Annotated in this window: 85 protein-coding genes and 1 riboswitch (1 of these 86 only partly in view); of the genes, 55 read left to right on the top strand and 30 right to left on the bottom strand. The window is 60.7% G+C overall.

Features of this window, described 5'->3' with window-relative positions:
• Positions 1-351: 351 nt before the first annotated feature.
• The 4 genes from cycA to EDF61_RS11380 form a co-directional block, all read right to left on the bottom strand.
• Entirely contained in the window at positions 352-1854 is a 1503-nt protein-coding gene (cycA, locus tag EDF61_RS11395) for a D-serine/D-alanine/glycine transporter (RefSeq protein WP_133834170.1), read from the bottom strand.
• A 321-nt stretch (positions 1855-2175) separates the two neighbouring features.
• Positions 2176-2274: riboswitch (glycine riboswitch) on the bottom strand.
• 228 nt (positions 2275-2502) lie between these two features.
• On the bottom strand, positions 2503-4761 hold the full coding sequence (locus EDF61_RS11390; protein WP_133834169.1) for a heavy metal translocating P-type ATPase: 2259 nt from the start codon (positions 4759-4761) through the stop codon (positions 2503-2505).
• A gap of 56 nt (positions 4762-4817) precedes the next feature.
• Entirely contained in the window at positions 4818-5132 is a 315-nt protein-coding gene (locus EDF61_RS11385) for a heavy-metal-associated domain-containing protein (protein ID WP_105656112.1), read from the bottom strand.
• Positions 5133-5191: 59 nt separating this feature from the next.
• A complete protein-coding gene (locus EDF61_RS11380) occupies positions 5192-5521 on the bottom strand; it encodes a metal-sensitive transcriptional regulator (RefSeq protein WP_105656113.1) in 330 nt (109 codons plus the stop codon).
• Between the two features lie 96 nt (positions 5522-5617).
• On the opposite strand from EDF61_RS11380, the gene EDF61_RS11375 reads away from it, so the two are divergent.
• Together EDF61_RS11375 and EDF61_RS11370 are read left to right on the top strand one after the other, a co-directional pair.
• The gene (locus EDF61_RS11375; RefSeq protein WP_133834168.1) at positions 5618-6760 is read left to right on the top strand and encodes a lipid II:glycine glycyltransferase FemX; all 1143 of its coding nucleotides are present in this window, start codon (positions 5618-5620) and stop codon (positions 6758-6760) included.
• 13 nt (positions 6761-6773) lie between these two features.
• Entirely contained in the window at positions 6774-8048 is a 1275-nt protein-coding gene (locus EDF61_RS11370; RefSeq protein WP_133834167.1) for a carboxylate--amine ligase, read from the top strand.
• 12 nt (positions 8049-8060) lie between these two features.
• Here EDF61_RS11370 and EDF61_RS11365 read toward each other — a convergent pair whose 3' ends face one another.
• Positions 8061-9485 (bottom strand): DUF4232 domain-containing protein, encoded by a 1425-nt coding sequence (locus EDF61_RS11365; protein WP_133834166.1) that lies wholly within the window; start codon positions 9483-9485, stop codon positions 8061-8063.
• A gap of 109 nt (positions 9486-9594) precedes the next feature.
• Here EDF61_RS11365 and EDF61_RS11360 point away from each other — a divergent pair, with 109 nt between their 5' ends.
• Together EDF61_RS11360 and EDF61_RS11355 are read left to right on the top strand one after the other, a co-directional pair.
• Positions 9595-10053 (top strand): GatB/YqeY domain-containing protein, encoded by a 459-nt coding sequence (locus EDF61_RS11360; protein WP_105662056.1) that lies wholly within the window; start codon positions 9595-9597, stop codon positions 10051-10053.
• 115 nt (positions 10054-10168) lie between these two features.
• Entirely contained in the window at positions 10169-11416 is a 1248-nt protein-coding gene (locus EDF61_RS11355) for an MFS transporter (protein ID WP_286172213.1), read from the top strand.
• On the opposite strand, the gene EDF61_RS11350 is transcribed toward EDF61_RS11355, so the two are convergent.
• Both EDF61_RS11350 and EDF61_RS11345 read right to left on the bottom strand, forming a co-directional pair.
• Complete coding sequence (locus EDF61_RS11350; protein WP_133834164.1) at positions 11413-12177, bottom strand: DUF2786 domain-containing protein; 765 nt, start codon at positions 12175-12177, stop codon at positions 11413-11415. The two genes, EDF61_RS11355 and EDF61_RS11350, sit on opposite strands and share 4 nt — an antisense overlap.
• Positions 12178-12586: 409 nt before the next feature.
• The gene (locus tag EDF61_RS11345) at positions 12587-13252 is read right to left on the bottom strand and encodes an IclR family transcriptional regulator (protein WP_133834163.1); all 666 of its coding nucleotides are present in this window, start codon (positions 13250-13252) and stop codon (positions 12587-12589) included.
• A 169-nt stretch (positions 13253-13421) separates the two neighbouring features.
• Here EDF61_RS11345 and EDF61_RS11340 point away from each other — a divergent pair, with 169 nt between their 5' ends.
• From EDF61_RS11340 to EDF61_RS11330, 3 genes are all read left to right on the top strand, one after another.
• Positions 13422-15320: an FAD-dependent monooxygenase gene (locus EDF61_RS11340; protein ID WP_133834162.1), complete on the top strand. Its 1899-nt coding sequence runs from the start codon at positions 13422-13424 to the stop codon at positions 15318-15320.
• 112 nt (positions 15321-15432) lie between these two features.
• Positions 15433-16152 (top strand): AAA family ATPase, encoded by a 720-nt coding sequence (locus EDF61_RS11335; RefSeq protein ID WP_102599184.1) that lies wholly within the window; start codon positions 15433-15435, stop codon positions 16150-16152.
• A gap of 84 nt (positions 16153-16236) precedes the next feature.
• Positions 16237-17064 (top strand): PspA/IM30 family protein, encoded by an 828-nt coding sequence (locus EDF61_RS11330; RefSeq protein ID WP_105656123.1) that lies wholly within the window; start codon positions 16237-16239, stop codon positions 17062-17064.
• A gap of 86 nt (positions 17065-17150) precedes the next feature.
• Here the strand turns inward: EDF61_RS11330 and EDF61_RS11325 are convergent, their stop codons facing one another.
• The 3 genes from EDF61_RS11325 to EDF61_RS11315 are packed head-to-tail and all read right to left on the bottom strand — an operon-like array spanning position 17151 to position 19980.
• A complete protein-coding gene (locus EDF61_RS11325) occupies positions 17151-18014 on the bottom strand; it encodes a hypothetical protein (protein ID WP_133834161.1) in 864 nt (287 codons plus the stop codon).
• Positions 18011-18700, bottom strand: coding sequence for a response regulator transcription factor (locus EDF61_RS11320; protein WP_105656125.1), 690 nt, complete (start codon positions 18698-18700; stop codon positions 18011-18013). The genes EDF61_RS11325 and EDF61_RS11320 overlap by 4 nt, the downstream gene beginning before the upstream one ends.
• Positions 18688-19980, bottom strand: a complete 1293-nt coding sequence (locus EDF61_RS11315) for a sensor histidine kinase (RefSeq protein ID WP_133834160.1) — start codon at positions 19978-19980, stop codon at positions 18688-18690. Before EDF61_RS11315 ends, EDF61_RS11320 begins: the two co-directional genes overlap by 13 nt.
• Positions 19981-20105: 125 nt before the next feature.
• Between EDF61_RS11315 and EDF61_RS11310 the strand changes: the two genes are divergently transcribed.
• Positions 20106-20714 carry a GNAT family N-acetyltransferase gene (locus EDF61_RS11310; RefSeq protein WP_133834159.1) on the top strand — a complete coding sequence of 203 codons (609 nt, stop codon included), beginning with the start codon at positions 20106-20108 and terminating at the stop codon, positions 20712-20714.
• A gap of 60 nt (positions 20715-20774) precedes the next feature.
• Here the strand turns inward: EDF61_RS11310 and EDF61_RS11305 are convergent, their stop codons facing one another.
• Positions 20775-21533 carry a FadR/GntR family transcriptional regulator gene (locus EDF61_RS11305; protein ID WP_105656128.1) on the bottom strand — a complete coding sequence of 253 codons (759 nt, stop codon included), beginning with the start codon at positions 21531-21533 and terminating at the stop codon, positions 20775-20777.
• 187 nt (positions 21534-21720) lie between these two features.
• Here EDF61_RS11305 and EDF61_RS11300 point away from each other — a divergent pair, with 187 nt between their 5' ends.
• From EDF61_RS11300 to EDF61_RS11280, 5 genes are read left to right on the top strand one after another with little or no spacing between them, the layout of a single operon-like run.
• The gene (locus EDF61_RS11300; RefSeq protein ID WP_133834158.1) at positions 21721-23241 is read left to right on the top strand and encodes an ABC transporter substrate-binding protein; all 1521 of its coding nucleotides are present in this window, start codon (positions 21721-21723) and stop codon (positions 23239-23241) included.
• A 33-nt stretch (positions 23242-23274) separates the two neighbouring features.
• Positions 23275-24222, top strand: coding sequence for an ABC transporter permease (locus EDF61_RS11295; protein WP_133834157.1), 948 nt, complete (start codon positions 23275-23277; stop codon positions 24220-24222).
• A complete protein-coding gene (locus EDF61_RS11290) occupies positions 24222-25073 on the top strand; it encodes an ABC transporter permease (protein WP_105656130.1) in 852 nt (283 codons plus the stop codon). The genes EDF61_RS11295 and EDF61_RS11290 overlap by 1 nt, the downstream gene beginning before the upstream one ends.
• 3 nt (positions 25074-25076) lie before the next feature.
• A complete protein-coding gene (locus EDF61_RS11285) occupies positions 25077-26834 on the top strand; it encodes a dipeptide ABC transporter ATP-binding protein (RefSeq protein WP_133834156.1) in 1758 nt (585 codons plus the stop codon).
• A 25-nt stretch (positions 26835-26859) separates the two neighbouring features.
• On the top strand, positions 26860-28278 hold the full coding sequence (locus tag EDF61_RS11280; RefSeq protein WP_353653988.1) for an amidase: 1419 nt from the start codon (positions 26860-26862) through the stop codon (positions 28276-28278).
• 79 nt (positions 28279-28357) lie between these two features.
• Here EDF61_RS11280 and EDF61_RS11275 read toward each other — a convergent pair whose 3' ends face one another.
• From EDF61_RS11275 to EDF61_RS11265, 3 genes are read right to left on the bottom strand one after another with little or no spacing between them, the layout of a single operon-like run.
• On the bottom strand, positions 28358-29137 hold the full coding sequence (locus tag EDF61_RS11275) for a FadR/GntR family transcriptional regulator (protein WP_133834154.1): 780 nt from the start codon (positions 29135-29137) through the stop codon (positions 28358-28360).
• A gap of 50 nt (positions 29138-29187) precedes the next feature.
• Complete coding sequence (locus tag EDF61_RS11270) at positions 29188-29958, bottom strand: SDR family NAD(P)-dependent oxidoreductase (protein WP_105656134.1); 771 nt, start codon at positions 29956-29958, stop codon at positions 29188-29190.
• A gap of 30 nt (positions 29959-29988) precedes the next feature.
• Positions 29989-31437, bottom strand: coding sequence for an aldehyde dehydrogenase family protein (locus EDF61_RS11265; RefSeq protein WP_133834153.1), 1449 nt, complete (start codon positions 31435-31437; stop codon positions 29989-29991).
• Between the two features lie 207 nt (positions 31438-31644).
• Here EDF61_RS11265 and EDF61_RS11260 point away from each other — a divergent pair, with 207 nt between their 5' ends.
• The 3 genes from EDF61_RS11260 (at position 31645) to EDF61_RS11250 (ending at position 34357) form a co-directional block, all read left to right on the top strand.
• On the top strand, positions 31645-32304 hold the full coding sequence (locus EDF61_RS11260) for a GntR family transcriptional regulator (RefSeq protein ID WP_166650784.1): 660 nt from the start codon (positions 31645-31647) through the stop codon (positions 32302-32304).
• The gene (locus tag EDF61_RS11255) at positions 32301-33413 is read left to right on the top strand and encodes a 3-isopropylmalate dehydrogenase (protein ID WP_105656137.1); all 1113 of its coding nucleotides are present in this window, start codon (positions 32301-32303) and stop codon (positions 33411-33413) included. The genes EDF61_RS11260 and EDF61_RS11255 overlap by 4 nt, the downstream gene beginning before the upstream one ends.
• 104 nt (positions 33414-33517) lie before the next feature.
• Positions 33518-34357, top strand: coding sequence for an SGNH/GDSL hydrolase family protein (locus EDF61_RS11250; RefSeq protein WP_133834151.1), 840 nt, complete (start codon positions 33518-33520; stop codon positions 34355-34357).
• A gap of 4 nt (positions 34358-34361) precedes the next feature.
• Here the strand turns inward: EDF61_RS11250 and EDF61_RS11245 are convergent, their stop codons facing one another.
• Together EDF61_RS11245 and EDF61_RS11240 are read right to left on the bottom strand one after the other, a co-directional pair.
• Positions 34362-34784: a VOC family protein gene (locus tag EDF61_RS11245; protein WP_105656139.1), complete on the bottom strand. Its 423-nt coding sequence runs from the start codon at positions 34782-34784 to the stop codon at positions 34362-34364.
• Between the two features lie 198 nt (positions 34785-34982).
• Entirely contained in the window at positions 34983-35405 is a 423-nt protein-coding gene (locus EDF61_RS11240; protein WP_105656140.1) for an acyl-CoA thioesterase, read from the bottom strand.
• A gap of 244 nt (positions 35406-35649) precedes the next feature.
• Here EDF61_RS11240 and glsA point away from each other — a divergent pair, with 244 nt between their 5' ends.
• The 7 genes from glsA (at position 35650) to EDF61_RS11205 (ending at position 41116) form a co-directional block, all read left to right on the top strand.
• On the top strand, positions 35650-36678 hold the full coding sequence (gene glsA, locus EDF61_RS11235) for a glutaminase A (RefSeq protein ID WP_105656141.1): 1029 nt from the start codon (positions 35650-35652) through the stop codon (positions 36676-36678).
• 338 nt (positions 36679-37016) lie between these two features.
• Positions 37017-37571, top strand: coding sequence for an alternate-type signal peptide domain-containing protein (locus EDF61_RS11230; protein WP_133834150.1), 555 nt, complete (start codon positions 37017-37019; stop codon positions 37569-37571).
• Positions 37572-37596: 25 nt separating this feature from the next.
• The gene (locus EDF61_RS11225; RefSeq protein ID WP_133834149.1) at positions 37597-38172 is read left to right on the top strand and encodes a hypothetical protein; all 576 of its coding nucleotides are present in this window, start codon (positions 37597-37599) and stop codon (positions 38170-38172) included.
• A complete protein-coding gene (locus EDF61_RS11220) occupies positions 38169-38738 on the top strand; it encodes a signal peptidase I (RefSeq protein ID WP_133834148.1) in 570 nt (189 codons plus the stop codon). Before EDF61_RS11225 ends, EDF61_RS11220 begins: the two co-directional genes overlap by 4 nt.
• On the top strand, positions 38735-39421 hold the full coding sequence (locus EDF61_RS11215; RefSeq protein ID WP_133834147.1) for a hypothetical protein: 687 nt from the start codon (positions 38735-38737) through the stop codon (positions 39419-39421). The genes EDF61_RS11220 and EDF61_RS11215 overlap by 4 nt, the downstream gene beginning before the upstream one ends.
• A complete protein-coding gene (locus tag EDF61_RS11210) occupies positions 39418-39993 on the top strand; it encodes a hypothetical protein (protein ID WP_133834146.1) in 576 nt (191 codons plus the stop codon). Before EDF61_RS11215 ends, EDF61_RS11210 begins: the two co-directional genes overlap by 4 nt.
• Before the next feature lies 1 nt (position 39994).
• Positions 39995-41116 (top strand): signal peptidase I, encoded by a 1122-nt coding sequence (locus EDF61_RS11205; RefSeq protein ID WP_133834145.1) that lies wholly within the window; start codon positions 39995-39997, stop codon positions 41114-41116.
• Positions 41117-41126: 10 nt separating this feature from the next.
• Here the strand turns inward: EDF61_RS11205 and EDF61_RS11200 are convergent, their stop codons facing one another.
• Positions 41127-41774, bottom strand: coding sequence for a TetR/AcrR family transcriptional regulator (locus EDF61_RS11200; protein WP_133834144.1), 648 nt, complete (start codon positions 41772-41774; stop codon positions 41127-41129).
• Positions 41775-41914: 140 nt separating this feature from the next.
• Here EDF61_RS11200 and EDF61_RS11195 point away from each other — a divergent pair, with 140 nt between their 5' ends.
• Together EDF61_RS11195 and EDF61_RS11190 are read left to right on the top strand one after the other, a co-directional pair.
• A complete protein-coding gene (locus EDF61_RS11195; protein ID WP_133834143.1) occupies positions 41915-42892 on the top strand; it encodes a nitrilase-related carbon-nitrogen hydrolase in 978 nt (325 codons plus the stop codon).
• Positions 42885-43916, top strand: a complete 1032-nt coding sequence (locus EDF61_RS11190; protein ID WP_208294263.1) for an agmatine deiminase family protein — start codon at positions 42885-42887, stop codon at positions 43914-43916. The genes EDF61_RS11195 and EDF61_RS11190 overlap by 8 nt, the downstream gene beginning before the upstream one ends.
• A 4-nt stretch (positions 43917-43920) precedes the next feature.
• Here the strand turns inward: EDF61_RS11190 and EDF61_RS11185 are convergent, their stop codons facing one another.
• Complete coding sequence (locus EDF61_RS11185) at positions 43921-45096, bottom strand: FAD-dependent oxidoreductase (protein ID WP_133834142.1); 1176 nt, start codon at positions 45094-45096, stop codon at positions 43921-43923.
• Between the two features lie 113 nt (positions 45097-45209).
• Here EDF61_RS11185 and EDF61_RS11180 point away from each other — a divergent pair, with 113 nt between their 5' ends.
• The 3 genes from EDF61_RS11180 to EDF61_RS11170 all read left to right on the top strand — a co-directional run bounded on the left by EDF61_RS11180 (position 45210) and on the right by EDF61_RS11170 (position 47921).
• Positions 45210-45947 (top strand): sulfite exporter TauE/SafE family protein, encoded by a 738-nt coding sequence (locus EDF61_RS11180; protein ID WP_133834141.1) that lies wholly within the window; start codon positions 45210-45212, stop codon positions 45945-45947.
• Positions 45948-46025: 78 nt separating this feature from the next.
• On the top strand, positions 46026-47189 hold the full coding sequence (locus EDF61_RS11175; protein WP_133834140.1) for a hypothetical protein: 1164 nt from the start codon (positions 46026-46028) through the stop codon (positions 47187-47189).
• 69 nt (positions 47190-47258) lie between these two features.
• The gene (locus EDF61_RS11170) at positions 47259-47921 is read left to right on the top strand and encodes a GOLPH3/VPS74 family protein (RefSeq protein ID WP_133834139.1); all 663 of its coding nucleotides are present in this window, start codon (positions 47259-47261) and stop codon (positions 47919-47921) included.
• A 39-nt stretch (positions 47922-47960) separates the two neighbouring features.
• Here EDF61_RS11170 and EDF61_RS11165 read toward each other — a convergent pair whose 3' ends face one another.
• Positions 47961-48626 (bottom strand): GntR family transcriptional regulator, encoded by a 666-nt coding sequence (locus EDF61_RS11165; RefSeq protein WP_105656154.1) that lies wholly within the window; start codon positions 48624-48626, stop codon positions 47961-47963.
• Positions 48627-48793: 167 nt separating this feature from the next.
• Here EDF61_RS11165 and EDF61_RS11160 point away from each other — a divergent pair, with 167 nt between their 5' ends.
• From EDF61_RS11160 to EDF61_RS11125, 8 genes are all read left to right on the top strand, one after another.
• A complete protein-coding gene (locus EDF61_RS11160) occupies positions 48794-49915 on the top strand; it encodes a type III polyketide synthase (RefSeq protein ID WP_133834138.1) in 1122 nt (373 codons plus the stop codon).
• Positions 49915-50628 (top strand): methyltransferase domain-containing protein, encoded by a 714-nt coding sequence (locus EDF61_RS11155; protein WP_133834137.1) that lies wholly within the window; start codon positions 49915-49917, stop codon positions 50626-50628. The genes EDF61_RS11160 and EDF61_RS11155 overlap by 1 nt, the downstream gene beginning before the upstream one ends.
• Complete coding sequence (locus EDF61_RS11150) at positions 50621-51754, top strand: FAD-dependent oxidoreductase (RefSeq protein WP_133834136.1); 1134 nt, start codon at positions 50621-50623, stop codon at positions 51752-51754. Before EDF61_RS11155 ends, EDF61_RS11150 begins: the two co-directional genes overlap by 8 nt.
• A 245-nt stretch (positions 51755-51999) precedes the next feature.
• A complete protein-coding gene (locus EDF61_RS11145) occupies positions 52000-52596 on the top strand; it encodes a hypothetical protein (protein WP_133834135.1) in 597 nt (198 codons plus the stop codon).
• Positions 52597-52794: 198 nt separating this feature from the next.
• Entirely contained in the window at positions 52795-54006 is a 1212-nt protein-coding gene (rlmN, locus tag EDF61_RS11140; protein ID WP_166650787.1) for a dual-specificity RNA methyltransferase RlmN, read from the top strand.
• 94 nt (positions 54007-54100) lie between these two features.
• Positions 54101-54586, top strand: coding sequence for a carboxymuconolactone decarboxylase family protein (locus EDF61_RS11135; RefSeq protein ID WP_286172208.1), 486 nt, complete (start codon positions 54101-54103; stop codon positions 54584-54586).
• Positions 54587-55637: 1051 nt separating this feature from the next.
• The gene (locus EDF61_RS11130; RefSeq protein WP_133834133.1) at positions 55638-57686 is read left to right on the top strand and encodes a bacteriocin-associated integral membrane family protein; all 2049 of its coding nucleotides are present in this window, start codon (positions 55638-55640) and stop codon (positions 57684-57686) included.
• Entirely contained in the window at positions 57683-58318 is a 636-nt protein-coding gene (locus tag EDF61_RS11125) for an ATP-binding cassette domain-containing protein (RefSeq protein ID WP_133834132.1), read from the top strand. The genes EDF61_RS11130 and EDF61_RS11125 overlap by 4 nt, the downstream gene beginning before the upstream one ends.
• A 255-nt stretch (positions 58319-58573) precedes the next feature.
• Here the strand turns inward: EDF61_RS11125 and EDF61_RS11120 are convergent, their stop codons facing one another.
• Positions 58574-58819 (bottom strand): hypothetical protein, encoded by a 246-nt coding sequence (locus EDF61_RS11120; RefSeq protein ID WP_133834131.1) that lies wholly within the window; start codon positions 58817-58819, stop codon positions 58574-58576.
• A gap of 215 nt (positions 58820-59034) precedes the next feature.
• On the opposite strand from EDF61_RS11120, the gene EDF61_RS11115 reads away from it, so the two are divergent.
• Together EDF61_RS11115 and EDF61_RS11110 are read left to right on the top strand one after the other, a co-directional pair.
• On the top strand, positions 59035-60225 hold the full coding sequence (locus EDF61_RS11115; protein WP_133834130.1) for a pyridoxal phosphate-dependent aminotransferase: 1191 nt from the start codon (positions 59035-59037) through the stop codon (positions 60223-60225).
• A 110-nt stretch (positions 60226-60335) separates the two neighbouring features.
• Positions 60336-60692, top strand: a complete 357-nt coding sequence (locus EDF61_RS11110) for a DUF2695 domain-containing protein (RefSeq protein ID WP_133834129.1) — start codon at positions 60336-60338, stop codon at positions 60690-60692.
• A gap of 3 nt (positions 60693-60695) precedes the next feature.
• On the opposite strand, the gene EDF61_RS11105 is transcribed toward EDF61_RS11110, so the two are convergent.
• Positions 60696-61370, bottom strand: a complete 675-nt coding sequence (locus EDF61_RS11105; RefSeq protein WP_365942750.1) for a DedA family protein — start codon at positions 61368-61370, stop codon at positions 60696-60698.
• 347 nt (positions 61371-61717) lie between these two features.
• Between EDF61_RS11105 and EDF61_RS11100 the strand changes: the two genes are divergently transcribed.
• The 4 genes from EDF61_RS11100 to EDF61_RS11085 are packed head-to-tail and all read left to right on the top strand — an operon-like array spanning position 61718 to position 65140.
• Entirely contained in the window at positions 61718-62635 is a 918-nt protein-coding gene (locus tag EDF61_RS11100; protein WP_133834128.1) for an ABC transporter ATP-binding protein, read from the top strand.
• Complete coding sequence (locus EDF61_RS11095) at positions 62632-63387, top strand: ABC transporter permease (RefSeq protein WP_105656167.1); 756 nt, start codon at positions 62632-62634, stop codon at positions 63385-63387. Before EDF61_RS11100 ends, EDF61_RS11095 begins: the two co-directional genes overlap by 4 nt.
• Positions 63324-64538 (top strand): sensor histidine kinase, encoded by a 1215-nt coding sequence (locus tag EDF61_RS11090; protein ID WP_105656168.1) that lies wholly within the window; start codon positions 63324-63326, stop codon positions 64536-64538. The genes EDF61_RS11095 and EDF61_RS11090 overlap by 64 nt, the downstream gene beginning before the upstream one ends.
• Positions 64535-65140: a response regulator transcription factor gene (locus EDF61_RS11085; protein ID WP_133834127.1), complete on the top strand. Its 606-nt coding sequence runs from the start codon at positions 64535-64537 to the stop codon at positions 65138-65140. Before EDF61_RS11090 ends, EDF61_RS11085 begins: the two co-directional genes overlap by 4 nt.
• On the opposite strand, the gene EDF61_RS11080 is transcribed toward EDF61_RS11085, so the two are convergent.
• On the bottom strand, positions 65137-65637 hold the full coding sequence (locus EDF61_RS11080; RefSeq protein WP_208294262.1) for a DUF456 domain-containing protein: 501 nt from the start codon (positions 65635-65637) through the stop codon (positions 65137-65139). The two genes, EDF61_RS11085 and EDF61_RS11080, sit on opposite strands and share 4 nt — an antisense overlap.
• Before the next feature lie 336 nt (positions 65638-65973).
• Here EDF61_RS11080 and EDF61_RS11075 point away from each other — a divergent pair, with 336 nt between their 5' ends.
• The 6 genes from EDF61_RS11075 to EDF61_RS11050 all read left to right on the top strand — a co-directional run bounded on the left by EDF61_RS11075 (position 65974) and on the right by EDF61_RS11050 (position 76331).
• Positions 65974-66963 carry an ABC transporter substrate-binding protein gene (locus tag EDF61_RS11075; RefSeq protein ID WP_105656171.1) on the top strand — a complete coding sequence of 330 codons (990 nt, stop codon included), beginning with the start codon at positions 65974-65976 and terminating at the stop codon, positions 66961-66963.
• Between the two features lie 110 nt (positions 66964-67073).
• On the top strand, positions 67074-68636 hold the full coding sequence (locus tag EDF61_RS11070) for a sugar ABC transporter ATP-binding protein (protein WP_133834126.1): 1563 nt from the start codon (positions 67074-67076) through the stop codon (positions 68634-68636).
• A complete protein-coding gene (locus EDF61_RS11065; RefSeq protein WP_133834125.1) occupies positions 68633-69655 on the top strand; it encodes an ABC transporter permease in 1023 nt (340 codons plus the stop codon). Before EDF61_RS11070 ends, EDF61_RS11065 begins: the two co-directional genes overlap by 4 nt.
• Complete coding sequence (gene yjfF / locus EDF61_RS11060; RefSeq protein ID WP_105656174.1) at positions 69652-70641, top strand: galactofuranose ABC transporter, permease protein YjfF; 990 nt, start codon at positions 69652-69654, stop codon at positions 70639-70641. The genes EDF61_RS11065 and yjfF overlap by 4 nt, the downstream gene beginning before the upstream one ends.
• A gap of 217 nt (positions 70642-70858) precedes the next feature.
• Positions 70859-75424 carry an alpha-L-arabinofuranosidase family protein gene (locus tag EDF61_RS11055; protein WP_166650783.1) on the top strand — a complete coding sequence of 1522 codons (4566 nt, stop codon included), beginning with the start codon at positions 70859-70861 and terminating at the stop codon, positions 75422-75424.
• Positions 75425-75536: 112 nt separating this feature from the next.
• Entirely contained in the window at positions 75537-76331 is a 795-nt protein-coding gene (locus EDF61_RS11050; RefSeq protein WP_133834123.1) for an enoyl-CoA hydratase/isomerase family protein, read from the top strand.
• A 6-nt stretch (positions 76332-76337) separates the two neighbouring features.
• Here EDF61_RS11050 and EDF61_RS11045 read toward each other — a convergent pair whose 3' ends face one another.
• On the bottom strand, positions 76338-77897 hold the full coding sequence (locus EDF61_RS11045) for a long-chain-fatty-acid--CoA ligase (protein WP_133834122.1): 1560 nt from the start codon (positions 77895-77897) through the stop codon (positions 76338-76340).
• A gap of 191 nt (positions 77898-78088) precedes the next feature.
• Here EDF61_RS11045 and EDF61_RS11040 point away from each other — a divergent pair, with 191 nt between their 5' ends.
• Positions 78089-78874 (top strand): VOC family protein, encoded by a 786-nt coding sequence (locus EDF61_RS11040; RefSeq protein WP_133834121.1) that lies wholly within the window; start codon positions 78089-78091, stop codon positions 78872-78874.
• A 68-nt stretch (positions 78875-78942) separates the two neighbouring features.
• Here EDF61_RS11040 and EDF61_RS11035 read toward each other — a convergent pair whose 3' ends face one another.
• The 7 genes from EDF61_RS11035 to EDF61_RS11005 are packed head-to-tail and all read right to left on the bottom strand — an operon-like array spanning position 78943 to position 84454.
• Entirely contained in the window at positions 78943-79989 is a 1047-nt protein-coding gene (locus EDF61_RS11035; protein WP_133834120.1) for an LLM class flavin-dependent oxidoreductase, read from the bottom strand.
• 30 nt (positions 79990-80019) lie between these two features.
• Positions 80020-80226 carry a tautomerase family protein gene (locus EDF61_RS11030; protein WP_286172207.1) on the bottom strand — a complete coding sequence of 69 codons (207 nt, stop codon included), beginning with the start codon at positions 80224-80226 and terminating at the stop codon, positions 80020-80022.
• Between the two features lie 14 nt (positions 80227-80240).
• Positions 80241-81725 (bottom strand): aldehyde dehydrogenase, encoded by a 1485-nt coding sequence (locus EDF61_RS11025; RefSeq protein WP_133834118.1) that lies wholly within the window; start codon positions 81723-81725, stop codon positions 80241-80243.
• Complete coding sequence (locus EDF61_RS11020; RefSeq protein ID WP_133834117.1) at positions 81722-82474, bottom strand: alpha/beta fold hydrolase; 753 nt, start codon at positions 82472-82474, stop codon at positions 81722-81724. Before EDF61_RS11020 ends, EDF61_RS11025 begins: the two co-directional genes overlap by 4 nt.
• Before the next feature lie 34 nt (positions 82475-82508).
• Complete coding sequence (locus EDF61_RS11015; protein WP_133834116.1) at positions 82509-83060, bottom strand: amino acid synthesis family protein; 552 nt, start codon at positions 83058-83060, stop codon at positions 82509-82511.
• Positions 83057-83725 carry an amino acid synthesis family protein gene (locus EDF61_RS11010; RefSeq protein ID WP_105656183.1) on the bottom strand — a complete coding sequence of 223 codons (669 nt, stop codon included), beginning with the start codon at positions 83723-83725 and terminating at the stop codon, positions 83057-83059. Before EDF61_RS11010 ends, EDF61_RS11015 begins: the two co-directional genes overlap by 4 nt.
• A 30-nt stretch (positions 83726-83755) precedes the next feature.
• Complete coding sequence (locus EDF61_RS11005; RefSeq protein WP_105656184.1) at positions 83756-84454, bottom strand: GntR family transcriptional regulator; 699 nt, start codon at positions 84452-84454, stop codon at positions 83756-83758.
• Positions 84455-84582: 128 nt separating this feature from the next.
• Between EDF61_RS11005 and EDF61_RS11000 the strand changes: the two genes are divergently transcribed.
• The 6 genes from EDF61_RS11000 to EDF61_RS10975 all read left to right on the top strand — a co-directional run.
• The gene (locus EDF61_RS11000; protein WP_105656185.1) at positions 84583-85557 is read left to right on the top strand and encodes a flavin reductase; all 975 of its coding nucleotides are present in this window, start codon (positions 84583-84585) and stop codon (positions 85555-85557) included.
• Positions 85558-85601: 44 nt separating this feature from the next.
• Positions 85602-87260 carry a BCCT family transporter gene (locus EDF61_RS10995; protein ID WP_105656186.1) on the top strand — a complete coding sequence of 553 codons (1659 nt, stop codon included), beginning with the start codon at positions 85602-85604 and terminating at the stop codon, positions 87258-87260.
• Between the two features lie 170 nt (positions 87261-87430).
• A complete protein-coding gene (gene fdhD, locus EDF61_RS10990) occupies positions 87431-88258 on the top strand; it encodes a formate dehydrogenase accessory sulfurtransferase FdhD (protein ID WP_133834115.1) in 828 nt (275 codons plus the stop codon).
• 57 nt (positions 88259-88315) lie between these two features.
• Positions 88316-90637: an FdhF/YdeP family oxidoreductase gene (locus tag EDF61_RS10985; protein WP_133834114.1), complete on the top strand. Its 2322-nt coding sequence runs from the start codon at positions 88316-88318 to the stop codon at positions 90635-90637.
• A gap of 158 nt (positions 90638-90795) precedes the next feature.
• Positions 90796-92277, top strand: a complete 1482-nt coding sequence (locus EDF61_RS10980; RefSeq protein WP_105656189.1) for a nucleobase:cation symporter-2 family protein — start codon at positions 90796-90798, stop codon at positions 92275-92277.
• Positions 92278-92472: 195 nt separating this feature from the next.
• On the top strand, positions 92473-92655 hold the 5' end (the start) of the coding sequence (locus EDF61_RS10975) for a hypothetical protein (protein ID WP_133834113.1). The gene runs 444 nt beyond the window's last position; only the first 183 of its 627 coding nucleotides appear in the window; the start codon lies at positions 92473-92475; its stop codon lies beyond the right edge, outside the window.

Raw genomic sequence — 92655 nt, 5'->3', positions numbered from 1 at the left:
GGCAAGTTCCATGGCAGTTTCACCTGCAAGGAACCGGTCAACGATTTCCTTCTTGGTCTCGAAGGAATACTGCTTTTTTGCTGGTTTCTGCATGAGGCATAGCCTGCCATGTAACCGCCACTGATTGTAGAGGCGCTTGCTCGCGGATGTACCGACTTTAATCACTGATGCCACAGACCTATATCCATAGCCTTGCTCGAAGAGTTCCACGAGTTGCTCGCGTTGGTACTCGGATAGTGTGCTTCGTGCGTGCATGAAAATGCTCCCCTAAAGTTGTTGACTTTTACAGTCCAACTTTCGGGGAGCAGTTCAATGCCGGGGCCTGATCGAGAGACCTGTCAGGTGCCCGGGCTACTGGTGGATATCCTCGGAGACCTGCTCCGCGGTTTCCGCTTCAAGCTTGGCGAAGGACTTCGCTTCACGGTAGGCGGCGGCCTCATAGCGTTCGTGCGCCACCTTGGCCAGGTGCGCGGCGCGCAGTGCCTGGTGCTGGGGGTTGCGGCGGATGTACAGGTAGCCTGCGCCCAGGATCAGGAACCATGCCGGGGTGATCAGCAGGGCGCTGAAGGTATCAACCTGGGTGGTCAATGCCCAGAGGATGAAGCCGAAGAAGCCGAGTACCACGTAGGGCATGACGACCCCGCCGGGCACCTTGAACTTCGAGGCGTCATGCAGGTGCGGGCGGCGTGCGCGGAAGACCAGGTAGCTGAGCAGGATGATGGTCCACACGAACATGAAGCACAGGGCCGAGACTGTGGTGACCAGGGTGAAGGCGCCCATCACCGAGTCGCCACTGTAGAGCAATGCGACGCCTGCCAGCAGGAACATGCAGGAGAACATCAGTGCGTTCTTCGGCACCTTGCGGCTTGAAAGCTTGGCGAAGCCCTGGGGCGCATCGCCTTCCATGGACAGGCCGCGCAGCATGCGCGAGGTCGAATAGATCCCAGAGTTGGCGCTGGAGGTCGCGGAGGTGAGCACCACGAAGTTGATGATGCCCGCGGCACCGGCCAGGCCGGCCAGGGCGAACATGCCCACGAACGGGGACTGCTCGGCGGAGAACAGGTTCCACGGTTCCACGGTCATCAAGATGATCAAGGCTCCGACGTAGAAGAACAGGATGCGGATGGGGATCGAATTGATCGCCTTGGGCAGCGTCTTTTCCGGGTCCTTGGTTTCCGCTGCGGTCGTGCCGACCAGCTCGATGCCCACGAACGCGAACACCGCAATCTGGAAGCCGGCGACGAAGCCCATGAAGCCGGTGGGGAACATGCCGCCTTCGGTCCACAGGTTGGAGAAGGAAGCGGTGGCCGAGTCGTGCTCGAAGCCGGTGATGACCATGACCAGGCCGACTACGATCAGCGCGCCGATGGCCACGATCTTGATCAGCGCGAACCAGAATTCGGTTTCGCCGAAGGCCTTCACGGTGGCCAGATTCAGCACCAGCAGCAGTGCGATGCAGCCCAGCGCCGGGATCCACAGCGGAAGGTCGCCCCACCAGAAGGCGACGTAGTGGGCGATGGCCACCACGTCGGCAATGCCGGTGACTACCCAGCAGAACCAGTAGGTCCAGCCGGTGAAGAACGCCGCCCACGGGCCCAGCAGGTCCCCGGCGAAGTCGGCGAAGGTCTTGTATTCGAGGTTGCTCAGCAGCAGCTCGCCCATGGCGCGCATGACGAAGAAGAGCATGAAGCCGATGATCATGTAAACGAAGATGACCGACGGGCCGGCGACCGAAATGGTCTTGCCCGAGCCCATGAACAGGCCGGTGCCGATAGCGCCGCCAATGGCGATCAGCTGGATGTGACGATTGGAGAGCCCGCGCTCGAGAGTGGGATCAGAACTGGTGGTACTCATGCTGGTTGCCTTCCAGGAGTGTGGCGTGACGCCCTGAAGGTGTCCTGCCTCCAAGCCTTCATGGCTTGGAGCGCAGGGACTGGCTTCGTTGAACACATCCGGTACGGAGGATTCCAGCTGGCATGCCCGGCAAGCTGCGCAAGGAGCAGGAGCCGGTTAAGCCACGGGGAGTACCTCGAAACCGGTGCGCTCGGTGCGGCACTGTTCTAGGTCCCTCCCCAATCTGTATGTATACCTGAGAGTTTTCACTTCGGCCCGACTACTGGGCGAAGATTGCTCCTTCGGTGAGCGCGGCGGAACCGTGCTGCTTTCCAGATTTGCCTCTTCGTGGCGGTACGGGTGCCTGAGAGTTTCCCGGGGAGGAAATTGCTCCTACGGCGCCCGCCCATGGTGTGGACGGATCTCTCCCGCCACGCATCAACGGCATATGTGGTGATTGCCATCACAGTATGCGCAGAAAAACGAACGTGGTGCAAGTCGCAATTTCACACTCCAGGCCCCGGATAACCGCTTGGACACGCCAATCGGGGAAAGTGGCGGGCGAAATGGGGGATTTTCTGCTTCGTAATGATTCGGGAAGCAAGGGGCATGGATACGGCTAAGCGGGGCATCGGATCAACCGATGCCCCGCTGTGGAAGCCCGGAGGCCTACTTCCCGAACCGTCGCAGTCGCAACGAGTTCAGTACCACCAGCACCGAGCTGGCTGCCATGGCCGCTCCGGCGATCATCGGGTTCAGCAAACCCAGGGCCGCAATCGGAATGCCGGCAGTGTTGTAGGCGAAGGCCCAGAACAGGTTCATCTTGATGGTGGACAGGGTCCTGGCCGACAGATCGATGGCCTGCGTGACCTGATGCAGGTCGTTGCCCATCAGGGTAATGTCCGCGGCTTCGATGGCCACATCGGTGCCCGAGCCCATCGCGATGCCGAGGTCGGCCTGTGCCAGTGCTGGTGCGTCATTCACGCCATCACCCACCATGGCCACGACCTTGCCCTGCTCCTGCAGCGATGTGATCGCCTTGGCCTTGTCGGCGGGGAAGACCCCGGCGAATACGTCTTCGGCCTTGATGCCTACCTGGGCGGCGACCTCGGTAGCCACCGATTGGTTGTCGCCGGTCAGCAGCACCACGCGCAGGCCGCGCTCCTGGAGTTCGGCAATAGCTTTCGCGGAGCTGTCCTTGATCTTGTCCGCCACCGAGATCACAGCTTGGAACTGCTGGTCCACCGCGACCAGGATGGCGGTCGCGCCGGCCTGTTCGGCTTCCGCGAGCATGGCCTTGGCGGAGTCATCCAAGGAGGTGCCCTGGGCTTCGAGCCAGCTGAAGCGGCCTACGGCAACGCGATGCCCGTTGACCGTGCCGACCACGCCGCCGCCTGGATCCGAATCGAAGTCGCTGGCCTCGGGCAATGGACCCAAGCCGGCTGCGGCCTTGGCGATGGCCTGGGCGATCGGATGCTCGGAATGGTGTTCCACGGCACCGGCCAAGGCCAGGACCTCATTGGGATCGACCCCGTCGATGGCCTTGGTGCCTTGATGGGTCATGATCCCGGTGGTCACGGTGCCGGTCTTGTCCAGCACGATGGTGTCCAGCTTGCGGGTATCTTCCAGGACCTGCGGGCCGCGGATCAGGATGCCCAGCTGCGCGCCGCGTCCGCTACCGACCAGCAAGCCGATCGGGGTCGCCAGTCCCAATGCGCAGGGGCAGGCGATGACCAGCACGGCGACCGCAGCGGTGAACGCCTGGTAGGGATCGCCGCTGGCAAAGAACCAGATCATGAACGTGAGCAGCGCAATGGCCAGTACGATCGGCACGAAGACGGAGGAAATCCGGTCAGCCAGGCGGGCAATGGGCGCCTTGCCCGACTGGGCTTCGGAGACCAGCTTGCCCATCTGGGCCAAGGTGGTGTCCGCGCCAACGCGGGTAGCTTCAATCACCAGCCGGCCCGAGGCATTCAGGGTCGCGCCGGTGACTTCATCGCCGGGCGCAACTCTCTGCGGTACCGATTCACCGGTCAGCAGCGAGGTGTCTACCGCGCTGGCGCCGTCAATGACCACGCCGTCGGTGGCGATCTTCTCGCCGGGGCGCACCACGAAATGGTCCCCGACCTGCACCTGCCCGGCAGGGATCTTCACTTCCGTGCCGTCGCGAAGCACCACTGCATCCTTGGCGCCCAGGTTCAGCAGGGACTTCAGCGCATCGGATGCCGAGGACTTGGCGCGGTGCTCCAGGAAGCGGCCTAGCAGCAGCAAGGTGGCCACGACGCCGGCCGTTTCAAAGTAGAGCGCATGCTCGGACATGGACATGCCGACATGGGCAGTCAGCTGCGGATCGAGGATCAGCTGCACTGCAGAGAAGAAGTAGGCCGCGAGCACACCGAGGGAAACCAGGGTGTCCATGGTCGAGGCCAGGTGCCGTGCGTTGACGGCCGCTGCCTTGTGGAAAGGCCAGGCGCCGTAGAAGACCACGGGAGTGGCCAGCGCGAAGGCGACCCAACCCCAGTGCGGGAACTGCGCTGCGGGAATCATGGAAATGATGAACAGCGGGATGGTGAAGATCGCGGAGACCAGCAGGCGGCGCAGCAGGTGGTTGGGCACCAGGTGCTCGTGCCCGCCGTGCTCATGCTCACCATCTCCCTGGTGATCCGAACCCGCAGGTTTGGGCGGGTGCTTGAGGGAAGCGGTATAGCCGGCGGCTTGCACCGTATCGATCAGTGCTTCATCGGTGACATCGGCTGGGACCTGGACCTTGGCGGTTTCCAGGGGCAGGTTCACCGTCGCGCTGACACCGGGCAGCTTGCCGAGTTTGCGTTCCACCCGATTCACGCACGAGGCGCAGGTCATTCCCTGGATGTCCAGATCGACGGTGCGCAATTCGGGGATTGTTTCATGCGGGGCATGGGAAGTCATGATTTACGACCTTGCACTTTCTTGCCGTTGTGGCTTGGTGCCTGGCTTTTTTGCGGCTAGGCGTTAATTGCTTCGACGGTGTAACCAGCCTCGTCGATGGCATTGCGAATGCTTTCTTCGCTTACGGTTGCGCTGGTGGTGACGTTGGCGGTGGACACGCCCTTCGCATCGAGGAACACTTCGACCTCTTGCACCCCGTCAAGCTCCTTGAGCTCCTCGGTGACAGAGGATACGCAGTGGCCGCAGGTCATGCCGGAGATCTTGATTTCCACATGGCTAGTCAGCGGGGTGCTCTGCTCGCGGGGAATGATCTGCAGGCCCTGGTTGGAGTTCTTTTCCGAGGAGCATCCGCAATTGCAGTTGTGGCTCATGATCTTGCTCTCTTTCGATGAATTCTGTGTGAATTGGAAATGGGTCCGTTGGGGCGCGCTCAGCGCACCAAACGGGAGATGGCGGCCGTGGCCTCAGCGATTTTGTCTTGCACGATGGATGGATCACCCGTCTCGATGGATGACTTGGCCGCATCAACCACGCAATGGCCGATATGGTCATCGATCAGCTGCACGCTGACCTTGTGCAATGCCGCGTTGATAGCGGAGATTTGGGTCAGGATGTCGATGCAGTACTTGTCTTCATCGACCATCTTGGCCACTCCGCGCACCTGGCCTTCAATGCGCTTCAGGCGTCGTTCCAACGCGCTTTTATCCGCGTGATAGCCGTGGTGCTCAGCTGTTTCATGTGGCGTGTGGTTGGTATCCATATTTCGATCATACCCCCTAGGGGTATTAAGTCAAGTACCCCCTAGGGGTATCCAGCATCCCCCAGCCGGAGAGGGAAGCACGGTAGGATTTCACCCGTGAGCCACAACGAACTTCATGTGCGTCCGATTTCCGGCACCGAGCACTCAGCATTCCTTGAGACCGCCCAAGACGTCAGCTTCCTGCAGCGTCCCGAATGGGCCCAGGTCAAGGGCGGCTGGCGCGGTGAATCCCTCGGCTGGTTCGAGGAAGACGAGCTGGTAGGCGCGGCACTGGTGCTGCATCGTGCAGCCCCGGTCATCAAGAAGACCCTCGCCTACATCCCCGATGGCCCGGTCATCGACTTCGGCACCTATGCTCCTGGACAGGTAATCCAGCCGCTGGCCGCCTACCTGAAGAATCGTGGCGCATTCCAGCTGAAGATGGGCCCGGGACTGGCCGTGCGCACCTGGGGTGCCGCCGCGGTGCGCAAGAACCTGGGCAAGGAAGGGTTCACCCAGCTCGCTGACCTTGAAACCCAGAGCACCTCAGGCACCGCGCTAGCGCTGAATGACGCCTTGCTGGAAATGGGCTTCTCCAAAGAAGATGTGGGTCTGGACTTCGCTGCGGGCCAGCCGGAATTCGTGGCCCGCGTGGCGTTGCAAGATGATGACGGCAACCAGCTGGACGTGGACCAGGTCATGGCCAGCTACTCGGCGACCACCCGCAACGAGACCCGCAAGGCGCTGAAGAGCACCCTGGAAATCGAAGTCGGCCAGACCAAGGACATGGCCCGCTTCCATGCCCTGTACAACCACACCGCGGACCGCCAGGACTTCACCGGCCGCCCGCTGGGATACTTCGAGAAGATGCACACCGTGCTCAACGAAGCGGTGCCGGGCTCCTGCACCCTGTACATCGCCAGCAATGAAGGCGTGGACCTGGCCGCATCCATTGTCATCCGTTCCTCGAACCTGGCCTGGTACCTGTACGGCGCTTCCTCCTCGGAGCAGCGCAAGCTGTTCGCGCCGAAGGCGATCATGCAGCACATGGTCATCGATTCCATCGAGGCAGGTTGCCGCTATCTGGACCAGGGCGGCGTGAGCGCGACCCTGGACAAGGAGCACCACCTCTCGGGGCTGACCAAGTTCAAGACCAACACCGGCTGCGACATCGTGCAGACCAACGGCGAGTGGGACCTGGCGCTGAACAAGCCCCTGGCGTGGGCCTTCGAAAAATACATGAACTGGCGCAAGAAGTAGGGAAAACACCACTTTGGCAATCGATCCAACCCAGCCATTTGTCCCGGTCATCCTCGGCGGGGACATCGGCACCTACACCTTGGCGCGCGAATTCTACGAGGCCTACGGGGTACGCTCGGTGGTTCTGCCGGCTGCCGGCAACGGCGTCATCGAGCACTCGGTAGCCATCGAACTGCGCCCCATCGGCTCCATGGCCGACGAGGGACGCGTAGTCGCGGCCCTGGTCGAGCTGGCCGATGAGCTGAAGGCCGCGGCGGATCGGCCGCTGATGCTTTTCGGCTCCCTGGACTTCCACATCATGCTGATCGCCAAGAACCGTGAGCAGCTTGAGGAACAGTACGTCATCCCGTACCCCCAGCTGGAAACCATCGAGGGTGCGGCACTGAAAGAGAACTTCTACGCGCTCGCCGAAAAATTGGGCATCGCCCACCCGCGCACCGCCGTGTATTACCCGGGAACCCCGCTGGATTCGCTGGTTGGTTCCTTCGACTACCCGGTCATCGGCAAGCCATCGAGCTCCGCGGATTGGATCGCCGCCAAGTTCGAGGGCAAGCAGAAGATCCACACCATCGACAGCCGTGCCGACCTCGAAGCCCTGATTTCCAGAATCGATGGCAGCGGCTACGACTCGGGCTACATCTTCCAGGAGTACATTCCGGGCGGAGATGACGCGATGCGCCTGTGCACCTACTTCGCCACCCAGGAAGAAAAGGTCATCTTCGCCGGCTACGGCGAAGTGGTGATCGAGGAGCATGCCCCGCTGGTGCTGGGCAATTCGGCTGCCATTGTCACCGGTCGCAACGATGCGATGGCCGCCGATGGCGCGCGCATGCTCGAAGAACTGGGCTGGCGCGGAATTGCCATGATCGATGCCAAATACGATCACCGCGATGGCCAGATCAAATTCTTCGAGATCAACCCGCGCCTGGGCCGCAACCACTTCTACCTGACCGCAGCCGGGGTGAACCCGGCCCGTTTCTATGTCACCGAGTTCCTCGGCGCGCCGTTCGATCAGTCGAACCCGGAAACCGACGCGGTGGTGGACACCGGGACAGGAGTCTTGCAGCTGTCGCGCCAGCGGCTATTCACCGTGCTGCCGCACCACTTGCTGCGCCGCTTCCTGGACAGCGGAACCGGCCGCAAGGCGGAAGCACTGCTCAAGGCCGGCAAGGTCTCGAACCCGTTGAAGTTCGCAGCCGAGAAGAACCCTCGCCGCAAGCTCTATCTGCTGTTGAATGCGGCCAACCACTACCGCAAGTTCAAGGCGTTCCCGCCGCGCACCCAGTAGGCTTGCCCAGGCCTAGGGCCTAGGAGTGGCCGGTGGTTGCGGTTTGAAGGCGTCTCCAGGAATTGCCCACCCGTCGCGCGCCTGGACCCAGGGGCTTTGGGCGATCTGCGCCCCGTCCAGGATGTCAAGGGACGTCGGCTGGCCATCGTATTGGGGTGCGAGCTGGACCGGTTTCATTCCCTTGGCTGCGGCGATGACCAGGGCAACGGTTTCATCCGGATCCTGGGACGTTGACATGGCATTCCAATCCAGCGTCGAAATCACCGCTTCGCCGGAAGGGATGGCAACGCGTTCAAGGAGGATATCCGGTTCGGGCTGCAGCGCGATATCTGGCTGGGCATCGCCGGCCTCATTGAGGAAATCGATCTGCGGGTAGGACTGCAACGCGCACGAGCGAGCAGAAATGTTCTTGGCGTAGACCGCCATGTACCGTGAACCGGCAGCTGCATCGGGTGCGCCGAGGGCTATTTCCAAGTCCCCCTCTGCGCACAACGGAGCTGGCTGATTCGCTGGCCAGCTTTTGACCTTGTCGGGAAGAACCACAGGCTTGGGAATCAGCCATTGTGGTTTCTTGTTTCCAACCCAGCCTTCAGCAAGGACCTCGTATCGAGGCGATGCCAGCTTGTAGGGCATGGGCTCGCCAAAGGGACCATGCCGCTCCAGCCATAAGCGGGTTTCCTTTTCCGCCTCTGCTGGCGCCTCGTTGCCGAGGACCAGGTTCAATCCGGAATGATCAATGCTGGCGCTCTCGAAGACACCTCGCTTGGCCGCCTCGATAAGAAGCTGGAGCTCGGGAATATCAGTGCGTTTCGCGGGCGAATAGCGCACGGATCGATCTGCTAGTGCCAAATCGGTGGGGTGCTTGGCCTGTGCAGCGAATTTTCCCAGCGCCAGCAGCTGCTCCAAATTAAACGCCGTGGCCGAGTAGTTAGCCGCACTTGCCGCGCCGAGCTCGCGTAGGCGGAATGCGAATGAAGCCCTCTCACCGAGAAGACCAGGCTTCGCTTGCTCTTCGCCTCCAAAGTGCGAAAAATTGTCGGAGACTTCCAGTGGGTAGGTTTTCGTCTTTGAGCCTGGGATATTCTGGGGTTCACCGGCGACAAAGGCCAGGTCGATGTTCCGCAAGCTCAGGGCATGGGCCCCAGCCTGGATCTGTTGTGCCATCTCCCGCACGATTACTTCCGCTTGTGCAGGATCGAGCTGATCCAATAGCACGAATTGCAGGTCAACTGACAGATCCGGTGCGGCCAAGACATCGTGATCCATGACCTCGGAGGACATCTGGACGCCAAGGACCCCGTCCCGGTCCTCGACGGCTGCAACGAAATCGCAAACTTCATCGGGCGCGTCGCAGGAATTCCATGGCTGCCAGATCACCAGGATGGCTGCGATAAGAGCCAGTGCGATGACGCTAGCTCCAGCGCGCAGTGAATTCATCTGGCTACTGTATCAAATGCGACCTCATGCTTGACCGCTGGTACTCCGGAAAACGATAACCGGATAATGCGAGTAAAATTTCAAGCACACGTATTGAAAGCGAGTTCCCATGAGTTTGAAAGATCGCCTGCGCGATGACAGCATCGCCCATCTGAAGGCCGGCAACGAGCTGGAGAAGACGACCCTGCGCAATATCCTCAGTGCCATCGGCACCAAGGAGAAGTCGGGAAAGAACCCCAGCGAGCTCAACGACCAGGATGTCGAGAACCTGCTTCGCAAGGAAGTCGGCAACCGCGAGGAAACTGCTGGCCTGGCCGCCAAGGACGGCCGCACCGAATTGGCTGAACGCGAATTGGCCGAAGCCGCCTTCATCTCCACGTACCTGCCCAAGATGCTTGACGAAGCGCAAGCCCAGGACATTGTCGAGAGGATCATGGCCGAACTTGCAGCCGATCACGACCTGACCATGAAGGACATGGGCCAGGCCATGAAGCTGGTCGGCGCCGAAATCGCTGGCCGCTTCGATGGCAAGGCTGTCTCCCAGATGGTGCGCGCCAAACTGGGCTAGCCAACACTGGACTTTTCATTCGGCACGGGCCGTCCCACTTTTGGGGCGGCCCGTTGCCGTAGTCCAGGCAACGGGGATGGGATCCGGGTTTTGAAGCAGATAGTCTGTGGATACCATGCCTGACTTCCCGAAAAACCGCGCCACCCTGTCCAAGGGCTCTGGCGCACTGCTGATCCTTGCCATCATCCTGGCCTCGCTGAACCTGCGTCCTGCCGTCACCTCCTTGGGGTCCCTGCTTGATCTGGTGATTGGCGACCTGCAGATGAATGGCTTCGTGGCCGGAATGATCACCGGCATCCCTCCACTGTGCTTCGCGCTGCTGGGTCCCTTGGCGCCGCGGCTGGCCGGGAAGCGCGGACCGGAACTAGTGGTGGCCTCAGCCATGGGTGCTGTCCTGTTGGGCATTGCCCTGCGCGCGGTGGCTCCGGGGACCGGATTCTTCCTGCTGTGCACCGCATTGGCCCTTGCGGGCATCGCGGTGGGCAACATTCTCATGCCGGTACTGGTCAAGCGCTGGTTCCCGGGAAAGATCGGGATTGTCACCGGCGCCTACACTACGGCGGTTGCCTTGGGTGCTTCCGGAGTTGCGGGGGTCGCCGTGCCGGTGAATCAGATGCTCGGCGGAAACTGGCGCGTGGGCTTGGGATTCTGGGCAATTCTGGCCTTGCTGGCGCTGGTGCTGTGGCTTTTGGTGTACTTCGGGATGCGCAACCAAATCGCAGCCCAGCAGCAGCATCTTGCCAGTAACTCAAATGATGCGGCCGGCATCGGGCCGATGAGCAAGAACGCCACCGCATGGGGGGTGGCGTTGTTCTTCGGCGGGCAGTCCGCCGTGGCTTATATCTTCATGGGGTGGCTGCCCAAGATCTTCATCGACTTGGGAGTCTCGCCGGCATTCGCTGGATCCCTGCTGGCGATCCTGCTGGGTGTGGGCGTGCCTTTGTCCTTCGTGATGCCGGCGCTCGCTGCCAAATTCTCGAACCAGGCGCCACTGGTGATCTTCAACGGTGCCGTGGGCATCATCGCGATCATCGGCATGCTGCTTGCTCCGGTCCAGGGAGCGGTGCTGTGGGCGGTGCTGCTGGGCATTTGCGGGTCGAACTTCCCGCTGGCCTTGACCATGATCGGCTTGAAGGCCCGCACCGCCGCGGGTGTCTCGAAGCTCTCCACCTTCGGCCAGTCTGCGGGCTATCTGCTGGCGTTCCCCGGTCCGTTCCTGGTCGGGGTGCTGCACGAAACTTCGGGTTCATGGGTTGCGCCAATGTGGCTTATTGCCGGCTTGATCGTTTTCCAGACCCTGGTCGGCATCATGGCCGGGCGTCCGCGCTACATCGAGGACACGCAACTAGAGCAAGTGCGCTAGCTGGCGACTTCGCCGGTCGCGGCTGAGTCGACGTGCTTGTCGAAACCGAGATCTGCCTGGCTTCCTGCGACCCGTCCGGCCAATGAGGCATTGGCGCTTCCGGCTGCGGCGCGGTTCCTGCTGCGGCGCAGGAACGGATATTGGTTGCTGACGAATTCGTCGACCTGTTCCTTGCGGCTAGCCAGGACCAGTTCGGTCCCGCTGCCGCTGTGCACGCTTTCTTCCTGGTAGAGGATGGCGATGCGCGAAGCGACTTGCAGGTAGAAGCTGCGCTGGAATTCGCGGCGTTCAATGGTTTTCTCGGAATCGGTGTACCAGTTCGCGTAGAGCTTGCCCTCCTGTGCCCACCAGTGGGCCATGGCGGCAGTCGCCTGGACAACCAAGGAGGCGAAGAGATTCTTGACGGTAGCTACATCCGATTCATGGCCGATGATGTACAGCCTGCACGAGGTCGAGTAGTTGCTTTGCAGCATGGACACCGTGCGGAAGGCCCGGCCCACAGCGGACAGGCCATCGCGCTGTCCCAGGCGGTAGACGCCGCGCATATCGAAGTGCTCCTCGATAATGGCTTCCTTCTTCTTGCCCCGGTGGGCCGAGTCGGCATCCAGTTCCGCACGGCCGATGCCATAGCGCACCATGAGCCGTTCGGCATGTTCCTGGAAGGCCTGCGCTTCGTGCGGATAAGTGGTGTTCTCGGCCTTGTTCAGCAATAGGGCAATGCGTTCTTTCAAGCGTTGCAGCTTTTGCTCAGAGGTGCTCATGGATTCTTCCTTGCTAGCGGTCCGGCGGTGGCGAAGCGGTCATATCCGGTTCTCCGCATTAGTTTGCCACGAGGGGCAAAGGCCTGCTTGAGGGGCTGTGGGTAACTGCCGCCAGCGGACCCTAGCCGGTTGTGCAAACCGCGCGTAGAGTGAAGGCACCAAGCAGGTCCAGCAGGCCCGCGAACTTCGCTTCGCGGCTGGTCATCGGGAGGTTGTGATGGGTGATTTTCGTGCATACACCATGGAAGAGCGGGCCACGTACCTGGCCCCTTCATGCGATCGCTGCGGGCAGCACCGCCACATAGTGTGGGAGAAGGTCGAAGGAACCGAGACCTACCGTCCGCGTGATGCGGGGTGCTCCAATGAGGCCTGCACCGCCTAGCTAGCGCAGCGTGCGGGCAGGCACCGCTCACGAGCGGATGCCGAGACTTGCCGAGATGCGTGCCGAGGCGGCCGTGAGCACGGCTGCAATGTGGTTGCGATCGCGTTCCAGTGGCGGGTAGATGACTGCGATGGCCGCGGGCTTGCCCTGCGGGAGCACCAGCGGAACGGCAATCGAGGTCAGCCCCGGGATCACTTCGTCATGGCTGAATTCGAAGTCCTTGGCCGGGTGCTCCTGGGGATTGAGCATGGAACGGATGACCCGTCCCGGTGCGCCGTTGTCGATCGGATGGCGGGTGCCCGGGCGCTGGGCCACGGTGGCATCGGCGAGCCGGGGTTCTGCGGTGCTCAGGGTAACGGCTGCCTCGCCATCGAAGACGACAAGCAGCGCTGTCATCTGCAGCTCATCGGAGACGGTGGCCAGATGCGGTGCGGCCGCGGCCTGCAGGGACTTGGCGACGTTGCGCGCCAGCGCGCCCAGGCGGGCTCCCAACTCGAGCTCGCCTGCCGGATTGCGTTCCACGAAACCGAACTGCTCGAAGGTCTTGACCAGCCGGTAGGCCATGGAGCGGTGCACGCCCAGCAGTCCGGCGAGTTCCGAGACGCTCAGCGGCGTCGCGGATTCCCCGATCAGGGTCAGTGCCTCTAGCCCGCGGCCCAGGGTCTGCGAACCGCCTTCGGTGGTTTTGCTCATGTTCCAATCATTCCATCTGGCCTGCGCAGATGCCTGCCGTGCTGTTCCCGGTGTGATCCACGTCTTGCCTACAGCCTACGTGAAAGCTACGATTGTTTCTATAGTTAGAACAGTGTCGCAATTATAGAGACAATGAAGTTCAGCGGCACAGCGATAGGGGAGCCACATTATGCAGATTCACCACAGGGGATACGTTTCCGGGGATCCACGGGTCAAGGAAGCGGCCGGCTACGGCATCGACCGCGCCGAGCAAATTCCCGATGAAATGGATGTGCTGATCGTTGGAACAGGTCCGGCGGCCGCCGTGGTGACCGCGCAGCTCTCGCGCTTCCCGAGCATCAACGCCCGCGCCATCGAGATGCGCCCGGGCCGGCTCGACGTCGGCCAGGCCGACGGCATCCAGGCCCGCTCGGTGGAAACCTTCCAGGCTTTCGGCTTCGCCAACGAGGTTGTCGAAGAGGCCTACCGCAATGTCGAAATGTGCTTCTGGACCCCGGACCCCGAGAACCCGGCGAACATCAAGCGCCATTCGCGTGCTGCCGACGACTCAACCGGAATGAGCGAATTCCCGCACATCTACGTGAACCAGTCGCGCATCCTGGACTACTTCCTGCGTGACGCCGAACGCGCGCCGGGCAAAATCACCCCGGACTACGGCGTGGAATACCTCGGCTGCGAGATCGACCAGGACGCCGAATACCCGGTGTCCGCGCGCATCAAGTACGTGGCAGGGCCGCGTACTGGCGAAGAGCGAACTGTGAAGGCCAAGTACCTGGTTGGCGGCGACGGCGCGCGCAGCCAGGTGCGCCGCTCGCTGGGCCACAAGCTGCACGGCGATGCGGCCCTGCATGCCTGGGGCGTCATGGACGTCATGGTCAACACCGACTTCCCGGACATCCAGGTCAAATGCTCCATCCAGTCCCATGACGCGGGCAATATCCTGCTCATCCCGCGCGAAGGCGGCTACCTGGTCCGCTTCTACGTGGACCTGGGCGAGCTGACCGCCGAGGATGCCGGGGCCATCCGCAACACCCCGGTCGAGGAAATCGTGGCCACGGCCAACCGCATCATCCACCCGTACACCATGGACGTGAAGAACGTCGCCTGGTTCTCGGTCTACGAGGTGGCCCACCGCATCACCGACGGCTTCGACGACGTTTCCGATGAGGAGCGCGGCACCCGCTGCGCGCGCGCCTTCATCATGGGCGATGCCTGCCACACCCACTCGGCCAAGGCCGGGCAGGGCATGAACGTGTCCATCCAGGACGGCTTCAACCTGGGCTGGAAGCTGGCCGCCGTGCTCGAAGGCCGCGCCCCGGATGCGCTGCTGGATACCTACGCCGGGGAACGCAAGGTCATCGCGCAGAACCTGATCGACTTCGACAAGGAATGGTCCACCCTGATGGCCAAATCGGTGGACGATTGGGAAGACCCTGACGAGCTGGAGAAGTACTACACCAAGACCCAGGAATTCCCTGCCGGGTTCATGACGCAGTACACCCAATCGCCGATCACCGCCGGCCTGGAGCACCAGGATCTGGCCCCGGGCTTCCCGGTGGGCAAGCGCTTCAAGTCCGCCGAGGTCATCCGCCGTTCGGATAACCGCTGGCGCCACTTGGGCCACTTCCACGAGGCTGACGGACGCTGGCGTATCTACGCCTTCGCCGATGCGGCAGCACCGGCACTGGAGGGCACCGCAATGGCCGACTTCGCCGCTTGGTGGAGCGCCGATCCGGCATCGCCGCGCAACCTGTACACCCCGGCAGGCGGGGACGAGGATGCCGTTTTCGATGCCAAGGCCATCTACCAGCAGGACTATACGCAGGTCGAGCTGCATGATGTGCCCAAGGCCTTCCAGCCGCTGAAGGTCCCGTACGGCCTGCACGACATCAACCAGGTATTCACAGCCGGCCACGGCCGCGACATCTTCCGCGACCGCGAAATCAGCAAGAACGGCGCCATCGTGGTGGTTCGCCCGGATCAGTACGTCGCCGGGATCTTCCCGCTGGATGCGCGTGAGGAGATCGCCGCGTTCTTCGCCGGGAACATGCTTCCGGTCAACGGCTAGGAAACCCTATTGGCTCTTTTGGCCGCACCCTGCTGAACCATGGGTGCGGCCAAGGGGCCAAGCCTGCATAACTGCCGCCAAGCTGTCGCGCGCTGCTGGTAGCCTCGGGTGCATGAGCGCACTTTTCGACACGCTGCCGGTTCGCCGCATCACCGAACATCCCAAGGCACCCATGGATCGTTCCGACTGGGCCGCCCAGATCCCGGCGGTGCAGCAACTGCTTGACGAGGGCCTTGAACTGGGCCAGCTGACTGTGCTGGTGGGGGAAAATGGCGCGGGAAAATCAACGCTCGTCGAGGCGATTGCAGCGGCCTTTGGGCTGAATGCCGAGGGCGGAACCCGCAACAGCATGCACCAGACCCAACCCACCGAATCCGGGTTGTCCTCGCACCTGCAATTGGAACGCGGAGCCGGTGCGTCCAAGGCCGGCGTGTTCTTGCGCGCGGAAACCATGCACGGGCACTTCGCCTATTTGGGCTCCATCGGCTCGCGCGGAAAGCACAATTTCCAGAGCCATGGCGAGTCCTTCGTCGAGTTCTTCACCGAGCGCTCGTATGTCAATGGGTTGTGGGTTTTCGACGAAGCCGAATCAGCGCTGTCCTTCAATGGCTGCCTCATGCTGCTCTCGCATATTGCAGATCTGCTGCGTTCCGGTTCCCAGGTAATTCTCTCCACCCACTCGCCAATTCTTGCTTCCTTGCCGGAGGCGCGAATCTATGAAATCGGGGAGTGGGGCATCCGCGAATCGGACTACGACGAGTTGGACATGGTGCGGAACTGGCGGCTTTTCCTGGATGCCCCGGGACGGTACCTGCGCCATTTCAATGACTAGATTGCCGACGCAGCGTGGTCTTCGGTTAGAGCGGCGCTGCTAATTCCCCTAAGCTTTAAGCAACGGAAGACGAAGGGACGCACTATGGCCAAGAAGCGCTCAATTTGGGCTCGAATGTTCGGTATCGGCAAGGCTAACGCCAACGCCGCTTTGGATGCTCTGGAGGATCCGAAGAAGATGCTGGACCAGTCGGTTCGCGAATACACCAACAACATTGCCCAGGCCGAGCAGGCGGTTGCCCAGACCATCGGCAACCTGCGCATGGCCGAGGACGACCACGCCAAGTTCCAGCAGGAAGCCAAGGACTGGGGCAACAAGGCGCTGGCCGCGTCGAACAAGGCTGACGAATATTCTGCAGCCGGTGACAGCACCAACCAGCAGAAGTTCAACCAGCTGGCCACGGTGGCCATCCAGCGCCAGATGGACGCCGAGAAGCGCGCCAAGAACCTGGGATCCACGATCACCACCCAGCGTGATGTCGTGGCCAAGCTGAAGACCGGTCTGAACACCATGCAGACCAAGCGCCAGGAACTGGTGGCCAAGCGCGATGAGCTGGTGGCCCGCGCGCGCAATGCCAAGACCCAGAACCAGATGATGGACACCCTCAAGGCCCTGGACATCAACGACCCGACCAGCGAGATCAGCCGCTTCGAGCAGCAGATCCGCCAGGACGAAGCCAAGGTCCGCGGTGCGCAGGAACTGGCGGCCTCTTCCCTGGATGCGCAGTTCGCGCAGCTGGAAGACCTCGGTGCCGAGACCGAAGTTGATGCGCGCTTGGCAGCCTTGAAGGCCAGCAACGCCCCACAGGACATCCTCGAGGAAGCCGACGGCGCAGCGCAGATCGAAGCCGGCGCACCGCAGGTTTCCGAGATCGAAGCACGCCTGGCTGCCTTGAAGAAGAACCAGGCCTAGGTCCTAGCCACAAGCGCCAAAGCGTCCCTTCCCGGATCACTACTGATCCGGGAAGGGACGCTTTGCCTTTTTCGTGGGAACCGGGTCTAGCGGCCAACCGATTCCTGGGCGGTGCCTGCTGGATGCAAGGTGGCACTGCCTGCGGAGACATCGATCGTGATCTTGTTAGGGGAGTTCGGATCGGTGGCGAGCAGGTTCTCGACGGATCCGGCGGCCGTATTCTGCCGCAGGTCGTAGGTGGCCTCGGGCAGTTCCAGCTCCAGCGAGCCGGCGCTGACACTGCCCTCGATGCTCTTGGGCGCCGTGCCCGAGAGTTCGCCAATGAGTTCGCCGGCCGAGATATCAAACCGGGCGCTTCGGACATTGTCCAGGCGCACCGTTGCTTCCCCTGCGCCCAAGTCGATATCGGCGGTGTGCGCGCTGCCGGTGAGGTTCAGCTCCCCGGCGCCGACTTCAACCACCAGGTCCTTGTAGGCGCCGACTGCGTTGAAGGATCCGGCGGACAGCTCGAAGTCCGCATCCAGCGTTCCGTTGTCCATGGATTGCGGAAGCACCAGCGTTGCCTCGTTGTCGTCGAATCCGCAGCCGAAGAAGCAGAAGTTGTCCCAGGCATTCGGGGCTTCGACGATGAGCCGATTGCGCTCCCGATGCAGCTTCCAGCTCGCGGCCTTGGCGCTTTTGACTTCAAGTGTTGCCTTGTCGGTGTCCGCAAAGACCAGATCGAAGCGTCCCGAGCTCGCCGAAACTTCCAAGGCGGTCACCCCGGAGACCTCTGTTTCGTGGACCGAATGCTCCCGGGAGACCGAAGCAAAGGCGCTGCGTGCCGTGGCGATGACCAAGGTGAGAATGACCAGCCCGCCGAGCACCGCGAGGATGATATTCAGCGGCTTGCCGTTGTTGGGTGGCGCCGGTGGGTTTGGCGGTAGCGGCATGGTTTGCGTGGTAGTCATGATCCTGTCCTGTCTGTGCGGTTGGTGCCCAGGGTTTCAATATGAGCCAGGGCTGCCAGCACGCGCCGGTTGCCCGTTCCGTCGGCTTCCAAGCCGAGTTTCTGGAAGATGGAAGTGATGTACTTTTCTACGCTGGCCTCCGAGAGGAAGAGCAGCGCGGCGATCGCCTGGTTGGATTTTCCTTCGGCCAGTGCGGCCAGGACTGTGCGTTCCCGGTCGGTCAGCTTCTGCATGCGGTCATCGTGATTGCGTCGAGTCAACAGCTGTGCCACCACTTCCTGGTCCAAGACGGTTCCACCACCTGCAATCTGCTCCAGCGAGGCAATGAACTCGCTGACATCCGCAACGCGGTCCTTGAGCAGGTAGCCGATCGCTCCGGACTGGGTGGAAATCAGTTCCGAGGCGTAGCGCTCCTCGACGTACTGGGAGAGCACCAGCACCGGCAGGTCTGGATACTTCTTGCGCAGTTCCAGCGCCGCACGGATGCCTTCATCCGTGTAGGTCGGCGGGAGGCGGACATCCAGGATGCAGACCTGCGGGAAATCATCGGCGGACGAGTTGTCCAGGAAATCCATCAGCCCGCTGGTTTCGGGCAAATCCGCGACAACATGGTGGCCGCTGTGGGCCAGCAACCTGACCAGCCCTTCACGCAGAAGGACCGAATCCTCGCAAATCAGTACGCGCATGGCACGTTCACCTCCACTGCAGTTGGCCCGCCCTGGGGGCTGTCCAGGTTGAAGGTGCCGCCGGCGGCGAGCACCCGATTATTGATTCCATCCAGGCCGCCGCCGGGGGTGATGAGCGCCCCGCCGGTGCCGTTGTCCTCGATGCGGGCCCACAGGCTTTGCTGGCCCTCATGCTCCCGGACCCTCACGGTGATCTGGCAGCGCTGGGCCCGCGAATGCTTGGCAGCATTGGTCAGCGCCTCGGCAATGGCGAAGTACACCGCCGCTTCGGCCACGCGCGGATAGCGCCCATTGAGCTGGATATCCAGGCCCACCGGGATATGCGAGCGGCCTGCGATAGCCGAGAGCGCCGCATCCAGTCCGCGGTCATCGAGTACCGACGCGTAGATTCCGCGGGTGAGCTGGCGCAGTTCGGTAATCGCGGACTTGGTTGAAGCATGGGCCTCGGCCACCAGTTCCTTGGCCTGGCGCGGATCGCTGTCGATCTGCTGGTGCGCAAGCCCCAAGGTCATGGCCACGGAGACCAGCCGGGGCTGGACCCCATCGTGCAGGTCGCGTTCGATGCGGGTGCGCTCCACCTCTGCGGCGCGCACCGCTCCTTCACGCTGCACCGCGGTGGTGCGCACGCGTTCGACCAGTGCACTCTCGCGGGCAATAGAACCGACGATTCCCACGGTGACCATCCGGTGCAAGAAAACCAAGCCGATAACCACTGCTATTCCCAGCAGCGCCGCCAGCACCAACCAAGGTGCCTGGCTTACTGGAGTCTGGAAGCCCCACAGCCCGGGAACGGTTCCCAGCGGGTCGGCACTATCTGCCTGCAAGACCGGGGCGAAGGCAACGATGGACGAACGCACGGCCATTTGCAGGGCAGTGAGCATCAGCGAGCCGGCCAGGCAGGAGAAGAGCAAGCTTCCCAGCAGCGCCCACATGCGTCCGTTGGACACATTGCGTCCGAGCGAACGGACGTATTCGCCAAAGCCTTCACGGCGGCGTGGCCGCCAGGTCAGCGGAGCGACGTCCATGTCGTAGAGGTTGCTGATTCGAGTCAGCTCGAAGCGGGCCAGGCCGAAGAGCGCATAGACCAATCCGGCCAAGACGACCAGGCCCAAACCGAGGATCGGGGTCAGCGCGACGCCTACCGAGAGCCAGGCCAGCAGCAGCGAAAACAGGATCAGGCCGGCAGACCCGAACAATGCCATATGCAGCAGCGTCATGCCCAATCTCAGCGGGGGACGGGCAGGTGCGGTGCCCGGTAGAACCTTAGGTGTCGAAGTCATACCTCAACACTAGAGCGCGCAGGTCAGCGCCAACACCGAGGGAACCGGAGTTCTTCATTATGGAAAACCCGAAGAATTTGCCTCCCAGGGTGCCCTTTGGGCTTTTCGGAGCGCAGGATGGACAGATGGACACGAACCAGGATCCGCAGGCGGCAGGAACAGCGCCCATCGAGATCAGGCCCATGGCCGAAGAACGCATGGACGACTTCGCGACGGTAGTGAATCCGAGCCGGAGGCAGAAGCATTGCTGGTGCTTGTCGCACCGGATCGGTGCCGCCGAGATCAGGGAACGAGGCGCAGGGGACCGGTTCGCCGCCATGCGCTCACTGAGCACCGAGCCGATTGCCCCGGGAGTGATCGCTTATCGCGCAGGGGAACCGGTGGGCTGGTGCAGCATCGCTCCGCGATCGAGGATCCCACTGCTGGAAAAGTCCAAGCTCATCAGGCCCGTGGATGATCTGGAGGCTTGGAGCATCACCTGCATGGTGGTGCGCAGCGGCTACCGCCGCCAGGGCGTGAATCGGGAAATGGTCCAAGGCGCAGTGCAGTATGCGCGGGACCTCGGGGCGCCAGCGGTCGAAGCCAACCCCGTGGATCCGGCAGGGCGGATGGACCTGACCATGGCCTTCGTCGGAACCAGGAAGATGTTCGAGCAGGCCGGGTTCGAGGTCGTCGGGGTCAGCGACGCCCAGGCCAGCAGGATGCCCCGGCTGATCATGCGCAAACTGCTCTGACCCGGTGACGCTGTGTTGCATTTGCTCCGATTTGGCACCGGGATGAAGAACCGGCGTGAATTAGCGAGGTTCCGTCAGCGCTTCAACGCCGCGCACCCCTTCATCATCCAGACGAGGTTTGAAATACGTGGAAATGGCCGTCTTGGCTGCGTTTCCGGCAGTGACTGGCTCTCTGGCTTCAATTGCATCGAAGATCGCTCGGTCCAATGCCACCACTTTTTTCATTTCTAGGGACTCGTTGTCCGCGTGGCTCATCTGGTCATTCATGACGCTCAAGATGGCACCGGATACCGCCTCGCCACAGATTCGCAACAGGCTGTTGTGGCTGGCTTCCCATACGGCCGCGTGGAAATCGAGGTCGGCCCGGTTGAAGGATCCGGAGCCCGCAGCCGCCTCAGATTCCATGCGTTCAACTGCATCGCGCATGACCGATAGTTGCTCGGAACTATGCATTACGGCCGCTAGCTGGCAGGCGGAACTCTCCAGAACGATTCTGAATTGCACCAATTCCGAGAGCGAGAGGGTAGCTATGCGCGCCATATTGGCAAAGGATCTGCCCAGATTATCCGTGGAAACCGGCAAGACAACTGGACCGCTGCGGCTACCGGGACGCGACGCAATGAGGCCTTGGCTCTGTAATACTCGCAGTGCCTCGCGGACCGTTGGCCGGCTGACGGAGAACTGCACCATGAGCTCGCGTTCACTGGGAAGGTGCTGGCCAGGTTCAATTTCCTTGGACAGAATCGCTTCCTCGATTTGTTGCACGACTCGCTCGTAGGTCAATGTTGGCACGGCCGGCGTGAAAGTTAGCTTGCTCAATTGGGGCCTTCCTTTAGCTGCGAGTGGAAACGGTTAGCGGACAAGGTATTGCAGTTCTCCGGGGCGGCACCGCCCCAGCCAAATATTTCGACAACTGGTAAGACCAGAAAACTTAGTAGAAATATCAGCATATATGGTGTTGTATGGATCACATCACTCAATGGACATGTTGACCGATGGAGATCCCATGAAAGAGAAAAAGAACTACAGTCGGCTTGCGGCGACAGTGCTGGTTGGCTCTCTGGCGCTAACCGCGTGCTCTGCAGGATCAGGCGGGACTTCGTCGGAAGGCTCGGCCGAAAACACTTCAGTGACCGTCGCGCTAACTGGTGAGCCGGTCAATCTGGACTTCACCACGACTGCAGGCGCTGCTATTCCGCAAGCACTCATGTCCAATGTCTATGAAGGATTGGTCGAGATCGACCAAGAAGGAAAGATCCAGCCGTTGCTCGCCGAATCGTGGGAGCTGAGCAACGGGAACAAGACCTATACGTTCAAGCTTCGCGAAGGCGCAACCTTTTCCAATGGCGAAGCGTTCACTGCCGATGACGTCAAATTCAGTATCGAACGAGTCCAATCCGATGACTGGGTCTCTAGCTTGAAGACGAAAATGGAAATCGTGGACTCTGTCGAGGTCCTCAGTGATTCCGAAGTCGCCATTACCCTGAAGCAGCCGAGCAATGCCTGGCTTTTCGACATGGGCACCTTGGTCGGAGCCATGTTCGATCCAAGCGGCGTTGACGAACTAGCTTCGACCGCCATTGGGACTGGGCCATACGAAATTGATGCGTGGAACCGCGGGCAGTCCATCGAACTCGCGACACGCGATGACTACTGGGGCGAGAAACCGCAGGTTGAAAAGGTCTCACTGCGCTACTTCGCCGATGCGGTAGCCACGACCAATGCACTTCAATCCGGCGACGTGGATGTCGTCTACAACATGCAGTCCCCGGAACTGCTGTCCGGTTTCGAATCAAATGACAAGTTCCAGGTCCTTGACGGCACCTCCAATGGCGAGATCGTCTTGTCGATGAATAACAAAAAAGCTCCGTTCGATGACAAGCGCGTGCGCCAAGCCGTCATGTATGCCATCGACCGCCAAGCTGTAGTCGACACCGCATGGAACGGCTACGGCACGGTGGTGGGCGGACCGGTTCCGACCACCGACCCTTACTACGAGGATCTGAACGATATCTACCCGTACGACCCGGAGAAGGCCAAGGCGTTACTCAAGGAAGCTGGAGCCGAGAACCTGCAGATCACTTTCAAGGTTCCAACTCGCCCCTACGCAACCGCAGTCTCTGAAATAGTCGTCTCGCAACTGGCTGATGTCGGAATCGACGCTAAGATCGAGTCCTCTGAATTCCCCGCGGTCTGGCTCGACGAGGTCTTCACCAAGCACGATTACCAGATGTCGGTCGTCCTGGCAGTGGAGAGCCGAGATGTTTTGGCAATGTTCAACAACCCGGATTACTACCTGGGCTACGACAATTCAGGCATTGAGGAGCTTGCCGCTAAAGCCGATGCTGCCGACGAAGTCGGATACGTGGATGGCATGAAAAAGGTGGTTCGCACCATCGTTGATGATGCAGCTGCAGATACCCTGTTCATCTTCCCGAACATCGTGGTAGCCAAGGCAGAGGTGACCGGCATTCCGGCCAACTCCGTGACCGAAGCATTGGATATGACCAATATCGGCTGGAAATAGCTTCCATAGCCGCACCGACAAAGGGAAAATCACGTGGGTATTAGATTACTGATCAACTTGGCAAGATTCGTTGTCACTTATGTGATTGCAACGGTTGCAGTGTTCCTTTTCATGCGAGCAATTCCCGGAGATCCTGCCCAGATTGCCCTGGGTGTGAACGCCACCCCGGAGTTATTGGCCAAAACGCGAGCCGAGTTCGGGACCGATCGGCCGCTGATCGTCCAGTACTTTGACTGGGCGCTGGGGTTGCCCACCGGCAACTTCGGCACATCCTATGTCACGCGGCAAGATATCAGCCCGCTGATTGTCGACCGGGTGCAAGTCAGCCTGATCCTGGTACTGCTGGCAATGGTCCTCGCCTTGGCGATTGCGATTCCCTTCGGCACCTACGCGGCGGTCAAGCACCGCAATCCGAGCGGCATCATTGTCAGCGGAATCAGCCAGGTAGGCGTGGCCATTCCCAACTTCCTCGCCGGCATTCTGCTGGTGGTCGTCTTTGCCGTGGGCCTGGGTTGGCTTCCGGCCAACGGGTGGACACCGCCCGGCGAGGACTTCGGAGATTTCATTTCCCGCGTCGTCCTGCCAGTGCTCGCTCTGGCATCCGTGCAGGGAGCTATCCTGACTCGCTATGTCCGTTCGGCGGTGATGGAAGTGATGAGCGAGGATTACTTGCGGACCGCACGGTCCAAGGGCCTCGGGAAGCTTGAATCGCTGATCAAGCATGGTCTGCGCAACGCGTCCATCCCGGTTCTGACAGTTACCAGCGTGCAGTTGGCGGCATTGATCATTGGTGCGGTGGTCATTGAACGGGTGTTTGTGATCCCAGGCCTTGGGTCCATGCTGCTCGACGCGGTGGGCAACCGCGATCTTCTTACCGTGCAATCGGTGGTCATGGTGCTCGTCGCGATTACCTTGATCATCAACTTGGTCGTGGACGTGCTCTACACAATCCTGGATCCACGCATTCGAAAGGGCGCGTAATGTCTGCAGAACCAGTTACCGCTTCAAGCACCCGTCGCAAACTCTCCGTGACGCTGCTGGTAGGCAGCATCCTCGTAGCTCTCGTGGTGCTCGCTGCACTCGTCTCCTTTGTCTGGACCCCCTTCGATCCGGTACAAGCAGTTCCCCAGGATCGCTTGCAAGGATCCAGCGTCACCCATCTGATGGGTACCGACAGGTACGGACGCGACGTCTTTTCGGGAATCCTGTACGGAGCGCGCATTACCTTGCTGGTGGGTTTGGTTGCGGTAGGCATCGCCCTGATCATTGGGACGCCGCTAGGTATTCTGGCTGGCATGCGAGGTGGCATCACCGAGGAAGTTACTATGCGTGGCGCTGATATTCTCCTCGCTTTTCCCGCGTTGCTGGTAGCGATCATGTTTGGCGCCGTATTTGGAGCCAGCACATTCACAGCCATGCTTGCCATCGGCATTGGCTCGATACCCGGCTTTGCGCGTGTTGCGCGAAGCGGCACCCTGCAGGTGATGAGCACCGAATACATCATGGCTGCCAAGGCATCCAGCCAGAGCAGCTGGCGTATCGCCCGGCGCCATGTGCTGCCCAATATCATCGGCATGGTCGTGGTGCAGTGCTCGGTATCGTTCGCAATTGCGGTACTTGCCGAAGCAGCGCTGTCCTTCCTTGGCTTGGGCACTCCACCACCGGTCCCATCCTGGGGCCGCATGCTGCAAGAATCCCAGCAATTCCTGGGGACCTTCCCGATGCTCGCCGTTTGGCCGGGCGCCGCCATTGCCGTTGCAGTGTTGGGCTTCACCTTGCTTGGTGACGGTCTGCGTGATCGGTTCGATCCGAAACTGAATGGAGATCGGTAATCCATGGATAAGAAAACAACTACCGGCGCTCTGATAGATGTCAGGGGCCTGACAATCAGCACCAAGCACCGCACGCTTGTCTCGAACTTTAATCTGCGCATGAATCCGGGGGATCGTGTAGGGCTGATTGGCGAATCTGGTTCTGGAAAGTCCATGACCACATCCGCCCTTATGGGGTTGCTCCCGGAAGGTGTCAGCGCCAGTGGCTCCATCCAGCTTGCGGGTCACCCACGGAATCTGGTCGAGGCAACTGACAGGGAACTGCAGAAAATCCGTGGCAAGGATATGAGCATGGTCTTCCAGGAGCCGCTGACCGCATTGAATCCGCTGATGAAAGTCGGTCCGCAGGTCGCGGAAATTATGACTAGCCATAAGACCGTCGCTTCAAAATCAGCGGCTCAGGCTCGTGCCGTGGAACTGCTCGGATCGGTTAAGCTCCCGGATCCGGCACGGGCCGCCCGCTCTTATCCGCACCAGCTTTCTGGAGGCCAGCGACAGCGCGCCATGATGGCGATGGCCTTGGCGAATAACCCGGGTCTCTTGCTCTGCGATGAACCGACCACGGCTTTGGACGTTACGGTTCAACGCCAGGTTCTGGATCTGATCTTGGAATCGGTCCAAGAACGCGGCACCGGGTTGCTGTTCATCACCCATGACCTTTCGGTGGTCGCCAACGTCTGCGACCGGGTGCTGGTGATGAACAACGGCCAAGTGGTTGAAGAAGGCGATACCGGCGAGGTATTCAGCAATCCGCAACACCCTTACACCCGAGGACTGCTGGCCGCCTCGGACCTGAATGCCACAGATGCCGACGGCAGGTTATTCACCGTGGCTTCGGCCGCTTCCTACATCCCGCCTTTGGCCGAAGCGCAACCAGTCGTGGAAGCAGCAAACGCGGAAATAAGCGATCTCCGGGAACACGACCAAGCCGCGGGGGACACTGCTCCCGAAGTGCCCTCCTTGATCAGTGTCAAGGACCTGACGCGAATCTATCCTGTCGGACGCTCGTCGCTCTTCGGGAAGCGGTCGGAGGTGCATGCGTTGAAGGGCGTTTCCTTTGACGTTGCTGCCGGGCAACGTTTCGGTGTGGTCGGTGAATCCGGTTCCGGAAAATCCACCCTCTTGCGCATCTTGGCAGGTCTGGACCAACCCACCTCAGGCAGTGTTCGTGTGGCAGGAAGCGAGGTTGCAGGGGCCAAGGAGCGGGAGCTGGTCCAATTGCGCCAGCAGCTGCAGATCGTTTTCCAGGATCCCATGGGATCGCTGGATCCGCGGATGCGTGTCCGCGACATTATCGCTGAACCTTTGCTTGTTCCGGGGCAAAAGGTGGATAGCGCCAAGCACCGGAAGATGGTCGCAGAAATGCTCGGATCGGTGGGACTGCCGGCCGATGCCGCGGAGCGCTTCCCGCATCAATTCTCCGGTGGACAGCGCCAGCGAATCTCCATTGCTCGTGCGCTGATCTGCGAGCCTCGGGTGCTGGTGGCTGATGAACCGGTCAGCGCTCTGGACGTCTCCGTCCGAGCCCAAGTACTGAACCTGCTTTCGGACTTGGTCGACGACTACCAACTGACCCTCGTCTTCGTCTCGCACGATCTTGGCGTGGTGCGGCATATCTGCGACAACGTCGTGGTGATGAATGAAGGGCGGATCGTCGAAAGCGGAACCACCGAACAGATCTATAACAGTCCGCAGCATGCGTATACGCGGACTTTGGTGAATTCATCCATGTCCCTGCGCAACGAACTGGCCCTGCGCTAGTAATGCTCGTTTTCCTTGAGAGGCCATCATATCCCAGCTTTCTGAACACACCACCGCACTGCACCAGCTGTCCGCGCAGGAACTTCACGCGTCCTATGCTGCGAAGGACATCTCGCCGGTGGATGTAGCAGAGTCGGTCATCAAACGGGTTCAGGAACGTGAACCGGTACTCAACGCGATGTACCAGTTCGATCCGGAAGACGTGCTGAGCCAGGCACGCGAAAGCGAGCAACGCTGGGCCAGCGGAACAGCGCTCGGTCCACTAGACGGGGTGCCGGCAACGGTCAAGGAGAACATAGCACGCAAGGGCATCCCGATGCCTTCGGGAACGGCCCTATCCAACCCCAAGGTGCCCACGCAGAACGCGCCGATCACCGATCGGATTCTTGAAGCCGGCGGCATCCTGGTTGGCTCGACTACGATGCCGGACTGGGGCATGCTCTCTTCGGGTGTTTCCAGCCTTCACGGAATATCGCGTAGCGCTTGGAACCCTGGATGGACCACCGGTGGCTCCAGTGCGGGTGCGGGATCTGCCGCTGCTGCTGGATATGGGCCGCTGCATGTTGGCACCGACATCGGTGGATCCATTCGCCTGCCCGGCGGCTGGCAGGGGTTGGCAACACTGAAACCCAGTGCAGGATTGATTCCCCTGGACGTCCCGTACATTGGCCGGGCGGCCGGTCCCATGGGACGTACCGTGGATGACATTGCCCTTTTCATGTCAGTGCTCGGACAACCAGATATCCGTGACTATTCGGCACGGGCCTATCCGGCCATGCAATGGCAGTCAAAGCTTGGCAGCGTCCGCGGGATGAGAATCGGGTTGCAGCTTGAAGCTAACGCTGGGGCCGCTGTCGACCCCGAAATCCGATCGGCGGTGCAGTCGGTAGCGGAAACTTTTGCGCAGGACGGTGCCAGGGTCGAAGAGTTGCCGCCCTTCATCGACCAAGGCATGCTTGACCAGCTTGACCGCTTTTGGCGTACCCGGTCCTGGGCCGATTTCCGTGAACTGAGCGAAAGCGAGCAGGCGAAGGTCCTGGATTACATCGTGCGCTGGTGCGAAGGCGGAGCCAAGTTCGATGGCGCCGACACGATCAGGAATTTCGGTGCGATCGACCAGATGCAGAAGGCGACCATCGCGGCTACCGCCGGGTATGACCTCATCATCTCTCCGGTCTCCCCGATGGCTGCTTTCCCTGCGGAACAACCGATGCCAGTGGTGGATCCTGACGCCACCATGGGCCATATTGCCTTCACCGTCCCGTACAACATGTCCGGTCAGCCAGCGGCTACCGTCAATTGCGGTTTCACGTCCGAAGGCAAGCCCATTGGCGTGCAGCTGGCCGGAGCAGTTGGAACCGATGATGATGTGCTTCGCGCAGCCAGCTGGTATGAGGCAGCTCGGCCAGACAGCGCCAAACCGCAGTGGTCGAACTTGGACTGAAAATCCCGCACAAGCAGGGCACAGCAACCACCGCCGTTGCTGTGCCCTGCTTGTTGTTCCGATCTGCAGTATCGGGAAATCAGCTGGTTTGCGTGGCCTGTCCGAAGGACGCCAGCGCGGCAAGAGCTGTCCGGTCATCGGCAGGTACCAGATGACCGTAGTATTCGAACAGGCTGCTGCGGGCTAGATGCTCAGCCAGATGCGCATCTTGCTTCTGGATGGCCATGAAGACCTCGTGATGATGGTCGAGGGTGCGTTGCATCATAGCCTCGTCATCGGAACTTTGTTCAATGCTGGACGTGATGAGCTGCTCGATGGACTGGCGGACTGCTTCGCCGGTAATCTGCAGCAGTGCATGGCCGCTGGCCTGCGCGATCACGTCATGGAAATCGAGGTCTGCCTGGCTGAAAGCGCTTTGGCTCTGCGAACGCGCCGCCCGCATCCGCGCCATCGCCTTCTCGAGCTTCAATAAGTCCGCATCGGAACGTCGCGTTGCGGCCAGCGAATTGGCCGAAGATTCCATGGTCATGCGATAAATGAGCAGATCCGCGAGGCTCGACGAAGAGGTCCTGGCCAAACGGCTTATCATTTTGTGCAAAGGCGCTGACGTGGGAGAGAGGACAACCGCTCCGCGCGGATCACCCGGCCTAGAGGCAACTATCCCGTTGCTTTCCAAGACCCGCATCGCTTCACGCACCGATGAACGACTCACCTCAAACTGGGTTACAAGTTCGCGCTCTCCGGGCAGATGATCCCCGATTTTCAGTTCGCCGCTAAGTACCTGGCTTTCAATGGAACTGACGATGGCTTCAAATGCGCGCGTCTTAGCTGCAGCTGGCACCTCTGGTGTCTGTGACATCTTAAGTCGCTTTCGTGGTGGTCTGTCTGAAGAATCCTTGGCAGCACCGCCTAGTTCGGTGGGGTGAAACGACCATCGATGGCGGTCCAACCGCCATCGACGGTGAGCACCGAACCAGTCACGAAGCTCGATGCCGGCGATGCAAGATAGACAATGGCTCCAGCCATTTCCTCTGGCCTGGCCCAGCGGCCCAAGGCGCTCTTCTGGGCGTAGGCGTTGTACCAGCCGGGGTTGGCCTTGATCTGTGCGGTCAGAGGGGTTTCAACAACCCCTGGGGCAACAACATTGACCCTGACACCCTGCGGGCCGAATTCGGCGGCCGCGGTACGGGCCAGCTGGACCAGTGCAGCCTTGGTGGCCGCATAGACACTTTGCCCGGGCTCGACAACTGATGCGCGAATGGACGAGATGCCAATGATGGATCCGCCGCCATTGGCTGCCAGCCGAGGTGCGAAGGCCTGGATCAGTCCGAATGAAGCCCTCAGGTTCAAATTCACCACGCGGTCGAATTCTTCCATCGTGTAGTCGACGATGCGCTTTCGGACATTCGTGGCAGCGGTGAACACCAGGGCAGCGATGTCATTGAATTCATTGGAAGCGGCCTGAACAGATTGAATATCCAGAACGTCGAGCTCGATAACCGTGGAACCGCTGCTGAGCATGTCGGCGGTCTCCTGCGCGGTTTCGACATCGCGGTCGGCGCAAATCACGTGGGCGCCGTGGGCGTCGAGGGCCAGAGCCGCTTCACGGCCAATGCCGCTGCCTGCACCGATGACCATGACGCGCTGGCCTGCAAATTGGAAGAGCTGCGTGTAATCCATTGTGTTGTCCTTCGTTTATGTTGCCTCGGGCTACGGGCGGATGATGGCCATCCGGGTGACAGTGAATTCTTCCATTGCGAAGCGGGGGCCTTCACGGCCGATCCCGGAGTCCTTGACTCCTCCATAGGGCATGATGTCTGACCGGAATCCCGGGATTTCATTCACTACGACACCGCCAACTTCCAGTTCATCGATGGCGCGGAAGGCCGTCTTCAGCGACTTGCTGTAAATGGCTGCCTGCAGTCCGTACCGTGAATCGTTCACCAGCTCAAAAGCTGCATCGAGGTCAGGCACCGTGCGCAAGCAGATGACAGGACCGAATATTTCCTCGCACCATAGTTCTGCATCGGACGGGACGCCGCTCAGAATCGTGGGCTGGATGGATTCTCCTAGCAAGCCTCCGCCGGTCAGCACCTGTGCTCCGCGTTCTTTTGCCTTCTCGATCCATGACAGCACGCGTCCGGTGGATGCCTTATTGATCAGCGGAGCCACCCGGGTCTGTTCCGAGCGGGGGTCGCCAACCGCTATTTCGCCGATGCGCGCCAGCAGCTCCCGCTGGAAGTCGCCAGCGATTTTCTCATCGAGCAGAACGCGCTGAACAGAGATGCAGGCTTGCCCGTTGGCATAGAACCCCCCGCGTAGCACGGCATCGACTGCTGCATGGATGTCGGCGTCCTCGGCGACAATGAAACCGGTGTTAGACCCCAGCTCCAGCACTGCCTTGCGTGGTGCCGCATTCTTGGCGATCTGGTGGCCGACGGCCGCGGACCCGGTGAAGGAAACCACCGCTGAGCGAGGGTCTGCGACCAATGTCTCGCCAACGTCAATGCCGCCAGTGACCAGCTGCACCGCTGCGGTGCTGACCTGATGGGCGGCGAGAGCCTCGTGGATCAAGTGCACGGCCCACAACGTGGACAGAGGAGTACTCGGTGCTGGCTTGATGATGATCGGGCACCCAGCCGCCAGCGCTGGCGCAAGCTTATGGCTGGCCAAGAGCAAAGGGTAATTGAAACCGGCGATGCCGATCACGATTCCTGCCGGTTTACGGGTCCAGTACCCGATCATGCCATCGCCGCTGGCCTGCAGATCCAGGGGTACTGTTTCGCCGCGCAGGTTCGCGACTTCTTCGGCTGCCGCGGCCCATGTGGTCAGGGTGCGCGCAACTTCTACCCGGCAGTCCACCAGGGGTTTGCCAGTTTCGAGGACCAGGAGATTCTCGAGCTCTTCGCGGTGCTCGGAAATCTTGTGATGGACCGCCAAGAGGATTGACCGCTTGGTGCCGGTGCTCAGCCTCTCGACTTCCTTGGCGACGCCTTGGGCGGCGTCCAACGCCTGGCTGGCTAGTGCCGCGGAGCCTACAGGCGCGTGCGCAACTACTGAACCATCGAAAGGGAAAATAACGGGGACTGTTTCCGCGCAGTGCACCCACCGATCGCCGATGGGCAATCCCGCAGGGTAAGCATCTGAGTGAGAAGTCATCGTTCCTACTTTCGAATTGGCGCCATGGAAGTCCTACTGGTCTGACCAGTAGATGACCAAAGCTAATCAGTGATCTAGCTCGCAGTCAACGGGTTTGAGGAAAATGACCCTTTCACACTTCTAAAACGTTGAATTCATTGACATTAAGCGAAACTCCGGGAACAGTAATGCTCACTATTCCACTTCGGGATACCGAGAAATTCGGATGTGCGAGTACAGGCGGTGGCGGTGGCTTTTGACTGGAGGAGCAACGTTTCGCTGGCTCGGGAAACTGCTGGCGTCATCAGTGAGCGAGTCTTCTTGGGACGGTATGCGCCAGGACAAGTCTTGGCGCAGCAGCGGCTCTCCGAAGAGCTTGGCGTCAGTCGGACACCCTTGCGTGAAGCCTTTGCCTTGCTAGAGCATGAAGGCGTGGTTCAGCTCGATTCCTACGGGCGAGCCACGGTTACGAAGATGGACATAACGAATCTGCGTGAAGCACTGAAATTCCGCGAACTATTGGAATCGGCAGCCTGCGGCATGGCAGTCGATAAGATATCGAGGCCCTTGCTCGCCGACCTGCTTCAAGCGTTGCGCAACCCGGGAACCGCCACGCCACATAATGCTTCCAAGGTGCACCTATTGCTGCTGGGTTCATCGGGCAATCGCTATCTTCAAGGATTCTCGACCCTTGTGCGGATAACCGAGGAAGTGCATTTGCCAGCTACCGCGTGGTTCCCGACGAATACCGGAAAACTGCGGAACCTCCAGGTAGGCATCCTGGAGTGTGTAGCCGAATCAGACGGTAAGGCTGCACAACGCCGAGTACGCGAATACTTCAACGAACTTCAAAACCACCTAGCCGCTAGTGAAAGGCCTATCCAATGAAAACCTACAGCGTTGCCGTCATCCCCGGAGACGGGATCGGCCCGGAAGTCATGGGGGGAACACTTGACGTTTTGGCTGCAGCTGAGAAGAAATTCGGCTTCGCGCTGGATCTGACTACTTATGACGCAGGTGCTAAGCATTATCTGCAGACCGGCGAGCTATGGAACCCGCAGTTGACTCGAAAGCTGCGGGGCCATGATGCCATACTCTTCGGCGCGATGGGGGATCCAGCAGTGCAGCCAGGCATACTTGAGCGCGGATTTATCCTAGCGATGCGCCAGGAATTCGAGCAGGCGGTGAACCTGCGCCCGGTCAAGCTCTACCCGGGCGTCGCCACCCCCATTGCCGGGCTGACACCTGAACGTTGCGATCTGGTGATCGTCCGTGAGAATACCGAAGGTGCCTACATTGGCCAAGGTTCGACAGTCCACGCAAATACACCTCACACTGTGGCGCTCCAAGAATCGGTCAACACCCGGCAGGGGATCTCGCGAGTAGTGGAGTATTCCTTCAAGCTGGCTATGAGCCGGCGTAAGAAACTTACCTTGTGCCATAAGAAGAACATACTTATCGAAGCTGGGAAGCTTTGGCAGGAAGTCGTGGACCACGTTTCTGGGCGCTATCCCGAAGTTGAAGTCGACTACGTTCATGTCGATGCCATGTGTTTCCATCTCCCTGTTGCCCCGGAAAGATTCGATGTAGTAGTTACCGACAATCTCTTCGGAGATATCATCACGGACCTTGGAGCCGTCATCCAGGGTGGCCTGGGCGTTGCAGCAAGCGCGAATCTCAATCTGGATGGAAACTCACCTAGCATGTTCGAAGCCATCCACGGCTCGGCTCCCGACATTGCCGGAAAGGGCTGGGCCAATCCTGTCGGTGCGATCCTGTCTGGTGCGATGATGCTCGCGCATCTAGGAGAAGAGCGGGCCGCAATGGCCATTGAATCTGCTGCCGTCAGCGTGGTGCGCGAGCTTCCCGAACTAGCCGGACCGAACATGGGGAAGGACACCTCTGGCATTGCAGACGATATTGCTCGGCTTGTATCCGAGGATTTCGTTATGGTTCCGGGTTTATCGGTGATGAAGAGCTTGTCTGCGGCACGATGAGCTTATGCCAATAGACCGACTGCACGCCATTGTCATCTAAAAGAGTGGTGGGGTTCGTTTTCCCGTCATTGCTTAGTCAACTGTTCCTTGTAGATTAGCCAATCATGGGACGGCTGTTTATGGCGATCGGGGATTCCTTTACCGAAGGCGTGGGGGACTGGGAACCGAGGCTGCCCAACGGGGTACGCGGATGGGCCGATCGCGTGGCCAAGCAGCTATCCAAAGCGGATCCCGAGTGGCAGTACGTGAACCTGGGAATCCGCAGCCGACGGCTCCAGTCGATTATCGACGAGCAGATCCCCATAGCCCTGGAACTCAGGCCGGAGGTGATCACCTTTTATGCCGGCGGCAACGACATCCTGGAATTCCGCAAGGACATGAAGGAATTCCTTGCCCGATACTCGCAAGCTGTCGAAGCCCTGGTTTCCACGGGTGCCAAGGTCCTGCTGTTCACCGGGTTCGATATCCCCGTGCACCCGGTGCTCGCCCCGTTCAAACGGCGCAACTGGCGCTTCAATGACCACGTGCGCCGGCTCGCTGAACGCTATCCGGACTCAGTAGTGCTCGTTGACTACTGGAATTGGGAGGCCTACCGGGATAAGCGCATGTGGGATATCGACAAGCTGCACATGAATCGTGCCGGCCATCGCTACATGGCCATCAGGATCCTGGAGATCCTCGGGTATCCGCACCAGCTGGTTTTCGATCCTTTTGGCGCCGCGGACCGGGTCGGATTCTGGCAGGCCACGCAGCGCGACGTGGAATGGCTGAGGCAGTGGGTGCTGCCGATGTTCGGGCGGCGCATGCGCGGCATCACCCTGGGGGACCAGCTGCGTCCCCGCTGGCCGGAGCCGATGCATCCGGCCAAGGGGATGAAGAAGCAGTTCCGCAAGCGCCGCAAAGCAGAAGAGCTGCGGCACCTGCGGAATTCCGAGGTCGACTAGCTGCCTAGCTGCCTGGGTTTTCCATTGCTTCTGGACTCATCCACGCGATTTCCCAGACGTGGCCATCCGGGTCCTGGACGGCTGCCTGGTACATGCCCGGGAATGGCTCATCTGCCGGGCGGTAGATGCTGCCGCCACCGGCCTCGGCCCGTGCGACGAAGTCGTCGACGCCTTCGCGGGTTTCTGCCGACAGGGCATTGAGGGTTTCGCGCAGGCCGCTTCCGAGCGCCGGCTTATCGCCGTTGACCAGGAAGCTTGCGAAGAACTCCTGGCGCAGCACCATCACGAGAATATTCTCGGCGATGATCCATGAGGTGGCATTTTCATCGGAGAACGTCGTGTTCTTGGTGAAGCCCATGGCCTCGTAGAACTTGTCGGCTCTGGCTAGATCGGCGGTCGGTAGGTTGACGAAAATCATCTGGCCCATGGGTTTCTCGCTTCTGCGTCGGGGGAATTCCTCAGTGCAAAAACAACTTTGCTGGACGCATGAACCGAGCGCAAGAGCTATGCGGGATTAACCTTGAAATGAAACAAGGCCCCGCTAGAGCACGCAGTTAAGCGCGGCCGAGCGGAGCCTTGAACCAAACCCTTGAATTCTTGAGGGCTTCGGGCATTCAAGCGGGGACTAGATCAGTGCCTTGGTGATTTCCAGCGGGATGCGATCGCGGGTGTAGGTGATGTGGTCGTAGCCGTGCGGTGCCGGCTTGCCGTCTTCGCCGATGTTCACGAAGACGATCTTCTCGATGGTCAGGATCGATTCCTGGGTGAAGATGTTGCGCACCTCTGCGCGCAGGGTGACCGAAGTCCGGCCGAAGTCGATAGCGGTCAGGCCCATCTCGATCAGGTCGCCTTCCTTTGCGGAGGCGATGAAGTTGATCTCGGACATGAACTTGGTGACAACGTGCTTGTTGCCCAGCTGGATGATCGAGTAGATCGCAGCTTCTTCGTCGATCCAGCGCAGCAGGCTGCCGCCGAACAGCGTGCCGTTTGCGTTCAAGTCTTCTGGGCGAACCCACTTGCGCGTATGAAAAGTAATACCCTTAGCCATACACAAAATGCTAAGTCAGATCGGGTGCATTGCGCTGTAAGGTGCTCCACAATGTAGGGGAAAACACATGCGATTCATGCATTGAATACCAAGTGGACGCGTGATTGGGGCGGGTGCCGGGAGAACTGGCCCAATGCTTCCTGCCTGCTGATGGCTGTATCCAAGGTGCTAAGCGGCAATGCTGTTGATAAGGTCAAATCAAGCAGCATGAATCAACGGACCCAGGACTAAAAGGCAGGTGAAGATGACCTATCCTTCGGAAGGGAATAACGAAACTATTCCCACCGATTTCGACGACGTCGTTCAGCAAGTTTCTACCGGTGAGCTGGAACATGATCGCATCGATTCCCTGCTCAAGGAAGCCCATGAGCGATACGCGGATGCAGACGACGGGCTCCTTGCCCACTACATTCCGATCCTGGGCCAAGCGGACCCCAATCTCTTTGGCATCGCCATGTCCCACGTCGGCGGCTCTGTCCACATGGTTGGCGATTGCGATCACCTGTTCTCGATCCAGTCGATCTCCAAGATGTTCGTCTACGCGCTGGTGGTGCAGGAGCATGGGCGCGAGGTCGTTCGCGAACGCATCGGCGTGAACAATACGGGCATGTCTTTCAACTCTGTGATGGCCGTCGAATTGAACAACGGCTTGCCGATGAACCCCATGGTCAATGCCGGCGCCATCGCCACGACAGCAATGATGCCCGGCAAGACCGCTGCCAAGAAGTGGGAGAACGTCCGGGAAGGGCTATCCGCCTTTGCCGGCCGGGCGCTGAGCCTGGATGACGAGGTCTACCACTCAGAATCGCTGGCCAACGAGCGCAACAAGGCCTTGGGGCATTTGCTCAAGAGCTATGGGCGGCTGGAGAACGAACCTGCGGATGCCGTTGATGTGTACACCAAGCAGTGCTCGCTGAATATCAGCGCGCATGATCTTGCCGTCATGGGCGCGACGCTGGCCGATGGCGGAGTGAACCCGGTGACCGGAAAGCGCGTCGTCGATGCAGACGTTTGCCGCGATACCCTGGCGACCGTGGCCTCCAACGGCTTGTACGAGCGTTCTGGCGAGTGGCTGTTCGAGATCGGGATTCCGGCGAAGTCCGGGGTTTCTGGCGGCATTGTCGCGGTAGCTCCGGGCAAGGGCGCCATTGGCGCGTTCTCGCCGCCCTTGGACATGGCCGGGAACTCGGTGCGCGCGCAGCTGGCCATCGGGCAGCTTTCGCGTGCCATGGGCCTGAATCTGTTTGCGTCGGCGCCAGATCGGGAAAGCTGATCCCGGGCGTTTCGCGCATTATCCAAAAGGCGGATTGATTCGCTAACTAGCTAGACTTTTATGGACAGGTGGATGGCCTTTGCCGTCCATCTTTCGCCATTCGGTGCCGGATCGTTTCGAGAGTTGAAATCCTCGCGCAAAGGAACTGGTCAGGTGCGGGTTGTCCGAAATTGTCAATGCTCTGAGAATACGTTTTCACGGCGGTTGTCTTGTTTCCTTTAGCGGTGCAAGCCGGCGGCATCGTCATGTGACGTCCGGGGGTTGTAAAACCTACTAAACAAGCTTTACTTAAAGTGTGTGTCACTGGGGGCACCTGAAACTTTGAGGATGCGTAATTCATGAAGAAAGTAACCAAGGCAACCATTGCTGCTGTTGCAGCCGGAGCGCTGTTGCTCGGCGGCGCTGGAACGATCGCGCGCTGGCAGGCGCAGCAGACTATTGACGCGGGCACCGTGGAAACCGGCCACCTGAACTTGACGACCAACGGGGAGGGCAGCTGGCAGGACATCAGCAATCCGGATGCGCCCGAGCCGTTCGACCCGGCAACCCAGCAGCTCGTTCCCGGGGACATTGTTGCGTTCAGCCAGACCGCCACCATCGATGCCGAAGGCAAGAACATTGCAGGATCCCTGAGCGTCGACCAGGCGGCTACGGCGCTGGGAGCGTTGGAAGGATACGTGACCGTCGCTCTGCAGGTCGACGCATCGGCGCCGGGGATTACGGAGGAAGCTGACGGCACACTGAGCTTTGCCGATCCGGGCACCTATTCAGTTCCATTCCTGATCACCGTCACCTTTGCCGAAGGAGCGGTAGGGGACACCCCGCCGTCGACCTACGACCAGCCGCTGGATCTTGAAGCGCTGACGCTGACCTTGGACCAAGTCCGCGCTTAGTCATGGAACGTGGATTGGCTGATGCATGCCCAAACCCTTGAAGTTCGCCATGGTCGCGGTTGTGCTCTTGCTGCTGGGTGTCAGCGCGCAAGGCACGGCCGCAACTTGGCGCGCCGAAAGCACGGTTGATCCGCCAGCCTTGAAAACCGGTTCGCTGGCATTGCTGGCCGGTGGCGAAACCGAGCACCAGTTCGCGAATCTGTCCGGCAGCGAGCTGATCCCCGGGGCGTTTACGCAAGCACCACTGGTGATCAGCAATGCTGGCACTGTGGACTTGACCTATCAGCTGGATGGGGCGGTCAATGCGACCGCTTCGCCGACTGCCGCTGATCGTGCCCTGTCCAGCGCTTTGCAACTGAGCATCTATTCCGGCATGGACCAAGCGGCCTGCGAAGCCGACCAGCCGTTGGCCGGGGAACGGCTGTATGCCGGGCCGCTGGGATCCACCGCCTCCTTCGCAGCTGCCAGGGTGCTTCGCGCCGCGCCGGCGATGGCGAATGAGGCCTTGTGCATTCGTGTTTCGGTTCCCTCCGGGGCACCTCAAACGGCTTCCGGCGGGAAAGTGGCGCTCAAGCTGGGATTCGCGGGGCAGCAGCGATGACAATTGGGAATCGCGTCCGGCGCAGGGAACAGCAGGAACGCACAGGGATCCGGTGGTGGTGCGGGCAGGTGCTTTCCTGGCTCGTGCTGTTCATCGTCCTTGCCCTGATTGCCGTCATGATCGTGGTTCCGAAATTGGGCGGGGCGACGGCGTATACAGTGCTCACCGGATCCATGCGGCCGCATTTGCCGCCCGGTACTTTGGTGGTGGTGAAGCCGATTGACCCGGAGCACCTTCGCATTGGCGAGGTTGCCACCTACCAGCTGGAATCAGGTGAGCCTGAAGTCGTTACGCACCGTGTTTCCGCTATCGGCGCGAGCCTGGGCGGGGAAGAACAATTCATTTTCCGCGGGGATGCAAACAACACCGATGACGAGCCGGTGCAACCCGAACAGATCCGGGGCAAGCTCTGGTATTCCGTCCCGCTCCTGGGATACGTGAACAGCGCTCTGTCACTCCAGCAGAGAACGTGGCTGACCTGGATCGCAGCGAGCGGATTGATCGTGTATTCGCTGGTGATGTTCGGCGGGGCATGGCGTGAACGGCAGGGGAAAGGGCAGCGATGAAGCTCCGTTTTCTTGCAGCCAGCGCGGCCATGACGGCCGTGATTCCCTGCGCGGCACTCGGCCTGGCACTGCCTGCATCAGCCGCGGAAACTGACCAGGGCCTAAGCTACAGCTTGGACGGCCGGGTCTATTCCGATGCCCCACCGCAGGTATTTGGAGGAGGCCCGGTCTTGGCGCCGGGCGTTGAATCCACCGGATCCTTGTGGATTCGCAATGACCGGGAGTCGGATATCGAAGTCCGCATCCGGACGATCGAGCCCGCTGCGTCAACCCGGATCTATTTCGAAACAGCCGGAGCCTCGGTAGTCCGGCTGGAACCGGACAAAGCCGCGGAATTCGGACTGAGGGTCGGACTGCCCTGGTCGGCGAAAAATGAGTCGGAGGACCAGCAGGTGCCTTCGTTGCAGGTGCGCATCGACGCCGTCGAATTAGCAGGCGGAGATGGGCAAGCTCCGGATTCTTCGCGGCCGCCTGACGAAGGGGAATCGCCCGACAGCGATGCGCCGAGAGAAGAGCTGCCCCAATCGGATCCTCCCGAGCGGCATGATGGGCTCGGAGATACCGGGTTCCGCGGTGCGGCGCTGCTTGCGGCGGCAGGCATCGCGGGCATCGGGGGATTATCGTTGCTTGCTGCGCAACGCAGGAAACAAAAGGAACTTGAAACGGACGGAGTGGAACGATGAGCGACCGTTCAATGCGCATCAAGGCAATTCTGTCCTTGGGCATCCTCGTAGGATTCGGCACCGTCTCGACGCTGGCCTCATGGACCGGACAAGCGACAGCTACCTCGAACGTCAGCACGGCCACCGTTGCCCTGGGAGTTGGAGCTACTGCGACCAGCGCAACCTCGGCCAGCTACCAGATGCCCATCAGCGGCAATAACCTGTTTCCGGGCTCGACATCGGCATCCGTCGTGACAGTGAAGAACACCGGTTCCATCTCGGCGCCCTATGTTTTCGGCGGAAGAATCACCGAATCGGGCAACGCTGCGCTGGGGGCGGCACTCAATATCGTTGTGAAAACAGGCGCCACGGTCAGCGGCACCGGCTCCAGCGTTACTTGCTCGGGCGGAACGACACTGCTGTCGAAGAACGCTGGATCCCAGTTCGGCAGTGCCTCGGCCGCCAGGCCCTTGGCCGCCGGCAGCAGCGAAACCCTGTGCGTGCAGTACTCGCTGCCAATAACCGCGGCCAATACCCTGCAGGGCGCCACGACGGCAATCACCCTGGACTTCACTTCGACGGTGGGTTCATGAGATGAAGTCGAATCGAACTGGACCCCGCACAGGATCTTCTCTGACGCTGTTCCAGCGCCTCGTGCTGAACGCCTGCGCCGCGGCCGGGACCCTGTGCCTGGTCATGGCGGTGCTGGCGTTGGCTTTCGGGATCAAGCCCCTGGTTTTCGCCTCGGGATCAATGGGACCGGGCATCCCCACCGGTTCCCTGGGGCTGGCTGTTCCGACCGAGGTAGAGGACGTCGCCATGGGCGACGTGGTTTCGGTGGTCAACGGCCAGGGCGAGCGGATCACCCATCGGGTTGTAGAGCAGATTGCTGATGGGCTGGTGCTGAAGGGAGATGCCAATCCAGTTCCCGATTTGGAAGCCTACCGGGTGGAGCAGGTGGACCGGTTGCTTTTCAGCGTCCCTGGGCTGGGCTATGCGATTACCTGGCTCAGCCAGCCCTGGGCGTATTTCCTCGGCGGCCTGCTGTGCGCGTATGTGTTCTTCATTGCCTTCCGGCGCCATGGCCGGAATTCCAGCGGCGGACAGCCTCGGAGAGACGGCACCGGGGTTCTCCGTCAGTCAGCAGAGCAAGTACCGGCAGAAGTGCAGGCAGCCAAAAGACCCTCGCGCTTCTCCCGGTTGATCGCCGCGCTCACTGCGGCAGCATTGCTGGGCACGATTGCCCTGCACGGGCCGAAAGCCGAAGTGACCCAGGCGGCCTTCATTGGTACCGCCACTGCATCGTCCGCCATCCGGGCAAGCACGTTGCCGCCGGCGACGGGTTCGCTGGCCTGCGCCGAGTCCGGCCTGGTCCTGACCACTGCCACTGTTTCGTGGCCAGCGCAGCAGCTGCCGCCCGGAGCCCGTCTGGTGCTCAGGCTGCAGACCGGTGCCACCACCTTCGGATACACGAACCTGGCATCCGGAGCGACCTCTGCAGCCTATGGGCCGGGGCTGAATCTGCTGGGACTGATCACGACGGGAGGTGCCCAGACGATGGAGCTGAAGCTGCTGGCGGTTTACACCACCGATAGCAATGAGGTCAACGAAAACGGGAGCAATATCGGATGGAGCGCCCCGCTGGCCACCTCGCCTACGCGGACGATCGTCTACCATCCCGGGCTACTGCTTGCCAGGGACTTCAGCTGTTCCTAGAGCGCAGCGCTCAACGCTGCCGCGATTGACCGTCTTCCGCGTCGTTCGCGCGGTCCGACGACTGCTGGCCGAAGGCAGCCAGCAGCATTGAGAGCCCCAGCTCGAAGGTTGCCCGGGGACGGCTGCTATCGGGCAGGTCGGCATCCAACGCTTCTTTGAAATAACGTGATGACTCGGCATTAGGCTCCCAGACAAGTGCAGGTGCCGCAGCGTCCAAGGCGGATCCGAGCACAAAGGAGTCGACGATCGTGATGACCTGCAGCCGCCGCTTCGGTTCGAACCCGGCCATAGCGAAGGCCTCGGCCAGTGCATCGTAGACGCGCAGCGTGGTGCTGTCGCGGACTGTGTGGCTGGTGAGCAGCGGGATCAACCGTGGGTGCCTTGAATACGACTCCCAGTAGGACGTGACAATTTGCCGTACGATCTCCTGCCAGTCGCTGGAAGCGTTATCGGGCAGGCTGATCGCCGACATGGCCCGGCCTCTCATCAGCTCGATGATCTCATCCTTGCCGGCCACGTGGTTGTACAGGGACGAAGCGGAGACCGAGAGGGCCTTGGCCAATTGCGGAAGCGTGAACTCGCCATGGGCGTCGACGAGCTTGAGTGCGGCATCGGCGATTGCGGCGGTGCTGAGCTTCGGCTTGGAAGGCCTGGCCATGAATTCTCCCGTTGTTGAAGGTTCTGGGTAGAGCTTACACAAATAAACGAAAGTCATTCGTTAAATCCCTTGCGCCGAGGCCTTTGCTGGACCTAATCTTTAAACGAATACCATTCGTTTAATATCTGAAGGGGAGCCCAATGCAAGAGATCCTGGCCCTAGAACCACCCGTTTCCCCGGCGCGTGCCGAAGCCAAGTCGCGCGGCGAGATCACCATTGCGCTGGTGCAGCACCGCTGGCGCGAAGACCCGCGGGAACTGCGCGGCGAACTGGAGGACGGCATTGCCCGCGCGGCCAAGCATGGCGCGCGCATCGTCTTCCTTCCGGAACTGACCCTGGGGAAATACCCGGCCTTCGAGATCCCGGACGCCGACGCCGCGGACGAGACCGCCGAGGATCTGGAGAACGGGCCGACCGTGGCCTTCGCCCGCGAGATGGCCGCCAAGTACAACCTGCACGTGCACATCTCGCTGTTCCGCAAGGCTCCGGCCGCCGACGGGTTGGGATTGAACACCGCAGTGGTTCTTTCCCCGGAGGGCCGGATCGTCGCGCTGACCAACAAGCTGCATATTCCGCGGACCGCCGGCTACTACGAGGACAAGTACTTCCGCGAAGGGCCCAACGACGAGCCCTACCCGCTGCACCGCATCGAGGCGCTCGGGGACCTGGCCATGGGCCTGCCCACGTGCTGGGACGAATGGTTCAGCGAGCCGCCGCGCATCTATTCGCTAGCCGGAGCGGACCTGCTGGCCTATCCCACCGCAATCGGTTCCGAACCGGACCACCCGGACTTCGACACCGAGCCGCTGTGGCGCCAAACCATCATTGGCAACGGCATTGCCAACGGGCTGTTCATGGTTGTCCCTAACCGCTGGGGCGACGAGGGGGCGCTGGACTTCTACGGATCATCATTCATCTCGGACCCCTACGGCCGCATCCTGGCCCGCGCCCCGCGCGATGCCTCAGCGGTGCTCGTGGCCACCTTGGACCTGGACGCCCGCCGCGACTGGCTGGAGCTCTTCCCGTTCCTGCGCACCCGCCGGCCCGATACCTACTCGGTGCTGGCTGCGCCGCGCGAAGACGCGCAGCTGGGAGAACGGATGCAGTCCCATGCCTGAGTTGCGCATGCCGGTCGAAACCGAAGCCCATGAGCGCATCTTCATGGCATTTCCCTCCGGCGGCTACACGCTGGGGGAAACCGAAGCGCAGGCCGAAGCTGCCCGTGCCGCCTGGAGCGCCGTGGCCCGGGCGGTCAGCGCCTTCACCCCAGTCACAATGGTGGTGGACCCGGCCAGCGAAGCCGCGGCCCGGCGCCATCTGGGCGATGCGGTCAGCTACTGCCTGCACCCGCTGGACGATGCCTGGATGCGCGATTCCGGCCCGAGCTTCGTGCGTACCGCACAGGGCCAGCTCAAGGCGGTGAACTGGAACTTCAACGGCTGGGGCGCGCAGAGCTGGGCATCCTGGGACAAGGACCGCCTGGTGGCGGGCCATGTCGCGCGCCTTGCCGGCGCAGAAGAGATACGGGCATCGATCACCAATGAGGGTGGCGGGATCCACGTGGACGGCGAGGGAACGGTACTGGCCACGCGCAGCGTCCAGCTGGATCCGGGGCGCAACCCGGGCAAGACCGAGAAGGACATCGAGGACGAGTTCGCCCGGCTGCTCGGAACCCGGAAGACCATTTGGCTCGATCGCGGGCTGAGCCGCGACAACGAGGAATTCGGCACGCGCGGCCACGTGGACATCGTCGCCTGCTTCGCCCGGCCCGGTGTCGTGCTCTACCACGACCAGCAGGATCCGCGGCACCCGGACCACGCGATTTCGCAGGCCGTGCGCGCACGGCTGGAGCAATCAACCGACGCGCAGGGACGGACGCTGGAGCTCATTGCCGTGCCGGCGCCGACCGTGCTGCGCGATGCCGAAGGCTGGGTGGACTATTCCTATATCAACCATCTGGTGACCAACGGCGGGGTCATCGCCTGCAGCTTCGATGATCCCAACGACCACCAGGCTGCGAGCATCCTTGCCGCGGCCTATCCAGGACGGGAAGTGGCCAGCGTGGATGCGCGCGAGCTGTTCGCCCGCGGAGGCGGCATCCACTGCATCACCCAGCAGCTGCCCGCCACGGAACGGGGATAGGCCCCTAGCCCAGGCCGACCGCACGGCGGCGTTCCAGGAAGACCGGTTTCCCCGCCGTGCGGGTCGCGGAGAACAGGGGTTCGGCCGCGCGCCGGCCCAGGGCCAGGTCGGCCAGGTATTCGCCGATGGCGGGCACGAATTTGAAGCCGTGGCCGCTGAATCCCGCGCCGACGGTGACCGGCCCCAGCGAATCGAGGATGAAGTGCTCGTCTGCGGTGTTGGCGTAGGTGCAGGACACCGTTTCGTAGCGCGATGGATCCGCTCCCGGAAGCCAGCGTGCCGCGTAGTCCTGCAGCCCGCGCAGCTGCTCGTCGCTGGCCTGGTGCGGCCGGCGCTCCGGATCGATGATCCGTCCGGAACCATGCCAGCCCACCTTGATGCCTTCCCCCGGGGTGCGCATGCCGTAGATGGGCCCGAAGACGCGTGATCCGATATCCCGTGCCGGATCCAGGGTGTGGTTGAACCCCGGCCAGTGCGCCGGCAGGTCCTTCTGCGCGAAATGCACCGGGTGCTCTTCGGTGACGTGGATGGCAGGAAGCTTGAACGCGTCGCCCAGCAGCTGCGCGGTCCAAGCCCCCGCGGTGACGATGGCATGGCGAGCCCGGATAGCCGACATGGTGCCCTGGTGCTGGACTTGCACCTCGACACGGTCATCGGCAAGCACCTGCAGAGCGGTCACCCGGTGCCCGTATTCCACGGCAGCTCCGTGCGCTACGGCCAGCTTCTGCAGCGAAGCCACCGCAAGATCGGCATTGATCTGGCCGCCGGCGGGGATATGCAGGACTTCGGTCTCGAACTTCATTCCCGCGAAACGCTCTTCTGCCGCAGCGATGCTCAGCAGCTCGCTGCCGAATCCTGCGTGGGCGAGGACCTGGTGCATTCCCCGTTGTTCGGCAACGATTCCGTGATTGACCAATCCGGTGCGCTCCAGCAGCCGGGTGCCGGCTTGTTCGGAAAGCGAATCCCACAAAGCGTCGGAACGCTGCAGCAGGCGAAGATACTCCGGTTCGGTGTAGGCAGGATTGAAGTTGCGGGTTGCTCCGTGCGAGGCGCCCTCCAGATGGCCCGGAGCAAAGCGTTCCAGCAGCAGGACCTCGTGCCCGCCAGAGGCTAGGGACCACGCGGCCGCCGAGCCCATCGCGCCGCCGCCGATAATCATGAAATCTACGTCATTGCTCACCTCTACAGCGTAAAACTCCAACTGAAGCGGGCTCCATTCAATTGACTCATTGGCCGTGGACTAACGTAATAGAGGATGGCGATCGGGAAAGCGGAGGCAACGTGGAGCAAAGCGTGCAACTAGCGGCGGTAATCGGCTTGGCAGCTGCAGTTTTCGTGGGCGCCTCCACGCAACGAATCTCCGGAATGGGGTTCGCGCTGGTCTCCTCGCCCTTCCTGGTCATGGTCTTGGGACCCCATGAGGGGGTCATGCTGGTCAACCTGCTCGGCGCCTGCAGCAGTTTGCTGATCTTTGCGCAGGTCTTCCGTCAGGTCGAGTACCGGAAGGTCGCCTTCATGCTCATACCGGCCATGCTCATGACCGTTCCCGGAGCTTGGCTGGCGAACTCGCTGGAGGGTCCATGGCTTTCCATCGGCATATCGTTCATGGTGATCCTGGCACTGGTTTCGAGTTTCATGATTCGAAATCTCGCGCTGGCCCAAAGCAAGGGATTGGCCATCGGCGCCGGGGCAGTTTCCGGATTCATGTCAGTGACCGCCGGTGTCTCCGGCCCGGCCATCGCGGGATACGCCGTGGCCAGCCGCTGGCCGCAGGCGCAATTCGCCATCTCCGTGCAGCTCTACTTCCTGGTGCTGTCGCTGACGTCCCTGGCCGCCAAGGGCGGCATGCCACAGCTGGATTGGCAGCAGTGGGGTGCCTGCCTTGGCGCGATGGTGCTGGGCATCTTGCTGGGCAATTACCTGGCTCCGAGGATCCCGCAAAAATTCAGTCGCGCATTCGTGATACTGATTGCCTTCGGCGGTGCCGTGAGCCTGATGGCCAGCGGCTTGGTCGACTTGGCCTCCAACTAGCGCAGTGCGCTGCTGCGCGGTGTGCGGCGGCGCCGCGGGCGGTACACGTTTTTCAATGAAAATGAGAGAATGTACTCCGTGCATTCCCAACATCCCGATGTAACTCTCAGCAAACGAGTCAGCGAGCTAGACATTGAGCGCCGTGCCCTGTGGGCCGGCCTGTTCTGTTCCCTATTCGGGTTGGTTGTGGGGCTCATTATCTTCGCCGGCGAACGTCCGCCGCTCTTTGGCGATCTGTCCGTGGGCATCGTCTCCGCCGTTTGCGGTGCTGTCTCGGCCGGAACCAGCAGCGCCTATGCTTTCCGTTCGATGCTGAGGGCACGGGAACCGTGGTTGAAGAAGATTCCCAAATGGCGCCAAATCGTCACGGCCCTGGGTCTCGTATTGGTGCACGTAGCCAGTTCTGTCATGATCCTGCTGGTGGTCTTCCATTTGTTCCAGCAGGCCTTCTACGGGCTGCATCTGGATGTGCTTGCAGGCGCGCTGGCAGTCAGCGTCGCCACGGGCATCTCCGCCTACCTGTCCCTGGAAGCAACCGCGCGCATCAACGCGGAATCACTTTCCGTGGTGCTGGGCATCTTCATGAGCGCCGGGGTGCTGATCAGCATGCTGCTGGCCGAAGACCAGGGCTGGTGGCAGAGCATGTTCTCTTCGCTGGGAACCACGCAGGCCGGCATGGGCTCGTTCTGGACCTTCAACCTCACGCTGGTGATTTCCGGCTTGGTGCTGGCGGCCTTCACCGAATTCCTGACCCGCGACCTGGTCCGCCTGGCCCAGTCCTACCGTTGCCGCCCGGCGCTGGAAAGGTACAGGATTGCACGAATGGTGCGTCCCCGGCCGCGGCTCGTGCGCTGGTGCCTGCTGATTGTCTCGGTCGGCATTATCGGCATTGGCCTGGTCCCCTTCGATCTGTCGATGGAAGTGCATTCGGCCTTCGTGCAACTGGTCTCGGCGGCCATGATCTTCTTGCTGCTGGGCACCATCGTGCTGCTGCCTGGCTACCCTGCGGTATTCCATATGCTCTCCTACGCAGCCATTGGCGCGATCTGGGCGGCCTTCCAGCTGTGGACCGAATGGTCGTACTACAACCTGACCGGTTTCGAGCTTTCGGTCGTGGCCATCATGTTCAGCTGGATCTCGGTATTCATCCGCACGACGTCGGCGATGACCCAGGACCGTTCCGAACCCCGCACCACACATTCGCCTTCCGAAGTTGCCAAGGCGAAGAAGTCCGCGGCCTAGGGCGGCCGAGCTTGAATATCCGTCGGAAGGCTGAAGAATTTCGCCTCCGCAGGCCGGTAGCCTGAAAATATGTTGATTGCAGAAAAGCTCTACTTGCTAATGGCCGATGACTCCGAAAAGCCGGAGACAGTTGTATCAGCTACGGGATACGGCATGAATGCTGCCATCATCACCGACTTGATGATCGCTGGGCGTGTGGCGCTGAGCGAGGATCAGCAGCGGCAGATCCAACTCATCGGTGCCGGCCCTTGCCCGGATCCAGTTCTCGCCGCGCCATTGGAAAAGCTGGAAAAGAGAGGCAATCTGAGCCTCGACGAAGCGGTGAAGATCAATTCCTTGTGCGATGCGCGCTCGCTGACCGATTCCTTGGCCAAGGGCGGGATTATCGAATACGGCGAACGCACACTGCTGGGCTTGGGCAAGCAGCGGGTCCGCATCATCAACCAGCAGATCCAGCGCCAGATCCGGACCGATTTGCAGGGCGCCCTGCACGGACAGAAGATCCCGGGAACCAGCGACACCACCGTGCTCGCGATCTTGCAGGCGATAGGCCTGGTGAACGATGTGCTGGAAGAAGAGCTCGCACCCATGACGGGAAGCCAAGCGCAGTCCCGGATTGCGGAACTCGCACAGGATTCACCAGCAGCCGACTCCGCGCAACGGGCAGTAGCAGCGATGAACGCCGCCATCGTTACCCAGCGCGTCATTCCGCCCGCGCCTGGCAAAAAATAGCTGGACGGCGCTCGAAAGGAAAGACTACTGCGCGATGATTCAGCGCAGGGTGCTCAATCCCGCATCCATGACCACCTGGATAGTGGAACGGTAATGGCTATTGAGCAGTTCACCGAGCAGGGCTGCATTACGATCCAAGGCGGCATCCAGGATTTCCTGGTGCTCCTTTTCAACGTTGCGCTTGCCTGCGGCCTTCGACGGGGCAGCCCAGCGGCGGTACAGCTCGGTGAAGTTCGAAAGGTCGGCAGAGAGCTTGAGCATCGGCTGGCAATCGCACGGTACCAGCAATGCATGGTGGAATTCGCGGTGCGCCTCGGACCATGCGGGGTTGACGGTGCCAGGTTCCTCCGGCAAACGCCGCGGAGTGCGCGAAAGCTTGTGGTGGGCTGCGATCAAGTTCGATTCCCACGCGACATCTCCGCGCTCCACCGCCAAGCGGGCGGCCAGTGCCTCGGTGGAACACCGCAGTTCGGTGATATCCGCCAGTTCGCGCAGGTTCAGATCCGGCACGAAGAAACCGCGGTTTGGGCGGATGACCACCAGGTTTTCCCCCGCTAGCCGTGTCAGCGATTCGCGGATCACGGTGGTGCTGGTCTCGAACTGTTCTGCCAAAGTGGTCGGCTGAAGGCGGTCACCGGGGGACCAGAAGCCATCAAGGATGGTTCGGCGGATACCCTCCAGGGAATGAACTGATGCCTTTGCCAAGCTGACCTCTTCATGCGTGATCGATTGAATCTGATGTTAATAACAATAATCATATTCTTCGCAGGGGATAGATAATCCACGCGCACGGCGGAACAGAATACCCGGGCTATTGCTGGTAATTCGCCAAAGCTGTTTACCTTCCGCCGCATCGGTCCTAGGCTCGGGTCATGTCAGTGAAGATCCGCACGATCCAAACCGCAGTTCCCGCGACGACCCTGGCCCAGGAAGAGATCCGCGATGTCTTCGCCAGCCAGCCGAACCTGAGCCGGCTGGGTGAACGGCTCATCGCCACCTCATTCAACTCCGCCGCGATCAGCACCAGGTACAGCTGCGTCGACGAATTCGACCTCTCCCTGCCCGAACCCGAAACTCCGCTGTTCTACGACCGGGTTGAAGGCCGGCTGCTCTCCCCGAGCACCGCCGAACGCAACGGCATCTATGCGAAGCAGGCCAGCATGCTGTTCACGAACGCCGCGAAAAAAGCACTGGATGCGTGCCCGGACCTTGCCCCGGAAGATATCACCCACGTCATTACCGTCTCCTGCACCGGGTTCTACAACCCGGGCCCGGACTACCAGATCGTACGGGCACTGGGGCTGGCACCGAGCACGGTGCGCCACCACCTTGGTTTCATGGGATGCTACGCGGCGTTCCCAGCCCTGCGCGCGGCCCGCGACTTCTGCCTGGCCGATCCGCAAGCCACCGTGCTGGTGGTCTGCGCCGAGCTGTGCACCTTGCATGTGCACAGCTCCAATGACCCGGACACCATCATGGGCTCGGCCATCTTCGCCGACGGGGCCGCTGCGGTGATCGTCTCGGCGCAGGGCAGCGGGCTGCTGGAAATGGACGGCTTCGAAACCGTGCTCACCCCGGTGGGCGAGGAGGCCATGGCCTGGAATATCGGCGACCACGGATTCGAGATGGTGCTGGGCACCTACGTTCCGCACATCATCGACGAGCACATCGCCGGGGCGCTGCAGCCGCTCTTGGCCAAGGATGCCGACCCGGAACTCTCCGTGGACCGGATTAGGCACTGGGGTCTGCATCCCGGGGGCCGGGCCATCCTGGACCGGGTGCAAAACCGGCTGGGCCTGGATGACCAGCAGCTGGTGCCAGCCCGCGCGATCCTGGATCGCTACGGGAACATGTCCAGCGCCACGGTGCTATTCGTGCTCAAGGAAATCCTGGAAGCGGCCGCTACGGACGAGGGCGAAAGGGTCTGCTCCATGGCATTCGGTCCGGGGCTGACGGTGGAATCCGGGCTGTTCACCATATGCCGGCAAGGATAATGCTCCGGCTGGCCCGGGCAGCGGAAGCCATCGAGGAAATGGACCGCCCGGATTGCGACCCGGCGCTGCTGCGCCGCACCTACGCCCAGTTCCCTCTGGTCAACCGGGTAGTAGCCGGCTGGCGGGGCAATTACGTGCAGTACATCCGCCCGTTGCTGGCGCGCCGGGTCCGGGCCAGGATTCTGGACGTAGGTAGCGGGGGAGGAGACATTGCGGCGAATCTGGCGCGCTGGGCGCTCGCCGACGGGTTCGAGGTGGCAGTGTGCGGTATCGACCCGGATCCCCGGGCCATCTCCTACGCCCGGCAAGCGCTGCAACGCTGCACGTTGCCGCGCGGGGTACTCGAATTCCGGGAAACAACCAGCACCCGGCTAGCGGCCGACGGCGAGCAGTTCGACTTGGTGCTCTCCAATCACCTGCTGCACCACCTGGGTACGGACCAGCTGCGCCAGTTGCAGGACGAGACCGAGCAATTGTGCACCGGGATCGGGTTGCACAGCGATATCCGGCGTTCCCCGGTGGCGCTGGGCCTGTTCGGGCTGGCGACCCTGCCGCTGGCAGGCAGTTCGCTGATTCGGCGCGATGGCCTGACCTCCATTCGGCGCAGCTTCGTGCCGGGGGAACTGGGGCCATTGCTCCGCTCTGGTTGGGAGGTGCGCACGCAGCGGCCCTACCGCAACCTGCTGCTCTGGGAAGCTGGCGGCCATGGATGACGCCGCGATCATCGGCGCCGGGCCGGTGGGCCTGGCCCTGGCCATAGAGCTCGCCCAAAGTGGGCATGCCGTTCGGGTTTTCGAGCAGCGCAGCGAACCGGTAGCCCACTCGCGCGCTATCGGCCTGCATCCTCCAGCGCAAGAGGTTCTGGCGCGGCTCGGCGTGGGACCGGCGGTGCAGCGCAGCGGTGTGCAAATCCGCGGCGGACTGGGGATCTCGCGCGGGCGGAGCATCGCTTCGATGGATTTCTCCACTATTGGCGGCCGATACCCCTATGTGCTGTCCTTGCCGCAGCAGGACACCGAGCAATTGCTGCGCGAGCGCTTGGAACAGCTGGCACCGGGGTCATTGATGATGGACTGCGCTTTCGAGCAGGTACTCGGGCAATCGGAGCAAGCCGTGGAATTTGCCGCTGGCGGCGTGGTGCACCGGGCCCGGTGGCTGGCCGGAGCTGACGGGGTCCGCTCCGCGGTCCGCACGGATCTCGGGGTGGGCTTTGCCGGAAGAGAACATCGCGACCGCTACCTGATGGGGGACTTCCCGGAGACCACTGGGCTGGCGCACACTGCCGCGCTTTTCCTGCATCAGCAGGGGATTGTCGAGTCCTTCCCGCTGCCCGGTGCGCGGCGGCGCTGGGTGGTGCGCATCGAGCAAATGCAGGTCGATGATTCGCCGGGCATGCTGGCCCAGACCATCTTGGATCGCACCGGATACCTTCTTGACGCCGAGGCCTGCACGATGACCAGCAACTTCGGCACTGCCACCCGGATGGTGCCCTCGATGGTCCATGGGCGCGTGGTGCTGCTGGGCGATGCGGCCCACCAGATCAGCCCGATCGGCGGGCAGGGGCTGAGCTTGGGGCTGGCTGATGCGCAGGCGGTGGCGCACCTCATCGCTGCCAGGGCGCCCATGGGAGCACTGGATAATCGCCGGCTCGGGGCAGCGCGCAGTGCGGCCCGTCGTGCGCAGGTGAACATGCTGTTGGGTCGTGCCCTGCCGCGCTGGGCTGTCCCGCTGCGGGATTCGGCGATGTCCCGGCTGGCCTCCAGTGCCTGGTTGCAGGGGAAGGTGGCGCGAGACTTCACGATGACCGGTCGCGGGCAGCGTTCGGTTCCCGTTGCGTGACGAAAGGGCAACGTTTCGATGACTGGTTGCGAACGGAGCATCTATCCGGATGGCGCCCAGATGCGGTGAGAGTGCATATGAGGGCCGGAGCGCAACAGCACGGCCAGACCCGCTGCCGGCCAGCGTGCATTGCGTCCGGATAACTCTTATGTCTATCTATTGAATTAACCGGAGTGGTGGTCGCACACTGGACGGCATCACTTGCGCGTGCATCGAGGCATGCGAAGCGGAAAGGACCCATCATCATGAAGAAAAAGACTGGTGCAGTGCTGTGCGCCGCAGGCACCGCGATTTTGGCGCTGAACGCGCTTGTCCCCGCTTCGGCGGCACCCCCGGAAAAGACCGACACCACCTGGCTCATGGGCGAGGTAGCCCATGTCGGAACCCTCGACGGTTTTGCCGGCAACTCGCACCTGATCAGCTTCTTCGCACGCACAACCGGCTCAGGGGATGCGACAGTGGTGAACTTCGACTGCCCAGCAGGAGAAATGCCGTCATGGGATCCGGACAGCGGTTGCGAGACGCTGGGCGCTGTGGGAATGTACGGCGATGCGCTGGAAGTGCACATCGAGAAGCAGCGCGCCAACGGCTCGGTCAGCGGAGAAGTCAGGGTTTACCTGGGTGAAACCGACCATGGCGAGCCCCTCTGGGGCGAAACCTTCCAGCTGGAGGCGGTCATGGCCGGCACCGGTGATGCGGTGGTCACCCGCGAGCACCAGGATGGATTCCGGCACTGGAGCAAAGACCGACCGGCCTCTGCCACCAGCGGGCATCTGGGGGACATGGACCTTGCCGGTGCCGTGGGCAACCTCGGCCACCTGAAGGAATCCTTCAAGTACTGAACACCCGAATGCAGCTGTGCCGCGCCGCCGGTAGATTGGCGGTGCGGCACTGTTTTTGCGTGCCCAAACTCACCGCCAAATACTCGCGGATACATGAAACAATAGGTAGCAATGACTTCCATCGATTCCACCCCACTTTCCGCCGAAGAACGCAAGGCACTGCGCAATGAGCAGGCCGCGGCCCAGCGCGCCCAGCAGATGCGCATCTCCAAGTCCCGAGCCGAAGCCGAAGGCCGCGCCCAGGTCGTTCCAACCGCCGAAGGCTGGAAGCAGGAGATGGGTGCCGATGGTCGTCCAGAGCTGCAGTTCGCCACCAAGCGCCGTGTCTCCCAGCCGCCAACGCACCTGGCTGACCTGTCCCTGGCCGAGCGCCAGGCCAAGCTGAAGGAACTGGGACTGCCGGCCTTCCGCGCCAAGCAGCTCTCCGTGCACTACTTCCAGCACTACACCACCGACCCGGAGAAGATGAGCGATCTTCCCAAGGAGCGCCGTGCGGAACTGGCCGAGGCCATGTTCCCGAAGCTGCTCACCGAGGTCAAGCGCCTGGAAACCGATGATGGCAAGACCATCAAGTTCCTCTGGCGCCTGTTCGACGGCTCGCTGGTCGAGTCCGTGCTGATGCGCTATCCGGGCCGCATCACCCTGTGCATTTCCTCGCAGTGCGGCTGTGGCATGAACTGCCCGTTCTGCGCCACCGGCCAGGCGGGCTTGACCCGCAACATGTCCACCGCTGAAATCCTGGACCAGATCGTCCAGGCCAACCGCGTGATCGCCGAAGGCGGACTGGGCGGACGCCAGCACCCCGAGGAGCGCGTGGGCAACATCGTGTTCATGGGCATGGGCGAGCCGCTGGCCAACTACAAGCGCGTGATGAACGCCGTGCACCGCATGGTCGCCGATGCCCCCGAGGGCTTGGGCATGGCCGCCCGCGGCATCACCGTCTCCACCGTTGGCCTGGTTCCGGCGATCCGCAAGCTGACCGAGGAGAATGTCCAGGTCACCTTCGCGCTGTCGCTGCATGCGCCGGATGACGAGCTGCGCGACGAGCTGATCCCGGTCAACTCGCGCTGGAAGGTCGACGAGGCACTGGATGCCGCGTACGACTACTACGTGAAGACCGGTCGCCGTGTCTCCATCGAGTACGCGCTGATCAAGGACATGAACGACCACGAATGGCGTGCAGAAATGCTGGCCAAGAAGCTGAACGCGCGCGGCCGCGGCTGGGTGCACGTGAACCCGATTCCGCTGAACCCGGTGCCGGGCTCCATTTGGACCCGCAGCGAACCGGATATCACATCCAAGTTCGTTCGCCGCCTCGATGAGCTCGGCGTGCCAACCACGCTGCGTGATACCCGAGGCAAGGAAATCGACGGCGCCTGCGGCCAGCTCGCAGCCGACGGCGACAAGTAGCATTTACCGTGGAGACCAGCTTTCGCTGGTCTCCACGATGCGTTAACGAGCCCTCTTCGTGCAGGAGAGCTACGACTGCATGTATGGTTCTGATATGGCCGTTTCAGACCCGCTTTTCCTTGATAAGACCAATCCAGAGCTATGGAACTCGATTGGCAGATTTTCCAAAGATGTCGCCAAGTCCTACCGCGCAGCCGGAATCAGCGACCGCACCGCCGAGCTGGTCAACCTGCGCGTCTCGCAGATCAATGGATGTGCCTACTGCCTGGACCTGCATGCCCGCAATGCACTGGACGCAGGGGAGAGCCTCCAACGCATCAACCTGCTGAGCACATGGGATGAATGCGGCGGCCTGTTTAGCGAAGAAGAATGCGCAGCACTAGCCATCGCTGAAGCCGCTACCGACCTGCCCAAGCCAGAAGAGCGTATCGCCGCGGTGGCATCGGCCCGTCTGGTGCTCAGCGATGAGCAAGTGGCAGCCATCCAATGGATCGCTGTGGCCATGAACGCCTTCAACCGGATTTCGATCCTTTCCCGTCACCCGGTCAAGGAACGCGAACTGGAAAAGACGGGCAAATAGCCAACGGCCGCCGCTTCATACTTTTGAATTCGTTTCGCTGGTGCCCGCCACGTGATGACCAACGAATTCCTCCTCAGAGTGCCCGGCATAAAGTTTCTATCTTTGACTAGTGCTTTGGCACGATCTCCTGCGCCGACGTATCCTTTATCCGCTCAAGTAGGCAGACCCCATGCCGGGCTGTGCCACACAATGCAGGCAACCTCTGTTCTCAGGCAGTAGTGAGTTAGTGGGTTGCCCTGAACCCTACCGGTGAAACATGAGCCGGGTAGTCCTGAGGGGCATGGGACAGCTGAAAATTGAAGCGTGTTTATCGGTCATGCGGATAAATGCGGGTTAAAAATACATTGCAAGCGTGCAGGTCACAAAATACCCGACCCTCATCTCCTGAGGGGACTTTTGGACAGGAGATTCAGGCCTATCAGGTACTGCAGTCGTCCTGAACTGATGTCCTAGACGGAAAGTTTGATGCGTTACATTTGCAATACTGGATCTGAAGAAATTTCTTGAAAACTATAGTAAACCCATGGTGAGTACAGTGTTTTTGGAAAGATTGTGAAGTTAACGGTAATCTTTTCCAGCAAGTCATTGTTCGGCTGTTGGTTTTACTTTCGTGGGACGCTTCTCGACGAGGCTTGCGGTTAGTCATTCACTACATCTTCAGATTAGGAATCTTCTGCGTGAAAGTTCGCTTTAGAAAGTTGATCGTCAAATTTTCGTTGATCGCCCTTGTTGCGGCAATGTTCACTCCGGCCGCTGCCGCGTCTGCTGTTGCCTCGACAGAGTGGTATTACGGAACCACGTCAAAATCTTGGACTCAAACATACGTGTGGTCGAGATGGGATTATCCATTCAAAAAACATGGAGTATCTGCTGAGGGCGATATAGGCGGGCTCAAACGCTCTGCTTGCAAAGCGCCTGGGGTTCGCGCTTATGCAGAATCGGTCTATTCGACTTGGGGTGGCTCTCACCGCGCCTACCATAGATACTGCTAGGGAGTTTGATTGGTCGGGAAGGGTATTCTTGCTCTTCCCGATTTCAACGTGATACCAATATGAAGCATTCTGGTTTCCGCTTTGCTGTAGTTGTAATTTCCCTTTATGCAGCATTCGCAAGTTTTATGTTTAGCATTCTTGCTGACGAATCGGCATACCCAGGTTCTGTTGCCGTGCAGGTTTCTGGCGAAAAAGCCTCTGTTGGCAGTGATTCTCTTTCGGAATTGCTCAATGGTGCAGCGCAGGAGGCCGACGCCGTAATCCTAAGAGAAGTTAGAGATCTTCATGATCCAAAGGTTCGTCATGCCTATCTCAGTGAGGCTGGTTCGTCACGTCCTGAGCAATCGTGGTTGAACGAGGGGTATCCAACCTTTAGTAATTCGGTTTCGACCATTGTTCATTCGGCTTCAGAACTTACGGGGGTTGATCCACGCGGAAGGTATTTCGTATTTGGTGACGATGGGGCCCCCGGGGAGCTAATCGCTCAATTCGAAAGAATCGGGCTTGATGTCAAAGTCAGCGAGATCGGTTTTCACCTTGGGGAGGCGTTCACGTGGTTCCTAACAGGAATGATCGGTTCAGCTTCCTACGTGGTAATTCTTCTCGTGATCCTTTTGGTGACCGTTACGACGATTAATAATATTAAGATGTATTCCATTAGGCAGCTTAATGGCATGTCTAAGAACCAAGCCATTATGGATGATCTGCGTAGATTGATTCCGTTTGCCGTTTGGGTAATGGTTGCGAGCATCGTTTCTGGAACACTTGGCCTATTTCTATATAATGGCTTGAATCAATTTAGCTCCGTACTTAAAGTCTGGTTCTGCATAGAGCTGATTGGGGTACTTCTTGCAATCATCGTTCATATGCTAGCTGTGCACGTTGTTTGGTCAGTCGACGTACTTGCTGGTATCAAGGGCAAATTGGGATTCTCGGCCGCATCCGCACTTGCATACCTGATCCGTATTCCTGGCCTAATCGTGGCAATTTCATTAGTGACTTCGTCGTTTGCCTCGGCGCAAGTTGCCTTGGAATCCCATGAGGCGAGGCAGCAACTTTCGAAGGCAGGAAATGCGGCAACCATTTTGTTCGGAGGTAGCGCTGCTTTGGAAGAAGAAGATGAACTCGCATATTCGTCCGGAAAATGGCTCAAGGAACAAGACTCCTTAGGGAATCTTCTGGTAGCAGTTCCTCTAGAAGTTGAAGGTGCTACAGGTCAATTGTCCACGGCGTTACTGGTCAATAATTCATACATAAAAGAGAGCGGACTTGTTTCGAGCGATGGCAAGCAGATCTCCTACGTGCCACCTGAAAGCGTAAAAGTTTTACTCCCAGATGGTCTTCAGCTGTCACAGCAGGAGATTGCTGACCTTCTTGAAATCGGAGGGTCATTTGACCCTGATTATGCGGATAATCTAATAGTCGAAACGATTCCGGACGAGCAGGATTTTTCCCTGTATGAACCAGAACCTGACGGTGAAAGTAGGCCGCAGTCATTGTCTGATGTTCCGCTGATCTTGTACGGAGCTCAGTCTGATCTTGTTAGAGATGATGACTTCATGGCTTTTGCAAGCCAAGGGCGAGTTCTGTTCAAGGACTTCCAAACGGCAGTTGCTGTGACTCCCTCGCAGTATTTAAGGTCATGGATTGCCGCATACATTCCCATTGCACAAAAAGCTGCAGATGAATATTCAACCAGAGTCATGGAGCTGCGGATTCGCTCTGTCACAGCGTTGCTCTCTTTGGTCGTGCTTTTGGCGACAGCAGTCGGAATGGCTCAAATTCATGTTCGAGGAAACGCGCGTCTCATTCTTGTGAAGTACCTTCATGGGTGGGATTTCTTCAATACTCACAAGAAACTTTTCTCGTTCGAGGTGGTACTTGCTGGACTAGTTGTATTCGGAATTATTTTAAATGAGACGATCCACTACATAGGATTGGCCCCAGCGGATCAGAGCGGTCGAGTTCATGGACAAGCTACTGCAATTGATATTTGGCAACCATGGGCAGTGTTGCTGGTATGTCTGATAAATATTGTGGTTCTAGTAATCTCCTTGCGCAGTAGAACGAACATATTGATCCGTAACCGATCGGAGGAGACTGCGTGACCGGCGTAGTAGTTTCAAAGGCAAGCAAATTATTCGGAAATCGTTGGCTTTTTAGTGATCTAGACATAAATGTATCTGCGGGACAGCTGACTGCAATCACCGGTCCATCGGGAAGTGGGAAATCGACCCTGCTAAATTGCATCGGTCTGCTGGATAAGTTGGACCGTGGCCAGATTCTTGTCGGAGGCAGGGATATCTCAAGATTGTCCGCAGAGCGTCAACGCAAGTTCCGACGCGACATTGTTGGATACATGTTTCAAGACTATGCATTAGTGGAAAATGCGACTGTCCAAGAAAACCTTGAGATTGCCCTCGTGGCAAAAGGTCGTTCGATGGTTAGATCCGCTGATTTCGATGGTGCGTTGGAGCGAGTTGGGTTACCTCGGCGTCAGCGTGAACCGGTTTATCAGTTATCAGGAGGAGAACAACAACGAGTTGCATTGGCTCGTTTGATCCTTAAGGCTCCCTCCGTTGTTATCGCTGATGAACCAACAGGCGCCCTTGACTCAGAAAATGAGCAGATGGTGCTCAACGAGTTGGAACGTATCGCTTCTGAAGGAGCTTCGGTGCTGATTGCTACCCATTCAAGTACGGTGGCGAATGCATGCTCAGAGATTATTTCACTGGAGTAAAACACGGTATGCCCTGTTCAAGCGACAACTGCATGGACTGGTCATCGGGACGTAGAAAACTGTTTATTGAACTTATTCAGCAGACTGAGTTTGGAATTACTCTCAGGGGCCTCGACCGCTGAATAGACAGTATCGCGCATAGTGCTTCAGTACAGAAGCCTGTCTCCGGCGCATAAGTAGCACGCACCTTCGAAAAGAAGAACAATTAACAATCGGCCTCCGCTTCCTAGAAGGAAACGGAGGCCGATTGATTTCTTAGGCGTTAGCCTGGCGTACAGCTTCGGTGTAGCGGCGTTCAAATTCAGGTGCGGAAACCAGTTCGCGCTCAACCCGGAATGAGGTCTCATCCACGCCGAGCACTGCAGCGATCAGGGTCCGGGTGTAAGGCGCGATCTTGCGGGACTTGCGAGTAGAAGTGACGCGATCCAACTCAGGAACCCAAACGTTCCACCAGCCAGCTTCCTTGCCCACTACTGCCTTGAAAACGCGCTGTTCGCTCATCTGATGCCCTATCTTTCTACGCCGTGATAACTGGCGGCTTGCCGTCTGCTTCCATGATCCACTAGCTACCTGAACACGACAAGTCACCAGCAATGCTCTTGAGCACTGGCCACCACCAGAACCGGTCACGAACGGCCGATGATGTGGCCTTCGGGAGCTGAGCCGATAGCCTTGAAAAAGATAGCTTCAGCGCACCAGTGAAAAGAAGGACGACAGTGCAAGCCTCGAAACGTTCCCAGGTAGCCCCATTTGAAGTGATGCAGATTGTTGATCAGGTAGCCACCATGCGCGCTGCCGGAGACGACGTCATCTCACTGTGCGTGGGGGAGCCCGGTGGAGGAGCACCGGCTGCCGTGAATGACCTGGCCGCGAAGCTGCATGCCGAGCATGCCGACTTCGGGTACACCTCAACCGCGGGCCTGCTCGAAACCCGACAGGCCTTATCGAAGCACTACCAAGACACCTACGGGGTGCAGATCCCCGCAAAGAACTTCGTGATGACCACCGGTTCCTCCGGTGCATTCCAGCTTTCGTTCTTGGCAGCCTTCGATGCCGGAGACGTGGTGGCGCTGGCCCGTCCCGGCTACCCGGCCTACGCCAATATTCTGGGTGCCCTGGGGTTGGAAGTTATTGACTTGCCCACCGGTGCAGCGCAGCGTTACCAGCCCACCGTGCAGCTGCTTGAGGCGGCCAAGAAGGAGCATGGACGCCTCGATGGGCTGGTTGTTGCGTCGCCGAATAATCCCACCGGAACCATGTTCAGCGCCGGCGAGCTCTCGGACTTGGCCATCTGGTGCGAAGCCAATGATGTTCGGCTGATTAGCGATGAAATCTATCACGGCATTGAATTCGTCCCAGACCGCAAGGGACACACCTCGTGGGAGTTCTCCCGCTCGTCCATCGTTGTCTCATCCTTCTCCAAATACTGGGGGATGACCGGCTGGCGCCTGGGCTGGATGATCGTGCCCGATGAGCTAGTGCCAACGGTGGACGCACTGGCTTCGAACCTCGCCTTATGCGCTCCAGCGCCAGCACAGCGCGCGGTGGTAGCTGCCTTTGAACAGCAGAGCCTCGATGAAGCCAATGAGCGCGTGGCCGAGTTCGCCCGCACCCGAGCCCACGTGTTGGAGCACTTCAGCAGCCTGGGCATCAGCGAGGCAGCTCCCGCCGATGGGGCTTTCTACCTCTACGGCCGGTTGGCCCCCGAAGTCTTGGAGCATTTCGGTTCTGCGGGCAAATACTGCCAAGCGGTTTTGGAGCATGCGCATGTGGCACTAACCCCTGGAGGCGACTTTGATCCGTTCGAAGGCCACCTGTATATCCGCTTGTCCTTCGCAGCCGGATATGAGCGTGTGGCAGAAGCCCTGGAACGCGTTGCGGCTTTCCTCCGGCAGAGCTTGGCATGAAGCTAGTTTTCCACATTAGGTGAGCAATGCGCTGCGCGTGGCGCTTCAAAATGGACAGTGGATGGCAGTAACGCTTCGTTACTGCCATCCACTGTTTCAAGGAGCCACCAATGCCTGCAGTACTCGAACCTGTCGATCATGAATGCCTTGCGTGCTATTTGTATCGTGCGGTCTGCGCGCAAGGATGCGACGGGACCCATCTCTCCCTCCTGTCTTATCGCGATGCGAGCGCTCCGCGAGCTACCGCGATTGACCGGAAAATGCAGCTGCTGGGCGGATTCTGCGACTGCGAAGTGCTGGCCAATGCCATCCGCCCGATCACGCGTGAAGCGATTCAAGCCGTGGACAATGACGAAAATCTTGTCTGCAAAGGAGTACGCCGCGGCACAATCCAACCATGTGAACATTGGTTGATGCGCCGCGGCGTACAGTGGGGCGGCGGTCAGTTCCGCCGCCGAAGTGCTTGAAGATCAGTTTTCGGGGGTCTTGCTCTTCGGCTTGCGGGCCTTGAGCAGTTCAACACCAATAGGGATCACCGAGATGAGGACGATCAGGATGAAGATCAGGTCGATGTTCTCTTCGATCCAGGTGAATTGGCCCAGCCAATAACCCAGCAATGTGACGCCGATTCCCCACAGGGCGGCACCGATCAGGTTGTAGAGGATGAAGGTCTTGTGGTTCATCTTCGCTACGCCAGCGATTACCGGGACGAAGGTGCGGACCACTGGAACGAAGCGTGCCAGGATCACCGCGCGGCCGCCGAACTTCTCGAAGAACTCGTGGGCCCGCTCAACGTTCTTCTGCGAGAAGAAGCGGGAATCCGGTTTCTTGAAGATGGCAGGTCCGGATTTCTTGCCAATGATGTAGCCGGTCTGGTCACCTGCGAAGGCGCAGACAAAGATCGCGGCGGCGAAGAGCCACAACGGAATCTGGATGGTGCCGGTGGCAATGAGCATGCCAACGGTGAAGAGCATCGAGTCGCCTGGCAGGAAGAAGCCCACCAGCAAGCCGGTCTCGGCGAAGACAATGGCGCAAACCAGCAGCAAGACCCATGGGCCAAGCGCGGGGTTGTTCAGGAAGACGACTGGGTTCAACCAGTCGGGCAGGAAAGCCGCGCCCATGGTTGGAGCCGCATAATCGGTCACAAGGGAAAGAAACGAAGAATGATCTAGCACAGCAAAAATCCTACGTGAGTACGCTGTGAGTTTCCCAGAGTGCCATCCGTAATCTCTGATGGGGGACAACCCGGCCACAAGGGCGAAAATCTCCAAGTTGTTCGTTGACCCGTAGTGATCATGGCTTTTCACGGGGCCAGCAACGAGAGCCGGGGGAACAATGGGAAGCGGCAAGTTGCCAAGCTCACAGCGGGATTCGACGTAAAAGTCGGCGAGGTTGCATCGAGCCACTTGGAATCGGTCCATGACAACGGTCATGGGCAACGCATGACTTTCTGCTCTTCTGCACACCCGGCAAAGGGTGAAGACTATGAAGCATGGAAACGCTGATTAGAACGAATGCAGTTTCGCTCAGCGGCTTGAAGAAGACCTTCTCAACGCCGCGCAGCAAAGTTGAAGCAGTCAAGGGCATTGACCTGCAGATCCAGACCGGACAGATCGTGGCCTTCCTGGGTCCCAATGGAGCTGGCAAGACGACAACCGTGGACATGATCCTGGGCCTGACCCAACCCACCGGAGGGTCGGTGGAGATCCTCGGCTTGGATCCGCGCCAAGCCATCTCCGCTGGGCGGGTCTCTGCCGTCTTGCAAACCGGCGGGTTGCTGCGCGATATGACCGTCAAGGAGACAGTGTCAGTCATCGCCCACATGCATGAGCAAGCAGATCGCGTTGGGCCGGTCATGGAACGCACGGGGCTGGATAAGATCGCCAAGCGGCGCGTGGGCAAATGCTCTGGCGGCGAGCAGCAGCGCATCAAGTTCGCTCTGGCTCTGCTGCCCGACCCGGATGTACTGATCCTCGATGAGCCAACTGCCGGAATGGACGTGATGGCCCGCCGGGATTTCTGGGCCACGATGCGAGAAGAAGCCACCGAAGGGCGCACCGTCATTTTCGCCACGCACTATCTGGAAGAAGCCCAGAACTTCGCAGAACGCACTGTGCTGATGAGCCAAGGCCGCATTGTCGCCGATGGAGCCACCGAAGAGCTGCGCAAGCTCATCTCCGGACGCACCGTCAGCGCTTCCTTCCCCTCGGCGGAGCATGCCGAACGAGCCGGAGCTTTTGATAATTCGGTGCAGGTAGCCGAACGCAACGGATTGCGCTTCGCTTTCCACAGCGCCGATTCGGATCGCTTCGCGGCCGCCCTGCTCGCCGACTACCAGGGCTACGACCTGGAAATTTCCTCGCCGAGCCTGGAAGAGGCCTTCATCCAGCTGACCAAGGACGCATCATGATGAGCACCTACATCCGCGTGGAATTCGCACGGCACTTCCGCGATGGGTACAACCTGATCTTCGCCCTGCTGCTGCCCGCAGCCATGTACATCCTGTTCGGCAACATCCCCAGTTACACCGAGTTCGAGCTGGGCGCAGGCAACGTGAAGTTCTATCTGATGATTTCCATGGCAGCCTACGGGGCGGCGGTCAGCACTGTGGCAATCGCCGGGACCGTGGCCACCGAAACCATGCAGGGATGGGGCAGGCAAATTGCCTTGACCAAAATGCCGCCGGCCATGTTCGTCAGCAGCAAGATGATCGTCGCGGCCACGGTAGCCGGTGCCTCGGCAGCAGTAGTCTTCGCCCTGGGCGCCGCGACTGGAGCCGAAGTGCAAGAAGGGTGGATCTGGGGAGCGAGCTACCTGATCATCCTGCTCGGCGCCATGGTCTTCGCCTGCTACGGCATCGGGGTGGGCATGGTGTTCAAATCCGAATCGGCCCTGGGCCTGGCCTCAGGCTTGATGGTGTTCTTCGCCTTCTTCGGCAATGTCTTCATGCCCCTGGAAGGAGGCATGCTCGACGCGGCCCGCTTCACCCCGATGTACGGCTACGTAGCACTGGCCCGCTACCCATTGCTCAAGGACATGCCCGCCGGAGTCGAAATGGCCCCGGACGCATTGTGGATCCCAACCGCTAACCTAGTGGCATGGGCACTCATCTTCGTTCTCTTCGCGGTACTCGCCACCAGGAAGGCCAAGGCACGCCAGTGAGCCGCAACCTGCCCGGCGCCGCGCCAGCGGACGATCCGCTCTGCGAGATCGACGAGGACCAGAAATTCTGGGATCGCCGAGGCTGGCTGATCGCCGGCGTCTGGGTGATCTTCCTGGTCTTCCCGGTGCTGGACCTTCTCGTGGAAGACTACACGCTGCCCACCCGGATCATCGGCCTGGCGCTGATCGCCCTCTTCGCCGCCGTCTACCTGCAGTCGTACGCCAAATTCTCCCAGAACATCGGGCAAGGCGGAACCAGCGCTCGCAGGGCGCATGCGAACTTCCTGGTCCTCTGCGCGATTATCGCCCTGGGCATCCCGGTCATCGGGCTGACCACCATGGGGCTCTTCCCCTTCATCACCTCCTTCGCGATCTTCTTGCTCAGCAGGAAGTGGGCCATCGCGGCCTACGCCGCGGTGCTGGTGCTCAGTTTCGCGCTGCCGATCGTCTACGGGCAGTTCATGGACGCGATCTTCCTGATCGGCCTGAACCTCGTGCTGATGGTGGTGTACGCGATTACCGTGGCCGCCATTCGGCGCTCGGCCGCAGCAGAAAAGATCCGCAGCGACTACCTGCTGGTCGCCGAGCAGGAACGCGTGGCCAGGGACGTGCATGACGGCATCGGGCATTCGCTGACCGCATTGAATTTGAAGGCGCAGCTGGCCCTGCGCCTGATGGACCAGGAACAGTACGCCCAGGCCCGCGGGGAACTGGAACAACTCAGCGCCCTGGCCGTGGACGCGCTGGACTCCGTGCGCACGACGGTGCAGGGGCTCAGCCGCCAGGACCTGGCCGGGGAACTGGCCGAGCTGCAGCAGGCGTGCGACGACAACAACCTCGAGTTCACCGTGGCAGGAACCGCCGAGCAAGTCCCGATGCAGCTGCGTTCGCATGTGGCATGGATCCTGCGCGAAGCGGTCACCAATGTGCTGCGCCACGCGCACGCCAGCACCATCGTGCTGCATCTGGAACCCGGAAAAGTCAGCGTCGATGACGACGGGGATGGCCTGCAAGCCAGCACGCCAGGCCACGGCATCCGGGGAATGCAGGAACGCGCCAAGCAATTCGGTGCCAGTTGTACAGTAGGGGCATCGCGGCTGGGCGGAACCAGCGTGCAAGTGGCCTTCGAGGCAGAGGGGAGTGCAGCGTGATCCGGATTCTCATCGCCGATGACCAGCACCTGGTCCGGGGCGCGCTGGCAGCCTTGCTGAACCTCGAAGAAGACATCCACGTCGTTGCGCAATGCGCCGACGGTGACGAGGTCGCCGCCGCACTGGATGCGCACCCCGCCGACATCGCGTTGCTGGATGTGCAGATGCCGCGGCACGACGGGCTGCGCACCGCAGCAGAACTCAAGGCCAGCCACGCCGGGGTGAAGGTGCTGATCCTGACCACCTTTGACCGTCCCGGATATTTCCGCCAGGCCTTCGAAGCCGGAGCGCACGGCTTCCTGGTCAAGGATTCTCCGCCGGCCGAGCTGATTGCCGCCATCCGCAGGGTCTATTGCGGGGACAAGGTAGTGGATCCGCAGCGTGCCATGCTTAGCGTGGAGAGCCGCAGCAACCCGCTAACCGGGCGTGAGCGCGAGATCCTTTCACTGGCCGCCTCCGGCTCGCCGGTATCGCAGATTGCCTCGGCGGTGCACCTGTCGGTGGGAACTGTGCGCAACCACCTGTCCAATGCGATCGGCAAAACCAGCACTGCCAATCGCATCGAGGCCGCGCGCTACGCCCGCGAGATGGGCTGGATCTAGCGCGTTACGAAGTGGGTAATCAGGCCGATGACCCAAATGGAGGAGGCCAGCAGCACGCAGCCGAATTCCACGACGATGCCCAGGCCCATGGCCTTCAACGCAGCCCAGGAGGAGCCGAGTGCGCCGGAGACTTCGCGCCGGCGCACGCTTTCACCGGCGAATAGGCCCACTGCGAAACCGACGAACATGCCGATCACGGGAATGAGGAAAGCACCGGCGATGGCACCCACGACCGCAAAGAGAATGGAACCCTTGGGGATTTGATGTTCCTTGAGTTTCTTGCCGGTCAGGATCGCAGAGGCGGACCAGCCCAGCAGGGCGATCGCCATGCCCAGGCCGGCCGCCCACCAGGAAGCGCCGGAACCCAGCAGCCAGCCCCAGCCCAAGAGCGTGCCGATCGTCAGCAACGAGCCGGGCAGCACCGGGAAGATGGTGCCTAATGCCGATACGACTAGCAGCAGCCCGGCGATGATCGTGTAAATAATTTGTGCATCCACATGCCCAGTTTCGCACACTGCATCCTTACATGAGGCGAACTGCCAAGCAGGACGAGAATTCAGGGGTATTTGTTCCGAATTGCCGAGCTGACGAACAAATAATTGATTAATTACGGATAATTCCCCTTCTCTCATTGATTCCTTTTTGCCTAGTCGGATATCGATTTAGATTGAAAACCGTCGCCCGTTGGCAATGGAAAAAGAAATCAAAAGCCGGAAGGCTCTTCACACCCTAAATTGTTAGCGCTAACATTGTGACCATCGACACATTGTTCTGGTGCCGGAGACCATTCACTCCACCATTTTCCGGCGGGGACCTACGAGGAGGAACTCACGATGAAACGACAGACCTTTTTGCGCACTGGCTTGGCCACGCTCAGCATCGCAGCTATGGCAGCCATGAGCGCATGCGCCGGCTCGGATTCCAGTGGCAGCGAAGGCGGAGGTTCCGGTTCTGAGACCATTACCATCGGTTTCTCGCAGGTTGGCGCCGAGTCCGGGTGGCGCGCGGCGAATACCAAGGACATCCAAGACACCCTGACCGAAGAAAACGGCTTCAAGCTCAGCTTCTCTGATGCCCAGCAGAAGCAGGAGAACCAGATCCAGGCTCTGCGCTCGTACATCGCGCAGGGCGTTGACGTCCTGGCGTTTTCCCCAGTGGTAGAAACGGGCTGGGATGCTGTGCTGCAAGAAGCCAAGAGCGCCAACATCCCGGTGATCCTCACGGACCGCGCCGTTGACACCACCGATGACACGCTCTTTGCCTCGTTCATCGGCTCCGACTTCATTGAAGAAGGACAGCGGGCCGGGGACTGGGTTGTAGAGAATCTGGACAAGGACCTGAAGGTTGTCGAACTGCAGGGAACTACCGGCTCGGCACCGGCCATCGACCGCAAGGAAGGCTTCGGAAAGGCCATTGAGGGAACGGACATCGAGATTATCGACTCGCAGACCGGTGACTTCACCCGCGCAGGCGGCAAGCAGGTCATGGAAGGTTTCCTGAACTCCCATGACGATATCGATCTGGTCTTCGCCCATAACGATGACATGGGCTTGGGCGCCATTGAAGCCATCGAGGCAGCAGGCAAGAAGCCAGGCGAGGACATCAAGATTGTCACCATTGACGCGGTCAAGGACGGCATGCAGGCATTGGTTGACGGCAAGATCAACTACATCGTCGAATGCAACCCGCTGCTGGGCGAGGATTTGGCAGAAATCGCCAAGAAGGTTGTAGCCGGCGAATCTGTGGAGAAGCGCATCGTCGTTGAAGACGCCGCCTTCACCCAGGATGAAGCGGCCGAGGTCCTGGCCGATCGCACCTACTAGAAACGCAGGCAAGAGCACGAACCGGCGGGCCACAAGCTGGCCCGCCGGTTCACCACCAGGTGGCAGGACAAGCAACTCGCAGAGGCAAGTTAATGATTGATTCAACACCCATGTCACGGACTGAGGAAATCACCGTGCAGCATTCCCCTACAACGAAGCCCATCGTTCAAATGGCTGGAATTTCCGTGGAGTTCCCCGGGGTCAAAGCATTGGACAACGTTGGCTTCCGGCTTTTTCCCGGTGAAGTCCACGCCCTGATGGGGGAGAACGGCGCTGGAAAGTCTACCCTGATCAAGGCCCTGACTGGCGTGAATCCGATTGCTTCCGGAACCATCACGGTCAACGGCAACGACACCCGCTTCACCGGCCCCGCCGATGCCCGCGAACGCGGCATCTCCACGGTGTACCAAGAGGTGAATCTTTGCACCAATCTCACCGTGGCCGAAAACATCATGCTCGGCAGCGAGCCTCGCCGTTTCGGTGGTCTTGACTGGCGAACCATGCGGCGCCAGGCCCAAACCTATCTGGAGCGGATGGGGCTGAAGATAGACCCGGCCAGCTCGCTGGGGTCCCATTCATTGGCCGTCCAGCAGCTGGTGGCCATCAGCCGCGCCATGGTGGTCGACGCCAAGGTGCTGATTCTTGATGAACCGACCTCGAGCCTGGATACCGACGAGGTGGCCCAGCTCTTCGAGGTCATGCGGAAGCTGCGTGATGATGGTGTGGCGATCCTCTTCGTGTCGCACTTCCTGGACCAGATCTACGCCATTGCCGACCGCATTACCGTGCTGCGCAACGGGCAATTGGTGGAAGAACGAGAGAAGGACCAGCTGCCGCAACGTGAACTGGTCTCGCTGATGATCGCTGGCACCTCCGATGCCCAAGTGGGCGGCGCCAACGAACGCACCGCCGCAACCGAACGCGCGGCCGACGCCGAACCGTTGCTGCAGGCAGTGGGACTCGGGCGCAAGGGAGCGGTGCAGCCTTTCGATCTGGACCTCTATCCCGGGGAAGTCATCGGCTTGGCCGGCCTGCTGGGCTCAGGCCGTACCGAACTCGCGCGCCTGCTTTACGGAGCGGACAAGGCAGATGACGGGGTGATCAAGCTGGGCGGGAAACCGGTGAAGCTGCGAACTCCCCGGCAGGCCCTGGGCCGCAAAATCGCCTACACATCCGAAGACCGCAAGGGCGAAGGGGTTGTGGGCGAGCTGACCGTGGCCGAGAACATCATCCTCGGCCTGCAGGCAGCGCGCGGATGGATCCGCCCGCTGCCCAAGACCAAAGCCACCCAAATCGTGGACGCCTATATCAAGGCACTGGGCGTCCGTCCGGCCAATCCGAACGCCCTGCTCAAGAACCTCTCGGGCGGGAATCAGCAGAAAGTTCTGCTGGCCCGCTGGCTCGCCACCGCTCCGAAGCTGTTGCTCCTCGATGAGCCCACCCGCGGAATCGACATCGGCGCGAAGACCGAAATCATGAACCTGGTCTCCGAACTAGCTGAACAGGGCATGTCGGTGGTCTTCATCTCCGCTGAGCTAGAAGAAGTCCTGCGCCTCTCGGATCGCATCGTTGTGATGCGCGATCACGCCAAGGTTGCCGAAATTCCAAGCACTCCAGATGTGGATGTGCCACGCCTGATCGAAATCATCGCCACCGGGGAAGAAAACAAATGACCCGTATTTACAAGCATCGCCTGTTTTGGCCAGCGATTGCGCTGCTCGCGCTGCTGCTAGCCTGCACCATCAAGCGCCCGGACATCCTGGGCATCAGCGTGCTGGACGGGCACCTGTTCGGTGCCCCCATAGACATCCTGCGCAATAGCTCGCCGCTGTTGCTGGTTGCCCTGGGCATGACTCTGGTGATCGCCACCCGCGGCATCGACCTGTCGGTGGGTGCCACCGTCGCGATCTCCGGAGCCGTGGCGCTGACGTTCATCGCCAGCTCGGCCAATCCGGGATCCGCAGGTACAGCCGTCGGCGCCGTCATCGTGGCCTTGGGGCTGTGCCTGATCCTCGGCGCATTCAACGGCGTGCTGGTGGCGAACTTCGGCATCCAGCCGATCGTCGCCACGCTGATCCTGATGACTGCCGGCCGCGGTGTGGCCATGCTGATCACCAACGGCCAGATCACCACGGTCAATAGCGCACCTTTCAGCAAACTGGCCTCGGGCTATGTGCTGGGCCTGCCGGTGGCCGCGATCATCGCTTACGGCGTGTTTGCGGTGGTGGCCCTCGTGGTACGGCGTACTGCGCTGGGCATGCTGCTCGAAGCGGTAGGCATCAACCCGGAAGCCAGCCGGCTTTCAGGGGTGAAATCAAGAACTCTGGTATTCACCGTCTATGTGTTGTGCGGCCTGCTATCGGGCCTGGCTGGACTGATCTTCGCCGGCAACACCATGGCCGCTGATGCCAACAATGCGGGGCTGTTCATAGAGCTGGATGCCATTCTCGCCGTGGTTATCGGCGGCACGTCCCTGGCCGGCGGCAAGTTCAACCTCGCGGGCACCATGATTGGCGTGCTGATCATTACCACCCTGAGCCTGGCTGTGACCGTTCTGGGCGTTTCACCGCTGGTCACTTCGCTATTCAAAGCCATCGTGGTCATTGCCGTGACCTTGATGATGTCAACCCGGCTGCGCGCCATGCTCGGTTCCTTGCGCGAACGCCGCCGCTACCAGGAGGTGGGAGCATGAGCATCCTCAGTGTTCCGCGCAAGTCCGTATCCAAATTGAATGTGGACCGGCGCTATCTGCCGGTTCTGGGCACTGTGGTCGTCTTCGGGCTGATGCTAGTCATCGGCGGAGTGCGCTACGAGAATTTCCTTTCGCCCGCTGTACTGTCCAACCTGTTCATCAACAATGCCCACCTGATCGTGCTGGCAGCAGGGATGACGTTCGTGATTCTCACCGGCGGCATCGACCTGTCCGTCGGTGCGGTGCTGGCCCTGTCCTCGGTCATCACCGCAACCATGCTCAATGCCGGGATCCCGTTGTCCCTGGTGCTGCCTATCGCGATTCTCAGCGGGTCGATCATCGGCCTGGGCATGGGAGTGATGATCCAGTACTTCGAGGTGCAGCCCTTCGTGGCTACCTTGGCCGGCATGTTCTTGGCCCGCGGCCTGTGCTTCATCTTCGCCCCGGAATCCGTGCCGATCCGCGATGAGGGTTTTGTGGCTCTGTCGAGCTGGGGCGTTTCTGCGGGCCGCTGGCGGTTGACCGCCGCCGTGGTCATCGCCGTGCTGGTGATTGCCGGGTCCTGGTGGGTGCTGCACCGCACCCGTTTCGGCCGCACCGTTTACGCGGTGGGCGGCGGCGAGCAATCAGCCACCCTGATGGGATTGCGTGTGGCACGCACCAAGGTGGTTGTCTACGTCATCTCCGGCACCTGTGCGGCGCTGGGCGGAATCCTCTTCGCCATGTTCTCGCGCTCGGGCTATGCGCTGACCGGTGTGGGCATGGAGCTCGACGCGATCGCCGCAGTGGTTATCGGTGGAACCCTGCTTGTCGGCGGCATGGGCTTCATTCTCGGCTCGGTGGTTGGCGTGATGGTGCTCGGACTGATCCAAACCATCATCACCTTCGAGGGAACCTTGAGTTCCTGGTGGACCAAGATCGTGATCGGCGGTTTGCTGCTGATCTTCGTGGTCTTGCAACGAATTCTTACCTTGCGGCGAAATTAAGCCCGGAAGGGAAGGGCCCAGGTCCCGGTATTAGCGTACCGGGCCCTGGGCCGTATCCAGCCACCCAAAGGTGGTTTTTGTTCAACGCAGACATTGTCTTTTGCAGGATCCTGTCTACGTCATCACGACGGTAGCACGTCGACTTACCTCACGGAGGTTCAAGCAAGTGATGCATGCCCAAAAACGATGGGCCGTGCCTTTGGCGCTGCTCGTTTCCATGTCCATACCAAGCTCGGCATTGGCTGCCGGGCCCGCAATGAGCTGGCAGCAACCAGCGGCCACCACAGAATTTGGCGAGGCCGCCAGCGAAGACTATGCGGCCTATGTTTTCCCCTATTTCACCGGCGAGAGCACCGATGACGGAGAGAAAATCCATCTCGCCGTCTCCCGGGAATCTGATCCCGGCAGCTGGTATACGCTCAATGGCGGCGAACCGGTCCTGGAGTCCGAGCTTGGTACCAAGGGGCTTCGGGATCCCTTCCTCATCCGGTCCCATGACGGCTCCAAGTACTATCTCCTGGCTACCGATCTGAAGATGCACGGGGGCGGAAGCTTCGGCGACGCCCAAGAAACGGGCAGCCACTCGCTGATGATTTGGGAATCGGCGGACTTGGTCAACTGGTCTGAGCAGCGCGAGGTCGAATTGGCACCGGAGAACTCCGGTAACTTGTGGGCACCCGAAGCCCACTGGGATGAAGCCACCGGGCAGTATGTTGTGTACTGGGCATCGGCGCTGTATCCGGAGGATGTGCCTGAAGCCGAACGCAACATCCAGGACTCGTATCAGCGGATGATGTATTCGACGACGACGAATTTTGCCGATTTTTCCGAGCCTGAAGTATGGATTGATGAACGGCAAGGTCCTGGGCTGGGCATGATCGACTCCACGGTCGCTGAAGTTGACGGCTCCTTCTATCGCCTGACCAAAGATGAAGGCGATATGAGCGTGCGCATGGAATCCTCGCCGGAGCTCCTGCGCACCCAAGGTGTCACTGAAGGTGATGGCTGGGACATGATTGCCGAGAAGATCGGTATTGGACAACCCAACCCATGGGGAGGAACTTTCAACTCTGGCGAAGGGCCAACCATGTTCCCCTCGCTCACCGACGATAATTGGTACCTGATGATCGACCAGCCGTCCTATCACGGTGGCCAAGGCTATATGCTCTTCGAGAGCGAGAACCTTGCTGGCGGCGACTGGACCAGCGTTCCCGAAGCCAAACTGCCAAGCAGTCCGCGTCACGGAACAGTTTTGCCGATTACAGCTGAAGAGCAGCAAGCGCTCATCGCGGCGTATCCTCCAAGCGAAGGGTCCGAAGTCCCTGAACCGGTTGTTCCTGGTCCCGATCCCCAGCTGCCCGAAGGGACCTTCGAGGAGGGATTTGAAGGGTCCGAGCTGGATGGCCGTTTCAGGATACTCAACGAACAAGCGGATGCTTGGAAATTGGAAGATTCCGCGCTGCGCCTGGAGTCCCAGCGAGGCGACACCTGGCAAGACTCCAATGATGCCAAGAACTTGTTCTTAGTCGATGTGCCCGCCGGAGACTTCTCAGTTGCTACCCACCTGACTGCACCGGTTTCCCAAGACTTCCAAGGAGCGGGACTACTAGCGTGGAGTGATTTCGATAATTATGTGAGGGCAGGGCTTGCCCACGTATCGAGCGCACCGGGTGGGCCGGTAGTCATCGAAAGCGCAGTGGAATCCGAGGGAACCTATAGCGCGAGCTATACACCGCGCCCCGAATCGAAAACCGAATGGTTGCGATTGGACCGCAAAGGCAAAGAGCTGACTGTTTATTACGGGGACTCGGAAGGGCAATGGGCAGAAGCTGCGAGTTTCACTGTGCAGTGGAACGCGACCCAGGTCGGTCTTTATGCCTTGGCGGCCCAGAACGGCACTAGCCATACTGCGGTGTTCGATAGTTTCTGGCTCAACGAATCCGGGCCAACAGATCTGGTTCCTGAAGGGAAATTCACGCTGACCGGGCAGGGGGACCATGGGTATCTCGTCGCTGACAAAAAGCAGCGGCTATCCCTGGAGGAAACCCGGCCGGCATCTGCGCTGCGATTCTCCGCCGCTGCTGCATCTGGCGGTGATGCTGCTGGGCAGCACTCGCTCATCCTGTCATCGGAGGCCGGAAACCTCGGCATCAAGGGCCAGAAGCTTCAGCTGATTCCAGGGGAGCAGACGGCTTGGCGAATGGTCGGTGCCGGCGGTGGCAAGCTGAAGATCCGACTGGCGCAGAGCGTTGACGAGAATTCGGCATGGGTCGTGCGCCATAAGAATGGATCGTTGCGGCTGGGCAGCAAAACCGATGCGGTGAACTTCAAGCTGGGCTCGGGAGAACTGGGAAACCAGGTCCTGAACATCGATGGAGACGGCACCTTGCATGAGATTAGCGAAACCATGTACGGGGCATTCTACGAGGACATTAACTATGCAGCCGATGGAGGCCTCTATGCCGAGCTGATCCGGAACCGTTCTTTTGAATTCAATGATTCGGACAATAAGGACTTCACCCCGCTAACCGGTTGGAAGGCATTAGGCGGAGCAAGCCTCAACGTGAAATCCGAGCGTGGCCAGTGGCTCAATGAGGCGAACCGCTCCTACCTGGAACTGGACGCTGCAGCCAAGGGCGATGGAGTGGAAAACGCCTCGTACAACAACGGAGTCGCCGTGAAGCGGGGGAGCAGCTACGACTTCAGCGTCTTCGCCCGGGCAGAAAAGGGCCAGGATCTGGAAGTGAAGCTCACCAGCGCTGACGGATCCAAGGTCATCGGCAACGCCACCGTGCACGTGGATGGCGGCAACGAATGGAAGAAGTACGAAGCGTCGCTCAAGGCCAATGCAACTTCCGATGCGGCTCGGCTATCCCTGGCCGCCACCGCGGCCGGCTCGATCAAGCTGGATATGGTTTCCTTGTTTCCCCAAGACACATGGGTGGGACCGGTGAATGGCAAATCTGTATTGCGCAAGGATCTGGCCGAAAAAGTTGCTGAATTGAACCCGAGCTTCCTGCGTTTCCCTGGCGGCTGCGTCACCAATGTTGGAACCTTCGACACCTACGTACAGTCCGATGGGCAGGACCGGCAGCGGACTTTCCAGTGGAAGGAAACGATCGGTCCCGTTGAATCGCGTCCGGCAAACTGGAACTTCTGGGGCTACAACCAGTCCTACGGAATCGGGTATTTGGAGTACCTGAAATGGGCCGAAGATCTGGGCGCCACCGCGCTGCCGGTGGTTTCGGTCGGAGCCAATGGCTGCGGGTCCAAGATCCCGGAGATGACCGATGCGCAGCGTATCCAGCGTTGGGTGCAGGACACCGTGGACCTGATCGAGTTCGCCAATGGCAGCACCGAGACAACCTGGGGCGCCAAACGAGCTGAATTGGGCCACCCAGAGCCGTTCGGGATCAAGTACATTGGCCTGGGCAATGAGGAAGTTACCAAGACTTTCGAAGCGAATTTCCCAAAGTTCCGCGTTGCGCTCGCAGAGCAGCATCCGGAGATCACCATCATTTCCAATAGCGGTCCCGACGACTCAGGAACCCGCTTCGAGGAATTGTGGAAATTCAACAAGGAACAAAACGTGGACATGGTCGACGAGCACTACTATAACGATCCGTCCTGGTTCCTGGGGAACGACGAACGCTACGATTCCTACGATCGCACGGGTCCTGAAGTGTTTCTCGGCGAGTACGCATCGAGGGACAACAGCTTCGCCAACGCGCTATCAGAAGCTGCCTACATGACCGGTCTGGAACGCAATGCCGACGTCGTCAAAATGGCATCCTATGCTCCCATGTTCGCCAATGAAGACTATGTCCAGTGGGCGCCGGACATGATGTGGTTCGACAATGACGAATCCTGGGGATCGGTGAACTACTACAACCAGAAACTATGGATGAACAACGTCGGACAGCAGGTAGTGCCTTCCACCCTGAGCGGCCAGGGAGCTGCCTCGGCAGATCTTTCAGGTGGGGTGTTCCTGAGCAGCTGGCTCACCGAGACGGCCTATGACGACCTTCGAGTCACTTCCAATGGCACCGGCGAAACCCTATTCTCCGATGACTTCGCGGATGCGTCTTCGTGGGAAGCCCAAGGAGGCTCATGGGCAGTTGAAGACGGCAAATACGTGCAATCAGACGAGAGCACCGAGGATGGCAGGAGCCTTATTAAAGGGGCCTACGGCAAAGACTGGAACAACTACACAGTTGAACTGACCGCGCGCAAGGAAGCTGGCCAGGAAGGCTTCCTGATCGGGTTTGCCGCTGGAGCCGCTGATGAATTCTATTGGTGGAACCTTGGAGGCTGGGGCAATACCCGTTCGGTCCTGGAACGCGCTGATGGCGCTCGGCAAGGCGAAGTCGCAGCCGGTCCCAATGTGAGTCTCGAAACCGGAAGAGACTATCAAGTCAAGATCGTTCTCGACGGGGACACCATCAAGCTGTACCTGGATGGGCAATTCCAATTCGAGTACACCGAACCGGCGGCCAAGGCCCTGTACCAGGTGGTCACCCGCGATACGGAGAGCAACGAGCTGATCGTCAAGCTGGTCAATCCCACCGGCCACGCATCGGCGGCACGGATCGAGGTTGATGATCTTGAGGTGGGTTCGAAGGTCGAAGGCACCGAATTGGTGGCTGAGCCGGAAGCGCAGAACACCAAAGAAGACCCGGCAAATGTAGTACCGAGGGACTTTGAACTGCAGTCTGGCGAGCATGGCCTGACCTATGAGGTCCCGGCCTATTCGGTAACCTTCCTCAGGATGGCCGGGAAGTAATAGTTTCCAGCCTGGACAACAGCTTGCCCCCATTTCGCGATAGATTGCGAAGTGGGGGCATTGCTATTGCCTCTAAAACTTCTGCGGCTTGCACGCGACTGGGAGGAACCTGATGGGCAAGGACAATGAAGCACGGGTCAGCGTAGAAATAGCCGGGTCCACTGCCGTGGTGCTGCTGGATAACCCGGGCCAACTCAACGCGCTCACCAAGGACATGTGCCTGCAGCTGGTGGGCGCCTTTGCCGGCCTTTCGACCAACGACGAGGTCAGTTCCATTGTGGTTCGCGGCGCTGCGGCGAACTTCTGCGCTGGAATTGCCATCGACGAGATGGACCAGGTGCTCTTCGACCGGGACGCGGACGGCGAGCTGATCAACCATTTCGACCTGCTCGACAAGATCATCGTGGGCTGCCCGAAGACCACCATCGCGGTGGTGGAAGGTAATTGCTTTGGCGGGGCCTGGCAGCTGGCCTCGGCCTGCGATATCCAGTTGGCCTCGGATAACGTGCGCCTGGCGATCACCCCAGCGAGAATCGGGTTGGTTTTCCCGCGCCCGGGCATCGAACGGCTGGTGCGTACCGTGGGGGAGCACCGGGCCAAGTACCTGCTGTTTTCCGGCGCGGAGATTTCCATTGCCGAGGCGGAGCGCTGGGGCATGTTCACCCGGGTGATTGCCCAGGGGCAGCTCGACGAAGAGCTGGCCGCATTGCTGGGCAAGCTGGCGGCGAACTCGCCGTATTCCATTGCGCGCACCAATGAGGCAATCAACTTGGTGCGCCAGGGAGAAGCCACCGAGGGCTGGTGGGAAGCGATGTGGGAAGAGAACGGGGCGAACGCGGACCTGGCCGAAGGCAGATCCGCGTTCTACTCACGCCGCACACCGGATTACGGTGGACTGCCCCAGTAGTGTTCGCTAGTCCTGCTGGGCAGTGAACTGCGCAACCAGTTCGCGCTTGAGGATCTTCCCGCTGGGACCCAGCGGGAATTCCTGGACGATCTCGATCAGCCGCGGATACTTGTACGCGGCCATCTGCTTGCTGGCCCACGCCACCAGCTCCTGCGCGCCCAGCGTGGAGCCGGCCTCCAAGGTCACCGATGCGGCAATCTCCTGTCCGTGGGTTTCGTGCGGCACCCCGTACACGGCGGCATTGGAAATCTCCGGATGGGAAACCAGTACCTCTTCGATTTCGCGCGGGTACACGTTGTAGCCGTTGCGCAGGATCATGTCCTTGGTCCGGTCCAGGATGCGCAGGTAGCCATCCTCGTCCTTGGTCCCCAGATCCCCGGTGCGGAACCAGCCATCAACCACCGCTTCGGCCGTGGCCTCAGGCCGGTTCAGGTAGCCGGAGAACAAGTTGTGCCCGCGCACTACCAGCTCGCCCAGCTCCCCGCGCGGCAGCAGCCGGATTTCATCGGGGCAGGCAGGATCGGCGATTTCCACATCCACGCCCCAGACCGGGGTGCCCACGGTCCCGGGCCGCGGGTCGACGCCCACATGGTTGAAGCAAGCCACCGGCGAGGTCTCGGTCAGCCCGTAGCCCTCGTGGATCCGCGCGCCGAAGCGCTGCTCGAAGGCGGTGAGGATGGATACCGGAAGCGAGGCTCCTCCGGAAATGGCGTAGCGCAGTTTTTCCGGCATCCCTTCGCGCTGCTTGCCCGCTTCGAGCAGAGCCACATACATCGTGGGCACCCCGAAGAAGACGTCGATGCCAGCCTCCAACAACAGTTCCAGGGCCCCTTCGGCGGTGAATTTGGGCAACAGCATGACCTCGGCCCCCACCCGCAGCCCGGTATTGAGCACGCAGGTCTGGCCGAAGGTGTGGAACAGCGGCAACCCGCCGAAGAGCTTGTCGCCGCGGCGCAATTCCATGGTGTTCAGCAATGTGGTGTGGGTCTGCTCGATCAACGCCAGATGCGTGCCCAGCGCACCCTTGGGCTTGCCGGTGGTGCCCGAGGTGTACAGGATCGTGGCCAGGTCTTCGGGGCGGCGCGGCAGGTAGGTGCCAATCGGCGCGGCGTGCCGGGCCAGCTCTTCCAACCGGATGGCGCCCGATTCCTCCGGAGCCAGCACGCTGAGCACCGGCACCCCGGAAGCGGCGGCCCCCGCTGCTCCTTCTGCGAGCAGGGGTGCGGCGCAGATCATCAGCTTGGCTTCGGAATCCTCCAGGATGTAGGAGATCTCGCGCGCCTTGAGCAGCGCGTGGACCGGTACCGCTACGGCGCCCAGGGCCAGAACCGCGTAGTAGGCGCGGGCGAAGTCCGTGACGTTGGGAATGAGCAAGGCCACCCGGTCGCCCGCCTCGATGCCTTGGGCTTGCAGAGCTCCGGCGTATTGCCGGGCCTGCTCCCACAGCTGCTCATAGGTGGTGCTGCGGCCATCGACGGTGATGGCGTTCAGCTCGCCGTAGCGGGCAGCCCCTTCTGCGAGGATGGCCGCCACTGAAACAGTGAGATTGGATGTGGAAACGCTCATGGTGAACTCCTCGGGTTGCCCAGCACTGCATTGTGTGCCGTGTCACATTAAACCATATTGGAACTGCGGTTCAGTGCGAGGTATTGAGTTTCGCAATATCCTGACCGATGGAAAATTTCCGTTGCTGATCTGGATAAAAAGGACATAGACTCAGCCCAAACGAGCTGGATGAATTGTGGAATGGGGAAGCGATGCCGGCACCAAAGGATCCTCGAGCCGAGCCGTGCTGGGTCGATTTGCTCACCAGCGACATGGAGGGCTCCACGCAGTTCTACGGGCAGCTTTTCGGTTGGGAAGTCCGCCATGACGAGGAAACCCGCGACGAGGGATATGCCGAGGTCTACCTCAACGGGGAAATGGTCACCGGCTTCATTGCCAATGACCCGGATTCCGAGGTGCAAGATGCCTGGACCACCTACCTGAATGTGACCGATGTGCACGCCGCCGCCTATGCCACCAAGATGCACGGCGGCAAGGTCTACCTAAAGCCCATCGACATTCCCGGCCAGGGAACCATGGCCATCATCGGGGACCCAGCGGGAACCGGCGTTGGACTCTTCCAGGCATTCCAATCAGCAGACACAACCGCCAGCCGTGCACCGGGCACCCGCATCTGGAACGAGCTGCACACCAGGCACTTCGAGGCGGTGGCCCGCTTCTACCGTGTAGCACTGGGCTGGTGCCTGTCCCCGGTCTCGGACACGGACGAATTCCGCTACCACACCTACGGCCAAGGTTCCGAGGCGGTGGCCGGAATCTTCGATATCTCCAGCTATCCGGATTCCAAGGCCGGTTGGCGCGCCTACTTCGCGGTGGCGGATGCCGAACAGACCGTGGCGCTCGCCGAGAAGCTCGGCGGCACGATCATCCATGAGCCCCATGATTCCTACTTTGGCCGCATGGCCGTGCTCAGCGACGTCACCGGCGCAGAGTTCGCGATCATCGCTCCGTCGCGCAAACAGGAATCTGAAGCCTGACGGCAAAGGCCGCCGGCACCGAAAAATCGGATGCACGGCGGCCTCGGTTCGGGCTGGTCCTTCGCAGCCTACTTCACGAAATTCGGCACAACTTCGTCAATGAACAACTTCAGCGAGCGTTTCTTTTCCTCGTGGCTCAGGGCGTTGTCGCTCCAGAAGCTGTATTCGCTGACGCCCAGATCTTCGTAGCGGCGCAGGCGCTCAACAACCACGTCCGGCGTGCCGATCATTGCGGTGCGGTGCAGGGACTCAGGCGTGAACTCCTCGCGTTCAGAGAACTTCTCCTCCGGGCTGGGATCGATGAATCCGTTGACCGGCTCCACCTTGTTGCCGAAGACCGCATCGAAGGTGCGGTAGAACTTGTTGATGCCTTCGGCAGCAGGGCGCCAGGCCTCTGGCTCGTTGGCGGAGTGCAGATAAGTGTGGCGAAGCACCATGATGTCAGGGCGCTGTTTCACCTCCGGGTGGGCAGCGATGGCGGCTTCGTACTTCTGGACTAATGATTCGACTTCTTCGTCGCCCTTCATCAGCGGAGTCACCATGACATGGCACCCGTTGGCCACAGCATACTCGTGCGACTCGGGGCTGCGGGCGGCAACCCAGACAGGGATCTGCTTTTGTGTTGGCTTGGGCACCGAGGTGGACGTCGGGAACTGCCAGACTTCACCGTCGTGGGCGTAATCTCCCTCCCACAGCTTCTTGACTGCGGGGATGAGCTCCTGCATGGAGGCACCGCCGTCGGTGGCCTTCATGCCATCGGTCATGCGATCGAATTCGAATTGGTAGGCACCGCGTGCCACGCCTAATTCGGCACGGCCATTGCTGATGACATCGAGCAGCGCGAGTTCGCCGGCTGCTCGGATCGGGTTCCAGAATGGTGCGATGATGGTGCCGGCTCCGAGCCGGATCGTGGAGGTCCGAGCCGCGAGGTAAGCAAGCTGCGGGATCGGGTTCGGGGAGACGGTGTATTCCATCGAGTGGTGTTCGCCGATCCAGACTGTGGAGAAGCCACCGGCTTCGGCCATTTGAGTCAGTTCGACGAGGTTCTCGAAATGCTGTGCGTGGCTGATCGAGTCGTCATAGCGTTCCATGTGGATGAACAGTGAAAAGCGCATATCTGTCCTTCTTTCGTTGCTCTGCTGCCCTTAGGCAGTTGCCTGGGTGCTGTTGCGTTCGGCGATGGTTTGATTGGTCCGGGACCAATGCTCATGATCGACTTCGCGCACGATGACCGTGATGTTTTCGGGGGCCGCATCAACGGTTTCTTCGGCGGCCCGGTGCAAGGCGTCGATCAGGGCGCGCAGCTGCTGGGAACTGCGGCCCTTGGCAATGGATACATCGATCAGTGGCATGGGGCTCCCTTTCCTTAGCCGCGCATCACAAACGGATCTGCGACGGGGGACTCGTCCGTGTTGATCCATACGCTCTTGAGGCGGGTGTATTCGTTCATGGATTCGAGGCCGTGCTCGATGCCGACGCCCGAGTTCTTGAAGCCTTGGCGAGGGGACATCGGGGACATCGCGCGGTAGGTGTTCACCCAGATCGTGCCGGCCTCCAGCCTCCGGGCCATGCGATGGGCGCGGGCAAGGTTCTGCGTCCACACGCCGGCGGCCAGCCCGTACTCGGTGTCATTGGCCATGGACAGCAGCTCGTCTTCGTGCTCGAAGGGCATGATCGCAGCCACCGGGCCGAAGATCTCCTCGCGGACCACGCGCATGTCGTTATTGACGTCGGTGAGCACAGTGGGGGAGAAATAGTAGCCCGGCAGGTCCAGGCCTTCGGGGCGGGTGCCGCCGGCCAGTACTTTGGCGCCCTCGTCTGCGCCGATCTTCACATAGGAAGCGACCTTTTCCAATTGGTCGGCGAACGCCAGCGGGCCTAGCTCGGTGGCATCCAAGAGCGGGTCTCCGATGACAATGGACTTGGCACGTTCGGTAACCCGTTCCAGCAGCTCGTCGTAGACAGACTTGTGGGCGAAGACCCGGCTGCCGGCAATGCAGGTCTGGCCGGCCGCGGCGTAGATGCCGGCCACCACGCCCATAGCCGCGTTGGCGACGTTGGCGTCGTCGAAGACGATGTTCGGGCTCTTGCCACCCAGCTCCAAGGTGCAGCCGATGAAGCGGCCGGCCGCCTCGGCGGCGATCTTCGAGCCGGTGGCCGTAGAACCAGTGAAGGAGATCTTGGCCAGCAGTGGGTGGCTGACTAGCGCCGCGCCGGCCTCGGCCCCGAACCCGGTGACCACGTTGATGACGCCCGGAGGGAATCCGGCCTGCTCAGCCAGCTCAGCCAGCAGCAGCACCGTGCGCGAGGTGTATTCGCTGGGCTTGATCACCACAGTGTTCCCGGCAGCCAGCGCAGGGGCGATCTTCGAAGTGGTCAAAGTCAGAGGCGAGTTCCACGGGGTGATAGCCCCGACCACGCCGAGCGCTTCGCGCTGGGTGTAGTTTAGAATCGCCGGATTCATGCTTGGGATCTGGGAACCCTGCACTTTGTCGGCCAGCCCGGCATAGTAGTAGAGGTACTCCGGCAGGGTGGCCAGCTGGCCCCGCATTTCGCGCAGCAGCTTGCCGTTGTCCAAGGATTCGTAGCGGGCCAACTTCTCGGCATTCTCACCGATTAGATCGCCTAGGCGGCGCAGCAGATGTCCACGGGCGGTGGCGCTCAGGGCGCTCCACGAGGGCGCGGAGAATGCCTTATGGGCGGCTTTGACAGCACGGTCCACATCTTCAGCATTGCCGCGCGCGGCCTCGTAAAGATCTTCGAGGGTTGCCGGGTTGGAGCTGGTGAAGAAACGGTCTTCGCTGGGAGCGATGTGCTCTCCGTTGATGAAATGCATGTAACGCTCGCTCATGCCTGTTTCCCTTCGTTATCGCTGAAAAAACTGTTCAATTCCGCGGCCAAGGCCAGCGGATTCTCGACCGGAAGCATATGCCGTGCTCCGGGGATGATGCGCAGCCGCCCCTGCGGCACAGCGGCAACCAGCCGGCGGGACATTTCCGGGGTCGATCCGGGATCCAGCTCGCCGGTGATGGCCAGTGTCGGCTGCTTGATCGCATCGAGTTCGCCGGCAATCTCCTGGTCACCGCGGGCGAAAACCGCGTAGGCGTGCAGATAGGATTCGAGATCGTTGCCCGCCATAGTTTGGCGCGTAGCCTCGATGAGCTGCGCGTCCACCGTGGTGGCCGCGGCCGGGAACCAGCGTTCGATGGCGCGGTCCACTCCCTGGGAGAAGTTCGTGCCGGCGGTAGCCAGGCGCTCTTCCACCGCGGTCGACTCTTCGGCGGTGCGCCGGCATACGGAGTTCACCGCAGACAAGGTCAGCACGCGCCCGGGAGCGAAGCGCGCAAGGTACTGGGCAACCAAAGCACCGAGCGAGAATCCCACAAGATGCACAGGCTCGCGAGTTTCAAGGCGTTCGAGCACATCGGCGGCCAAGCTCGCCAGATTCTGCTCGCTGCGCAGGGGCGGGCGTAACCCGTGCCCAGGCAGGTCCAGGGCCACTGATTGGTGCGCCAGCTGCTCGCGCAGCGGCTTCCACATGGTCCGGTCCAATCCGACTCCATGCAGGAGGACAACCAATGGCTGCTTCGTGCTTGTCATGCGTGCTTCGCTCCGTTCCGGCTGATGCGCTCTGCTACTGTTCGGTGGACAGCGGGGCCAGGCGTTCCTGCGGCCGGCCACGGGTTGCGCCGGCCAGGGCGATCAGGATTTCGCCAGGATGCGGAGCATCGGCGATCCTGGCCTCGACGCTCTGGTGGTGCGAGCGGATCGTGGCATCGGTGAAATGCTTGAGCGGGATGTCGAACTGCACTCCGGCCTGTCCGCGCTTTTCCACGGCCGGCAGCAAGGTGGTGGCCTTGGCTGCGTCGCGGAAGTGGTTGCCGAATTTCAGGGTGTGGATCAGGGCCGAGCCGTGCTCGACTTCACCGTCAAGGCCGACGATTGCAGCCTTGCCATAGGCCTGGAGCGGGGCGCCCAGCGCTTCGATGACCCGCGGTGCCAGCAGCGCTCCGAGGTCCGAGGCGACCGAGTCGATTCCCGGGTTCAAGTCCTCGACGAATCCTTGCCCTGCCCACGGGTTGTCGAATACGGCGGCGACAATGACCACGCGGGCTACCGGATCCACCGGGCGTCCGCCCTCTGTGGCAATTTCCTCGACGATGGTTACCAGTTTGCGGTAGTTCATAGTTGTATTCCCTTCAGTATTTCGGAAGTGACCGTTCGGTCGGTGGTTCGATCGCCGATGCGTGCATGTGGCCGGGGGCCGCTTGATGCCGCGGCAATGACCGCGATCTCGCCAGCATGCGGGGCATCGGGCAAGGACAGCTCCAGGGTCTGGTAGTGGGTTCGGGTGGCAGCTGCGGTCTTATGCCACATCGGTACTCGCAGGGATTCACCAGGAACGCCGCGGCCGTCGACAAAGCAGATGATCGAGGTGCCGCCGAGGGCTTCGCGCAGCAGGTTGCCGAAGAACGGGGTGTGGATCAGCGCTCCGGCATGCTCCAATTCCCCATCGCTGCCAACCAATGCGGCCTTGCCGAAAGCTTCAACTTGTTCGGCTCCGCCCAGGGCATTGAGCAGGCGATCCGACAGCAGCTTGGCGAGCAATGGGGCGATGGCCTCGGTCCGCTCGGATAAATCTTGCGACGTTCCAGTGCCGAGCCAAGGATTGGGGATGACTGCGGTGGCGGTCGCGCGGGTGATGCTGCCTAATTCGTGGTGGGGAACTTCTTCCACCGTGCACGAGATTTTGCGCAAACCAATGGCCTGGGCCAAATCCTGGTAGTCTTCGAGCGTTGATCGGGTGCTCAAATCAATGAGCTGAGGCGGCTGGGCCAGTGGAGAATTCATCTGGTATTCCTTTGCATGGCTTTTTTGGGGCTAACCCGGTTGTTCTTCGTCTTCTTCTTTCATTGCGGCCAGGGCCGCCGACTGGCTTGATGCGGCAACATGCCTGCGCATCACAAGTTCTGCGGCCAACGGATCTTTGGAGCTGATGGCGTCGATGATTGCCTGGTGCTCGTCCTTCGAATTCTGCAAGCGCCCGGGCAAGCTCAGGGTCTGCGAAACGATGCGATGGTAGGCCAGCTGGTTCATCAACAGGTCATAGTGCTCGGTGAGCTTCCTGTTGTCAGCCCCGGCAACCAACGTGCTGTGGAATTCATGGACCAGTTGCGAATAGAGTTCCGCGTCGCCGCGCTCGACGGCCCGTTGGCTGCGTGCAACGTTTTCCTTGAGCTGCTCCAATTCAGGTACGGCTCCACGTCTGGCCAGCAGGCCAGCGGCTAGTCCCTCGAAGGCCTCCTTCAGGGAAAACATCTCGTGAATTTCGCGCTGGGTGGGCTTCCTGACGAATGTTCCAACCCGCGAACGCACCTCAACTAGGCCCTCGCGCTCCAGCTGCTTCAATGCTTCTCGAATTGGAGTACGGCTGACCTCGAAGTCTTGCGCCAGGGCTGTCTCTGCCAATAGGTCTCCGGGTTGAACAACTCCAGTGACGATCATTTGACGGAGCCGGCCCAGCAACGGCGTCTCCGGGGTGCTCCTGGTTTTTGATTCCACGCTTGAACTCTCTTGCATACAAGAACTCTATCCATAGATTCTCTTGTATGCAACAGAAATTCAAGGAATCGCCTTGAATCCGCTAAATTTAAGAGAATTTCCTGAAACATGTTGACTCCGTCACAACCTTTGCTAGCATTTCTTGCATGCAACAAATTGTAAATTCACTCCAGCCTGTCAAAGAATCACTCGTCAACGCCTGGGAAGCGGCATGGGATCGGGGCCAGGTCGATGCACTGGACGAGATCTTCCACGCGGACTTCCGGCGAATCAGCAAGAAATCCAAAAACGTCACCACCATCCGAGAGCTGAAGCAAGAGATTTTGTCCGTGCGGGAGGCCTTCCCTGATCTGGTGACAAAAATCGACCATCTGCTCGTGGATGAGCAGGAGCAGTCCATCGCGATTTTCTGGCACACCACCGGAACGTTCACCAACGATCTGCAGGGTGTGCCGGCCACGGGCAACACCGTGGAAACCCGCGGTTCCAACCTGATGGAAGTCCAGGACGGGAAAATCATCTCGGAGCAGGTGACTTGGGACCAGAGCGAGCTGCTCGAAGACGTGGGGGTCCCATCGCTCAAGTCCGCCTTCGAGTCCACGGATGATGGCGTGGTAGTGGACGATTTGAGCGGCGTGCCGAATCTCGATGCGCTCAAGGGGTTCAACCGCCAATTCATTACCGGCGTGACTGTCGTGACCACCATGGATGAACATGGCAAGCCTCGCGGGCTAGCCGCAAATTCATATGTGTCAGTTTCGCTCGAGCCGCCTCTGGTGCTGGTGTGCGTGCAGAAGACCACCAGCACCTATGCATCGCTGTTCAAGTCCACCCATCTGGGCATCAACATCATGAGCAACGGGCAGCGCGACACCGTGGGCACCTTCGCTTCCAAGGGTGATGACAAGTTCGCCGAGCTCGAATGGCATCAGGGGCCGAACGGCAGCCCGCTGATCGATGGCTCGGCCGCTTCCATCGAAGCAGAAATCAAGGAGCGCTTCCAAGCCAAGACCCATACCGTGTTCATCGCCAAGGTAAAGCATTCCGAAGTCGCCCAGCTTGAGCCGATGGTCTACAAGGCCGGCCGGTTCTACGACGGCGCCGAACTGACCGCGCTATAGCCCGGCGTCGGCAGATTCCTCCAATACAACGAAGTGTGAGAGCCATGAAAACCGAAACCAACGAAAAGCAGGGCAAGGGGCCACGCGGAGGGCCCACGCTCACCGGCGGCAAATTGCGCCGGGCCGCGGACAAGAACGAATCGAAACAGGTCTACAAGCAACTCCAGCGTCCGGGCAGTGTCCTTTTCGTTTCGCTGGCGCTGGTCGTGGTGTTCGTGCTCTGGGCGGCTATTGCACCGGGCCGGCTCAATGAACTGATGTCCGGGGCATCCACCTGGTCAGCGCAGTACATTGGCTGGAGCTACCTGTTGGTGACTCTCGGCTGCATCGTGCTGATGCTGTTCCTGGCCTTTTCGCGCTACGGAGGCATCAGGCTGGGCAAGGACGCGGACCGGCCCGAGTTCTCCACATGGGCCTGGATCGCGATGATTCTCGGTGCCGTGATGGGCATCGGGTTGATCAGCTATGGCGCGGCCGAACCCATGAGCCACTTCATGGTCCCTCCGCACGGACGGGCGGAGCCGGAAAGCATGGATGCGGCAGTGCTGGCCTTGCAGTTCTCGTACTTCGACTGGGGTCCGAACGCCTGGGCCTTGTTCGGCGTGTTCGGCCTGGCCATTGCCTACTCGACGCACCGCCGGGGCAACTCGGGACTCGTCTCGGTGATGCTCAGGCCAGTTCTTGGAAAATCCATGGACGGATGGCTCGGGAAGACCATTGACGTGTTCACCGTGCTGGCCACCCTCTTCGGCACGACCACTTCCCTGGGCTTGGGCGCTTCGCAAATCGCCGAGGGGCTGAACAGCCTGTTCGGGATTCCCACGGATCTGTTCGTCAAGATCGTGATCATTGCAGGCGTTACCATCGTATTCACTCTCTCGGCGCTTTCCGGCGTTGGCAAGGGCATCAAATGGCTCAGCCAGGGCACCATGATCGGTGCCGCCGCCATCGGGGTTTTTGTCCTGGTTTCCGGTCCCACCGGATTTATTTCCAACATCTATTTCCGTTCCATGGGGCAGTTCCTGGGCGAGTTCCCGGCCGTGGCGCTGCTGACTCCCTCTGGAGCCGAAGACTTGCAGTGGATGCAATGGTGGACGTACTTCATGATGGCCTGGTGGTTGAGCTGGGGCGCCTTCGTCGGCATCTTCCTGGCGCGGATTTCCAAGGGCCGGACCATTCGCGAATTCGTTATTGCGGTGATGGGTGTCCCGTCTCTGGTCTTCAGCATCTGGTTCAGCATTTTCGGTGGCACCTCGATCCACCAGGAGATGACCGGCAGCTCTGGGATCGGCCAGGCAACGTTGGAAGACACCAACAGCACCTTCTTCGCGATGCTGGCCGAACTGCCGATACCGGAAGTGACCTCGGCATTCACAGTAATTCTCGTGGTGCTGTTCTTCATTACCGGCGCGGATTCCAATACCTATGTTCTGGGCACGCTGACCTCCGGCGGAAATATGTACCCCAAGAGGCCGGTCCTAGTGGTCTGGGGACTTCTCACCGGCGTCTGCGCGATCGTGTTGCTGCTGGTGGGCGGGCTCGAGGCCCTGCAACAGGCAGCCATCCTCTCGGCGGTGCCGTTCACGGTGATTGTGACGCTGCTGGGGATGTCGCTTATGAGGGAGCTGCGCTGCGACACGCGCCTGCAGGCACCTTTGCTGGAAGCTGCAGCGCCGAGTGGAGACGGCAACGAAGCAGGCTAGGCAGCACCGCGAAATAGTTGGGCCCAGCGAATTGCGGCCCCGGTGGAGCCTTGGATTTGCCTCAATCCAGCATGGGGGTTGGCTGCGCCGGGGTCTGTAAACGTAGAGTGTCCTCTAGCAGTATGCGGCAAGCGGCGGAAGCCGCAAGATGTAGCACAAGGAGCGTTTAAATGGGTCGCAAGATCGTGCGCCGCCGCGTGGTCAGGGCAACGCTGGAGGGCTCCCGCATCCGCGAGGAGAAGCTGGCTGGCGAGGAGCCGCTGGAGATCCGCTTCGGCCATACCTCCTACACCACCTCCATGCGCACCCCAGGCGACGACTTCGACATGGTCACCGGATTCCTGGTGGGCGAGGGAATCATTTCCGCGCCCGAGCATCTGGCCTCCCTGCGCTACTGCGCCGGCACCGATGAAGCAGGCAACCAGACCTATAACGTCATCGAGGTGCAGCTGGGCGCGGGGGCGAAGCATCCTGATCTCCTGGCTGCCCGCAATGTGGTCACCAGTTCAGCCTGCGGGATCTGCGGCACCAACTCCATTGACGAAGTGCGCAAGAAAGCCGCCTTCGCACCCTCCCCGGAATCGGGGCGGGTTGGGCTGGAAACGCTGCTGGGCCTGCCTGACACCTTGCGCGAATCGCAGCAGCTGTTCTCCGCTACCGGGGGAGTGCACGCGGCCGGGTTGTTCTCCACCGCCGGGGAATTGCTGATCCTGCGCGAAGACGTCGGGCGTCATAATGCGGTGGACAAGGTCATCGGAGCGGCCCTGCGCGACGGGTTGCTGCCGCTGGGCGACACCGTCCTGCAGGTCTCCGGACGCGCCTCCTTCGAGCTGGTGCAGAAGGCCGCGATGGCTGGAATTCCGGTGCTCGCAGCGGTCAGTGCGCCCTCGTCGCTGGCCGCTGACCTGGCCGAGGAATCGGGTCTGACGCTGGCCGCTTTTTCCCGCAGGCACAGCGTGAACATTTATACACATGCGGATCGGGTGATCAGGGCGTAGCCTTGTAATATGTGAGCTGGATATCAGTACCGGCCGCGCTACCAATAGGAGGGTCTCATGCATCGTTCGGCACCCAAAAAGGACATCAACGAAGATGAACTGAAGGTCAGCGAACCCAAGCACGCCGCCGCCGGCTTGAAGGCCGTGATGGTATCCATGGAGCGCGGCTTCGCCGAAGCCGGCCCGTCGCGTACCCTGCGTTCGATGCTGCGCGTCAACCAGCACGACGGCTTCGACTGCCCGGGCTGCGCGTGGCCTGAATCCATCACCGGCAAGCGCAAGCCCGCCGAGTTCTGTGAGAACGGCGCCAAGGCCATCGCCGAGGAAGCCAGCGCCCGCACCGTCACCCCGGAGTGGTTTGCGCAGCACTCCATCGAGGACCTGCGCGACAAGACCGAATACTGGCTGGGCTCGCAGGGCCGGATCACCGCTCCGATGATCATTCGCGAGGGGGAGACTCACTACTCCCCGATCAGTTGGGCGCAGGCCTTCTCGACCATCGCCGAGCACGTGAACGCGACCACCCCGGACAAGTGCGTGTTCTACACCTCCGGGCGCACCGCGAACGAGACCGCGTTCATGTACCAGCTGCTCGCCCGCTCGCTGGGCACCAACAACCTGCCCGACTGCTCGAACATGTGCCACGAATCCTCGGGCAGCGCGCTGAACCCGACCATCGGCATCGGCAAGGGCACCGTGTCATTGGAAGACTTCGATCATGCGGACCTGATCTTCGTGGTGGGCCAGAACCCCGGCACCAACCATCCGCGCATGCTCTCCGCGCTGGCCGATGCGCGCAAGCGCGGCGCCCGCATCGTTGCCGTGAACCCGCTGCCGGAGGCAGGCTTCTTCGGGTTCAAGGACCCGCAGACCGTGGGCGGCATGCTGGGCAAGGCCGACCCGATTTCCAGCGACTTCCTGCAGATCAAGGTCGGTGGCGACCTGGCCCTGTTCCAGGCCTTCGGCCACCTGCTGCTCGAAGAAGAGAAGAAGCATCCGGGCACCGTGGTGGACCACGAGTTCATTGCCGCGGTCACCGACGGGTTCGAGGCCTACCAAGCCGCGCGCGCCACCTTGGACTGGGAAGCTACCGAGAAGGCCACCGGACTGACCCGCACCCAGATCACCGAGATCGCGATGCTGCTGGCCAAGTCCAAGGCCACCATCATCTGCTGGGCGCTGGGCCTGACCCAGCAGCCGCACTCGGTGCCGACTCTGAAGGAAATCATCAACCTGCTGCTTTTGCAGGGCAACTTCGGCAAGCCAGGTGCTGGCGCCTGCCCGGTGCGCGGGCACTCCAATGTGCAGGGCGATCGCACCATGGGCATCTGGGAGAAGCCCGGCGAGCAACTGCTCGAAGCGCTGGACGCCGAATTCGGCATCGAATCCCCGCGCGCCCACGGCTACGATTCCACCGAGGCCCTGCATGCCTTCGAGAAGGACGAAGTGGACGTATTCGTCTCCATGGGCGGCAACTTCGCCCTGGCCAACTCGGACACCGAAGCGCTGGAGGCGGGCATGCAGCGTGCCAAGCTGACCGTGCACATCTCCACCAAGCCCAACCGCTCGCATGTGGTGCACGGCAAGACTTCGCTGATCCTGCCGACCCTGGGCCGCACCGACAAGGACGACAAGCACCCCACCGGTGCGCAGTTCCTTTCGGTGGAGGACTCCATGTCGGTGATCAAGTCCACCCGCGGCCGGCTCACCCCGGTCTCCGAGCACCTGCTGGCCGAGCCGGTCATCGTTGCCCGCATGGCCCAGGCCATCCTGGGCGATGGGCACCCGGTCAACTGGCGTGCCATGGCCGAGGACTACGACGTGATCCGCGACCACATCGAGAAGGTGCTGCCCGGCTTCGAGGACTTCAACACCCGGGTGCGGGAGAAGAACGGCTTCGTGCTGCCCAATCCGCCGCGCGATACCCGCTCCTTCGCCACGGACATCGGCAAGGGCCGCTTCACCGTCTCCGAGTTCGAGGCCTTGGAAGCCCCCGAAGGCCACCTGATCCTGCAGACCATGCGCAGCCACGACCAGTACAACACCACCTTCTACGGGCTGGATGACCGCTACCGCGGGATCAAGGATGGCCGCCGCGTCATCCTGATCAACCCGGAGGACCTGGCCGAGACCGGGTACAGCGACCGGGATCTGGTGGACGTGATTTCCACTTTCGCCGGCTCCGAGCGCCGCGCGAACCGCTTCCGCCTGGTGTCCTATCCGACGGCCAAGGGCTGCGTGGCGGCCTACTACCCGGAGGCCAACGCGCTGGTGCACCGCGATCTGGTGGCCCGCGAGTCCAACACCCCGGGTTTCAAGGCGATGATGGTGCGTTTCGTCGAGCACACCCAGCAGCCTGGACGCACGCTGGATAGCTGACCTGGAGCAGTGCTAAGCGCTTGACGTAATGCACCTCGCAGCCATTTGCGCTTCACCAGCTGTCAACCTGGCGGGCTTCTGCGGGAGAATTGACGGCGGGGCGCATCCCGAACGCATGGGGTGCGCCAATCCGCAGTCCACCGAAGAGGAAATTCCCCATGAGTGCTGCCCGCAGCCAATCCGCTGAGAGCATCAGACCCGAAGACGAACGCCTGCCTGCGCCGAAAACCGTGGCCTACGGTTTCCAGCATGTGCTGACCATGTACGGCGGCATCATCGCTCCGCCGCTGGTGATGGGCGGGGCTGCGGGAATGGACACGGCCGAAATGGGCGTGCTCGTCGCCAGCTGCCTGTTCATCGGCGGCCTGGCCACCATCCTGCAAACCCTGGGCGTGCCATTCTTCGGCGCCCAGCTGCCGCTGGTCCAGGGCACGTCCTTCTCCGGGGTGGCCACCATGATCGCCATCCTCAACGGCGGGGGAGGCATGCCGGCAGTCTTCGGCGCGGTGCTCGCCTCGGGCGCCATAGGCATCGTCATTGCCCCGTTCTTCGCCAAGCTGCTGCGCTTCTTCCCGCCGGTGGTCACCGGCGTGGTGATCACGATTATCGGCGTCTCGCTCTTCCCGGTCACCGCCGACTGGGCCATGGGCGGGGCGGGCGCAGGGGATTCCTATGGCTCGATCAAGAACATCGCCCTGGCCGCCATTACCCTGCTGATCCTGCTGGCGCTGTCCAAGTCCGGCATCCCTGCGCTCTCGCGGCTGTCCATCCTGCTGTCCATTGCGCTGGGCACCCTGGTGGCAGTGTTCATGGGCATGGCCGATTTCTCGCAGGTGCTCACCGGCGACATTTTCGCGGTTCCCACTCCGTTCGCCTTCGGCGCCCCGGTCTTCGAGATCGGCGCCATCATCTCGATGATGATCGTCATCCTGGTGACCTATACCGAAACCACCGCAGACATGCTCGCCGTGGCCGAGGTGACCGGATCCAAGGTGGATTCGCGGCGCATCGCCAACGGCCTGCGCGCCGACATGCTCTCCTCCACCGTCGCCCCGATCTTCAACACCTTCACCCAGTCGGCCTTCGCGCAGAACGTCGGGCTGGTGGCCATTACCGGTGTGAAGAGCCGCTTCGTGGTGGCCGCCGGTGGCGGCATCCTGGTGGTCCTCGGCCTGCTGCCAGTGCTTGGCCGCGTGGTCGCCTCCATCCCCTCCCCGGTGCTGGGAGGCGCCGGCGTGGTGCTGTTCGGCTCGGTAGCGGCCGCAGGCATCCGCACCTTGGCCAAGGCCAAGGATGACAACATGAACATGCTGATCATCGCGACCTCGCTGGCCTTCGGCTGCATTCCCATGGTCAAGCCCGACTTCTACGCCGAATTCCCTGCCTGGGTTGGCACCATTTTCCAGTCCAGCATCTCCTCGGCCACCATCATGGCGGTGCTGCTGAACATCATCTTCAACGAGCTGAACTGGGGCAAGAAGGAAACGTCGCTGCGCACCGTCTACAAGTACCAGCTGGCCGGCCTTGAAGACGGCGACCGCCTGATCGATGGCAAGCTGTACGACTCCAAGGGCTTGGAAATCCAGGTCATCTCGGAGCAGCCAGGCCACGCCGGTGATCGTCCGATGCCGCAGGGCTAGCTCCGCGGAAGTATTCGTCTACCGAGCCCAATCTGAATCGAGGATTGAGCGCATGGCCGTTCATCCTGACCTTGAGTATGAACAGTTTTCAAGCCGTTCATCGGTCGGATTCTGGTAGATTCTGAGGGTTTCAGACGCGTTGGCGCTCGCCTAGAATGTGGGACATTTCAGCCACGTTTAAAATTCGACAAGAACATGACTTTAATCAAAGATAAATCGCGTGCGGTCATCGCGATTGGCCGGCGCAGAATCCCGGTAGCATTAGCTCAAATGATGATACGTAAGATCTATTCAGGTTGTCTTGCTTTAGCAACTATTTGTGCCCTTTCCGCTTGCGGCAGGGTTCAAGCCACGCAGACTGGGGCATTGGCCCTAGGC

This window comes from Arthrobacter sp. JUb115 (assembly GCF_004365035.1).
Taxonomy (GTDB): Bacteria; Actinomycetota; Actinomycetes; order Actinomycetales; family Micrococcaceae; genus Glutamicibacter.
Note: the sequence above shows the minus strand (reverse complement) of the source record. Positions and strands in the feature narration are given on the sequence as shown.

Bases quoted from the DNA above. Each gene is read 5' to 3' on its own strand.
- EDF61_RS11170 (WP_133834139.1), top strand. From the start codon at position 47,259: ATGTTGATTGCAGAAAAGCTCTACTTGCTAATGGCCGATGACTCCGAA.
- EDF61_RS11120 (WP_133834131.1), bottom strand. From the start codon at position 58,819: ATGAGCGAACAGCGCGTTTTCAAGGCAGTAGTGGGCAAGGAAGCTGGC.
- EDF61_RS11390 (WP_133834169.1), bottom strand. From the start codon at position 4,761: ATGACTTCCCATGCCCCGCATGAAACAATCCCCGAATTGCGCACCGTC.
- EDF61_RS11130 (WP_133834133.1), top strand. From the start codon at position 55,638: ATGAAGCATTCTGGTTTCCGCTTTGCTGTAGTTGTAATTTCCCTTTAT.
- cycA (WP_133834170.1), bottom strand. From the start codon at position 1,854: ATGAGTACCACCAGTTCTGATCCCACTCTCGAGCGCGGGCTCTCCAAT.
- EDF61_RS11335 (WP_102599184.1), top strand. From the start codon at position 15,433: ATGAGCGCACTTTTCGACACGCTGCCGGTTCGCCGCATCACCGAACAT.
- EDF61_RS11045 (WP_133834122.1), bottom strand. From the start codon at position 77,897: ATGAGCGTTTCCACATCCAATCTCACTGTTTCAGTGGCGGCCATCCTC.
- EDF61_RS11365 (WP_133834166.1), bottom strand. From the start codon at position 9,485: ATGAATTCACTGCGCGCTGGAGCTAGCGTCATCGCACTGGCTCTTATC.
- EDF61_RS11190 (WP_208294263.1), top strand. From the start codon at position 42,885: ATGCCTGAGTTGCGCATGCCGGTCGAAACCGAAGCCCATGAGCGCATC.
- yjfF (WP_105656174.1), top strand. From the start codon at position 69,652: ATGAGCATCCTCAGTGTTCCGCGCAAGTCCGTATCCAAATTGAATGTG.
- EDF61_RS11350 (WP_133834164.1), bottom strand. From the start codon at position 12,177: ATGAGCACCTCTGAGCAAAAGCTGCAACGCTTGAAAGAACGCATTGCC.
- EDF61_RS11270 (WP_105656134.1), bottom strand. From the start codon at position 29,958: ATGGATTACACGCAGCTCTTCCAATTTGCAGGCCAGCGCGTCATGGTC.
- rlmN (WP_166650787.1), top strand. From the start codon at position 52,795: ATGCGCATCTCCAAGTCCCGAGCCGAAGCCGAAGGCCGCGCCCAGGTC.
- EDF61_RS11360 (WP_105662056.1), top strand. From the start codon at position 9,595: ATGAGTTTGAAAGATCGCCTGCGCGATGACAGCATCGCCCATCTGAAG.
- EDF61_RS11275 (WP_133834154.1), bottom strand. From the start codon at position 29,137: ATGTCACAGACACCAGAGGTGCCAGCTGCAGCTAAGACGCGCGCATTT.
- EDF61_RS11150 (WP_133834136.1), top strand. From the start codon at position 50,621: ATGGATGACGCCGCGATCATCGGCGCCGGGCCGGTGGGCCTGGCCCTG.
- EDF61_RS11005 (WP_105656184.1), bottom strand. From the start codon at position 84,454: ATGCAAGAGAGTTCAAGCGTGGAATCAAAAACCAGGAGCACCCCGGAG.
- EDF61_RS11025 (WP_133834118.1), bottom strand. From the start codon at position 81,725: ATGAGCGAGCGTTACATGCATTTCATCAACGGAGAGCACATCGCTCCC.
- EDF61_RS11155 (WP_133834137.1), top strand. From the start codon at position 49,915: ATGCTCCGGCTGGCCCGGGCAGCGGAAGCCATCGAGGAAATGGACCGC.
- EDF61_RS11135 (WP_286172208.1), top strand. From the start codon at position 54,101: ATGGCCGTTTCAGACCCGCTTTTCCTTGATAAGACCAATCCAGAGCTA.
- EDF61_RS11320 (WP_105656125.1), bottom strand. From the start codon at position 18,700: ATGCGCGTACTGATTTGCGAGGATTCGGTCCTTCTGCGTGAAGGGCTG.
- EDF61_RS11200 (WP_133834144.1), bottom strand. From the start codon at position 41,774: ATGGCCAGGCCTTCCAAGCCGAAGCTCAGCACCGCCGCAATCGCCGAT.
- EDF61_RS11330 (WP_105656123.1), top strand. From the start codon at position 16,237: ATGGCCAAGAAGCGCTCAATTTGGGCTCGAATGTTCGGTATCGGCAAG.
- EDF61_RS11065 (WP_133834125.1), top strand. From the start codon at position 68,633: ATGACCCGTATTTACAAGCATCGCCTGTTTTGGCCAGCGATTGCGCTG.
- EDF61_RS11225 (WP_133834149.1), top strand. From the start codon at position 37,597: ATGCCCAAACCCTTGAAGTTCGCCATGGTCGCGGTTGTGCTCTTGCTG.
- EDF61_RS11000 (WP_105656185.1), top strand. From the start codon at position 84,583: ATGCAACAAATTGTAAATTCACTCCAGCCTGTCAAAGAATCACTCGTC.
- EDF61_RS11075 (WP_105656171.1), top strand. From the start codon at position 65,974: ATGAAACGACAGACCTTTTTGCGCACTGGCTTGGCCACGCTCAGCATC.
- EDF61_RS11160 (WP_133834138.1), top strand. From the start codon at position 48,794: ATGTCAGTGAAGATCCGCACGATCCAAACCGCAGTTCCCGCGACGACC.
- EDF61_RS11020 (WP_133834117.1), bottom strand. From the start codon at position 82,474: ATGACAAGCACGAAGCAGCCATTGGTTGTCCTCCTGCATGGAGTCGGA.
- EDF61_RS11110 (WP_133834129.1), top strand. From the start codon at position 60,336: ATGCCTGCAGTACTCGAACCTGTCGATCATGAATGCCTTGCGTGCTAT.
- EDF61_RS11285 (WP_133834156.1), top strand. From the start codon at position 25,077: ATGGATAAGAAAACAACTACCGGCGCTCTGATAGATGTCAGGGGCCTG.
- EDF61_RS11265 (WP_133834153.1), bottom strand. From the start codon at position 31,437: ATGACTTCTCACTCAGATGCTTACCCTGCGGGATTGCCCATCGGCGAT.
- EDF61_RS10995 (WP_105656186.1), top strand. From the start codon at position 85,602: ATGAAAACCGAAACCAACGAAAAGCAGGGCAAGGGGCCACGCGGAGGG.
- EDF61_RS11040 (WP_133834121.1), top strand. From the start codon at position 78,089: ATGCCGGCACCAAAGGATCCTCGAGCCGAGCCGTGCTGGGTCGATTTG.
- EDF61_RS11050 (WP_133834123.1), top strand. From the start codon at position 75,537: ATGGGCAAGGACAATGAAGCACGGGTCAGCGTAGAAATAGCCGGGTCC.
- EDF61_RS11290 (WP_105656130.1), top strand. From the start codon at position 24,222: ATGTCTGCAGAACCAGTTACCGCTTCAAGCACCCGTCGCAAACTCTCC.
- EDF61_RS11345 (WP_133834163.1), bottom strand. From the start codon at position 13,252: ATGAGCAAAACCACCGAAGGCGGTTCGCAGACCCTGGGCCGCGGGCTA.
- EDF61_RS11205 (WP_133834145.1), top strand. From the start codon at position 39,995: ATGAAGTCGAATCGAACTGGACCCCGCACAGGATCTTCTCTGACGCTG.
- EDF61_RS11035 (WP_133834120.1), bottom strand. From the start codon at position 79,989: ATGCGCTTTTCACTGTTCATCCACATGGAACGCTATGACGACTCGATC.
- EDF61_RS11315 (WP_133834160.1), bottom strand. From the start codon at position 19,980: ATGACTTCGACACCTAAGGTTCTACCGGGCACCGCACCTGCCCGTCCC.
- EDF61_RS10985 (WP_133834114.1), top strand. From the start codon at position 88,316: ATGCATCGTTCGGCACCCAAAAAGGACATCAACGAAGATGAACTGAAG.
- EDF61_RS11090 (WP_105656168.1), top strand. From the start codon at position 63,324: ATGGGCACTCATCTTCGTTCTCTTCGCGGTACTCGCCACCAGGAAGGC.
- EDF61_RS11255 (WP_105656137.1), top strand. From the start codon at position 32,301: ATGAAAACCTACAGCGTTGCCGTCATCCCCGGAGACGGGATCGGCCCG.
- EDF61_RS11220 (WP_133834148.1), top strand. From the start codon at position 38,169: ATGACAATTGGGAATCGCGTCCGGCGCAGGGAACAGCAGGAACGCACA.
- fdhD (WP_133834115.1), top strand. From the start codon at position 87,431: ATGGGTCGCAAGATCGTGCGCCGCCGCGTGGTCAGGGCAACGCTGGAG.
- EDF61_RS11010 (WP_105656183.1), bottom strand. From the start codon at position 83,725: ATGAATTCTCCACTGGCCCAGCCGCCTCAGCTCATTGATTTGAGCACC.
- EDF61_RS11015 (WP_133834116.1), bottom strand. From the start codon at position 83,060: ATGAACTACCGCAAACTGGTAACCATCGTCGAGGAAATTGCCACAGAG.
- EDF61_RS11310 (WP_133834159.1), top strand. From the start codon at position 20,106: ATGGACACGAACCAGGATCCGCAGGCGGCAGGAACAGCGCCCATCGAG.
- EDF61_RS11385 (WP_105656112.1), bottom strand. From the start codon at position 5,132: ATGAGCCACAACTGCAATTGCGGATGCTCCTCGGAAAAGAACTCCAAC.
- EDF61_RS11300 (WP_133834158.1), top strand. From the start codon at position 21,721: ATGAAAGAGAAAAAGAACTACAGTCGGCTTGCGGCGACAGTGCTGGTT.
- glsA (WP_105656141.1), top strand. From the start codon at position 35,650: ATGACCTATCCTTCGGAAGGGAATAACGAAACTATTCCCACCGATTTC.
- EDF61_RS11325 (WP_133834161.1), bottom strand. From the start codon at position 18,014: ATGACTACCACGCAAACCATGCCGCTACCGCCAAACCCACCGGCGCCA.
- EDF61_RS11055 (WP_166650783.1), top strand. From the start codon at position 70,859: ATGTCCATACCAAGCTCGGCATTGGCTGCCGGGCCCGCAATGAGCTGG.
- EDF61_RS11355 (WP_286172213.1), top strand. From the start codon at position 10,169: ATGCCTGACTTCCCGAAAAACCGCGCCACCCTGTCCAAGGGCTCTGGC.
- EDF61_RS11100 (WP_133834128.1), top strand. From the start codon at position 61,718: ATGGAAACGCTGATTAGAACGAATGCAGTTTCGCTCAGCGGCTTGAAG.
- EDF61_RS11240 (WP_105656140.1), bottom strand. From the start codon at position 35,405: ATGGCTAAGGGTATTACTTTTCATACGCGCAAGTGGGTTCGCCCAGAA.
- EDF61_RS11380 (WP_105656113.1), bottom strand. From the start codon at position 5,521: ATGGATACCAACCACACGCCACATGAAACAGCTGAGCACCACGGCTAT.
- EDF61_RS11340 (WP_133834162.1), top strand. From the start codon at position 13,422: ATGCAGATTCACCACAGGGGATACGTTTCCGGGGATCCACGGGTCAAG.
- EDF61_RS11195 (WP_133834143.1), top strand. From the start codon at position 41,915: ATGCAAGAGATCCTGGCCCTAGAACCACCCGTTTCCCCGGCGCGTGCC.
- EDF61_RS11070 (WP_133834126.1), top strand. From the start codon at position 67,074: ATGTCACGGACTGAGGAAATCACCGTGCAGCATTCCCCTACAACGAAG.
- EDF61_RS11215 (WP_133834147.1), top strand. From the start codon at position 38,735: ATGAAGCTCCGTTTTCTTGCAGCCAGCGCGGCCATGACGGCCGTGATT.
- EDF61_RS11145 (WP_133834135.1), top strand. From the start codon at position 52,000: ATGAAGAAAAAGACTGGTGCAGTGCTGTGCGCCGCAGGCACCGCGATT.
- EDF61_RS11095 (WP_105656167.1), top strand. From the start codon at position 62,632: ATGATGAGCACCTACATCCGCGTGGAATTCGCACGGCACTTCCGCGAT.
- EDF61_RS11210 (WP_133834146.1), top strand. From the start codon at position 39,418: ATGAGCGACCGTTCAATGCGCATCAAGGCAATTCTGTCCTTGGGCATC.
- EDF61_RS11250 (WP_133834151.1), top strand. From the start codon at position 33,518: ATGGGACGGCTGTTTATGGCGATCGGGGATTCCTTTACCGAAGGCGTG.
- EDF61_RS10980 (WP_105656189.1), top strand. From the start codon at position 90,796: ATGAGTGCTGCCCGCAGCCAATCCGCTGAGAGCATCAGACCCGAAGAC.
- EDF61_RS11245 (WP_105656139.1), bottom strand. From the start codon at position 34,784: ATGGGCCAGATGATTTTCGTCAACCTACCGACCGCCGATCTAGCCAGA.
- EDF61_RS11230 (WP_133834150.1), top strand. From the start codon at position 37,017: ATGAAGAAAGTAACCAAGGCAACCATTGCTGCTGTTGCAGCCGGAGCG.
- EDF61_RS11030 (WP_286172207.1), bottom strand. From the start codon at position 80,226: ATGCCACTGATCGATGTATCCATTGCCAAGGGCCGCAGTTCCCAGCAG.